The organism is Aminobacter sp. GW821-FHT11F06, assembly GCF_058808215.1.
In genome coordinates, this window is sequence record NZ_JBXARL010000002.1 from 488,105 (window position 1) to 599,489 (window position 111,385).

The window sequence follows — 111,385 nt, forward strand, 5'->3', positions numbered from 1 at the left end:
GAAATATTTGGCCGGCGTGCGGTTGCGCAGAGCCGTCACCAGCCCCGCCCAGTCGACCGTGCCGTGGCCGACATCGGACCAGCCATCCTCGTTGGCCGCCTCGCCCTGCGGGGCAATGTCCTTGACGTGAACGGCCATGACGCGTGGGCCGAACTCCTCGATCCAGTGCAACGGATCGGAACCGCCACGGATCACCCAGGCGACGTCCATCTCCCAGCCGATGTCGGGCGCGGCCGCAAAGATCATGCGCTGGGGCATCGAGCCATATTTGAACGGCACGAATTCGAAATCATGGTTGTGCCAGGCAAAGTCGAAACCGGCCTGATGGGCTGTGTCGCCGACACGCGCCAGCCTGCGTCCGAAATCGCGCCAGCCCTCGGCGTCGACGGGCCGATCCGACGCTTCGAGATAGGGGCAGGCCATAAGCTTCATGCCCAGAGTGGTGGCGATATCGGCTGCGCGGCCAAAATCCTTTTCCAGCATGTCGATGCCGAAATGGCCGCTCGGCATGGTGAGCCCGTTCTTGTCGAGCTCGGCGCGGAACGCCTCCGGGTTTTCGTAGACACCGCCAAAGCCCTCGACCTGCGTGTAGCCGAGCGCGCCAAGTGTCTTGAGCACATTCCCCCAAGGTTGGAAGTTGCGGGCGCTGTAGAGTTGGAATGACCAGTCCATGTTCTTTGTCCGGTTGGGTTGATGTCAGATGCGGTTGCCGCTTTGGCCGTCAAACAGCGAGGCGCGCGTCGGGTCGAAACCGATGCGGAGCTGGTCGCCTGGATGCAGCTGGCGTTCGGCCTCGACGCGGAAGGCAAAGCTCTGGCCGCCAAGCTTCGTCCAGACCAGCGTGTCGGCGCCCATCGGCTCGACGATCTCGACGCTGGCGTCCGCGGCGAACGGCATGGCGCGTGCCGCCTCTCCAAGTACGACGTGCTCCGGGCGGATGCCGAACACCGCCTTGCCGCCTGTCGCATTGCCATCGAAGCCATAGCGGTCGAGCGGGATTTTGCTTCCGGCAACAGCGAAGATAGGTTGCGTGCCGACCTCGACCTCGCCGTCCAAAAAGTTCATGCCGGGCGAGCCGAGGAAGCCGGCAACGAAGCGGTTGACCGGGCGGTTGTAGATGATCTGCGGCGCGTCGAGCTGCTGGATCACCCCGCCCTTCATCACAGCTATGCGATCGGCCAGCGTCATCGCCTCGATCTGGTCGTGGGTGACGTAAATCATGGTGTTGGCGAGCTTCTGGTGCAGCCGCTTGATCTCGACCCGCAGTTCCGAGCGCAGCTTGGCGTCGAGGTTGGACAGCGGTTCGTCGAACAGAAACACGTCGACGTCGCGCACCAGCGCCCGGCCGATCGCCACGCGCTGGCGCTGGCCGCCCGAAAGGGCCGCCGGCTTGCGCTTGAGCAGCGGTTCGATCTGCAGGATCTCGGCGGCGCGGGCGATACGCCGGGCGATATCGTCCCTGGCCATGCCCGCCGTCTTCAGCCCGAACGACAGGTTCCCCTCGACGGTCATCTGCGGATAGAGCGCATAGGACTGGAACACCATGCCGATGCCACGGTCCTTGGGCTCCTCCCAGGTGACGTTCTTGCCGTTGATGAAGATCTGCCCTTCCGACACGTCGAGCAGGCCGGCGATGCAGTTCAGAAGCGTGGACTTGCCGCAACCCGAGGGGCCGAGCAGCACGAGGAACTCGCCTTCCGGCACATCGAGATTGAGCGCCTTCAGCACATCGAAAGCGCCGAAATTGAGCGAGACATCCTTGACCACGACACTTGTCATCGCCTCACCCCTTGACCGCGCCGGCGGCGATGCCGCGGACGAAAAGCTTGCCGGAAACGAAGTAGATGACGAGCGGGACCAGCCCGGTCAGCAGGGTTGCCGCCATGTTGACGTTGTACTCCTTCACGCCCTGCACGGCGTTGACGATGTTGTTGAGCTGGACCGTCATCGGATAGGTGTCGGGCTTGGTGTAGACGACGCCGAACAGGAAATCGTTCCAGATGCCGGTGACCTGCAGGATGATCGCCACCACGAAGATCGGCAGCGACATCGGCAGCATGATGCGGAGATAGATGGTCCAGAAACCAGCGCCATCGACGCGTGCTGCCTTGAACAGCTCTTCCGGCAGCGAGGCGAAATAGTTGCGGAACAACAGCGTCAGGATCGGCATGCCGAAGATGCAGTGTACCAGCACCAGCCCCGACAGCGAGCCGTATAGGCCGATCTCGCGCAGCACGATGACGATCGGATAGAGCATCACCTGATAGGGAATGAAGGCGCCGATCACCAGGATGGTGAAGAAGATGTCGGCGCCCTTGAAGCGCCAGTTGGCAAGCGCGTAGCCATTGACCGAGGCAATGGCGATCGACAGGAACACCGACGGCACGGTGATGCGCACCGAGTTCCAGAAGCCCCGGCTGAGCCCGTCGCAATTGAGCCCTGTACAGGCGCTCGACCATGCCTTGACCCAGGGCTCGAACGTGATCTCCATCGGCGGCGAGAAGATGTTGCCGAGGCGGATTTCCGGCATGCCTTTGAGCGACGTCACCACCATCACGTAGAGCGGCAGCAGATAGTAGATCGCGACCACCGCGAGCGTGCCGTAGATGAAGATGTTGCGGCGGGAGAATGTACGTCGCTGCCTTGGCCCGCGGGGTCCGGCAAGGGCACTGGCGCGGCCCGTCGGGGCAGCGGCCGCTGCCATGCCAGGCGTGGCACGAAGGGCGTGATCAGCCATGGCGCCGCCTGCTCCCGAATTCGAGATAGGCCCAGGGCACCACGACGATGATCACCGACAACAGCATCATGGTCGAGGCGGCAAAACCCTGGCCGAGATTCTGCGCCAGGAACATGTAGTTGTAGACATATTTAGCCGGCACCTCCGAGGCGATGCCGGGGCCGCCGCTGGTCTGCGCAACGACAAGGTCGTAGACCTTGACGATGCCGGAAGCGATGATGACCAGCGTGGTGACCAGTACCGGGCGCATCATCGGGATGACTATGAAGACATAGGTCTTCCAGGTCGGAATGCCGTCGACGCGCGCGGCCTTCCAGATCTCGCCGTCGATGCCGCGCAGGCCCGCCAGCATCAGGCACATGATGAGCCCTGTGCCTTGCCACAGTCCTGCGATCAGGATGCCATAGATGACGATATCGGCGTCATAGAGCGGGTCGAAGGTGAAGCTTGACCAGCCGAGATTGCGCACCACTTGCTGGATGCCGAAATCAGGATCGAGAATCCACTGCCAGGCAAGACCGGTGACGATGAAAGACAGCGCGAACGGGTAGAGGAAGATCGTGCGGAAAGTGTTTTCGAAGCGGATCTTCTGGTCCATCAGCGCGGCCAGCAAAAAGCCGATGACCAGCGAAAAGACGAGGGAACAGACGCCGTAGATGGCGATGTTTTCGACCGCCATCAGCCAGCGCGGCGTCGCCCACAGGCGCTCATATTGTTCGAGACCAACGAAAGTCGCGCGCGGCAGAAGCTTGGAATTGGTGAAGGAGTAAAACACGGTCCAGGCCGTGCCCCCGGCGAAGATGACCAGCGCGGTCAGGATCATCGGGATCGACGCGATCTTGGCGCTCAGGTTTCGAAACAACCGGCTCGGCCGGCCCGCCTTAACAGGGGTCATCGGTCGGGTTCCATGGCGTTTTGGACGATCTGCCGGTCCCTCCAAAAAGGGACCGGCAGAGGGCCGCTGTCTGCTGCCGCATCAGAACGAGGTCCACCCACCCCGGCAAAAGCCGGAGTGTCTGTCGCTCTAGTCCGCAGCGGCGATGATTGCGGCAAAACGCTTCTGCGCGTCCGCAGGTGTCAGTTGCTTGTTGGCGAAGAACTCGACGAACAGGTCGTTGACCTGGGTGACCGAGTCCGCCGACATCAGCTGGTCCGGGGCGGCGATGATGTTGCCCTTGGCCAGGATCTCGAGCCCCTTCTTCATGCAGTCATTGGCCGCCTTCAGATCGACATCGCCGCGAACCGGCAGCGAGCCCTTCTTGAGGTTGAAGGCGACCTGCGTTGCCGGCGACAGCATCACCGAAGCCAGCACCTCCTGCGCCTTGGCCTTTTCAGGGTCGGTCTGCTTGGGGAAATAGAAGGCATCCCCGCCGGTCGAGATGATCTCGTTGACGCCGAGCCCGGGCAGGCAGGTGTAGTCCTTGCCGGCAGTCTGGCCGGCGATCTGGAATTCCCCTTGCGCCCAGTCACCCATGATCTGGCCGCCGGCCTTGCCGCTGATCACCAGGCTCGTCGCCTGGTTCCATTCCTGGACGTTGGACTTGGCCGACATCTGGCGCGCCTGATCGGCGGCGGCAAAGACCTTGGCCATCTCGGGGCCAGCGGCCAAGGTGGCGTCCTTGTCGCCAAACACCTTCTGGAACGTCTCGGGGCCAGCGAGCGCCACGAGGATCACCTGGAAGGCGAGCGTCGTCTGCCAGGGCTGCTGGCCAAGTGCTAGTGGCACGATGCCGGCCTTTTCCAGCGCTGGTGCTGCCGCCACGAACTCGTCCCAGTTCTTCGGCACGGCAACGCCCGCGTCGGCGAACGCTTTGTTGGAAAGCCACAGCCATTGCTGCGAGTGGATGTTGACCGGCACGCAATAAATCTTGCCGTCCAGCGTACAGCCATCTAGCAGGCTCTTGGGGTGGATGAAATTGGCCCAGCCCTCCTTGGCGGCGAGTTCGGTGAAGTCGCGCATCAGCCCGGCCTGCACCAGCTCTTCCGCCTGGCGGCCATGGTTGAACTGGGTGGCACCCATCGGGTCGCCGCCGGTGATGCGTCCGATCATGACCGGACGGGCAACATCGCCGGAACCGGCAATGGCACCGTCGACCCATTTGTTACCGGTGGCGTCGAACGCCTTGGCGAGTTCGGCAACCGCCGCCGCCTCGCCGCCGGAGGTCCACCAGTGCGTCACTTCGAGATCTGTCGCGGAAGCCGAACCGGCGGCTCCAAACGCTATTCCCGCCGCCAATACAGCGGTCGTCAGCCTATAACGCATCGTACTCCTCCCTGAATCTGAAACGTTACAGATTGCAAGGTTAAGCGAAGACCGGAACGCACGCAAGGACCGACACGGCCGGCAGCGCGATTTTGTTCGCGTCTCGAACTAAAGCAGCAAGATCATCGTCAAGCAGAAGACGACCATATTGGCACTGCAATGCAGCATTTCCGGTATGAATCGCCAATCGAATCAATGGCAGGCGCGCATGCTGCGGCGCACGATACCAGGGCACCTCAGCTGAAATTTCAGCCGGCCGCCCCGATCTAGCCCACTCAATCTGTATCGTTACAGTTATTGCCGGAAGCCCTTGCAAGGTTCATGATGCAAATGCGATATGCGCCGAGCAGGGAATACGGCGGGCGATGACCATGAACGATAAGACACCGCCGGACGAAAGTGCGGCGCAGGCGGCAGGCGGCGAGGCCAATCCGCCGACGCTGAAGACAATCGCCTTCATGACCGGCCTCGGCGTCACTACCGTTTCCCGCGCGCTGAAGGATGCGCCCGAAATCGGCGCGGCGACCAGGCAGCGCGTGCAGCTTGTCGCCCGCCAGATCGGCTACCGGCCCAACCGCGCCGGCGTGCGCCTGCGCACCGGCAAGACCAACGTCATCTCGCTCGTGCTCAACACCGAAGAGCAGATCGGCGGCTTCGTATCGGACCTGATCTATGGCATCTCCGAAGCCCTGGCGCAGACGCCCTATCACCTCGTGGTCACGCCCTATTCACGCAACAACGACCCGCTCGAGCCGGTGCGTTACGTCGTCGACACGGCCTCCGCCGACGGCGTCATCATTTCGCGCACCGAACCCGACGACAAGCGCGTGCGCTACATGACCGAGCGCGGCATGCCCTTCGCCACCCATGGCCGCACCCATATGGGCATCGAGCATGCGTTCCACGATTTCGACAACTACGCCTATGCGGTCGAGGCGGTGAAGAAGCTGGCCGCACTCGGACGCAAGCGACTGGCACTGCTCGCGCCGCCCTCCAATCTCAGCTATTTCCACCATATGCGCGACGGCTTTGCCGACGCGTTGATGGAGCATGGCTTGAGCGAAGTGCCGTTTCCGATCGCCACCGTCGATCACTCGATCGAAGATATCCGCAAACTCACCGCCGATCTGATGCGTCGGCCTAACCGTCCCGACGGCTTCGTCAGCGGCGCCGGCGCCGGCACGTTTGCCCTGGTCGCCGGCGTCGAAGACGCCGGCTTCAAGCTTGGCGAGGATGTCGACATCGTCTCCAAGCAGTCGTCAAAGCTGCTTCATCTGCTTCGGCCGCAGCTCTATGTCGTCAATGAAGACGTGCGATTGGCCGGCGCGGAACTCGCCCGCGCCGTGATCGGCCGCATCGCCGGCCGCGACATTGCTTCGCTGCAGAGTCTCAGCAAGCCGAGCGCGGTCGAGGCCCACGAGACATCCGCAATATCCAACGCCTGAGACGGCCCCTCACCCTTACCCTCTCCCCGTGAAGTACGGGGAGAGGGAGGGCATCAGCGTAGAGCCCTTCCCCCTATGCCCAATGGAGCGACGGCGCCGAAGCTGCGCCCTTCTCCCCGTAATGACGGGGAGAAGGTGCCGGCAGGCGGATGAGGGGCGGCGCCAACCTTCGCCCCTGCCACGCTACCCTTCGCTGCCCCACGGACCGTGGAACGCACCCGGCGCATCGATGCGCTCGAAGCCGTGGGCGCCGAAGAAATCGCGCTGCGCCTGGGTCAGGTCGGTCGAACCTCGACCCTGGCGATAGCCATCGAAATAGGCGAGCGCTGACGACAGTGCCGGCACCGGCAGTCCGGCCTCGGCAGCGCGGGCGACGATGCGGCGCAGCGAGGGATGCGCCTTGCCCATCATGTCAACGAAGGCCGGCACCATCAGGAGATTGGTCGACGGATCGGCCTTGCCAAAGGCTTCGGCGATGGTGTCGAGGAACTGCGAACGGATGATGCAGCCGGCGCGCCAGATCTTGGCGATCGTCGGCATCGGCAGGTTCCAGCCGAACTCCCTGGAGGCTGCGGCCATCACCGCGAATCCTTGCGCATAGGCAGCGATCTTGCCGGCGAACAATGCAAGCTCGAGATCGCCGAGCACCTCATCCTTGCCGCCTGTAAACTTGAGCGTGTTTTTGCCATAAGCCTTTTCCGCCGCCAGCCGCTCGTCCTTCATCGACGACATCACACGCGCGGCCACCGCCGCCTCGATCGCCGTCGCGGGAACACCAAGCTGCTGCGCTTCGATCACCGACCATTTGCCGGTGCCCTTCTGGCCGGCGCGGTCGAGGATGATGTCGACGACCGGGCGGCCGGTCTTGGGGTCGTCGGCTTCGAGCACGGAGGCGGTGATCTCGATCAGATAGGATTCGAGACGGCCCTTGTTCCAGCCGGCGAAAACAGGAGCGATCTCTTTCGGCTTCATGCTAAGCCCATCGCGCAGGATGCCGTAGATCTCGGCGATCATCTGCATGTCAGCATATTCGATGCCGTTGTGGATGGTCTTGACGAAATGGCCGGCACCGTCGGTGCCGAGCCAGGCCGCGCAGGGCTCGCCCTTGAACTTGGCCGAGATCGCGGTCAGCACGCCTTCGACACGTTTGTAGGATTCGGGCGTACCCCCGACCATGATCGAGGGGCCGTGGCGCGCGCCCTCCTCGCCGCCTGAAACGCCCATGCCGATGAAGGTCAGGCCCGAACCCTCGAGTTCCTTGAAACGGCGCATGGTGTCGCGGAAATTGGCGTTGCCGGCATCGATGATGATGTCGTTGGCCGACATGACGCCGCGCAGTGCAGCGATCTGCTCGTCAACCGGGGTCCCCGCCAGCACCATGATGATGACGGGACGCGGCGGCCGGATGGCGGCGGTCAACTCCTCGATCGAGGCGCAGGGCACAACCATGTCGCGCAGCGCACCGGCCGATTCGACAAACGCCTGCGTGCGCGCCGGCGTGCGGTTGAAGACGGCGATGCGATGGCCTTTTTCGGCGATGTTGAGCGCCAGGTTCGAGCCCATCGTGCCCAATCCGATCAGTCCGATTTCGGCTTTTTCCATGGTCGCTATCCTGTCTGCTGATTTCACGTGCCAGAGGTGGCGGCATGATTGACCGCGCCCGGGCCGAGGTCAACTCGCGGCTCGTCGCGCATCTGTGTGCGGCCGATCAACTCGTCGTGCCTTGGCCAAAGGGCACTGTGGACGCGCTAGTCCTTACGGCGGCGTCCGTAGAGCTCGAGCCGGTGGTGGACGATGTCATAGCCAAGCTGGCGGGCGATTTCCTGCTGCAGCTGCTCGATGCGGTCGGAGCGGAACTCGATGACGTCGCCGGTGTCGATGTCGATCAGATGGTCGTGATGATCGCCGCCTGCCTGCTCGAAGCGCGACGGACCGCCCTCGAAGGCATGGCGGTGGATCGCCCCCATTTCCTCAAGAAGCTTCATCGTCCTGTAGACAGTCGACAACGAGATGCTCTTGTCGATGGTCTCGGCGCGGCGGAAGATTTCAAGCGCGTCGGGATGGTCCTCGGTCTCGCCCAGGATGCCCAGGATGATCTTGCGCGGACGCGTGATGCGGATGCCCGCCTTGCGCAACGCCTTTTCGTAGTCGGGCTTCTTGGAAACAGGCTTTTTGGCGGTCTTCATCATGGCTCGACTATGTGCCAGATGACACCCAGTTGCAAAAGATTATCTATGCGTTCATCCCCAGAAGAAGGGGTGGAGTGCGTTCATTCACAAGAACGCGGTCATCCCGGGCGTGGAGAAACTGGGCGCTCTATCCACACGGGTTGCTGACAAAAGGCGACAATTTGGGTGGTTCTGGACCGTGGTTGCAGCTCCAACTTCACGGCATGGATCCCCGGGCCTCCGCACGTCGCTGCGCTCCTGCTCCGCCCGAGGATGACGAATGCATTGGTGGGCGACGCTAATCGCGGACGTCAGCGATTCGGCAGCAGCCACCTTTTATTTGCGCGTATTCCCGGCATTTTTCCTGCCAAGCTCCATTATTGGATTCTGGCCGAAGGCCAATATGCATTCGTCATCCTCGGGCGGAGCAGGAGCGCAGCGACGTGCGGAGGCCCGGGGATCCATGCCGTGACCATTCCGCTATGCTAACGGTCACAGGCAACTTCGTGATTGTTGCGCTCCTCGCCAACCCGCTTTCATGCCGGCTATTCGACGCCCAAGAAGAATCTTCCGGCGTGGAAAAGCCTTCCATCAGTCAATCAAAATCCGCCGGCGCAGCGGTGGGTTAATTTAGCCTCGAAGCTCAGCCCGACTTGCCCTCTTCCTCAAACGTCACCGCGACATCGGCATTGGCCGACAGGCGCACCTTGTTGCCTTCGGTTTCGGCGACGAGGGCGGTGGAGATGTAATGATGGTGGCCACGGTGGCTGCCTTCGCCGCTGTCCTGCCTGGTCAGCTTGATGCGGCCGTTCTCGACCTTGTCGACGGTGCCGATGTGGACGCCGTCGGCGCCAATGACTTCCATATGCTCGCGAATTCCTGAAGTGGCTGACACGATGGTTCTCCTTGGTTGGGATTGGCAAGGACCACAACGCGCCAACCCAAGATAGGATGCGAGCCGGGGCTCAAAAGGCATTGGTGCAGCGCTTTTATGCCGTCTAGTTGCAAACGATTTGCAATTGCATTGACAAGGATGCGACGTGCCATTAGGTAAGGCATCGTATCCGCCGCCCATTCGGCGCGGCATTCCTGGACGGGATTTCCATGACAGCGTTTCGCACTACCCTTGCCGCCATCGCCATGTTGGGGGCCATGCTCGGACTTTCGGCCTGCTCGCAAGAGAGCGAAGCGGGCGGCAAGATGAAGGTCGTGACCACCTTTACCGTCATCGCCGACATCGCCCGCAACGTCGCCGGCGACGCGGCGGACGTGGAATCGATCACCAAGCCCAATGCCGAGATTCACAATTACCAGCCGACGCCGGGCGACATCATCCGCGCCCAGAAGGCCGACCTGGTGCTGTGGAACGGGTTGAACCTCGAATTGTGGTTCCAGAAGTTCTTCGACAATCTCGACGGCGTCACGCAAGCCGTGGTGTCCGACGGCGTCGCCCCCATGGGCATCGCCGAGGGCCCCTATACCGGCAAGCCCAACCCGCATGCCTGGATGTCGCCCGAGGCGGCACTCATCTATGTCGAAAACATCCGCAAGGCCTTTGCCGACAAGGACCCCAAGAATGCTGAGGTCTACGCCAAAAACGCTGCTGCCTATGCCGACAAGATCAAGGCAACTGTCGCGCCGATCCATAAGGCCATCGAGACCATTCCCGAACAGCGGCGCTGGCTTGCCACCAGCGAAGGCGCGTTTTCCTATCTGGCGCGCGACTTCGGCCTGAAGGAGGTTTATCTTTGGCCGATCAACGCCGACCAGCAAGGCACGCCCCAGCAGGTGCGCAAGGTGATCGACCTCGTCAAGGCCAACGGCATTCCGGCCGTGTTCAGCGAAAGCACGGTGTCGTCGAAGCCCGCCGAGCAGGTGGCGCGGGAGACCGGCGCCAAATATGGCGGCGTGCTCTATGTCGACTCGCTGAGCGATGCCAGCGGCCCAGTGCCGACCTATCTCGACCTGTTGAAAGTCACCACCGAAACCATCGTCAAGGGTCTTGCCCAATGAACGTGCCGCTGAAAGGGCGCCCTTCCACGACAACGCAGGCTGCTGAAGGCCTGCGTGTCGACAACATCTCGGTGACCTACCGCAACGGCCACACCGCCCTTCGCAACGCCTCCTTCGCCATTCCGCGCGGCACCATCACCGCACTTGTCGGCGTCAACGGCTCAGGGAAGTCGACCCTGTTCAAGTCGATCATGGGCTTCGTTCCGCTGGCCACAGGCAGCGTTTCGATATTCGGCGAGCCGGCGCGCGAAGCGTTGAAGAAGAACCTCGTTGCCTATGTGCCGCAGAGCGAGGATGTCGACTGGAACTTTCCCGTGCTGGTCGAAGACGTGGTCATGATGGGCCGCTACGGCCACATGAACTTCTTTCGCATGACCCGCACCATCGACCGCGAGGCGGTAGATGCGGCCCTCGAACGCGTCGGCATGGCCGATTTCCGCAAGCGCCAGATCGGCGAACTCTCCGGAGGTCAGAAGAAGCGCGTCTTCCTTGCCCGCGCGCTTGCCCAGGAGGGCGAGATCATCCTGCTCGACGAACCGTTCACCGGCGTCGACGTGCGCACCGAAGAGGCGATCATCACTCTGTTACAGGGCCTGCGCGACGAAGGCCGGGTGATGCTGGTGTCGACGCACAATCTGGGCTCGGTGCCGCGTTTCTGCGACCGCGCCGTACTGGTCAACCGCACCGTTCTTGCCTCCGGACTGACGGAGGAAACCTTCACCAAGGCCAATCTCGAAAAGGCCTTTGGCGGGGTGCTGCGCCAGTTCATCCTCGGCGGTTCCGAACTGCATCAAGACGCCGCCGATACGCGCCAGGTGACAGTGCTGACCGACGACGAGCGACCCTTCGTCATCTATGGCGACGACGCCGGGAAAGACGCAGCTGCCAAAAAGGGCGGGCGCAAGAAATGATCGCCACGCTCTTGGAGCCGTTCGGCTACGGCTACATGCTCAACGCCATGTGGGTGTCCGCCCTTGTCGGCGGCGTCTGCGCCTTCCTCTCGGCCTATCTGATGCTGAAGGGCTGGTCGCTGATCGGCGACGCGCTCTCGCATTCCATCGTGCCGGGCGTTGCCGGCGCCTACATGCTCAGCCTGCCGTTTGCGCTCGGCGCGTTCATTTCCGGCGGGCTTGCGGCTGGTGCCATGCTGTTCCTCAACCAGCGCACCAAGCTCAAGGAAGACGCCATCATCGGGCTGATCTTCACCTCGTTCTTCGGGCTTGGGCTGTTCATGATCTCGCTGTCGCCGGCCTCGGTGAACATCCAGACCATCGTGCTCGGCAACATCCTGGCGATCACGCCTTCCGACACGCTGCAGCTGGTGCTGATCGGCGGCATCTCGCTCGCCATCCTGCTTGCCAAATGGAAGGACCTGATGGTCGCCTTTTTCGACGAGAACCATGCGCGTTCGATCGGGCTCAAGCCCGATTTGCTCAAGGTGCTGTTCTTTATGCTGCTGTCGGCCTCGACAGTTGCGGCGCTGCAAACCGTCGGCGCCTTCCTCGTCATCGCCATGGTGGTGACGCCAGGCGCAACGGCCTATCTTCTCACCGACCGGTTTCCGCGTCTGATCATGATCAGCGTCGCCATCGGCAGCGTGACGAGCTTCGTCGGCGCCTATGCCAGCTATTTCCTCGACGGTGCGACTGGAGGCATCATTGTTGTCGCCCAGACGCTGATCTTCCTGATCGCCTTTGTCTTCGCGCCCAAGCATGGACTGCTCGCCTCGCGAAAGCGGGCAAGGCAAGCGCTGGAGGCGGGGGCATGAGCAGCTATCCACCCGTAACAGCTGCCCCTCACCCTTACCCTCTCCCCGTGAAGGACAGGGAGAGGGGGGCGTCGGCGTTGCAACTGCGCCCTTCTCCCCGTTGCTCACGGGGAGAAGGTGCCGGCAGGCGGATGAGGGGCGAACAATCATGATCGAAACCCTGACCCTGCCCTTCGCATTCCCATTCATGCAGCAGGCGTTCGTCATCGCGCTGCTTGTGGCGGTGCCGATGGCGCTTTTGTCGTGCTTCCTGGTGCTCAAGGGCTGGTCGCTGATGGGCGATGCCATCAGCCATGCCGTGCTGCCGGGTGTGGTGCTGGCCTATATCGCCGGCTTGCCGCTGGCGGTGGGTGCCTTCGCCGCCGGCATGACCTGCGCGCTGGCGACCGGCTATCTCAAGCAAAACAGCCGGATCAAGGAAGACACCGTCATGGGCATCGTCTTTTCCGGCATGTTCGGCCTCGGCATCGTGCTCTACACCAAGATCCAGACCGATGTGCATCTCGACCATATATTGTTCGGCGACATGCTGGGCGTGAGCTGGAGCGATGTCGGCCAGACGGCTGTCATCGCGCTGATCGCCACTGGTGCGATCGGCCTGTTTCGCCGGGATCTGTTACTGCACGCCTTCGACCCGCAGCACGCGCAAGCCATCGGCCTGCCGGTTAAACTGTTGCATTACGGACTGCTGTCGATCCTGTCGCTGACCATCGTCGGCGCGCTCAAGGCCGTCGGCATCATCATCGCCATTGCGATGCTGATCGCACCGGGCGCGATAGCATACCTGCTCACCGACCGCTTCGAGCGCATGCTGCTGGTTTCGGTGCTGGTGGCGGTGTTGTGCTCGTTCTTTGGCGTCTATCTCAGCTTCTTCATCGACAGCGCGCCGGCACCGACAATCGTGCTTTTGATGAGCCTGACCTTCGTCGCCGCTTTCTTCATCTCGAAGCGGCGGACAGCGCTGCGGGAGCGACAGGTGATGGTGGAATGAGGGACAAGGCGTCTTAGTGCCTTGAGGCGTTGAGCCGGCAAGGAGTACCCCCACCCCTAACCCCTCCCCACAAGGGGGAGGGGGATTTTTGCTGCGTTCCCGCCAGCTTCCAGCGGGCAAGGGCAATCCGGCTGCGATGGCTGCGCCGCAAGTTCCCCTCCCCCTTGTGGGGAGGGGTTAGGGGTGGGGGTACGTTCAAGAAGGATCGTGCGGAACTGGTGCCTAGGCCGCAACCGCCGTGCGGCGGCGGGCAAAGGAATGTCCGTCGGCGTCGAAAATGTGCAACTCGTGGGGGCTGGCGGCCAGGCGGATGACAGCGCCGCGCTTGACCTCGACATTGCCCGGAAGCTTGGCCACCAGTGGCTGATCGGCGCGGCCGATGTCGACATAAACCAGCTGAACCTCGCCCAGCTGCTCGACATAATCGACAAGCCCTTCGAACAGATAATCGTCGCTGGTCGCGACGTAGAGGTCCTCTGGCCGCACGCCGAAGCTCACCGCCTTGCCCTGGGCCTCGGCGGGCGTTGCCACCGGCACCGGCGTCTTGCGGCCGCCGACGTGGCTGACCAGACTGGTCTCGCCCGTCCTGTCGATGGTGCCGCCAACGATGTTCATCGCCGGCGAGCCGATGAACTGGGCGACGAACAGGTTGCCGGGATGCTTGTAGAGCTCCATCGGCGTGCCGACCTGCTCGATGCGGCCGTCCTTGAGCACGACGATGCGGTCGGCCAGCGTCATCGCCTCGACCTGGTCGTGGGTGACGTAGATCATCGTGGTGTTGGGCATCGATTCCTTGAGCTTGGCGATCTCGATGCGGGTGGCGACGCGCAGGGCTGCGTCGAGGTTCGACAGCGGCTCGTCGAACAGAAATACCTTGGGGTTGCGCACGATGGCGCGGCCAATGGCGACGCGCTGGCGCTGGCCACCCGACATCGCCTTGGGCAGGCGGTCGAGATATTTGGTCAGCTGCAGGATTTCGGCCGCCGCGCGGACGCGCTTGTCGATCTCGGCCTTGCTTTCCTTGGCAATCTTCATGCCGAAGGCCATGTTGTCGTAGACCGTCATGTGCGGGTAGAGCGCGTAGGACTGGAACACCATGGCGATGCCGCGCTTGGACGGCGGCACGTCGTTGACCTTCTCGCCGGCGATCTCCAGCGTGCCGCCGGAAATCTCCTCAAGGCCTGCGATCGAACGCAAAAGCGTCGACTTTCCGCAGCCCGAGGGACCGACGAAAACGATGAACTCGCCGGATTTGATGTCGAGGTCGATGCCGTGGAGAATGTGCAGATTGCCGTAAGACTTCTTGACGTCCCTGAGCGTTAGATCGGCCATGATTTCCTCCCAGATTTCTTTTTCCGGTGGTCAGACGAAGCGCCCGAACCAGGCACCGTAACCGCCGAGCCGGACTGCGCCGGCATTTGCATTTCCATCGAGCCCATGTCCCGCCAAGGGCTGCAGGCCTCGACCTCCGAGATCAACGTTAGCCGCTGTGCTGCCAAGATTGAAGACGCAGACGATCTCTTCGTTGCCCTCGCGCCGGGTGAAGGCGACGGTGTCGCCGTCGGCCTTGAGGAACGAGATGTCGCCCTTGGCCAATGCCGGATGCGCGCGGCGGAAGGCGAGGAAGCGGCGGTAATGTTCGAGCAGCGAGGCGGCATCGCCTTCCTGCGTGTCGACCGCCTTGGCAAGGTGATCCGCCGGCACCGGCAGCCACGGCTTGGCCGAGGAGAAGCCGCCATTCTTGGCATCCTTGTTCCACACCATCGGCGTGCGGCAGCCGTCGCGGCCCTTGAACTCGGGCCAGAAGCGGATGCCGTAGGGGTCCTGCAGGTCCTCGAAAGCGAGGCTGGCTTCGGTAAGGCCAAGTTCCTCGCCCTGATAGATGCAGACCGAGCCGCGCAGCGACATCATCAGCGCCGAGATGACCTTGAGATAGGCGGTGCGGTCGGCCTCGCCCATGCCCCAGCGCGAGGCGTGGCGGACGACATCGTGGTTGGAGAAAGCCCAGCACGACCAGCCGTCGCTGGCAGCCTTGCCGAAGTCTTCGAGCACGGTGCGGACCTTGGCGGCGGTGATCTTTTCCGGTGCCAGGAAATCAAAGGCGTAACACATCTGCACCTTGTCGCCTCCAGCAGTGTAGGAGGCGACGACCTCCAGCCCGCGTTGGGAATCCCCGACCTCGCCGACGGCGGCAGCCGCCGGATATTCGTCAAGCACGGCGCGGAAACGGGCGAGGAATTCGAGGTTTTCGGGCCTGCTCTTGTCGTAGATGTGGTCCTGGAAATTGTAGGGGTTCACCGCCGGTGCCGTCTGGTCGTTGCGCTCTTCCGGCGGCAGTGCGGGATTGTCTTCCAGCCCGGCCGAGTGGAAGTAGAAATTGATGGTGTCGAGGCGGAAGCCATCGACACCGCGCTCGAGCCAGAAGCGGGTGACGTCGAGCAGCGCGTCCTGGACGTCGCGGTTGTGGAAGTTGAGATCGGGCTGCTCGGACAGGAAGTTGTGCAGGTAATACTGCATCCGGCGCGTGTCCCACTGCCAGGCCGAGCCGCCGAAGATCGACAGCCAGTTGTTGGGCGGGCTGCCGTCGGGCTTGGCGTCGGCCCAGACGTACCAGTCGGCCTTGGGATTGTCGCGGCTCGCGCGGCTTTCCTTGAACCAGGGGTGCAGGTCGGAGGTGTGCGAGATGACGCCGTCGATCATCACCTTGAGGCCGAGGCGATGGGCTTCCGCGATCATCGCATCGAAGTCGGCCAGCGTGCCGAACATCGGGTCGATGTCGAGATAATCGGAGATGTCGTAGCCAAAATCCTTCATCGGCGACTTGAAGAAGGGCGAGATCCAGACCGCGTCCGCGCCAAGGGAAGCGATGTGCGGCAGGCGGTCGATGATGCCCTTGAGGTCGCCGATGCCATCGCCATTCGAATCCTGGAAGCTGCGGGGGTAGATCTGGTAGATCACCGCCCCCCGCCACCAGTCGCGATCGACGGCAGTTTCAGGGTTTTCGTTTCTGCGCATTGCGGCTTGCATGGAGCTAGCCTCCCTTGACTGAACCCGCGAGCAGCCCGCGGACGAAATAACGTTGGAGCGAGAAGAACACGATCAACGGCACGATGATGGTGACGAAGGCCGAGGTGGTGAGGATTTCCCAGTCACCGCCGCGCGAGCCGAGAAGCGCGTTGAGCTTGCCGGTCAGCACCAGCTGGTCGGAGCCGCTGCCCAGGAACACCATCGCCACCAGGAGGTCGTTCCAGACCCACAGGAACTGGAAGATGGCGAAGGATGCGAGTACCGGGAAGGACAGCGGCAGCACGATCTTGACGAAGATCTCGAAGTCGCTGGCACCATCGATGCGGGCCGACTCCATGATCTCACGTGGCAGGCCGGCGATGTAGCTGCGCAAGAGGTAGATGGCGAAGGGCAGACCGAAGCCGGTATGCGCCAGCCATATGCCGAGATAGGTCTTGGACGGCACCCCAAAGAACAGGCCGACGCCATTGTAGAGCTTGAGCAGCGGGATCAGCGACATCTGCAGCGGCACGACCAGCAGGCCGATGATGACGGCGATCAGCAAAGCGCGTCCGGGAAAGCGCATCCAGGCGAGCGCATAAGCGGCATAGGCCGCGATCAGGATCGGGATGATGGTGGCGGGGATCGTCACCGTCAGCGAGTTGATGAAGGAGCGGCCGATGCCCTCTGAAAACAGCACTGTGTTGTAGTTGTCGGTGGTGAAGCGCGGCGGCGACGAGGCCGAGAAATAGACGCGCTGGCCACGGGCGTTTTCGAAGGCCTTGGGCGAGGTCATGACATAAGAACCGTCGTCGTTGACCTGGAGCGTGACACCATCGCCGAGATCGGCAGCCGTGCCGGCGGCAAACTGCGTCGGCTGCTGCGCCTTGGCGCCGAAGGCGGTGACGGTGCGGGCGTCGCCGGCACCAAACAGATTGCCCATGATCAGGAACTTGCCGTCCTTCTCAACCTGCTTGTCGGCGGCTTCGGTGCGCCCCGCTTCGGTCTGCGACGAGGTCGCGAGCGACGTCCACCAGCCGGAGACGATGAGCTGGTCCTTGTCGCGCAGCGAGCTGACCAGGATGCCGAGAGTCGGGATTGTCCAGATCGCGACGAAAACGAACACGGCGATGTGGACGCCGAAGCGACTGATGAAAGACCTTCCGCTTGCACTGGCCATGTCAGTGTCCTCCCCCGCCTTCGCGATTGGCCTGGCGGATGTTCCAGATCATGATCGGAACAACGGCCATCATGATGATGACGGCGATGGCCGCGCCGCGCCCGAAATCACCGCCGCCACGGAACATCCAGTCAAACATCAGATTGGCCAGCACCTGGCTGTTCCACTGGCCGTTGGTCATGGTCAAGACGATGTCGAAGACCTTAAGCACCAGGATGGTGATGGTGGTCCAGACAACGGCGATGGTGCCCCAGATCTGCGGCACCATGATCTTCCAGAAGATCTGGAACGGATTGGCCCCATCGATGACGGCCGCCTCGATGGTTTCCTCAGGGATCCCGCGCAGGGCCGACGACAGGATGACCATGGCAAAGCCGGTCTGGATCCAGATCAGGATGACCATCAGGAAGAAATTGTTCCAGAACGGGGTCGAAATCCACACCTGCGGGTTGCCGCCGAAATACTGCACGGCGGCGTTCAGGATGCCGATCTGGGTCTGGCCCTCGGCGCGGTATTCGTAGACGAATTTCCAGATGACGCTGGCGCCGACAAACGAGATGGCAAGCGGCAGGAAGACCAGGCTCTTGGCGATATTGCCCCACCAGATCTTGTCGGTGAGCACGGCGATGATCAGGCCGAAGAAGGTGCAGGCGGCCGGCACGACAGCGAGCCAAAGCAGGTTGTTCAAGATCGAATTTCGAAATTCGCGGTCGCCGAAAGCCCAGCTGTAATTGGCGAGGCCAACGAAGTTTTCGCCGCCGCGGTCCATGACCGAGAGCCTCAGCGTTTCGATCACCGGATAGACGAGATAGACGGTGACGATCAGCATGGCCGGGCCGACGAACAGCCATGGCCGGATCAGGCCCTGGCGGCGCAGATTGTCGATGGCGGCGGCACCCGAGACGCCGCGCGAGGGAAAGATGATGTCGACAAGCTTGTTTGCGCCCCAGAAATAGGCAACGCAGCCGCCGACGCCGACAATGACTGTGAAGATGGCCGAAAGTATCTGTGCCGTCATGGGATTAGTCCCTTTTCAACGGGCTGATTTGCCTGGACCACGTCTAGAAGATCAAAAGATCCCTCTCATCCGGCCGCTTCGCGGCCACCTTCTCCCCACTCGGGGAGAAGAGGGAGGCGGCACCCTTACCTGTCTCCTCTCCCCCAGCGGGGAGAGGTAGCCCTGAGCTTGTTGAAGGCAGGGCTGGTGAAGGGGGTGCTTCAGCGAGCCGGTTACTTGATCGCGTCCCAGCTCTTCTGGATGTCGGCTGCGACATCGGCTGCCGGCTTGCCGCCAACCAGGTCGATCATGCCGGTCCAGAAGGCGCCGGCGCCGATCTTGCCGGGCATCAGGTCAGAGCCATCGAAGCGGAAGGTCGAGGCGTTGACCAGGATTTCGCCCTGCTTCTTCAGCGCCTCGCTGCTGTAGATGTCCTTGTTGACGCTCTTCAGAGGGGTGACGAAGCTCTTCTGCGCCATCCACAATTCATGCGCGAGCGGCAGCTGCAGGAACTTGATGAACTCGCGCGAAGCCTTGGAGTCCTTGGCGATCATGACCAGCGTGCCGGCGCCCAGCACCGGATTGCCGAGTTCCGGCTTGGAGGCATAGGGCGGAAAGTAGAAGAAATCCGCGTCCTGGCCGAGCTTGGTGCCTTCCGGGAAGAAGGACGGGATGAACGATGCCTGATGGTGCAGGTAGCACTTCGGCGGCACCGCGAAGAGGCCTTTCGGGCTGTCGCGGAAGTCTGTCGCCGCAACGGCCGCGGCACCGCCGTCCACCATCTTGTCGTCGGTGGCGATCTTGGCGAAGATGTCGATGGCGGCAACCACCTTGGGATCGTTGAACGGAATCTCGTTCTTCACCCACTGGTCGTAGACTTCCGGCGTCTGGGTGCGCAGCATGATGTCTTCGACCCAATCGGTGGCCGGCCAGCCGGTTGCGCCGCCGGAACCCAGGCCGATGCACCACGGCTTGCCGCCATCGGCGATGATCTTCTGCTCGAGTTCGGCCAGCTCCTCCTGAGTTGTGGGAACCTTGTAACCGGCCTCTTCGAAATTGTCGGGCGAATACCAGATCAGCGACTTCACGTCGGCCTTGTAGGGAAAGGCGAAGAAGCCGGGCTTGCCGTCCTTGTCCTTGAAGGTGCCGAGATCGACCCAGGACTGGCCGGCGCCGTAATTCTCCTTGATCCAGGTGGCGACGTCGTCGCCGAGCGGGGTGAGCAGGCCCTTGGAGGCCAGATCCTGGATCAGGCCGGGCTGCGGCAGGATGGCGATGTTGGGCGGGCTGCCGGCCTGGGTGTCGATGACGATCTGCTGTTCGTAATTCTCCGACGACGAATATTTGATCGTGGCGCCGGTGGCCTCGCTGAAATATTCGAACACCGAGCCCGCCAGCGCTTCGTCCTCGCCGCGCCACGGCCCGAAGATCGAGAGCGTCTCGCCCTTCAGGTCGACCTTCTTGAGTTCGTCTAAATTGGCCCAGGTGAAACGGGCGTCCTCGCCCGGCTTGAACTTCAGCTCCGCCGACGCCGGCGCGCTCAGGGCGACGGCGGCAAAAGCCACACCCAGCAACAGGGACTTCCTCATGGTCTTCCTCCCAGTGGATCGAAAACTCCGGACGGAACCTCCATTCCGCCCGCCTGCACCGCTCCGACTGTGCCTCAGTCCTGCGCAAGCTGCAACCGCATCACGCAACGGCATTTCAAAGCGCTTTGGCTAACTTCATCACGCCATTAGAATCGAAAAGAGTCAAGAGCACCGGCAGGCTAATCGATTTAGAAACCGCCCATATATGCGCCGCAACATGCTTTTTGGCGGTGCAGCAGCAAATTTCGCTTCAAACCAGGCATTTGCGCGCCTATTCTTGCTGGCGTGACGTGCCTGGACCGCCTAACAACCGGGCGAAGCCAGATTGAAAGCGCTTTGGGAATCGGAGCCGAGGTGAACCTCAAACAGCTGTCGTTGATGCTCGAACTTTCTCAGACGACGGTGAGCCGCGCGCTGAACGGCTATCCCGAGGTCAGCGAGGATACGCGCCGCCGCGTGATGGACGCCGCCAAGCGCCACGGCTACCGGCCAAACCCGAGCGCGCGCAGGCTGGCGACAGGCAAGGCCGGCATGATCGGCTACGTCATGCCGACGGGGGCCGCCGTCGACATCGATCCGCATTTCGTCGAGTTCCTCTCGGGCCTCGGCGACTATGCGCGTGGCCACGAACTCGATCTGGTGCTGAGCCCGGCGGACGCCGCAGACGAGGAGACGACCTACAGGCGCATCGTCGCCAACAAGCAGGTCGACGCGCTCTACATCTCAGCCCCTCGCGGCGCCGACAAACGCGTCGCACTTGCCAACCAGCTCGGCATCCCCTTCATCGTGCATGGCCGCAGCGAAGGGCTCGACTTCGACTATCCGTTCATCGACATCGACAATGAGGGCGCCTTCCATGATGCGACGCGGCTGCTTGTCCAGCTCGGCCATCGCCGCGTCGGGCTGATCAATGGCGACGACACCCAGACCTTCGCGATTTTCCGCGAGCGCGGGGTCAGGCGGGCGTTGTCGGAAAGCGGGCTGGTGCTCGAACCCAGGCACATTCGCTCGCTGGCGATGACCGAGGAAAACGGCTATCGCGCCGCACGCGCCCTGCTGGAGGCGTCCGAGGCGCCGACGGCGATCGTCTGTTCGAGCCTGATCATGGCACTCGGCGTGGTCCGCGCGGCGCGCGACCTCAATTTGTCGCTGCCCCGCGACCTGTCACTGGTGAGCCACGACGACGTTTTCCCCTGGCTGCGGCCGGAGCATTTTTCGGTGCCCCTGACCACGACGCGCTCGTCGATCCGCGCCGCCGGCGCGCGCGTCGCCGAACGGCTGGCGGCGCGGATCTCTGGGCTGGAGGACGGCGCGCGCGGCGAGGTCTGGCCCGTCGATCTGGTGGTCAGGGGTTCGATCGCGGGGGTGAGGTAGGGCTAGTGTTTGGGGGACTGACTGGACCGTAGTGAAGCTTGATACCTCACGGCATGGATCCCCGAGATCTACGCACTCGCTACGCTCGCGCTTCGACTCGAGGATGACGGAGGCATGGGGACAGGTCTCAAATCGCAAACGATGGAGATTGGCGGAAGAGTCCGATGAAGCTCGTCATCCTCGAGTCGAAGCGCGAGCGTAGCGAGTGCGTAGATCTCGGGGATCCATGCCTCGACAGGGCCGCATCTGGACGGTCCAATCAGCCTTTGCCCCTGCTCCGTCCCCAAGCTAAATCTTGGTGGCGCCACCATGGTTGGCCGGCAGCGAGCGCGCGCGCAGCGGAGCGACCGAAGCGTGGCGCTGGAAGGTTTCCTCTTCAAGCGCTTCGACCTTGTGGTTGGGCAGGTCCGACAACAGCCCCGCGACACGCGTAAAGGACTGTTCGAGCGCCCTTTCCTTGATCACGCCAGCCTTCAGGCCAGCCGACATGTAGTCGATCATGCGCAGGATGACATCGGTGTCGGCCCAGTAGGCGCACATGCACAGCAGGTCGCAGCCGGCATTGATGATGCTGGTCGTCGTCTCGGGCTTATCGAGCTTGTCCGAGATCGCCTTCATGCCGAGATCGTCGCTGACCACCACGCCCTCGTAGCCAAGCTCCTTGCGCAGAATGTCCTGCAGGATGACGCGCGACATCGTCGCCGGGATACCCGGATCGACCTGCGAAATGACGATATGGGCGGTCATGATCATGCGCGTTGCGGCATCGTTGAAATGGCGGAACGCTTCGAGCTCGCGGCTGCGGAACGTCTTGGGATCGACGTCGATGACGGGCAGCGAATAGTGCGAATCCACCGCCGTGTCGCCATGGCCGGGGAAATGCTTGGGACAGCCCAACACGCCCTCAGCCTGCAGCGCGTCGAGGAACTCGCGCGCCGCCGGCACCACATCTTGCGGCGTCGTGCCGAACGAGCGCTGGCCGATGACAGGATTGGCCGGGTTCGAATTGACGTCGACGACGGGGGCGAAATTGACGTTGAAGCCGAGCGAACGCAGCTCGATGCCCATCGCCTTGCCGACATCGGCGGCCTGCATGGGCCATTCGCGCGCATAAGCGAATGGCGTGATCGGTGCCGGTGGGCGCAGCACGCCGCCGCCTTCATGGTCGATCGAAATGATGACCTCGTCACGCTCGATATATTCGCGCACGTCGCTCAGCAGCTTGGCGTGGTTTTCCAGCCAGTCCTCATAAGGCGCGTCGGGGAGGAAATTGGCGCGGAACAGCACGACACCGGCCGGCTTGAGCAGCGACAAAAGCCGCTTGTCCTTGTCGCCGAGCACATGTCCCGGCTGCAGGCCGATAAGGAACCGATGTCCAAAAGACGCAGGCCCGCGTCCGAGATCGAATGAGAGATCCATGCTTTGCCAACTCCGCCGGGATGTCAGGTGCCCTGTTTGTGGCAGCCTGATCCAAACAAGTCCTTAGTGCATGAGCTGAAAAAGCGGAATCGGTTTTCGAAATTGCGGGGTTCAAAATCGGGCGGCCGGCATGGTGCCAGCCGCCCGAACCGCTATGCGCTTGCGTCCTGGCGCGCGGCGGCCAGCTCGCCTGCCGCGCGGTCCGCCTCGGTGACCGAGGTGAACCGCTTCAGGCGGCGGGCAAACCAGGCGTTGAGGTCGTCCATGGTCGCGAACATCACAGGCACGACCACAAGGGAGAGCAGCGTCGAGGTGATCAGCCCGCCGATCACGGCAACCGCCATCGGCGCGCGGAAACTCGCATCGGCGCCGAAGCCGATCGCCGCCGGCATCATGCCGGCCACCATGGCGATCGTGGTCATGATGATCGGGCGGGCGCGGGTCATGCCTGCCTTCATCAGGGCCGCGCGCCGGTCCATCCCTTCGGCCCGGCATTCGATGGCGTAGTCGACAAGCAGGATCGAGTTCTTGCAGACGATGCCCATCAGCATCAGGATGCCGATCGTTGAGGAGAGATCGAGCGCGGCGCCATAAGCGAGCAGCGCCAAAGCCGCGCCGCCGAGCGACAGCGGCAAGGCTATCAGGATGGTGACCGGCTGCAAGAAGTTCCTGAACAACAGCACCAGCACCGCCATGACCATCAGGATGCCCGCCACCAGCGCCTGCGCGAAGCCGCGGAACATCTGCGTCATCTCTTCGGCCGCGCCATATTCGATATGGCTGACGCTTGCGGGCAGGTTCTTCAGCGCCGGCAATGCCGACACCGCCTTCATCGCATCGCCAAACACCACGCCATTCAGATTGGCTTCGACCGCGACCAGGCGCTTGCGGTCGAGCCGTTCGACCTTGCCTTCCTCGGCGCCGAAGGAGATATCGGCGACCGAGGTCAGCGGCACCACCTTGCCGTCGGCCGTGCCGACACGCAGCTTGCGCAAGGTTTCGAGATCGCCCCGCGCCGACTTGTCGAGCAGCACCCTTATCGGCACCAGCCGGTCGCCGAGGTTGAACTGCGCCGAATTGGAGTCGGTTTCGCCAAGCGTGGCGATGCGCGCGACGGTGCCCAGCGACACCACCGAAACGCCGAGCCGGGCCGCCTCGTCCAGGCGCGGCTTGACCAAAAGCTCAGGCGCCAGCGGTGCCTGGTTGGACAGCACATTGGTCAGTTCCGGCATCAGGCGCATTTCGGCTTCGAGCTGGTGGGCGGCCCTGTTCAGCTCCTCGGGATTGTTGCCGGCCAGATAGATCGAAACCTCCTTGCCGCCTGAATCCGAGACGAAGGTGAACTGGATGTCGGGCGTATTGGCCAGGATCGGACGCGCGGCGAGTTCGAACGACTTGCGGTCGAGTTCGCGCTCCTTGCGCGGCTTGAGCTTGATGTTCAATGTCACCTTGTTGACGTCGTCGGTGGTCACCAGCACGCTCGCCACATCCGGCCGCGCCCTCAGCTCGCGCACGATCTTGTCGGATACCCGCGCGGTTTCCTCCAGCCTCGTGCCGGGAGGCAATGTCACCTGCGCCGTCGAGACATTGCCGTCGCCGGTCGGCACGAAACCGGTCGGCAACTGGGTCAAAAGGAAGACCGAGCCGGCGAAAAACACAGCGACCAATGCAAAGGTCGTCTTGCGGTGATCGAGCGTCCAGCCGAGCACGGCGAGATAGTGCCGCGACAGCCGCGACGGCTCGGCCGCATGGCTGCCAGCCGCCTTCGGCTGCAGCAGATAGGCCGCCATCAATGGGGTGAGCAATCGCGCCACCACCAGCGAGATCAGCACGGCAACAGCCACCGTCACGCCGAACTGCCTGAAATATTGGCCGACAGCGCCGCCGATGAAACTGACCGGCGCGAACACCGCAACGATGGTCAAGGTTGTGGCGACAACCGCCAGGCCGATCGCATCGGCGCCTTCGATCGCCGCGAGATAGGGCCGTTTGCCCATGTCGACATAACGTTCGATGTTTTCGATCTCGACGATGGCATCGTCGACAAGGATGCCGATCACCAGTGTCAGCGCCAAAAGGCTGACACTGTTCAGGGTGTAGCCGAGCAACTCCATCACCCAGAAGGTCGGCAGGATCGACAGGGGCATCGCGACGGCCGCAATCAGCGTCGCGCGCCAGTTGCGCAGAAACAAAAACACCACAACGACCGTCAGCACGGCTCCCTCGACCAAGGCGGTCACCGCGGCGTTGTAGCTTTCCACAGTGTATTCGACGTTTGAGATGACCTCGTTGAACGCAACGTCCGGCGTCCGCGCCGCAATTTCGGCCAGGCGCCTGGTCACCGCATCGGCGACGACCGTATCGCTGTGGCCCTTGGCACGCGAGATGGAAAAGCCAACGACAGCCTCGCCGTTGAAGCGCGCGAAACCGCGCGGCTCGGCCGGCCCGTCCTTGATCGTGGCGATGTCGCGCAGCTGCACCCAGCGGTTTCCCGGCAGCGAGACCGAAAGGCCGGACAGTTCTTCGAGCGACTTTACCGAGCCCAGGGTGCGGATCGACTGTTCCCTTTCACCGATCTCGCCACGGCCGCTGGGTACGTTGACGTTGATCTGGCGCAGCGCCGAATTGACCTGGTCGGCCGTCACACCGAGCGCCAGCAGCCTGTCGGGGTCGAGCGAGACGGTGATTTCGCGGTTGACGCCGCCAAGGCGCTCGACCTTCTGCACGCCGGGCAGCGCGAGAAGCTCGCGGCTGATGGTGTCTTCGACAAACCACGACGCGTCGAGCACCGACATGTTGGGCGCCTGCATCGTGTAATACAGGATCGCGCCACCTTCGACATCGACACGCGTGACGATCGGCTCCTGGATCGATTGCGGCAGGTCGGACCTGACCTGGCCGACAGCCTCGCGCACATCGTTGGTCGCCCGGTCCGGGTCGACGCCGATCTTGAACTCGACAGTGGTCGTCGACACGCCATCCTTGATGGTCGAGCGGATGTGCTTGACCCCGGCGAGGCCTGACGCCGCCCCTTCAATGCGGCGCGTCACCTGGTTTTCCATCTCGGCGGGCGCGGCACTTGCCTGCGACACGGTGATGGTGACGATCGGAAACGACAGACTCGGATTGGCGTTGACCGGCAGGCGCAGGAACGACGCCAGACCGACAAGCGTCAGCACCAGGAACAAAACGATGGTGGGGATCGGCTTGCGGATCGCCCAGGCGGAAACATTGCTGATCATGGTCGGGTGCTTCCGGTGATGGCACCAATGTCGGTGGTTGTGACCGCGTCGCCTTCGCGCAGCGATGCGCCCGCCTTGGCGACAACAATGTCGCCGGCTTTCAGCCCGGCACGGATTTCGAGCCTGCCATTGTCGCGCAGGCCGGCCTCGACGGCCCGCCGGACGACTCGGCCGTGCTCGACCACGAAGACGGCGGTTTTGTCCGTGCCGCCATAAAGCAATGCCGAATCTGCGATGACGATGGCCTCGCGCTGGGCCACCACCACCTCGGCCCGGCCGAAGGCGCCGGGAAACAAGGCGGCATCGGTATCAAGGGCGATCCTGGCTCCGCCAAGACGGGTGTCGCGGTCGATCTTCGGTGTGATCAGGCGCACCTTGCCCCGGATCGCCTCATCCTTGCCCGGCAGCGAAACTTCGGCAGGCTGGCCAACCGCCAGCTGCGGCAGCTCGCGTTCGGGAATGTCGGCGGCAAGTTCGACCCTGCCCTCGCGGATCAGGCGGATCAGCGGTTCCGACCCGGTGAGCGCACCGGCATTGGCGTGGCGTTCGGAAACGACGCCGCCTACGGGTGCGACGATGACGGCGCGTTCGAGCAGCCGGCGGGACTCGGCGAGCTGGGCCTCGGCCTGGTTGAGTTCGGCTTGCGCCAAGGCAACGCCCTGGCGCTCGACGGCCTCGGTGGAAGCGCGATCGGCGAAAGCCTGGCTGGACATGTAACCCGACTGCCTGAGCGGCCCGGCGCGCTGGAGTGCCGCCAGGGCCTGCGCCGCCTTTGCCTGCTGCTGGGCAAGTGCTGCACTTGCCCGCGCCAGCCGCCCTTCGGATTCGCGCAACTGGTTGTCGCGCATCGCCGTCTCGAGCCTGACCAGAACCTGCCCTGATGTAACGCGGTCGCCGACCTCGACGTCGACGCTTGCGATACGCTGGTCTTGCAGCGGCGCGCCGACGGCGACCTCTTCGCGGGCAGCGAGAACACCGCTGAACGACAGCGTCCATTCGCTCATGCCGCTTGCAACGACGAAGGTCGACACCACGCGCTTGGCCGCCTCGGTCTGGACAGCGGCAGCGGTGGTGCCATCGGCAACGGAGTTCGCGCTGGCGGTCGCCATCAAGGTGATGGCCAGGGCTGCCGAGATGGATATTTGAAAGGGACGTGTCATGCTTGCGTGCTTTCCACGGTCTGGAAGGTTTCCGAAGCGATAGCGGCCGCCGGCCCTCCCCCTTGGCCGGTTCGCTTCTATTGTTGATGGATCAGTCCGATGACTGGGCCGCCTGCAGTTTCATGGCAGCGGCATGACAGGCGACCATTGCAGCAATCTGTCGCAACCGATTGCCCGCTCGCGTTTTACGCCGGCAGCTTCGTTTTATGCTGAAAAGGCCTGCCCAAGATCTCCGCGAAAGGCGCACGGGCGGCCATCGGCGCCCATGCCTCCAGGCCAGCCAATTGCGCATTCCAGCCTAGCCTTTTTCTGCCGCTCGACCTCTCCGGCTATCTTGTCGGCGGCGCCAGCTCCAGGCAGTGCGGACGAAAATGCCCGCCGAAAACTCTGGCCTGCCCTATCCATGAATTTTTATTACTGTGAAACTAAGTTGCCTCACCGTGAGGCATCAGCTATTCAAAAGTGTCTGACAAACACGGGAGAACTTCACCATGACACGCAAAACGGTCCTCAAGTTCGGCAAGGTGGAAAACCCCGACGCCAACGATCTGCCGGGATGGGTGGTGATCGAAGGAAAGCCGACGATGAAGACCGCCGTCCAGCACAAGACTGAGGACGGCAAGGTTTTGTCGGGAACCTGGCAGGCGACCCCCGGCACCTACCACGCGACCTACACGGACTACGAATTCGTCCACATGATCTCGGGCCGCATCATCATCACGCCGGACGGTGGCGAACCTGTCGAGGTCGGGCCGGGCGACGCGTTTGTCGTGGAAGCTGACTTCAAGGGCACATGGAAGATCATCGAGCCAGTGACGAAGCATTTCGTCGTCACCGTCGGATCGTAAGAGCGCAACAGCGCATACGCGTGAGCCAGTGGGTTGCCGGTGGAGATGCAGACGTTTTGCATGGCCAATAGTGGTTCGCCTTTCCAACTCAGTCTTGTTTGCATCGGCACGAAACTATAAAGTGTGCAACACGCTCTCGGCGAGACAAGCCTTCTTGGACTACCGGGGAAGGCATTCCAGGGGAATTAGGCCCTGGACGGATTGGGACTTCGCCAAGAGCGCATTTCGTTTTGACGCCATCAATCGCGTTGCTCTCGCCGTGAGGCTGGCATTCGCGCATCAGCGGTGCGCCAAGGCTTCTCGCCCCTATCTCCGCGCGTGACCGGATTGCCAAGCTTGCCCCAGGTCGCCACCGAGCTTGCGGCCACGTTGCGATATCGTTCGCTCTCGTCCCATTCCCAATCAAAGCTCACCGTGTCGCCCAAATAGACCCATTTGCGTGCGCCAAGAGCGAGAAAGGAATATTTCTCGCCGCCAATGGTGAGGATGTGCTGATGCCACGCGCGGGTATTCCCGCCTTTGCTGGGTGGCCGGTATTTGTCTTTCAAATAGCAGCCGTAGGCTTCAACACTGGCTTTCTCTATGCGCATCAGACTTGCTCCCCGAGCAGCGGCGAATTGGAACCACGCGCTGAATTGTCTAGAGGAGCAATTCAACTCGGTAAACGCGATGTGTTCGTAATTATTTGATTTTGTTATCTATTTTTGGCGCACCCGACAGGATTCGAACCTGTGACCTCTGCCTTCGGAGGGCAGCGCTCTATCCAGCTGAGCTACGGGTGCTCGTTCACGGCCAAGCCGCGAACCACGCCCGGCGCACCGGACGACGCGCGTTCATAACCGATGCTGCGGCAAGCTTCAACGGGGGAAATGGAGTTGCGCTGTCCTCCGAAGGCAGAGGTCAGAGGTTCGAATCCTGTCGGGTGCGCCGGGGCTGTGCCGGCACAGACGAACAGTTGGCCCCCAGGGGGATTGGATTTCAGATAATGGGAACGCCGCGCTTAGTCGCAGCCGCGATTAGCCGCTCATGAACACCGGTGATCGTCGGAGCGATCATGTAGCCGCTGTCCATGTCGCCTATCATCACTGATTGCTCGCGTGGTGCAGCCACCCAGTGCAGCCCGATCAGCCCACAGATCATGGAATCAACCTTGTCTTGATCAGACTTTCTCGGCGACGCCATCGCTGCAATTGTTGCGCACCACTGCTCCAACCGCTCAAGGGCTGTTAGCGCCCCAAATTCCAGAATGGTCGAACATACAGCTTGCCAATCCTCAAGTCTGAACCGCTTGCGGTTTGCGGGGTTGTATTTCGGAGCTCCAAGTCGACGGCAGAAGGCTTGCTCCATAGCTGCCAGAGCAAGTGCCGGAAAAACCTCGATTAAAAAGAGCCCCTCTCGCGCACTTCGGGCCAGTTCCGGGTCCTCGATCGCGCCAAGTGCTTGTTTGAATCGCCATATTGGCGCGGTGTCGTCGAACATTCCCAGCTTTGACCGGCTGGCCGGCTGAACGCCTCCACCGATCCAGGAGATAAGCGATCCCGCAACCTTGTCGACGGGTCGTGAGCCTGTGAGATTTGGAACGATGGTCGGCTGATCGAGCGCCACTAAGCACTTGCTGACCTCCGATCGCTCGCCCTGGATTATCTCCAACGCGTCGCCGAAAGAGGCTAGCCTGGGCTCCACATACAGACGCGCTCCATTCGCATCAATTCGCAAGACGCAAATGGCACCGGGAGCCTTAGGATTGTCGGTCCAAGCCGAGTCGAAGCCTACAACCGACGTGCAATTGGCTCGCAAGTCCTCACCCACCCTCATATGCCCGGCGTAGCAAGGGCTGAGCTTTTTCGAAATCGGTCATCGATTTTAGGGACAATTCCAGATCACCAGTTCCGTGGTGACCAATATTTGTCACATCCCGAGCGAAGCTGTCGTCGAGATCCACAGTGGATGGATCAAGCTTGAGATAGGCGACAACGCAGCGTGCCTGCGGGTAGATCTGAAGGCAGACAAAGTTCTTGATGCGCTTAAATGCGGTATATTGCTGAAGTTCCTTGACCTGAACGTCATCGCCTAGCCCGATGATGAACTGCAGCGTTGCGTCATAGATATCCTTCAGATCTGTCGACGACTGAGAGAGGCGATAGCTCATGCGGTTTCGCCAATAGGGATCTATGTCCTCCTCCGGCATGCTCTCTGTAACCTTGCCTTTTTGCGGCGTCGGCGCGCTCACCCTGGCGGTTTTCGGCGCATGAACAAGTTCCATCATCAGCAATTCTTCGCCGAACCGGCGGTAGCGGATCAGTTCAATATTGCGGGCGATCTGCTTAACCGCATGCTCGTCATAGCGCGTGAAATCACCCGCGATGCAAACTAGGCGCGGCGCCGACCAATCCACCGCCTTCGCCGCATCCGGCCCAAGGCGCTCCATCACCATCCACTGGAATTCCTTGCGGTGATCGAGCAGCCAGTCGAGATAAAAGAGGCCCTGATTGATGACATTCTCGTTCACCGAACGCTTGTATTCGATGATGACCGGTGAATTGTCCTCATCAAGTCCGAGCGTATCGATCCGCCCGCCGTGCACGGAGCCGGTCGAATGCTCGGTCTGGAGGAAACGGATACCGAGAAGAACCTCGAGATTGGCCTCAAACAGGTTTTGGAGTGACTTCTCAACCTGCACTGCCGCACCGGCAAGTTCGGTCGCCTGGGAGCCGCTGAAATGAAATAGCTTGATGTCGCTCAAAACCCACCCCAGAGATGATCAAAGATTGCGCTGGAAACTTCTATTCGCTTACCTGGTATTGTCCAGATAGGCGGGTGGCGCGCTCGGACGCCGTTGGGATCGGTCGCGCAGCAGACGGGGAATGCAGAAATTGACGACACTGAGCCTATCGCAGCTGGAAAATCATCTCTGGCGAGCAGCGGACATCCTGCGCGGGTCGATCGATTCAGGCGACTATAAGCACTACATTTTTGGTCTGTTGTTCTTCAAGCGCCTCTCGGACGTCTGGGAGGAGGAGTATGAAGAGCGGTTAGCTCGCTACAACGACGCCGATCTCGCTGCCGACCCGGATGAGCACCGTTTCGACATCCCGAGGGGCCACTTCTGGAAGGACGTGCGCAAGCACACCACTGACATCGGCACGCATCTGAACAGTGCCTTCCGGGGGATTGAAGATGCAAACATGCGTCTGCGCGGCGTCTTCCAGGATGTCGACTTCAACAACAAGGAGCGCTTTCCCGACGCCATGCTCGAAAAGCTACTGCAGCATTTCGAGACCTACCGGCTGCGCAACTCCGATGTCGAGCCTGACGTGCTCGGCCAGGCATACGAGTATCTGATCAAGCAGTTCGCCGACGACGCCGGCAAGAAGGGTGGCGAGTTCTACACGCCGAAGATGGTCGTGCGGTTGATCGTCGAGTGCCTGAAGCCCGAAGAAGGCATGTCGATTTATGACCCTACCTGTGGCTCGGGCGGCATGTTGCTCGAGGCCGTGCATCATCTGGAACGGCACGGCAAGAACCCGAAAAGTCTGTCGCTGTTCGGCCAGGAGAAAAACCTCAACACCTGGGCGATCTGCCAGATGAACCTGTTCCTGCATGATATCGACGATGCGCAGGTGGCGCGCGGCGACACGTTGCTGGAGCCGAAACACCTGGCCACGCAGAGCTCCAAGGAGAAAGGTCATTTCGGCCAGGAGACCACCAAAACGAGCGTAAATGGAATCCGCACTTTTGACCGAGTGCTGGCCAATCCACCCTTCTCGCTCAAAAGCTGGGGCCATGATGTCTGGAGCCAGGGCGATGCCTATGGCCGCGACCGCTATGGCTGCCCGCCGAAATCCTATGGCGATCTTGCCTTCGTGCAGCACATGGTGGCGAGCCTGAAGGAAGATGGTGTCTGCGGCGTAGTGCTGCCGCATGGCGTGCTGTTTCGCGGTGGGTCGGAAGGCAAGATCCGCGAAGGGCTGATCCGCGATGACCTGATCGAAGCGGTGATCGGGCTGGCACCAAACCTGTTTTATGGCGCCGGCATTCCGGCCTGCATTCTGATCCTGCGGAAAAAGAAGCCGGCGGACCGGCGCGGCAAGATCCTGATCATCAATGGCGCCGACCACTTTGTTGAGGGCAAGGCTCAGAACCATCTATCTGAGGACAATGTCGCAACGCTGGCCAAGGCCTGTTCGGATTTTACCGATGTCGAGCGGTTGGCGCGGCTGGTCCCGGTAAGTGAAATTAGGGCCAATGACTTCAACCTCAATATCAGCCGCTATGTGCATCTCGGCGAGGAAGCCGAGGCGGTCAAGGTCTCGGAAGAGGTGGAGAAGCTGGTGGCGCTGCAAACCGAGCGCGATGCGGCGGAAGCGCGGATGATGGGCTTCCTGAAGGAGCTCGGCTATGTCGCATGAGGTCCTAGCAGGGTGGCATCAAAGCACCATTGACCAAGTTGCAGACGTTAATCCAGAGAGCCTATCTTCGAGCACAGCAGCTGATTTCCTTCTGAAATACATTGATGTCGCTACTGTGGCTGGTCCATCGGGCATGCTTGATCCGCGATTGGTCACCTACGGCGAAGCACCCAGCAGAGCGCGACGGAAAGTTAGAAGTGGGGATATTCTGGTTTCCACTGTTCGGCCGTACCTACGCTCTTTCTGCAAGGTGTCATTGGGCGATCCGAACCTGATTGCCTCTACCGCGTTTGCGGTCCTACGGCCTAAGGCCAATGTAGATGGGGATTTTCTATATCAGCATGTGCTTTCGGAGCGCTTTATTGAACATCTCTCTCCGCGAATGAAAGGATCCAATTATCCGGCGGTGACCGCCGGGGATGTCGGCGCCTTCGCAGTTCCGGTCCCCCCACTCCACGAACAGCGCCGGATCGCCGAAATCCTGTCGAGTGTCGACGAGGCCATCGCGGCAACGCGGGCGGTGATCGCGCAGACCAGGAAGGTCAAGCAGGGCATGCTCGAACGCCTGCTGAACAAAGGCATCGGCCACACGCGCTTCACGCATACGGAGATCGGGGAGATTCCGGAGGGTTGGGAGATCAAGGCTGTTGACGACTTGTGCATCCTCTCGAATGGAAACGGGTTCAGGCCTCCAGACTGGAGCGATACTGGACTGCCTATTATTCGAATCCAGAACTTAAATGGCAGCCAAAACTTCAACTATTTTAACGGCACTCCGCTTGAGAAATGGCTCATCCACCCAGGAGATCTGCTTTTTGCATGGGCAGGAGTCCGCGGAGTTTCGTTCGGGCCGACTATCTGGCGCGGTCCTTTGGGCGTTCTCAATCAGCATATTTTCAAGTTTTCGTGCCGAGAGCAGGTAGATAAGCTTTGGCTATTTCACACGATGAATTTGATTACGTCGAGAATCGAGGCTAAGGCCCACGGCTTCAAGGACAGCCTGCTTCATGTGCATAAGAAGGAGATCACCGGGCAACTAGTTCCGGTCCCCTCTTACACAGAACAGATTCAGATTTCAGCACGTATTGCAGAAATCCAATTTGCAGAGGACCTATCTACTTCCTCGCTCCAGCGCCTGTTGTCGACAAAATCAGCCCTCATGTCCGACCTCCTCACCGGCCGCAAGCGGGTCACAGAAGCCCTGCCCATGGCGGCGGAATAGGAGGCGGAGATGGCGGGGGGACCTGAGTGGCACTTTGCCGAGCGCCCGGCGATCGAGCATCTGCAGGCAATGGGCTATGGCTTCGTGCCCTTTGCCGAGCACACAGACTTGCGCGATGGCGAAAATCAGGTGCTGTTTCGGCCGCATCTGATCAACGCGCTGATTCGCATCAACGGCATCGATCGGGCCTCCGCCGAGGCGGCCTATGGCGAGCTTGCCTCGATCAGCGACGATCAGGCTTGGCTCAAGGTGCTGCGCGGCGACTACAGCCGCAAAGTAGCCGGCCACGACACGCGGCTGACATTGCGCGTCATTGACTTTCTCGACCCCGGCAACAACCAATTCTCAGCAACCCATCAGTTGCGGGTGAAAGCGGAGAAGACCCGCAAGCCGGACGTAGTCGTCTATCTCAACGGCATCCCGTTGGTGGTGATCGAGGCCAAGAGCCCGCTCAACATCAAGGACAAGACCGGCGAAGCCTTCGAGCAGATCAGGCAGTATGAGCGGGATATTCCCCGGCTGTTTTTCTCCAATGTCTTCAACGTAGTCACCGATGGCGCCCTGGTGCTCTATGGCGCGACCGGCTCCAGCTCCAAGTATTATGCCGAGTGGCGCGATCCCTGGCCGAAGGCGGAGGCCGATTTCAGCGATACCCTCGCCAAGGGGCTATGGTGCCTGCTGGAGCCGTGGCGGCTGCTCGACCTCATCGCACACTACATCGTGTTCGAGACGACCGACGACGGCATGATCAAGAAGATCTGCCGCTACCAGCAATTCCGTGCCGTCAACCGCATCATCGAGCGCGTGCTCGAGGGCAAGCACCGGCAGGGGCTAATCTGGCACACCCAGGGCAGTGGCAAGTCGCTGACCATGGTGTTTGCCGCGCTGAAGCTGAAGACGCACCGCACGATCGATTCCACCGCGCTCACCAACCCCAACATCATGGTGCTGACCGACCGCGTCGACTTGCACAGCCAGATTAGCAACACGTTCATTGCCTGCGGCCTGCCGAACCCGACGCCCATCGAAAGCATCAAGGACCTGCACGACCTGATCAAGGACGGCAAGCAGGGCCATACGGCGCTGTCGACCATTTTCAAGTTCCAGGGCTCGAAAACGGCGATCGCCAATTCCGCCAACTGGATTGTGATGGTGGACGAGTGCCACCGCACCCAGGAAAAGGATCTCGGTGCCTATCTGCGTGCCACGCTGCCCGAGGCGCGCTTCTTCGGCTTCACCGGCACGCCTGTGAAGAAGGACGACAAGGACACCTATGCCAATTTTGGCGTGGTCGGCGAAAACTACCTCGACAAATATGGGATTGACGACGCGGTGGCCGACGGAGCCACGGTGCCGATCTACTATACTGGCCGCAAGACCGACTGGCATATCGACGAGGCCAAGATCGACATCCTGTTCGACACCTGGTTCGCAGAGCTCGACGACGACAAGCTCAACGAAATCAAGAAGCGCGGCGTGCGGATCGAGGATCTCGTCAAGCATCCGCGCCGGGTCGAGCTGATCGCCTACGATATCTGGGCTCATTTCAAGGCCTATGCCCGGCCGGACGGCTTCAAGGCGCAGATCGTTGCCATCGATCGCGAGGCGGTGATCCTCTACAAGCAGGCGCTGACCAAGATGATCGCTGAGGATCTCATTGCCGAGGGCGTGGATGAGGCCGAGGCACTGGCGCGCGCGGACGCCATGTCGGCCTGTGTTTATTCGATCAACCAGGAAGACGGCAAGCCGAGTGAGGACCCGCACAAGCAGGCGATCCGCGAGGAACTGAAGGCTCATTATCTCGATGCAGAGGCTGAGAAGCTGGCGAAGAAGGCATTCGGCCGCAAGGACGGCGATCCGCAGTTCCTGATCGTCTGCGACAAGCTGCTGACCGGCTTCGACTGCCCGATCGAAAGCGTGATGTATCTCGACAAGCCGCTCAAGGAACATGGCCTTTTGCAGGCCATCGCGCGCACCAACCGTGTCTCCGACGCCAAGAAGCGCAACGGGCTGATCGTCGACTATATCGGCGTCTCGGCGCATCTCGAGGAAGCGCTCGCCAGCTATCGCGCCGACGACGTGAAAAACGCCATGCGCGATCTCGACGACCTGCGCAGTCAGCTGCGCACTGCGCATGCCGCCGTCATCGTGATGCTGAAGCCGATCAAGCGCGTGGCCGGCAACAAGGACGGCTTGAAGAAGGAGTATGACGCCTTCATCAGGCTGCTGGGTAGCGAAGACAAGTGGTTCGAGTTCAAAAGCCGTGCGCGCAGCTTCATCGCGCTTTACGAGACTCTAAGCCCAGATCCGAGCATTCTCGAATTCACTGACGACCTGAAATGGGTCGCCACATTCCTGCTTTACGGCACCCAGGTCTTCGAGAAGCGCCAGGCCTTCGACCAGCTGAACTACAGCCAGAAGATCCGCGAGATGCTCGACAAGCATCTGGAGGCGACGGGGCTCAGCGTGACTGTGAAGCTGCGCCATATCACCGATCCGGATTTCTGGCAGGACTTCGAGATCGAGGGCAAGTCGGACGATGATCTGATGACAGCGGCGATCCGCAAGACAACCGAGTTGCGCAAGACGGTCAGCGAGCGCATTGACGACAGCCCACATCAATACGACAAGTTCTCCGATCGGCTTCGCCAGCTTCTCGAACGCCTTGAAAGCGCACAGCTCACCTGGGCAGATAAGTTGAAGGCAGCAGAAGAGCTGGCAAAAGACATCGCCACAGAGGATGAAGCACATATCGAAGCGGGTCTTACAGCTGGTGCCTACGGCATCCTACAGATCCTGACGAACCTCGGCGCCGGAACGGCGGAAGAGAACCTCGCGATAAGGCTGGAAGGACTCTATACAAGTCCAGAGACAGCACCTGGTGGCTGGTGGGAGAAAGATGGGCTGCGCAAGAGCCTGCGACAGCAGGTGCGCGCCATGGCGCATGAAGCCGGTCTGGTTCAGCTCAAAGAAATCCCCGATCAGGTGGAGGCCTACGCACTGAAGCATTTCGTGGGGCAGTGAGGATGCCTTTGTTCAAGATCGGCGAGACCGAGCTTGATTACACGCTGCGGCGATCACCGACGGCGAAGAAGGCAAGTATCACGGTGACGCCTCAGTCCTTCGAGCTCCTGGTGCCGGAGAATGCGACTGTGGCTCAGATAGAGGCTGTGCTGCACCGCAGGCGCGCGTGGATCCTCGGAACCGTCAACAGCATGCAGGAACGCGCGAAAGCCCAGGCGAGAGTCTATTGCTTCGTTTCGGGCGCCAAGATCCCCTATCGCGGCCGGATGATGAAGCTGACTGTCGAGCCGTTCGATGGCTCCGTTGTCGAAGTCAGCTTCCGCAATGGCTTCCTGATCAGGAAGCCATTTGACATGCCACCAGCAACCGCCGACGCCGTGATCGAAAGTGCTCTCCGACTCTGGTTAAGACGACGCATCCGCGACGACGCACAGGATTTTGTCCGTCGACATGGCGAACCGAATGGGCTGAAACCGCGCGGCATCCAGATCAAGGATCAGAAACATATGTGGGGTAGCTGCGGCCAGGACCGCCAGATCCACCTCAACTGGCATCTGATTTTCGCACCCCGACCTGTGTTCGAGTATGCCGTCGTCCACGAACTCAGCCACCTGCGGCACCGCAACCATGAGCCAGAATTCTGGCACCTCGTCGGCTCAATCCTGCCGGACTGGGAGGCGCGGAAGGCCTGGCTCGACCAGAACGAGCACATGCTGGGCTGGGAGAAGGTCGAGCCAATAGCTAGCTGAGGAATGCTGTTGCTCGACTCAGGGGTGCTCACTGGAGTGCTCCAGCGCTGTCTGTGAGGAAAAGTGCGTTCGGCGCGTGGACAGCGCTGGTGAGCGTCCCTGCGATCGGTCCACGGCTTCAACTCGACCGACAGCACTCGGCGGTGCCTATCGCCACGCAACTATCACTATCTTTCGAGCTCGACTTCGGCTTCCTTCCTCGGCTTCGCCTCCGTGAGCTACGATATCCTCCGCTCAACGCATCGATCGGAAGAACATTGGCTCGATGAACGCGCCTTCAGTCCGACGTAACCCTCGTCCTGCAAAAGTGGCTTGCCGCAAACGCCTCTTTGTGAAGCGTTCGCGATCTTGTCCATCATTCCGTTCGTCGAGAAGCAACGAGCTCTTTCAGATTCGCTATGCTCATTTGGTAGATGTTCTTGAGCGTTTGCAGATGCTCCGCGTCCTGATCGGCATGGCACTCACGTCCTCGGGTGTGCAGTTCAATCTGATGGCTGCGAACTAGCAGGGTGACGATGTCGCTCATGGAGATCTCCGGCACCGGCCCGAGTGCTTCTAGGATACGCCCCTCTAGCATTGGATCGATGGGAAACCGGCAGTTCTCGGAAATCACGCGGATCCGACTAGCGATCGACGCAAGAACACTGACGGATGTTTGTAGCTCATTCTCCGCCCTGGCAGACAAAGGCGCCGCGAGCAGCAGGCTGAGGAAAAGACCGCATGCAGTTCTGAGTTTTCCGCGGTGGCGAGCTGCAGGAGTGAGTTTTGATGGGGATGGCATTGTCGCGTGGCACCTCTCTCGCCGACAGACCCGACGAAATGCCGGGCCTTCGCGACGCTCTTTGGACGGGTGCAGATGAGGCGCTATGGCGGAGATGCCACAGAGGCGACCCATTCAGGCCCAGGGCGCTCCTTCAAAGTGGCATGCACCCACCGCCCGCCGACAGGCGGCAGATGGCCATCCTCCGCTGCGAGCAGCCTGCCGAGCAGACGAGCAATGTCGCCATAGGTGCGCTCTTCCCGGAACCAGGTCAGGTATTCATGCCCGCAGAGCTTCTTCATGTCAGGGTCGTAGCGAGGCGGAAACGGTTCAAGGCCGTTGGCCAGGATCTGGCACAGATCGCGAAGCGTCAGAGGCGCGCCGTCGCGCACGCCCGCGCCGTGACTGTCCTTGTGTTCCAAGTAGTATTCGAAGCGGTTGCGGAAGAACCGGCGGATATCGATGATGTCCATCAATTGCCTCCAGGGAAATGGGGGCGTCAGCCATCTGAATCGGCGGACAGCAGATGCTGCGTGATTGCCGGGTCGCGTGGTCGAGCTTGTCGTAGTGCTCGATCGCAACAAAGGTTGTCGATAGCTTGGGCAGGCCTTCACTGTCAGGCGGCGGTCGAGATCCGCAGCGTGCGCGCGCTGTCTTCCGAACCGCTCATGAGGTGGATCAGGCAGCTGGTGCGTAACAGCGAGGCGAAGTTGGGCACGCTGCCGTTGATTGCCAGCGCCTCGTCGTAAAGCGTCGACAAAAACCGCGATGTCGTCATGCCCTGCCCCTCGGCGATCTCGTCGATCAGCACCCAGAACGCGGCCTCCAGCTGAATGCTGGTCGAATGGCCGGCAATGCGAACCGAACGGTTGATCGGGCGGTAACGATCGGGGTCCTGCCCGGCAAAAACCTCGCACATGGCGTTTCCACCTCCTGTTTTTCGCAAGTATGCCCCGCAGCCTCACAGCGGTCAATTTGCCTTTCCAGCGGGCTTTTCGAGCAAAACCTTCCGGTTCTACTCGGGATTTAAAATCATCTTTGCGGTAGCCGGCTGCTACCTGCCCCTTTCCGTGATGGCGCATCCTGCACACATAACCACAACCGTGCAGGAGATGCCTGATTGGCAAAGACCATCCATTCGATGATCCGGGTTCTGAACGAAGAGCGTTCGCTGGATTTCTACGCCAAGGCACTCGACCTCGGGATAGCCGACCGGCTCGATTTCGAGACCTTCACGCTGGTCTATCTTTCCAACGTGGAAAGCAGCTTCGAGCTCGAGCTGACGATCAACAAGGATCGGACCGATCCTTACGTGCTGGGCGACGGCTATGGCCATCTCGCGGTGTCGGTCGCCGATCTGGATGACGAGCACAGACGCATGAAGGCGCTGGGCCTGGAGCCGCGCGACATCGTCGAGTTCAAGAACAACGGCATCGAAATTGCCCGCTTTTTCTTCATATCGGACCCCGACGGATACAAGATCGAGGTTTTGCAAAGACGGGGGCGCTTCCTGTAGCGCCGCCGCAACTGCTGTTGGAGGACAGCAGCGCCAGCCGGCACATCGAACACGTGCACTAGCAAGCAAGGGAGGAAATCATGGTAACGATCTACGAGAAGCAGGCCGGCCTTTCCAGGCGTGAGCTTCTCAAACGCGGCAGCATCGGCGCGATGCTGGTGATCAGCGGCAGCGCCCTGATCAGCCCCCGCAACGCCTGGGGACTGGAAGTGACGGCGCTCAAGCCAGAAACCATGGCAACCTTGATCGTGCTCGCCCGCGACATCTACCCACACGACCAAATCGCCGATCGCTTTTATGCCATCGCCGTCAAAGGGCAGGATGCGAAAGCCGGAAAGGACGCTGCCCATAAGGAGTTGATCGAGAACGGCGTTGCCGATCTCGACAAGCGGGCTGGTGGCACAGGCTATCGCAGCCTCGGATGGGAAGACGACCGCGTCGCCATCTTGCGCGACATCGAGACGACGCCGTTTTTCCAGGCAGTGCGCGGCGACCTCGTGGTCAGCCTCTACAACCAGAAGGAGGTATGGCCGATCTTCGGCTACGAAGGCGAGTCCTACTCCAAGGGCGGCTACATAGCCCGCGGCTTCAACGACATCGAATGGCTTTGACGGCGAAGGCCCGCACCGGAGGAGGTGCGGTTGACGCGCTATGCGCGGCTTCGTTTCAATTTCTGGGAGGAAACAATGGCAGCCCCATACGATCTCAAGGATGACAGCGTCGTCGTCATCATCGGCTCAGGCGCAGGCGGCGGAACGCTCGGCAATGAACTGGCGCAAAAAGGCATCGACGTCGTCATTCTCGAAGCCGGCGCAAGGCATGAATACGAAGACTTCATCAACGACGAATGGGACAGCTTTTCCCAGCTTGCCTGGCTCGACAAGCGCACCACCGGTGGCGGCTGGCGCGTGGCCAAGGATTTTCCCAACCTGCCCGCGTGGATCGTCAAGGCGGTCGGCGGCACCACCACCCATTGGGCCGGCGCGTCGCTGCGCTTTCAGGATCACGAATTCAAGGCATTGACCAACTACGGCAAGGTCGAAGGCGCCAATCTGCTCGACTGGCCGATCACGCTCGCCGATCTCGAGCCTTACTACGACAAGGCCGAAGACAAGATGGGCGTGACCCGCACGCACGGCATCGAGGGCCTGCCCGGCAACAACAACTTCAAGATCCTCAAAGCCGGCGCCGACAAGCTTGGTTACAAGGAATGCCATACCGGACACATGGCGATCAATTCCGCCGACCGCGATGGCCGCATGGGCTGCCAGCAGACCGGCTTTTGCTTCCAGGGCTGCAAATGGGGCGCGAAATGGTCAACGCTCTACACCGAGATTCCGAAGGGCGAAGCCACCGGCAGGCTGGAGGTCAGGCCGCAATCGCATGTGGTGAAGATCGAGCACGACCAGTCCGGCAAGGTCACCGGCGTGGTCTATGCCGACAAGGACGGCAAGCTGCATGAGCAGAAGGCGCGCGTCGTGGCGGTTGCCGGAAATTCGATCGAAAGTCCGCGCCTGCTCTTGAACTCGCATTCGTCGAAATTCCCCAACGGGCTGGCCAATTCGTCCGGCCACGTCGGCAAGCACTACATGCGTCACACGACTGGATCGGTCTACGCGATCTTCGAAAAACCGGTGCACTTCTACCGCGGCACGACCATGGCCGGCATCGTGCGCGATGAGGCCCGCCACGATCCCTCGCGCGGCTTTGTCGGCGGCTATGAAATGGAGACGCTGGCGCTCGGCATTCCGTTCATGGCGGCGTTCCTCGACCCGGGCGGCTGGGGTCGCTCCTTCACGTCGGCGCTGGACCACTACGACCACATGGCCGGGCTGTGGATCGTCGGCGAAGACATGCCGCAGGAGCAGAACGCGGTTAAGCTTCATGCCGAACTCAAGGACGACTACGGCATGCCGATCCCGGACGTGTGGTTCACGGATCATCCCAATGACGTTGCGATGCGCAACCATGCCTATGCCCAGGGACAGGCGATCTACAGCGCGGTCGGCGCCACCCGCGCCTTCCCGACGCCGCCTTACCCCTCGACGCACAATCTCGGCACCAACCGGATGAGCGAGAAGGCCGAGGACGGCGTCGTCAACAAATGGGGACAGACGCACGACATCAAGAACCTGTTTGTCTCGGACGGCAGCCAGTTCACCACCGGCGGCGCCGAAAACCCGACACTGACGATCGTGACGCTGGCCATCAGGCAAGCCGACCATATCGCCTCGCAGATGGCGTCCAAGGCGATCTGACCAGCCTCCCAAGGCGCAAAGGTCGTCGGACAGCAGATCGCCCGACGACCTTTTTTCTGAACCTCCATCTGGAAGTCAGGGCATACGCGCCGGCATCGGCGCCCGATTGACGATCGCGACAGCGCATTGTCTAACCACCGCCACATGTTCACGCTTCCGCAACTCGAAACCTTCAGCCAGGACGTCAAGAAGAGCCGCTTCCTCGCTGCCGCAGGACCGGTGTCGGACGAGGCGGCGGCGAAGGCGTTCATCGCGGCCCATTCGGATGCCGGCGCCAACCATAATTGCTGGGCCTGGCGCGTCGGGCAGAATTATCGCTTCAGCGATGACGGCGAACCGAGCGGCACCGCCGGCAAGCCGATCCTCCAGGCACTCGACGGCCAGTCGCTCGACAATGTCGCCGTCGTCGTCACGCGCTGGTTCGGCGGCATATTGCTGGGCAGCGGCGGACTGGTGCGGGCCTATGGCGGCACGGCCGCAGCTTGCCTGCGATCCGCCGCCAAGGTCGCCATCGTCATCACCATCGAAGCCAGGGTCACTTGCGGCTTTGCCGATCTGGCCATCGTTCAGGCGCGGCTGGCGGCCCGGCCTGATATCAGGACAATCGCCGAGACATTCACCGCGACCGGCGCTGAGCTCACCGTTGCCCTGCCCGAGGCCAATACGTCAGCGATCGTGCGGATGATCACTGACCTGACCAGCGGACGCGCGGTGGTGGCCCTGCCCGATTGAGTTTTTCGCCGGGCCAAACGGTCGCGGACCAGCGTATGGTGGCACCCAAGCCCACTCTTGGAAGGAGATATAAAAATGGAAGTCAAACGTTGCGGCTCGCGGCCCTCGGTAAAACCCTCGCCGGATTATTTCACCGGCGCGGTGCGCCTGGACCCGATCATCGAGACACCGGCACCGGCGCAGCTGCGCGCGGCCACCGTCACCTTCGAGCCCGGCGCGCGCACGGCCTGGCACACCCATCCGCTCGGCCAGACCCTGGTGGTGACGTCGGGCTGCGGCTGGGCGCAGGTCTGGGGTGGCGCGGTCGAGGAGATCCGCAGCGGCGACGTGGTGTGGTTCGCGCCCGGCGAAAAGCACTGGCATGGCGCCGCGGCCGCCACCGGGATGACGCATATGGCGCTTCAGGAAGCGCTGAACGGCAGCACGGTCGACTGGCTGGAACACGTTTCGGACGCGCAATACCAAGCGCCGGTATAAGCAGGCGCGGAAGGTTACTGGACCTCGGCCATCGGCACCGGCGCGGAGGTCGAACCCTGCATCGGCACTTCGCCGACAACCGGCATCGGCGTTGCGGCGGCCACCGGCATCGGGGCCGCGAGTGCGGGAGTTGTCTGATACGCCATGCTGCCGCCGGCTGCCTGGGGCATGTAGCGCACGATCAGCTCCTCGACATGGGCATTGCGCTTGCGCGCGGTGTCGCCGCCCATCACCACGATGATCAGCTTGCGGCCATCGGCATTGACTGATGTCACGATGTTGAAACCCGAAGCCCTGATGTAGCCGGTCTTGATGCCGTCGACGCCGTTGACGCGGCCGAGCAGGTCGTTGTGGCCGCGCACGCGCTTGCCACGGAAATTGAAGTCGGTCGCCGAGAAGTAGGAGTAGTGCTGCGGAAAATGCTTGCGCAGCGCCATGCCAAGCACGGCCATGTCGCGCGCCGTGGTGTGCTGCTCGGGGTCGGGCAGGCCGGATGCGTTGCGGAAGACGGTGTTGGTCATGCCGAGCTGGCGCGCCTTGGCCGTCATCTTGGCAGCGAATGCCTCTTCGGTGCCGGCAAGATATTCGCCGACGGCAACGGCCACGTCATTGGCCGATTTGGTCGCCAGCGCGCGGATCGCCGCTTCGAGCTCGATCTGCTCGCCGCGCTTGAAGCCGAGTTTCGAAGGCGGCTGCGAGGCGGCGTTGCTCGACACCGGGATCAGCGTCGTTTTCGACACCTTGCCCTGCTGCAAGGCCTCGAAGGTCAAATACAGCGTCATCATCTTGGTCAGCGAAGCGGGATAGCGCGGCGCGGTCGAATAGGCCTGAAACAGCGTGCGCCCGTTGGAAGCGTCGACGACGATCGCCGAATATTTTTCCGGCGCTGCCGCCGGCTGCGCGATATTCAGCGTCTCTGTGGTCGCGCAGCCGGCCAGCAGTACGAACACGGCAAACAGCGCCACAAGATTGCGGACCAACCCAAGCTGCCGAAGCCTGGGAAATCTGAAGGGCAGCGAAGATAAGGTGGCCTGGGCTTGCAAGGAAAAACCTGTCGGTGATCGCCAAAATCTGGCTTTGCCACATGCCGGTGGGCTGCAACAGCCGCAAAGCTACAAAATGCGCGCCAAGCCGTCCATTTGGCTCGTCGCTGCCAACGCATGTTGTGCCGGTGGTGTTGAATATTGGTTACACTAAGAACGCTTGCGCGCTGGCCGGCAAATCGGCTCTGTTGGGTGGCATGCAATCAGGTGATTTGGCGATGAATGCGTTTAGCCTCCGGGCCAAGGGAATTTCGCTCACGCTCGACCTTTTGGTCGGCCACATTGCCGATCTCACCGTCGAAGGCGGCGGGCGCATGCTGAAGCCGCTGCATCGCGCGCCATGGATCGAGCGGGGCGATTTGCCCGAGGGGCTGCCGGAGGGCGTTGTCAGGCTGTCGGGCGATTTCTTGTGCGCGCCGTTTTCGCGCAGCGATGTCGAGCCGGCACCGCTGCATGGCTGGAGCGCCAACAGCGAATGGCAGCTCGTTTCGGACGAACAGATCCCGGGCGGGCGGCGGGCAAGTTTTCGGCTGGAGCGCAAGATCATGGGAGCGGTGGTCGAAAAAACCCTCATCCTGCGCGACGGCCACCCCTTCCTCTATCAGGAGCATTCGTTCACCGGCGGGTCGGGCGCGATCTCTGTCGCCCACCATCCGATGACCGAGATGCGCGAGGGCGGCCGCCTGGCGTTTTCGCCAAAACGCCTTGCCGCGACGCCGCCGGATATCACCGAGCCAGACCCGGCGCGCGGTGCCTATCTGCTGGCTTACCCCGCGCGTAGCGAAGACCTCGCCCGCTTCCCGGCCGCGTCGGGCGGCGAAATCGACCTCACCAGCTACAGCACTGAAATCAGGCACGAGGATTTCATCACCCTCGTCGAGGCCGATCATGGCGGTATGGGCTGGACGGCTGTGGCGCGCAAGGCCGAAACCGATGTTGTGCTGGTGCTGAAAAATCCGACCGAGCTGCCTGTGACCATGCTGTGGATCAGCAATGGCGGCCGTTTTTACGCGCCGTGGAACGGCCGCAGCGGCGTTCTTGGCATTGAAGACGGGCGCGCTGCGGTCGGTCACGCCGCCTCGCTCGGCGACAACTGGCTGAAGCGCGAGGGCGTCGAAACTGCCTTTGAGCTTGGAGGGCGCGTCGCTTTCCGCCAGGTGGTGGGTACCGTACCATCGGACAATGGCGAAGCGCCCTCCGCGGTCGAAACCACGGCGGGAAAGCTGCGCCTCAACTTCAGCGACGCCACCAGCTACGAGGTGCCGTTCGACGAAACCTTCCTGCGGATCGGACAATCGCTCTTGAACTGACAATGCTGCCGCCTCAATTTTGACGGATGCGCCAGCAGGATGCATGCAACCATCATCGGGAAGGCCTATGTCAGAGATCGCCCATATCGCCGCCACCCTGTTCAAACGCGCCCACCATGCCGAGCGCTTCGTCATCGGCATCGCCGGGCCGCCCGGCTCGGGCAAGTCGACGCTCTCGGCAGCCCTGCACGACGTCCTGCCCGAAGGCTCAGCCGCCGTGGTGCCGATGGACGGCTTCCACTTCGATGATGCGGTGCTCGAAAAACGTGGGCTCAGGGCCCGCAAGGGTGCGCCTGAAACCTTCGACTTCGCCGGTTTCGAGGTGCTGCTCAAGCGGTTGCGCACTGCTGAGCCCGACATCGCGATCCCCGTCTTCGACCGCAGCGTCGAGCTGTCCAGGGCAGCAGCGGCCATCGTGCCGGCGGAGGTGAAATTCATCCTCGTCGAAGGCAATTACCTGCTTCTCGACGAAGAACCATGGCAGCGGCTCGGGCCACTGCTCGACTTCACCATCTTCGTCGATGTGCCGCGCGAGGAGCTGGAGCGGCGGCTGGTCGAACGCTGGCGCGAACATGGCCGCTCCGACGCCGACGCGCGCAACTGGATCGACACCAACGACATGCCCAATATCGACCGCGTGCTCGCCGCGCGGCGCAAGGCCGATCTGGTGATCTGACTTTAAGCGCCGAAAACCCTGCCGTGTCAGATGACCGGCAGGGTAGAGTGAGCGAACGGGCTCTCAGCCACGCGCCGGAATGTTCAATCCAGCCTGCACCGCCGGGCGCGCCAGGCCACGTTCCAGCCATGCCGCGACATGAACGAAGCTGTCGAAACCGACGAGGTCGCGGGCTTCATAAAAGCCGATCAGGTTGCGCACCCAGCCGAGCAGCGAGATGTCGGCGATGGTGTAGTCGTCGTCCATGATCCATTTGCGACCGGCCAGGCGCTGGTCGAGCACGCCAAGCAGGCGGCGCGACTCGTCGCGGTAGCGTTCGAGCGGGCGCTTGTCGGCGATTTCGCGGCCGGCGAACTTGTGGAAGAAGCCGAGCTGGCCGAACATCGGCCCCACCGAGGCCATCTGGAAGAACAGCCACTGCACGGTCTCGTAATGCCGCGCCCTGTCGGCCGGGATTAGGCGGCCGGTCTTTTCGGCGAGATAAAGCAGGATAGCGCCCGATTCGAACAGGCCGAGCGGCTTGCCGCCGGGACCGCTGGGATCGATGATCGCGGGGATCTTGCCGTTGGGGTTCAGCGCCAGGAATTCCGGCGTCCAGCTCTCGTTCTTGCCGATGTTGATGGCATGCGCCTCGTAAGGCAGGTCGAGTTCTTCAAGGGCGATCGACACCTTCACGCCGTTCGGCGTCGGGAAGGAATAAAGCTGGATGCGATCAGGGTACTTTGCCGGCCAGCGGGCAGCAATCGGGAAGGAAGTGAGATCGCTCATCGTCGGTTCCTCGGGTGGGCCGGCGTGAGGCACGGCGCTGCATAGTGGGACAAGCAAAAGTTAGGTGCGCGCAAGCATCGCATCAATATCCATAAGTGACGTTTTGCAATCCGCCACGGCAGCGGACAGGCGGCCTGATCAGACCGCCTTCACCGCCACGACGGCATTGGTGCCGCCAAAGGCAAAGCTGTTGCTGATCGCGACCCGCACCGGACGCTGCTTGGCAACATTGGGCGTGACGTCGAGATCGCAGTCGGCGTCGACCTCGCGATAATTCGCGGTCGGCGGCACGAGACCTTCGCGCACGGCCATGACGCAAGCGATCAATTCGAGCGCGCCGGATGCGCCAAGGCAATGGGCGTGCATCGACTTGGTCGACGACACCGACAGCTTGTCAGCATGGGCGCCGAAGACGCGCCGTATCGCTGTGGTTTCGATCTGGTCGTTGGCCTTGGTGCCGGTGCCATGGGCGTTGATGTAGTCGACCTCTTCGGGTGAGAGACCTGCGTCGAGCAGGCAGGCGCGCATGGCGGACGTCGGCCCCTCAATGGTCGGCGCCACGATGTCGGAGGCGTCGCCGGACATGCCCACGCCGGCAAGCTCGGCCAGGATGGTCGCGCCGCGCGCGGTGGCGTGTTCGTAGGTCTCGAGCACGACCATGCCGGCGCCCTCGCCGAGCACCAGCCCTTGCCTGTCGGCAGAGAACGGGCGGCAGGTATCGGGCGAAACGACACGCAAAGCTTCCCAGCCCTTGATGACGCCCCAGATCAGCGGGGCGTCGGTGCCGCCGGCAACGACAGCGTCGGCGCGGCCGAGCAGGAGCTGATCCATTGCGGTCGCGAATGCGTGGTTGGACGACGAGCAGGCGGAGGTGACGCCGAACACCGGCCCGCGCAGACCCAGGTTCATGCTGACCTGGCCGGCCGCGGCACCCGGCATGACCTTCGGTACTGTGAAGATGCCGGCGCGGTTCTTGCCTTCGAGCAGGATCGCCCGGTAGTTTTCCTCGATCGCTTCCCAGCCGCAGACGCCGACACCGACGATCGCGCCCACCCGGTGGGTGTTGGTTTCGTCGACGACCAGGCCTGAATTCCGCATCGCTTCCTTGGCCGCGATGACGGCAAGAAGGCTGAAGCGGTCCATCGAAACGAGCTGCTTGCGCTCGATGCCGTGCTCGGGCAGCTGCTTGATCTCGGCGCCGACGCGGATCTTGAGATCATACAGGTCAGCGTTGGTCAGTGGCCCGATGGCCGAGCGGCCGGCGCGCATGGCGTCCCAAATGGACGGGGCATCGGTGCCGAGCCCGCACAGCCCGCCGATACCGGTGATGACGATACGGGGACGCTTCATCTCAGGCGGATTTTGCGATCAGGGCGCGAACGGCTTCAACCATGTCGCGGACATTCTTGAGGCTGTTCCAGGCATCGACAGTGTTCATCTGGATTTCAATGCCGTACTGCTCTTCAAGGTCGAAGATGATCTCGGTGAGTTCGAGCGAGTGGATGCCAAGCGACGTCAGCTCGGTGTCGAGCGTGATCTCCTCGCCGCCCGGTTCGGCATGCGCCTTGATCTTGTCGATGATGTCCGTTGCCAGCTGGTCGGCCATAGGTACCCTTCCCCAGAACTCATACACTTGTCAGGCAGGGCCGCGCGATTCCCGCGTCGGGCCCAAGCCAGACCCTTTAGGCGATATCGCCCCGAATTGCGCCAAAAAGGCGTCTCTGTATAGAAACCGAAACGCCAGGAGGCAACAAGCTATATATCGACAAACCCGTCAGCGTGGCTAACCTCAAGGCATCATGACCATCAACGCATCATTGTCCGCGGCAACGGACGCGGCAGCGATCTTATCGCAACGCGTGGCAGCACATGCCCGCATCGAGGTCGCGTTTCGCCATGGCCGCAGCCGTCTTGCCCGCCTTTATCAGGATGGCGCCGCCAAGATCAGATTGCCCGACACCGGCACCGATCCGCTGGAGGCGGTGCTGATCAACATGGCGGGCGGCCTGACCGGCGGCGACCGGCTCGGCTGGGAGGTTTCAATTGGCACAGGCGGACGCGCGGTTATCACGACCCAAGCCTGCGAGAAGGTCTATCGCGCGCTTGCCGGCCATGCCCAGGTCGACGTCAGCCTTACAGTCGGCGATGGCGGCTTCCTTGGCTGGCTGCCGCAAGAAACCATCGTCTACGACCGGGCCGCCTTTTCGCGCCGCCTCGACGCCGACCTTGCGGCGGGTGCCGAAGCACTGATCGTCGAGGCGACGATCTTCGGCCGCAGCGCCATGGGCGAACGTGCCGCGCACGGCACCTTCCGCGACCGCTGGCGTATCAGGCGCGAAGGTCGTCTCGTTCACGCCGAGGATTTTTTCGTCGGCCCCGACATCGAGGCAACGCTCGCCAGGCCGGCCTCGGCCGGCGGGCGTATCGCCATGGCAACGCTGCTGCTGGTCTCCGACCGCACCGAGGCTCTGCTTGAGCCGGCGCGCAAGATCGTCGGCGACGATGGCGGCATAAGCGTCTGGAGCGTGGCCGGAACTGGCAAGCTTCTTGCGAGGCTTTACGCCGAAGATGGCTACACGCTACGTAAGCGACTCGTTCCACTCGTCGAACTGCTCAACGGCCAGGCAGGCCTGCCCAGGCTGTGGTCACTCTAGGATTTTGGTACCGGCATGAACCTGACGCCAAGGGAAAAAGACAAGCTGTTGATCGCCATGGCGGCGATGGTGGCGCGCAAGCGGCTCGAGCGTGGCGTCAAGCTCAACCATCCCGAGGCGGTCGCGCTGATCTCCGACTTCATCGTCGAGGGTGCCCGCGACGGCCGCCCCGTCGCCGAGCTGATGGAGGCCGGCGCCCATGTCATCACGCGTGACCAGGTCATGGACGGGATCGCCGAGATGATCCACGACGTGCAGGTCGAAGCCACCTTTCCCGACGGCACGAAGCTCGTGACCGTTCACGAACCGATCCGCTGAGGCGCACAAACATGATCCCCGGCGAAATCATCACCGCCCAAGGCTCGATCGAGCTCAACAAGGGTGCCCCCACCGTGACGCTCAAGGTTGCCAACACCGGCGACCGCCCGATCCAGGTCGGCAGCCACTATCATTTCTACGAGACCAATAACGGCCTTGCCTTCGACCGCGAAAAAGCGCGCGGCATGCGGCTCGACATCGCCGCCGGCACCGCCGTGCGCTTCGAGCCCGGCCAGGAACGCGACGTCACGCTGGTGCCTTTGGGCGGCAAGCGCGAGGTCTACGGTTTCCAGCAAAAGGTGATGGGAAAGCTCTGATGCCCGGACAAATCTCCCGCGCCGCCTATGCCAGGATGTTCGGCCCGACCACCGGCGACAAGGTCCGGCTCGCCGACACCGAACTGTTCATCGAGGTCGAAAACGACTTCACAATCTATGGCGAGGAGGTCAAGTTCGGCGGCGGCAAGGTCATCCGCGACGGCATGGGCCAAAGCCAGCTGTCGCGCGCCCAAGGGGCTGTCGACACCGTCATCACCAACACTGTGATTCTCGACCACACCGGTATCTACAAGGCCGATGTCGGGTTGAGGGACGGCCGCATCGCCGCCATCGGCAAGGCGGGCAACCCCGACACCCAGCCTGGCGTGACGATCATCATCGGCCCCGGCACCGAGATCATTGCCGGCGAAGGCAAGATCCTGACCGCCGGCGGCATCGACACGCATATCCATTTCATCTCGCCGCAGCAGGTCGACGAGGCGCTGAATTCCGGTGTCACCTGCATGGTCGGCGGCGGCACCGGCCCCGCGCACGGCACGCTTGCCACCACCTGCACGCCCGGTCCCTGGCACATCGCCCGCATCATCCAGGCCTTCGACGGCCTGCCGATGAACATCGGTGTGTTCGGCAAGGGCAACGCCTCGCTGCCGGGCGCGCTGGAAGAGATGGTGCTGGCTGGCGCCTGCGGCCTCAAGCTGCATGAGGACTGGGGCTCGACGCCGGCTGCCATCGACACTTGCCTGTCGGTCGCCGACGCCTACGACGTCCAGGTCGCGATCCACTCGGATACGCTCAACGAGAGCGGCTTCGTCGAGGATACGGTCGCAGCCTTCAAGGGCCGCACCATCCACTCCTTCCACACCGAAGGTGCCGGCGGCGGCCACGCCCCCGACATCATCAAGGTCTGCCAATACCCCAACGTCATTCCGGCCTCGACCAACCCGACCCGGCCCTACACCGTCAACACGGTCGCCGAGCACCTCGACATGCTGATGGTCTGCCATCATCTGTCGCCGTCGATCCCCGAAGACATCGCGTTTGCCGAAAGCCGCATCCGCAAGGAGACGATCGCCGCCGAAGACATTTTGCACGACCTCGGCGCGTTTTCGGTGATCTCGTCGGACAGCCAGGCCATGGGCCGCGTCGGCGAGATGATTATCCGGACATGGCAGACCGCCGACAAGATGAAGCGCCAGCGCGGCGCGTTGCCGGGCGAAAAGGGCAACAACGACAATTTCCGCGTCCGCCGCTACATCGCCAAATACACGATCAACCCGGCCATCGCGCATGGCATGTCGAAGGAGATCGGCTCGATCGAGGTCGGCAAGCGCGCCGATCTGGTGTTGTGGAACCCCGCCTTCTTCGGCGTGAAGCCCGACATGGTGCTGCTCGGCGGCTGGATCGCCACAGCCCCGATGGGTGACCCCAATGGCTCGATCCCGACGCCGCAGCCAAGCCACTACAGGCCGATGTTCGGCTCCTTCGGCAAGGCGCTCACCCACAGCTCGATCACCTTCGTCTCCAAGGCCGGTCTCGAAGGCGGCCTGCGCGAGCGGATCGGGGTTGAAAAGCAGATGGTGGCTGTCGAAAACACCCGCGGCGGCATCGGCAAGCGGTCGATGATCCTCAACGATGCCATGCCTCAGATGGAGGTCGATCCCGAGACCTACGAGGTGCGCGCCGACGGCGAGCTTTTGACCTGCGAGCCGTCGACCGTGCTGCCGATGGCGCAGCGTTATTTCCTGTTTTGAGCGGGGTCCCGCGACCTGATGCCACGCCGGCAATGCTGGAACCGCCCCCGGCCAATTGTTATCTAGCCTCTGCTAGCAAAAAATTCGGCAGGACTCCGACCCCAAGACCGGGGCTCCTGCTATCTTGGAAATGGAGTCTTACATGATCAGGAAGCAAGTTCCTTCCGTCACCTTCCGCACGCGCGTGCGCGACGAGGCCGTCGGCGGCCCCAATCCCTTCCGCTGGGAAGACAAGACCTCGGCCGATTACTTCGACGGCAAGCGCGTCGTCCTGTTTTCGCTGCCGGGCGCATTCACGCCGACCTGCTCGACTTTCCAGCTGCCCGACTTCGAAAAGCTGTACAGCGAATTCCAGGCGCAGGGCATCGACGAAATCTACTGCGTGTCGGTCAACGACGCTTTCGTCATGAACGCCTGGGGCAAGTCGCAGAACCTCGACAAGGTGAAGCTCATTCCGGACGGTTCGGGCGAATTCACCCGCAAGATGGGCATGCTCGTTGCCAAGGACAATGTCGGCTTCGGCATGCGCTCGTGGCGCTATGCCGCCGTCATCAACAACGGCCGCGTCGAAAAGTGGTTCGAAGAAGAAGGCTTCTCCGACAACTGCGACAGCGATCCCTATGGCGTCTCCTCGCCGCAGAACATTCTTGAAGCCCTCAAGAACGACGACGTCGCCGCAGCCGCATAAGGCTTGAGCTTCGCGCTGATCGAAACCCCGGCCGCACCAGCGCGCCGGGGTTTTTTTGTTGGCCGTGGTCACGACGTGAAATCTCATCTAGCTTGCGCCCATACAGTCTGCTGAGATCGCACATGGAAAATGCTCCCCAGGCCGTAGCCGAAGTCTTCCCGCATATCCGCATAGTCATGGGCATGGTCATCGGCCTTGGCATGGCGCGGCTGTTGTCGGGCGTTGCGCGCATCGTCCAGCACCCCAAGCAATATAAGCTCTATCCGGTGCACCTCGCCTGGGTGGTGTCGCTGCTTTTGACGCTGGTGCATTTCTGGTGGTGGGAGTTCGGGCTCTATGTCGTCGAAAGCTGGACCTTCGGCGTCTACCTGTTCATCGTCGGCTACGCGATCGCCCTGTTTTTGCTGTGCGCGCTGCTCTTCCCCGACTCGATGCAGGACTACAAAAGCTACGAGGATTTCTTCTATTCGCGCCGCGCCTGGTTCTTCGGGCTGCTGGCCACCACCTACCTGCTCGACATCATCGACACGATGATCAAGGGCGAGGCGCATTTCGCCCATTTCGGCGGCGAGTATCTGCTGCGCACGCCGATCCTGGTCGCGCTGTGCCTGATTGCCATCGCCACCGCCAACAAGCGATTTCATCTCGCCTTTGTCAGCGCGACTCTGATTTATCAGGTGTCGTGGATCTGGCGGCTGTTCGATACCATCGTCTGATCTTAACGGGGCAATTCCAAGCATGTACAAAGCCTACGGTTCGCGCGGATCGCGCGTGTCGCGTGTCCTGTGGATGCTGGAGGAACTCGGCGAACCCTACGAATTCGTCGAGACCGGACTGCGCTCGGCCGAGGCGCAGGCGCTCAACCCTTCTGGCAAGCTGCCGGTTCTTGTCGACGGCGATTTCACCCTGACCGACTCGGCCGCGATCTGCATCTATCTCGGTGACAAGCATGCCGAGAAGGGTTTTGGCGCCAATCCCGGCCTGCGCGGCCGCGCCGAAATGGACAGCTGGATGCATTTTGCCCAGTCGGAACTCGAAGCGCCATTGTGGAACAAACTGCGCCACCGCTTCATCCTGCCGCGGCAGTTGAGGGTCGATGTCGGCCCCGCTGTGGCGTATGATTTCGCCAATGAGATTACGACGCTCGACAAGCGACTCGCCGGCAAGGAATTCGCGCTCGGCGACCGTTTCAGCGCCGTCGACGTGATCCTCGGCGATATCGGCGGCTGGGCGCGCGGCGGCAAGATCCCCATCGCCTCCGAGCGGGTCAACGACTATCTCGACCGCATGCTTGTCCGGCCAGCACGAGCCAGGGCACAAGCCAATGGAGGTTCTTTCTGATGCTGCGCGCCAGCCATTTCATCCGTGCTGAAGCCGTCAAGGCCGATGCGCAGCGTCCAGTGCCTTTCGACGTCGCCGTACTTGCCCATGACGAGCGCCACATCCGCCGCCGCGCCCTCGAGCTTGTCCATAGCGAGCGCGTGCTTGTCGACCTGCCCGAACCTGTCGTGCTCGAAACCGGCGACGTGCTGGTGCTCGACGACGGCCGCCACGCCGAGATCATCGCCGGTGAGGAAGAACTCCACGAAATCCGCGCCCAAGATGCGGTGCATCTGACGCAACTCGCCTGGCATATCGGCAACCGCCATCTGGCGGCGGCGATCGAAGCCGACCGCATCCTCATCCTGCGCGACCATGTCATCAAGGCAATGCTCGAAGGCCTCGGCGCCCATGTCATCGACATCTCGGAGCCTTTCGAGCCGGTGCGCGGTGCCTATTCCGGCCAGGGCCACGATCGCGGGCATTCCCACGATCATGGCAATCACCGCCACGATCACGACGACCATCACCACCATCATGGCGAACACCACCATCACCATGACTGAACCCACGTCAGGCGGTGCAGCAAGGCTACGGCTGATGGCGTGGCTGTCGCCGGCGTTCCCGGTCGGCGGCTTCTCTTACAGCCATGGCCTCGAACGCGCCGTGCATGACGGGCTCATCGCCACCCGCGACGACCTTGCCGGCTGGCTGACGGCATTGGCCGAGGTCGGCTCAGGCTGGAACGACGTTGTGCTGTTTGCCGAAAGCTGGCGCCGCGCCCGGAGTAGTGGCGACCTCAAAGAGCTTGCCGACCTTGGCGAAGCGCTCGCCGGGTCGCGCGAGCGCCATATGGAAACGATGCTGCAAGGCTCAGCCTTCCTCACCGCCGCCTCTGCCTGGCCGCATCACATACTCGAAAGGCTGCCGGCCGAGTGCCCCTATTGCGTCGCCGTCGGAGCCGTTTCGGGCGCGCATGGCATACCCCTTGAGGATGCGCTTTCGGCTTACCTGCAGGCCTTTTCCACCAACCTCATCCAGGCGGCGATCCGCCTCGGTGTCGTTGGACAGGTCGCGGCAACAGCCATCATTGCCACCTTCGAGCCGACAGCGCTTTCCGTCGCCGCCCGCGCTGCGGCATCGAGCCTCGACGATCTTGGCTCCGCCGCCATCACCTCCGACATCATGGCCATGCGCCACGAGACCCAACATTCAAGGCTGTTCCGCTCATGACCGTGCTCGCATTCGTCCTTTCTGCCGTGCTCTATTTGATCACCGCCTTGCATGTGTACTGGGCGCTGGGCGGCGTCTGGCCGGGCACGGACGCGGCATCCTGCGCCCGAACCGTCGCAGGCTTCCGCGGCATCGACACCATGCCCTCGCCCTTCGCTTCCTTCGCCGTTGCCGCCTGTCTCGTGGTCGCCACCCTCTGGCCACTGGCGCTGGTCGGCGTCTTTGCCACGCCCTTTCCCAAGGCGGGCCTTGCCGCATCGGCCTTGATGATTTCGCTTGTCTTTCTCGGCCGCGGCATCGCCGGCTTCACGCCTGCATGGCGCAGGCTGACGCCGGAAATGCCGTTCGCACGGCTCGACCGGCAGTTCTATTCGCCACTGTGCCTTGCCATCGGCTTTGGCTTTGCCTTCCTCGCCATCAATGGATTTCAGTCATGACATCGAAAAACGGCCCGCTTCGCATCGGCATCGGCGGCCCCGTCGGCTCGGGCAAGACAACGCTGACCGAAAAACTGTGCAAGGCGCTGCGCGATGAGTTCTCGATCGCCGTCGTCACCAACGACATCTACACCAAGGAGGACGCGCTGATGCTCGCCCGCCTGCAGGCGCTGCCCGAAGAGCGCATCATGGGCGTGGAAACCGGCGGCTGCCCGCATACGGCGATCCGCGAGGACGCGTCGATCAACCTGCAGGCCATCGCCGAGATGAACCGCAAATTCCCCGATCTCGACATCGTCTTCATCGAGTCGGGCGGCGACAACCTTGCCGCCACCTTCTCGCCCGACCTCGCCGATCTCACGCTCTACGTCATCTCGGTCTGCCAGGGCGAAGAGATCCCGCGCAAGGGCGGCCCCGGCATCACCCGCTCCGACTTCCTGGTCATCAACAAGAGCGACCTTGCACCCTATGTGAACGTCAATCTCGAGGTCATGGAAGGCGACGCGGCGCGCCAGCGCGGCAAGCGTCCCTTCGGCTTCACCGATCTTTCGCGCGGCAAGGGGCTCGAAGCCGTCATCGACTTCATCGTCGAAAATGGCGGCCTCAGGCTGGACCAGCGGATTTCAGCCTGATCGGCGATTGCCGCGCAAGCACCAGCGCGGCATTCTTCCTCCAGTTCAGGGAGGAACACCATGGCCGTCACCCAGCTCAAGCAGACCAACCTGCCGTTCTATGAGGAGCGCGTCGACCTTGCCTGCGCCTTCCGCTGGACAGCGCGGCTCAACATGCACGAGGCGGTGGCCAACCACTTCTCGCTCGCCGTCAACGACGACGGTTCGAAATTCCTGATGAACCCCAACCAGGTGCATTTCTCACGCATCAAGGCGAGTGATCTTCTGCTCATCGACGCCAACGACCCCGAAACGATGACCGGGCCCAACGCGCCCGACCCCACCGCCTGGGGGCTGCATGGCGCCGTCCACCGCAACTGCGCCCATGCGCGCTGCGTCATGCATGTGCATTCGATCCACGCGACGGTGCTTGCATCGCTCGCCGACTCGACGCTGCCGCCGATCGACCAGAACACGGCGATCTTCTTCCGCCGCCATGTCGTCGACGCCCATTATGGCGGGCTCGCCTTCGAAGAAGAGGGCGAGCGCTGTTCCAGCCTGCTTGCCGATCCCAAGGTCAAGGTGATGATCATGGGCAACCACGGCGTCTTGGTTATCGGCGACAGCGTCGCCGACACCTTCAACCGGCTCTATTATTTCGAGCGCGCCTGCGAGACCTACATAAAAGCGCTGTGGACGGGCCGGCCGCTGCGCACCTTGTCGGACGAGATCGCTGAAAAGGCGGCGCTCGAGCAGGAGGACTATCCCGGCCAGGCCGAACGCCATCTCGCCGAACTCAAGGCGATCCTCGACGAGCAGGAACCGGTGTACCGGAGTTGAGGATTGCGCGACCAAGTTCGAATTGTTTTGGAACCGCCTGTGATCGGCTACGTCACGGCATGGATCCCCGGGATCTCCGCACTCGCTTTCGCTCGCGCTCCGACCCGAGGATGACGGATGAACTAACGCCTTTGCTATTCACCAACCTTGGAGATTTGCCGCGAAACCCAATGCCTCGTCATCCTCGGGCGGAGCAGGAGCGAAGCGACGTAGCGGAGGCCCGGGGATCCATGCCTCGGTATCTCCACGTCTGCGGTCTGAGCAGATCCGAAGCCATTCAGTCCAACCCCAGCAGAACCCGCACTTCGTCGTCGCTGTGCGCCACCAGAAGAACGGGGAGAAGGAACAAGCGGCAGCGCCGACGCCCCCTCTCCCCGTTTTTCACCGGGAGAGGGTAAGGGTGAGGGGCAAATTCAGAGCGAAGCCGCTCAGCCCAGCCCGAGCAGCGCCCGAACCTCATCAGCACTGTGCGCCACCAGGGCGCCGGCCGGGCCGTCGATCTTGTCTTGCGGCCAGAAGATGGTGCGCATGCCGGCGGCAACGCCTGATGTCGCACCGGTCACGGAGTCTTCCATCACCACCGTGTCGGCGGGATCGATCTCGGTCAGCCACGCCGCGCGCAGATAGGGCTCGGGATCGGGCTTGCCGTTGCGCACGTCGTTGCGGCTGATCGTCTTCATCGTCGGCTCGTGGATGCCGACGGCACGCAAGTTCACGTCGACAACCATGCGGTCGGAATTCGACACCACCGCCTGCACCACGCCCCTGGCCTTGAGGTCGCGGAAAATTTCCATCGCACCTTCACGCGGCAGAAGGCTTAGCGCATGGCCCATATAGTGGTCGTATTTAAGCGCGATCCACTCGTCGAAGTCGAGACCGAGCCCGAACTGCTCGCGTAGCACCACATAGACCGGCTTTGCCGCCTGGCCGACGACGCGCGCATGCAGGTCAGCCGGCGGCTCGATGCCAGCGCTGCGCAGGGCCGCCACAAGCGCCCTTTCGTGCAGCGGCTCGCTGTCGATCAGCGTGCCGTCCATATCCCAGTACACTGCCTTCGGAATCATATGACCGGTCCTTGTTCACCCCATTGCTCATAGGAGCTTTGGCGGCGGAATTGAACCGGTCATATGATAGCGGAAAATACATGCGCGTGCGCTCGTACTTTCAAAGACGCCGGCCGCAAGGGTCGTTGCCGTCGAGATAACCCATGTCACGCTTGAGATGATCCGGCAGGTCCCTGAAGTCGAGCACGCGCTTGCGCGCGCGCCAGCCGAATGCCGCCGCCAGCCGCGACGTAAGGGAAACCGGCTCGCAATGAATGAGGCCTGTCTGAACCGTGTTCATGATCGTCAACCTCCGTGGATATTGATTACCCGCTGATGGGTTGACCGGGATATAATGCCATGAAACCCTTGTTTTCCAATCGAACGTCGATCTAGACCCATTAAGAGAGCTTATGTGTCATGGCCTCACAACTTCCCCCGTTGGCCGCAATCAGGGTGTTTGAGGCCACCGCCCGGCACGCCAGTTTCACCAAGGCGGCGGTTGAGCTCGGCATGACCCAGGCGGCGGTCAGCTACCAGATCAAGCTGCTCGAAGAGCGTGTCGGCGCGCCGTTGTTTCTAAGAAAACCCCGGCAAGTGGTGCTCACCGAAACCGGCAGCCGCCTGGCGCCGGCCGTCTCCGACGCCTTCAACATCCTGAGCGAGGCCTATGCGGCGGCGCGGGCCGGTTCGGGCGGAACCTTGTGCATCTCCACCGTGCTGACCTTCGCCTCCAACTGGCTGGCACGGCACATCGGCTCGTTCCAGCTGCGCCATCCCGCCATCGCGGTGCGCCTCGACACCTCCAGCCACATGGTCGATTTTTCGCGCGAGGAGGTCGATATCGGCATCCGCTCCGGCGACGGCAAATGGCCGGGGCTTGTCGCCCACCTGCTTTTCCGCGCCCAATACACCCCCATGCTGAGCCCGCGCCTGGCCGAGAGCATTGGCGGGATCAAAGAGCCAGCCGACCTTTTGAAGCTGCGCATCCTCGATCCCAATGACGTCTGGTGGAAGCGCTGGTTCGCCCTGGCCGACGTGCCCACCGACAGCCTGGAAGGGCGTCCCGACACCTCCATGGGTTCGCAGGCCTATGAGGCCAACGCGGCGATGGCCGGCCAGGGCGTGGCGATCCTGACGCGCAAATTCTTCACCGCCGAACTCGCCGAGGGCCGCCTGATCCAGCCCTTCGATCTTCTCGGCGACGATGGCCATGCCTACTGGCTGGTCTATCCCGAAACGCGCCGCAACGTGCCCAAGATTCGCGCCTTCCGCGAGTGGCTTTTGCCCGAGATCGCCGACTTCGACGGCTGAGCCTGAGCTCCGCGCGGTTGCGTTCGGCACCGTTCTGGCTCAATGCTTGGCCGCCGTGACAGCTTGCCACTTCAGCCCGATTGCTTCAAAACCTGACGATGGCGAGGCAAATCTGAGAGATTTGCGGCCAAATTGACCGATATCGGCGGCGTTTTCTTGCGATACCGGCACGAAAGACGAAAAAATGTCTGCGATCGCAACCGGCGCGCAATCACCGGCAACTCCTTGGCGTCACGAAATTCGTGCGATGCTGGCGCTCGCCTGGCCGATGATCCTCACCAACCTGGCGCAGACGGCGATGACCGCCACCGACGTCATGATGCTCGGCCGGCTCGGGTCCGATGCGCTCGCCGCCGGCGCGCTTGGCTCGAACCTCTATTTCGCGCCGCTGATCTTCGGGCTCGGACTGATGTATGCGACCTCGCCGATGATGGCCGCCGAGCTTGGCCGCAAGCGCCATTCGGTGCGCGATGTCCGCCGTACCGTGCGCCAGGGCCTGTGGCTCGCCGTCCTCATCTCCATCCCGATCTGGGCCCTGTTGTGGTTCACCGAGCCGATCCTGCTCGTCATGGGCCAGGAACCCAAGCTCGCCGAGCAGGCCGGCATTTATGTGCATCACCTGCAGTGGGCGGCGTTGCCGTTTTTCGGCTACATCGTCTTGCGCTCCTTCATCTCGGCACTTGAACGCCCCGGCTGGGCCCTGGTCATCATGGCGATCGCTGTTGCCGCCAACGCGCTCGGCAACTGGCTTTTGGTGTTCGGCAAATGGGGTTTTCCCGAGATGGGCATCGCCGGCTCTGGCCTTGCCACCAGCATCGCCAGCGCGATGATGTTTCTGGGCATGGCCGCCGTGGTGATGACGGAAAAGAAGTTCCGCCGCTACCGGCTGTTCGGCCGCTTCTGGCGGGCCGACTGGCCGCGTTTCAAGGCGCTGCTGTGGCTCGGCGCGCCGATCTCCGGCATCCTTGCCTTCGAGGTCACCATCTTCAACGCCGCAGCCTTCCTGATGGGGCTGATCAATTCGGCGTCGCTGGCGGCGCACGCCATCGCCATCCAGATCTGCGCGGTCACCTTCATGATCCCGCTCGGCCTTGGCCAGGCGGTTACCGTGCGCGTCGGGCTTGCCTTTGGCGCGAAGGACCATGACGGCATCACCCGCGCCGGCTGGACGGCCTATGTGCTCGGGGTGTCCTTCATGGCGCTGATGGCGCTTGTCATGGTTTTGTGGCCGCATGCCTTGATCGGCGCGTTCATCGACGTCAGCGACCCGGCCAACGCCACCGTCATCGGCCTTGCCGTCACCTTCCTGGTCTTCGCCGCCCTGTTCCAGGTCGTCGACGGCGCGCAGGCGGTTTCGGCCGGCATGCTGCGCGGGCTGCAGGACACGACCATTCCGATGATCTATGCCGCGATCGGCTATTGGGGCGTCGGCCTGCCGCTCGGCGTCGTGCTCGCCTTCCACTTCGGTTTCGAAGGCCGCGGCATCTGGATCGGCCTGTTCACCGGCCTCGCCGTGGTGTCAGCGCTGCTTTTGTGGCGCTGGTTGAGGCGGGAAAAGCTCGCGCTGATGGACCGGCCGGTGATGTGAAGGGTAGCCCTTCTCCCCGTTCACGGGGAGAAGGTGCCGGCAGGCGGATGAGGGGCAGCACGAACTCGCAGAATTGGCGCTGCCCCTCACCCGGCCGCTTCGCGGCCACCCTCTCCCCGTAAACGGGGCGAGGGAAGATTTCTCAACTCTCCGACGACATCGCCCCGAGCAACTTCCTGATATCACCGAACCTGGCGATCAGCCCGAACACCAAAGCCGCCACCGCCACAAAGAACACCGACACCGAGGCCATTGTCGGGGTGTAACCGTACCGCAGGGCGTTGAAGATCTTGATCGGCAGGGTTTCAAGCGTGAAGCCGATGGTCATGTAGGCGACGATGTATTCGTTGAGCGACAGAACGAAGGCAAAGGCGTAGCCCGAAACGAGATAGGGCCGGATCAGCGGCAGCACCACCGTCTTCAGCACCGTGCGATCATCGGCGCCCATGGTCGCCGCCGCCTCGACCAGCGAGCGGTCGATGGAGGCAAAGCCGAGCGACAGGGTGACCAGCGGCAGCGTGACGAAAAAGATCGCGTGGCTGATCACAGCCGTCCATGGCTGGCCATAGAAGCCGGTCGTTGCCCAAAAGGTCAGCATGCCAAGGGCTGTGATGACAGGCGGCAGGATGAAAGGTGCCAGGCCGAGAATCTGGAAGACATTCGCCCAAGGCGCGATGCGCCGCCACAGGAACCAGGCCAGCGGCAAAGCGATGGCGACAGCCAGTGCCGCCGCGGTCACCGCCAGCGACAGCGAGGCGATCAGCGCCTTGCGCCATTCCGGATCGGCGAAGATCTGCGCATACCAGGCCAGCGAAAAGCCTTTTGGCGGGAAGGCCAGATCCTGCTTTTCGTTGACCGACACACCGGCAACGACGATCAGCGGTGCGGCGAGAAACAGGGCTACGGCTGTGAAATAAAGCCGGCGAAAGAAGGTCTGTTTCACAGCGCGCTCTCCCTGCGTCCGACGAGCAGCGTCAGCCCCACCAGCGCCAGCGACATCAGCACCAAAAACACCGCCATCGCCGCGGCGAAGGGCATGTTGGACTGGTAGATCGCCTGGTCGGTGATCAGCACCGACAGTGTCCAGTTCGATGGCCGGCCTAGTATCTGCGGCAGCAGGTACGAGCCGAGCGCAAAGACGAAGACCATGATCAGCGTGGCGACAATGGTGTTGCGCAGTGCCGGCACGACAACATTGAGAAAGGCCCTGACCGGCGAAGCACCCAGCGTGCGCGCGGCCTCGAGCAGTGTCGGGTCAAGACGCACCAAAGCGGGATAAAGCACCAGGATCGTATAGGGCAGCGCCTGGTAGACCATGCCGGTCAGCACCGCCCAGAAGCTCGGCAAAAGCGCCACCGGCTCCTTCATCAGGCCGATGGCGACGAACAGATTGGTGATGCCGGCGGTGCGCGAAAACAGCGTCGACCAGGCAAAGCCGATGATGACCTCGGATAGCGACAGCACCGACAGCAGGCACACCAGCCAGATCGTCTGCACCTTGCGCGGCCGCTTGGTGAGCAGGAAAGTGAAGGGGAAGGCGATCAACACGCAGCAGATGGCGACCATCACCGCCAGCATCAGCGAGAAGCCGAGCACCTTGCCGAAGAACGGCGTGAGGAAGCGGGCGTAGTTGGAGAAGACGAAATCGGGCGTGTAGAAGCCCGAGGGATCGCGCTGGAAGAAACTCACCGCGATCATCGTCGAAAACGGCACGACGAAAAAGACGATCAGCATCAGCCCGGGGAAAAACAGCGGACTGTAGTCGGCGATCGATTTCGGTGCCTCGCGCTTCATGACTTGAGCACCACGCAGGCTTCCGCCGGCAGGATCAGGCCGACCTGCTGGCCGGCCACGACCTCGGGCCGTTCGCGCGGGGTAGCGACAGCAACGATGGTTTTGCCGCCCGCCTCGACAAAGGTCTCGATCGTGCCGCCGAGATCGCGCACGAAGGTCACCGTGCCAGCGATGGCATCGCCACCGACCGGGCCGAGATGCACGTCCTCGGGGCGGATCGACACCGAAGCCTTGGTCATGCCTTCGGGCATCGTGAGATCAGGAATGGCCTGCCCAAGCACCGAGACGCGGCCGAGACGGTCGACGGTCGCATCGAGCAGATTGGTCATGCCGATGAAGTCGGCGACAAAGGCGTCGGCCGGCTTGCGGTAGATCTCGATCGGGGGTGCTGCCTGCAGGATCTTGCCGTTGCCCATGACGACGACGAGATCGGCCATGGTCATGGCCTCGCGCTGGTCGTGGGTGACGACGAAGGTGGTGATGCCGAGCCTTTGCTGCAGCTGGCGCAGCTCTACCTGCATCGCCTCGCGCAGCTTGGCGTCGAGCGCCGACAGCGGCTCGTCGAGCAAAAACAGCTTTGGCGACAGCGCGAGCGCACGGGCAATGGCCACACGCTGGCGCTGGCCGCCGGAAAGTTTGGCCACCGGCCGGTCGGAAAAGCCGGGCAGATCGATCAGCTTGAGCAACTCGTCGGAGCGCTTCTTCTGGTCTTCGCGCGAGGCGCCGCGAATGCGCAGCGCATAGGAGATGTTGTCGCCGACCGACAGATGCGGAAACAGCGCCAGCGACTGGAACACCATGCCGAGATTGCGCTTGTGCGTCGGCACCGGGGTGATGTCGGTGCCGTCGAGCAGGATCTCCCCGTGGGTCGGCTCCTCAAGACCGGCAATCATGCGCAAAAGCGTTGTCTTGCCGCAGCCGGAAGGGCCAAGCAGGCAAACGAACTTGCCGTGCGGCACCGACAGATTGGCCGTGTCGACAGCCTTGAAGTTGCCGAATGACTTGGTGATGTCCTTGAGCTCAAGTCCGGACATGGGGGTGCCTTAAAACGTTGGTGCGGCGTTGCGGAAAGCGTCTCTTCTCCCCGTTTACGGGGAGAAGATGCCGGCAGGCAGATGAGGGGCGGTGCGAGCCTTGCCGCGCTGGCTCTGCCCCTCATCCGGCCCTACGGGCCACCTTCTCCCCGTAAACGGGGAGAAGGAACAAGAAGATCACCCAACGATCAGCTCGGTCCACTTCTGGTTAATCCAGTCGGCCTTGGTGGTGTAGAGGTCGTAGCGCGGGATGATCGGCGGAATGTCCGACGACACGGCGGCGAACTGTTCCGGCGTCAGGTCGAGCAGATCGCGCTTGACCGTCGGTGCGGTGCCGACCTTGCGCGACATCAGCGCCTGCACGGCGGGCTGACACATGTGATCGATGAAGGCATGCGCCTCCTCGGTCTTCTTCGAAGCGCGCGACAAAACCCACGAGCCGGAATCCTGGATGCCGCCTTCCTTGGGGAAGGTCGAGCGCACAGGGTGGCCCTCCGCCGCCGCAAGGCCGGTAACATCGTGATAATACTGGCCCATCGGGATTTCGCCCGACTTCAGAGCCTGTTCGAACTGCGCCTCGTCACGATACCACAGCCGGACATTCGGCTTGACCTCGGCGAGCTTGTCCAGCGCCTTGAGGATGCCTTCCTCGGTGTCGAGCGCCTTGGTGCCGCCCATGAAGGTGGTCGCGGTTACTTCGAGCAGGAAGGAGTTGGAGGCCAGCGCCAGCAGGCCGAGCTTGTCGACGTTGGCCGGATCCCAGAGCGCCGCCCAGCTGTCGGGCGCGGTCGGGTAGACGTTGGTGTTGGTGACAAGCGTGATGTACCAGGCCACCGCTCCGATACCGGCGACGCGTCCATCAGGGTACTTGTTGACGAAATGCTCGATCAGGTTCGAGCTGTTCTTGATCTTGGCAAGGTCGAGCGGCGCCCACAGACTGGTCGACTGGCCCTTGAGCATCGCTGTCTGCGACATCATCGAAAGATCGGCCGGCGCCTGGCCGGCCTTGGCCGCCTGCTCGAGCTGCACCAGCCAGGCTTCGCCTGTCGGTTCGGCGATGGATTCGACAGCAATGCCTGTCGCCTTGGTGAATTCGGGGAAGATGTGCTCGTCGAACGACTTCTTGAAGTAGCCGCCATAGACGCCGATCTTGATCGACTTGTCCTGCGCCCTCAGGATCGATGGCATGGCGAGCAGGCTGGCGGACGCCACGCCAGCGCCAAGCACGGCGCGCCGGCTGATCGGGGTGTTCAGTATCTTTTTCATTGGTCTTCTCCTCATTTATTGCCGGCTTTTGCCGGACGTTCCCATGATTTTTTAATGACGGAGGCTCGTGTCAGCGTGCTGCGGCGCGGGCCTCCAGTGAACGGGCATATTGGGTCAACGGGTAGCAAAGCACGAAGAAGATCACGGCCACCAGCCCGTAGACGGTGAACGGCTCGAAGGTCGCGTTGTTGATGGCGTTCGAGGTCCTGAGCAGTTCCTCAAAGCCGATGATCGAGGTCAGCGCGGTTGCCTTGATGAGCTGGACGAGGAAGCCGACGACCGGAGCGCGGGTGATGGCAAAGGCCTGCGGCAGGATGATCAGGCGCAACTCCTGGACATAGTGCAGGCCAAGGCTCGCGCCGGCATCCCACTGACCCTGCGGCAAGGCGTCGACGCCACCGCGCCAGATCTCGGCGAGATAGGCGCTGGCAAAAAAGGTCAGGCCGAGCACGGCCGCCGTCCACGGCTCGATGCGGAAGCCGAGCATCGGCAGGCCGAAGAACATTAGGAACAACTGCATGAGCAAGGGCGTGCCCTGAAACAGCGCGATGTAGCCGCTGGCGAAGCGGCGTTTCCATTTGCCCTTGGAAATGCGCAGAAACAGGATGGCGATGCCGACGATGCCGCCACCGACAAAGGCGGCGATCGACAACAGCACGGTCCAGCGCGTGGCGAAGATCAGGTTGCGCAGGATATCCCAGAAGGTGAATTCGATCATGATACGCCTGCCGACAATGTACGGCGGCCGATGCCGACCAGAAGCCGGCGCAGCGCGATCGAAAGGCCGAGATAGATCATGGCGACGACGAAATAGGTCTCGAAGGGGCGGAACGTCCGCGCCTGCAGCATGTCGGCTTCGTAGGTGAGTTCACTCACTGCGATCTGCGACACGACCGAGGACTCGAGCATCATGATCACGATCTGGCTCGTCAGGGCAGGGAAGATGACCTTCAGCGCCTGCGGCAGCACGATCTTGACGAAGACCTGGCGCGGCCGCAAGCCCAAAGCAAAGGCCGCCTCGCGCTGGCCTTTCGGCACCGCGTCTAGGCCGGCACCGACGATCTCGGTGGTGTAGGCGGCCATATTGAGCGTCATCGCCAGGATGGCGGCGGCGATCGGATCGAGCCTGATACCGATCGCCGGCAGGCCAAAGAAGATGAAGAACAATTGCACCAGGAACGGCGTGTTCCTGATCACCTCGACATAGACAGTGATGGTGCGCTTGAGCCACAGCGGTCCGCTGCGGCGGCCGGCGGCGGCCAGCACGGAGATTACCGTGCCGGCCAGCGTCGTTACCACGATCAAGAAGATGGTCATGGCGGCACCGCGCGCGATTGCGCCCAGTGCCCCTTCAAGCCAGCCGAAGTCGAGGCTGTAGCTCACCTATCAATCCTTGAGGTTCTCGGGGTTGAGCGGAACCTTCAGCCATGCTTCGGACGACTTGCTGAGACGGCCATCGGCCAGCATCGCCGCGACAGTGTCGTTGATCACCTTCTTGAGACCGTCCTCTTTCTTGTTGAGGCCGATATGCGACGGCGAGGTCAAAAGCTGGAACTTCTGCTCCGGCTTGAGTGCTTCCTGGCGCGCCAGCACCTGGGCGCCGACGTCGTTGCCGACAACCATCAACTGGGTCTGGCCGGAAATGAAGGCCTGGATGACGGCGTTGTAATTGTCGAAGCGCTTGATGTCGGCGTTAGCCGGCGCCGCCTCGGTCAGCGAGGTGTCTTCCAGCGTGCCGCGATTGACGGCGATCGACTTGCCGGCGAGGTCGTCCTTGCCGGCAACCTTGAGTTCGGCGGGGCCGATCACGGCGATGTAATAAGGCGCGTAGGCAGCGGCGAAGTCGATGACCTGCTCGCGCTCCTTGGAGTAGCCGACGCTCATCAGCAGATCGACGCGGTGGTCGGTCAGGTAGGGGATGCGGTTCTGGCCGGTCACCGGCACCGGGTTGAGCTTGACCTTAAGCGCGTCGGCGATCGCCTGCGCCACATCCATGTCATAGCCCTTGAGGCTCATGTCGGCGCTGGCCGAGGAAAAGGGCGGGAAATCGGCGAAGACGCCGACATTGATCTGGCCGGCCTTGGCAATGTCTTCGAGCGCATCGGCATTAGCCGGCTGCACAGCGAAGGCGGCAGTGCCAGCGACAATCAGAGCGGCGACCGTCGATTGCAAAATCGTCTTGATGTTCATGTCGTGGTTCCCTCTGGAATGTTTGCTTGTTGAACAGTCTCGTTAGCACCTGGCCGCTGCTTCCCAAACAGCGGCCAGTCGAAATTGTTGTTGTTTATGCGCCCTTATTGGTGACGAAGGGGCTGAACATCATCAGGCTCAGGATCTCGAACAGCACCTGGGCGCCGGCATGCGCCGTATTGGTGGTCGAGTCGTATTGCGGCGCGACCTCGACGACATCGCCGCCGACAAGGTTGAGGCCCTTCAAGCCGCGCAGGATCTCCAGCACTTCACGCGTCGTCAGCCCGCCGACTTCAGGCGTGCCGGTGCCGGGCGCAAAGGCCGGGTCGAGGCTGTCGATGTCGAATGACAGATAGGTCGGGCCGTCGCCGACGATCTTCTTCGCCTTTTCGATGACTGCGGGAATGCCCATGCCACTGACGTCTTCGGCGTGGATGATGGTCATGCCGGATTCGTAGGAGAACTCCCACAGATACTCGGCCGAGCCACGGATGCCGATCTGGATGACGCGGCTGGGGTCGAGCACGCCGTCAAGCACCGCGTTGCGGAACGGGCCGCCATGGTGAAACTTGGTCAGGTCGTAGGCGCCGCCGGTGTCGCAATGGGCGTCGATGTGGATCATGCCGACCGGGCGTTTCTTTCCGACCGCCTTGAGGATCGGATGGGTGATCGAATGGTCGCCGCCGACCGACAGCGGCACAACGCCAGCGTCGACGATCTGGCCGATGCGACGCTCGATGTCTTCATGGCTGAGTTCGAGCCGGTAGCGGCTGCGGAATGGCACGTCGCCGATGTCGGCGACCCTGAGTTCCTGCACCGGCGCGCAGTCGAGCACGTGGTTGTAGGGGCCGATGCGTTCGATGGTGCGCAGCGCGCGCGGGCCGAAACGCGAGCCGGGCCGGTTGGTGACGCCGAGATCCATCGGCACACCGATCATCGCCACCTGCAGGTCGCCGAAATCCGGATTGTCGTTGTCGATCTCCCGATAGGGCGCGGTCAGGAAGGTCGGGATGCCCGAATAGGGCGCGAGCCGGGTGCCGGCCTTGTTGAAAATCTTGTCGGCGACGCGGCGGAATTTCGGGTCGAACAGATCGCCGCCATGGCCCTCGCCATATTTCTTGCGCAGCTCGTCAAGTTTTTTGACGTCGAAACCCATGATTTCCTCCTGTGGTCCGAGACGGCAATGCGGGCGATCGCCTGTAGCCGCCCGCTCCCGGCGGTCAGCCTGATACCTCATGTTCCCCGCATGCTTTTTGGTTGTTATCGGCCAAGTCTCCGGCAGCGCCGTTGAAATAGCAATTGATAATGTTAAGGTCTTAGCTGTGAGAATTTCTCACAGTGAACGGCCCTTGCCGTGGAGATTTTGATGTCCAGGCGCCTGCCCCCGCTGAACCCGCTGCGCGCCTTCGAGGCAACCGCCCGCCATGGCTCGCTGACCAAGGCGGCGGTCGAACTCAACGTCACCCATGGCGCGATCAGCCACCAGATCCGGGCGCTTGAAGCCACCTTGAAAGTCAAGCTTCTGGAACGCAGCGGCGCGCGCCTCAAGCTCACGCCCCAAGGCGCCGAGCTGTTGCCCGCCGTATCGGGTGCCTTCGAAAGCATTGCGGCGGCAACCGCGCGCATGACGCGGCCAACCAGTTCGGGAAAGCTCACCGTCAGTTGCGTTCCAGCGCTTCTGGCGCTTTGGCTCATCCCACGGCTCGGCGGCTTCACCTCGCAATATCCCGGCATCAGCATCAGTCTCAACGCATCCAACGACCCGCGCGACATCCACGCGCCCGATGTCGATGTCTGCGTGCTCTATGGCGACGGCAGCTGGACCGATTGCTGGCTGAAGAAATGGTCGACCCCGGAGCTGTTTCCGGTGGTCAGCCCGACGCTCATCAACAACCGGCCGATCCGCAGCGTGCGCGACATTGCCGACCATGTGCTGTTGCATGCCGACGACGGCCGCGAGTGGCACACCTGGCTGGCCGCCGCCGACGCGCTCGACATCAAGCCGGCACAGCAGCACCGCATGTCGGGCGCGAGCCTGACCACGGAGGCTGCGGTGCACGGCCATGGCCTGGCGCTCGGCGACAATGTGACGGCCTCCAGCCTGCTCGCCAAGGGCCAGCTGGTCACGCCGTTCAACCTGTCGGTGCCGGCGATCGACGCCTTCTATGTCGTCTGCCGCAACGAGGTGAAATGCGCGCCCATCGCGCAGGTTTTCATCGACTGGCTGTTTGCCGAGCGCGAAGACCTCGCCGCTCGCACGGAGCAGGCCGTCACCGGCCAGATCAGCATCCGCAAGAGACGCTCCACCAAGACGCCGCAGCCAGCATGATGCGCGCCAACGTATGGCGCTCTAACGAGACCGTCAGGTCCCGGGGGCAGACTGGGGAAACAGGAAGGTTATCCCGGTTTTAATGCCCCATTTCGGACCGAGATCTGGCCCTTCCAGCCAGTATTTCGCGCCCACCGAAAGGCTGACCGTCTGCTCACCGAGCTTGACGATCTGCGAGACGGAGGCCGAAACCGGCAGGTTCCAAATGTCGCCCGTCCAGTCATAGGAGGCATCGAGGTTCGCCGAAAGCGTCCTTCCGCCGCCGATATGCCAGGCAATGAAGGGCTGCACTTCGCTCGCACTCACGCTCGGCCGGTCGCCGTCGCCGAGCACCGACCACATATGGCTTGCCGAAACGCCCATCGTTATGGATTGCGATTGCAAAAGGAGAAGGCCGGACGGGCCAAGCGACAGCTTGCCTGAACCGAGCTCATCTTCGGTGGCGGTGGGAAACGATATCTGCGGCCCCACCGCCCAGACCAACGGGCCGTGCGTGCTTGGGGTCAGGGAAAAATTCTGACTGATGTCGCCAAGGCCGAAGCGCCCTTCCTTGAGCCCGGCCGGATCGCTGTAGGCGACAGGAAAATCGGTATGCGAAATCATGTTCCAGTCGTCGTTGATCGCAAACGGTATGACCGGCTCTATGTCCAGCGAGTAGGAATAGACATTGCCTTGCGGCCAGCGCCCGAAGTCGAAATCGGCGTGGACGGGGACGCTGATCATGAAGGAGGCTGGGTTTGAGACTTTCCGCGCCAGTTCGTCGGCATCGTCGGCGGCCGACGCATCAACCGCTGCCAGCAAAAGGAAAGCGCCTGCGACCTGCAGGGAAATCAGCCGAGGCGCAAGACCACCGCCCGCGCGGCGACTGAGTTCGCCGGTTACGCCTTGATTCATTTCCATAAAGCCGAAAGTCTCCCGTTGCCGCCAATATGGGATAGTGCGCCGCGGTAAGTCAAACCGCGCGCCCTGCCTGCGTGGCGCCAAGCAAGGGCATCTGGCCACTCTTTCAGCCTGTGCAACCTATGAGGCCAGGGTTGCTTTTTTCTCGTCTGCAGCTTGATCGCCCGCGCGCTATATCTCAAAGCTGTCAACGAGGTCGCGGTCCCTACCTGCTCGACAGGGCGGACGCGCCAAGGAGGAATGAAGCGGCATGGCCAGGACCGACATTGCACGGCGGGTGTACAACCACACCTGGAAGCTCGATCCGATCGTGCGGTCGCTGCTCGACACGGACTTCTACAAGCTTTTGATGCTGCAGATGATCTGGGGCATGCACCCCAAGGTCGACGCCACCTTCTCGCTGATCAACCGCGCGACTTCGGTCAAGCTCGCCGAGGAAATCGACGAGGGCGAATTGCGCGAACAGCTCGACCATGCGCGCACCCTGCGCTTCTCCAAAAAGGAGATGATCTGGCTCGGCGGTAACAATTTCTACGGCCGCAAGCAGATTTTCGAGCCGGAATTCCTCGCCTGGCTCGAGAATTTCCAGCTGCCGCCCTATGAACTCGAAAAGCGCGACGGCCAGTATGAGCTGACCTTCGCCGGCCCGTGGATGTACACCTCGATGTGGGAGATCCCCGCACTTGCCATCATCAACGAGCTGCGCTCGCGCTCGGTGATGAAGGCCTTCGGTCCCTTCGCCCTCGACGTGCTTTATGCCCGCGCCAAGTCCAAGATGTGGGACAAGACCGAGCGGCTGAAGTTGCTGCCCGACATCAAGATCTCGGATTTCGGCACGCGCCGCAGGCATTCGTTCCTGTGGCAGCGCTGGTGCGTCGAAGCGCTCAAGGAAGGCATCGGCGAGGCCTTTACCGGCACGTCCAACGTGCTTCTGGCCATGGACACCGACCTCGAAGCGCTCGGCACCAACGCCCATGAGCTGCCAATGGTCTATGCCGCGCTCGCCAACAGCCAAGACGAACTCAAGCAGTCGCCCTACAAGGTGCTGCGCGACTGGCAGCGCTATTATGGCGGCAACCTTTTGATCGTCTTGCCCGACGCCTTCGGTACCGCCGCCTTCCTGCGCGACGCGCCCGACTGGGTCGCCGACTGGACCGGCTTCCGCCCCGACAGCGCCCCACCGATCGAAGGCGGCGAGCGCATCATCGAGTGGTGGCGCGAAAGGGGCCAGGACCCGCGCTCGAAGCTTTTGATCTTCTCCGACGGGCTCGACGTCGACACCATCATCGAAACCTACCGGCACTTCGAGGGCAAGGTGCGCATGTCCTTTGGCTGGGGCACCAATTTGACCAACGACTTCGAGGGCTGCGCGCCTGTCGAAACCGATCGGCTCAACGCCATTTCGCTGGTCTGCAAGGTCACCGAAGCCAACGGCCGCCCGGCGGTCAAGCTGTCGGACAACCCGGCCAAGGCCACCGGCGACAAAAAAGAGATCGCCCGTTACCTCCGCATCTTCGGCGAAAAGGACCGCGTCGAGCAGTTGGTGAAGGTGTAGGCCGGTTCGGAAATAGTATTTTCGCCGTTCAGACCAGCGTCACGCCTGCGTCGCGCATCTTGCCGATCATGACGTCCAGCGACCCGCCGAGGTCGATGGCGCGGCAGGCGTCGAGCCGGACTGTGGTTGCAAAACCATGCTTGACCGCGTCGAGCGCCGAATAGGCAACGCAGAAATCAGTGGCCAGCCCAACCAGCGTGATTTCGTCCATGCCGCGCTCGCGCAGATAGCCGGCAAGACCGGTCGGCGTGAGGCGGTCGTTTTCGAAAAAGGCCGAATAGCTGTCGATGCCGGAACGAAAACCCTTGCGCACCACAAGCTCGGCCTTGGCCCAGGCGAGGCCGGAATGGAAGTCGGCGCCGCGGCTGCCCTGGATGCAGTGGTCCGGCCACAGCGTCTGGGTGCCGTAGGGCATGTCGATGCTTTCAAACGGCTGCTTGCCCTGATGGCTGGAGGCAAAACTCGAATGGCCGGCCGGATGCCAGTCCTGGGTCAGCAGGACGTGTTCGGTGTTGCGTATGAGGTCGTTGACCAGTGGAATGATCTCGTCGCCGCCCGACACGGCAAGCGCGCCGCCGGGGCAAAAGTCGTTCTGCAGGTCGACAACGATGAGCGCGTCGGTGGCCATGGAGCCTCCATCAGGCTGGTTTCTCGGGCCGCCGAAACTGGGTCAGATGGCAGCGCGCGTCAACCTTCAACTTGGCCAAGACCTGGCTTCGCGCGACGCGAGGCCAGGCTTTGACAAAAGGCCGCAGCGGACTATCATTTGAATGCGAATGATTTTGTCCGGTGACAAGCCGGGAGGCATTGCGTGTCCCGTTGCGCGAAACCCAAGACGCCGAAGACCGAAGATATCAGGCCCCGGGAAGGCCTGCGATGAACGGGCACAGCGGCTCGCCCGACGGCGGCTTCCATTTGCAGGAACAGATCGGCTTCATCCTGCGCAAGGCACATCAGCGCCATGTCGCGATCTTCGCCGCCCATATCGGCGACCTGACGCCGCCGCAATTCGCGGCACTGGCCAAGTTGCACGATGTCGGCGAAACCTCGCAGAACCAGCTTGGCCAGCTGGTCGCCATGGATGCCGCGACCGTCAAGGGCGTGATCGACAGGCTGCATGCGCGCGGCCTGGTGCAGATGGCAAAGCATGACGTCGACAAGCGGCGCTTGATGGTGCGCCTGACCGACGAGGGCCGGCGCGTGGTGGAAGAGCTTGTGCCACTGGCGCGGACAGTCACCGAGGAGACGCTGTCGCCGCTGTCATCGAAGGATGCGGCGACGTTGCTGGAGCTGCTGGTGAAGATTGGTGGTTAGGGCAGTAGGGGATTAGGGCAATAAGGCAGTAAAGGAACGGCCAAAACTGCCCTACTGCCCTATTGCCGTACTGCCCTAATGTCAGCCGACGAAAGCGCGCTCGACGACGAAGGTGCCCGGCTCATTGAGCGAGCCTTCGACGAAGCCGAGGCTTTCGGCCAGTTCCTTGACGTCCTTGAGCATGTGCATCGAGCCGCAGATCATGATGCGGTCGGTTTCAGGATCAAGCTTTTCGATGCCGAGATCGGAATAGAACTGGCCCGACGAGATGAGCGCTGTGATGCGGCCCATGCGCTCGGACTCTTCTTGTGTCGTCGAGTTGTACAGCGTGACGCGGCCATGGGTCAGTTCGCCGATCAGCGGATCGTTTTCGAGATTGGCGACAAGTTCCTGGCCATAGGCCAGCTCGGCGACGTCGCGGCAGGTGTGGGTCAGCACGACATGTTCGTAGCGCTCATAGGTGTCGGGATCGCGCAGCAGGCTGGCGAAGGGCGCGATGCCGGTGCCGGTCGAGATCATGAACAGGCGCTTGCCGGGGGTCAGCGCGTCGAGCACCAGCGTGCCGGTCGATTTCTGGCGCATCAGTACGGTGTCGCCCGGCTCGATCTTCTGCAGCTCCGAGGTCAGCGGGCCATCCGGCACCTTGATCGAGAAGAATTCAAGCTCGTCGTCCCAGGACGGGCTCGCCACCGAATAGGCGCGGAAGACCGGCTTTTCGGCATTGGGCAGGCCGATCATGACGAACTCGCCCGAGCGGAAGCGCAGCGACTGTGGCCGGGTGATGCGGAAGGCAAACAGGCGATCGGTGTAATGCTTCACCGAAACCACCGTTTCAGCATAGACATTGGCAGGGATAGGGAACTGAAGCGGCTTTGCGTCGACCGTCTTCAGCGCTGCTGCGGTGTTCATCGATCAAACCTCTCGCCAGGCGCGAGCGGCGTTTTCGACCGGCGCGCTGCGGAAATACAGGCAAAGTGTGGAGCCTTGTTCAGCCCTTTAATTAGTATGCATATGATCTCAACGTCAAGATTGTGGCCTAAAACGCCTTTCTAAACTGGCACATGATCGTAGTCCGGGCTTTTCGGGATTGGTCGATGGACGAGAAAATTCCCGCAATGGCGGGAAATGCCATCGCGCATCGACGTAGCGGGACCTGCGCCGGCTGGCGCGGGCTGGCCCGGATAACCTTCGCTTCGCTCCGGTTTCCGGGATGACGGCTGTTGGTGTCAGCCCATCGCCTTGCCATCGGCGTCAAAGCGGTAGGTGCGTGCCGCGTCGGGCGTGGCGTAAAGCGTGGCGCCGGGGCCGGTCTGGTATTCGCCAAACAGGCGGATGGTGATGAGGCCGGCTTTTTCGGTTTCCAAAAACACATTGGTGTCGGCGCCAAGATGCTCGGCGTGGATGACAGTGCCCTTCCAGGCGCCCGCGGTATCGCTGACCAGGATGTGCTCGGGGCGAACGCCGATGGTCTTGGCGGTTTCGCCAAGGCGGGCACCGTCGATGAAGTTCATCTTGGGCGAGCCGATGAAGCCGGCGACGAAAAGATTAGCCGGCTTGTTGTAGAGTTCCATCGGCGCGCCGACCTGCTCGACACGGCCGGCATTGAGCACGACGATGCGGTCGGCGAGCGTCATCGCCTCGACCTGGTCGTGGGTGACGTAGACCATCGTCGCCTTCAACCGGTGGTGCAGCTGGGCGATCTCCAGGCGCGTGTTGACGCGCAGCGCAGCGTCAAGGTTCGACAGCGGCTCGTCGAACAGGAACAGTTTTGGCTCGCGCACAAGAGCGCGGCCGATGGCGACACGCTGGCGCTGGCCGCCGGACAGTTCGGCCGGGCGGCGCTTGAGGTAGGGCTCGAGCGACAGCATTGCCGAGGACGCTGCGATGCGCTGGTCGATCTCGGCGGTCGGCGTTCCCGCCTGCTTGAGGCCGAGGCTCATATTGTCGCGCACGGTGAGGTGCGGATAAAGCGCGTAGGTCTGGAACACCATGGCGATGCCGCGCTTGGAGGGCGGCGCGTTGGTGACCCTTAGACCGTCGATCAGCACGTCGCCGGACGTTGCATCCTCAAGCCCGGCGATGATGCGCAGCAACGTCGACTTTCCGCAGCCCGACGGGCCGACAAAAACGACGAACTCGCCGTCCTTGACCTCGAGGTCGATGCCTTTCAGCACGTCGACCGGGCCGAAGGACTTCTTGACGTTTTCGATCTTGAGAGATCCCACAGGCTATTCCCTCTCTTTAAAGCTTGACGGCGAGGCCGGTGCGGACGCTTTCGTCGGCTGCCAGGCATACGCGCAATGATTTGACGGCGTCATCCATGTGACGGGTGAGGTTGATGTCCTCGCGGATGGCCTTGAGCACAAATGCCTGCTCGCGGTCGCAGAGGCCCTGATGGCCGGGCTCGTCCTTCATCGACAGATCCTCGTCGGTGCGCAGGAAATGGCCGTCGGCGCCGAGATCGGCGCGATGGACGCGGATCATGCTGGTCTTGGTGTGGGAATCGACATCGTCCGACTTGGTCGTGGCTTCGTTGACGACGATCGACACGCTGCCCTTGGGCGAAATGACGTCCTTCACGAAGAAGGCGGTCTCCGACATCATCGGGCCCCAGCCGGCTTCGTACCAGCCGACCGAACCGTCGGCGAACAGCACCTGGAGATGGCCGTAATTGTACATCGCCGGATCGATCTCATCGGTCATGCGCAGGCCCATGCCGCGCACCTCGACCGGATCGGCGTCGGTGATCTGGCACATGACGTCGAGATAATGCACGCCGCAGTCGACGATCGGCGAGGTCGTCTTCATCAGCTGCTTGTGGGTGTCCCACTTGTGGCCGGAAGACTGCTGGTTGAGGTTCATGCGGAAAACGTAAGGACCACCCAGCGCGCGCGCCTCGGCGATCATGCGCATCCACGAGGGGTGATGGCGCAGGATGTAGCCGATGACCAGCTTGCGGCCATTGGCCTTGGCGCATGCCACGACACGTTCCGCATCGGCGACAGTGGTTGCCAACGGCTTTTCCAGGAAGACGTGACAACCGGCCTCGAGCGCCATGACGGCATAGTCGGCATGGCTGTCGGAATAGGTGTTGATCGAGGCGACGTCGGGCTTCAACTCGCGGATCGCATCCTCGAACGAACGCTGGATCGTGTAGCCTTCCATCCCCGCCGGCAGCGGCACGTCCGAACGGTTGACGAGTGCGGCGATCTCGAAGCCGGGGTTGTTGTGATAGGCGAGCGCATGGCTGCGGCCCATATTGCCGAGGCCGGCGACGACGACGCGAAGGGGCTTTTGTGTAGTCACTTGACGGCTCCGGAAGTGATGCCGCGGATCAATTGCCGCGAGAAGAAGAAGTAGAGGACCAGCACCGGCAGGATGGCGAGCGAGAGCGCTGCCAGCACGGCGTTCCAGTTGGTGACGAACTGGCCGATGAAGACCTGGGCGCCAAGGGTGACGGTCTTGGTCGCTTCCGACGGCGCCAGGATCAGCGGGAACCACAGATCGTTCCAGATCGGGATCATGGTGAAGACGGCGACAGTTGCCATGGCCGGGCGGATCAGCGGCAGCACCAGGCGGAAGAAGATGCGGTATTCTGAGAGCCCGTCAATGCGCCCGGCGTTCTTCAGATCATCCGACACCTGCTTCATGAATTCGGACAGGATGAAGACGGCAAGCGGCAGGCCTTGTGCGGTGTAGACCAGCACCAGCGCTGTCCGCGTGTTGACCAGCCCGGATGCCACCATCAGCTGCAGGATGGCGACCGTGCCAAGGCGGATCGGGATCATGATGCCAAGGGCCAGATACAGGCCCATCATCGTGTTGCCCTTGAAGCGGTATTCCGACAGCGCGAACGCGGCCATGGCGCCAAACAAAAGCACGAAGAACAGCGAGGCGACGGTGACGATCAGGCTGTTTTGGAAATACTGGATGAAATCGCCCTGCGCCATCACCGTCCTGTAGCCGATGAGGTCGAAGGTTTCGGTAGTCGGCAGCGACAAGGGCGAGCGGAAGATGGCGGCGCGCGACTTGAACGAGTTGACGACGATGACCAGCACCGGAAACAGCGCGATGACAGTGTAGGTCAGCAGCACCGCATGTGCGCCGATGCTGCGTGGCAGGGATGTGGCAGCCTTGCTCATGACGCCCTCAGAACTGGTAGCGGCGCAGCCGCCGCTGGATAAGGAACAGATAGAGGCACACGCCGCCGAGGATGATGAAGAACATCATCGAGGCGATGGTGGCACCCATGTTGGGGTCGCCGATCTGCAGCTGGAAGCCGAAGAAGGTGCGGTAGAGGAAGGTGCCCAGGATGTCGGTGGCGTAATTGGGGCCGGCGAGCGCGCCTTGCGCCGAATAGATCAGGTCGAAGGCGTTGAAGTTGCCGACGAAGGTGAGGATCGAGATGATGCCGATGGAGGGCAGGATCAGCGGCAGCTTGATCTTCCAGAACTGCGAGAAGCCGGTGACGCCGTCGCATTCGGCCGCTTCGATCACCTCGTCGGGGATCGACAGCATGGCGGCGTAGATCAGCATCATCGGGATGCCGACGAACTGCCACACCGAAATCAGGCCGAGCGTTGTCAGCGCGTATTCTTCCTTGCCGAGCCACGGCACGAACACGCTCTTGAGACCAACGAGATCGAGCAGGTTGGGCGCGACGCCCCAGAGCGGGCTCAGGATCAGCTTCCAGGCGAAACCGACGATGACGAAGGACAAGATGGTGGGGATGAAGATCGCCGTGCGGTAGAAGGCGGAAAAGCGCAGCTTGGGGCTCGACAGAAGTGCCGCGAGCACGACGCCGATCGGGTTCTGCACCAGCATGTGGATGATGAAGAACCAGGTGTTGTTGCCGAGCGCGTTCCAGAACGACGCCGCCCAGCGCGGATCGCCAAACAGCGTGCGGAAATTGTCGAAGCCGGAGAACACCTGCGCGTTGTCGATGTTGCGGAACAGCGACAGCTGCAGCGTCCCGAACAGCGGCAGGATCATCACCGCGGTGTAGACCAGGAGTGCCGGCGCCAGGAAAACGGCGATGTGCCAGCGCGTCGGTCTCTTGTCTTGGCTATGCTCTAGGCTTTGCTCCGACATCTCAAATTCCCTGGCCCGGCCCGTTCTGGGCCGTTGATCTGACTTGCGAGGATGGACCTCTGCGGCGCTTCCAGCCGGCTGGCAATTGGAAACAGTAGCGCATCTTCGGGCGCTAATATTCAACCCCTCATTTCGATTCCGCGAGGTTCGAAATCGTGAGGGGATCGAGAGCGCCGCCGAGGCGGCGCCCTCCTGAGCGAGCATCAAGCCCGCCGCATCTTACTTAGCCGGCTTGAACCAGCTGTCGAGGCCCTTCTGCAGCTCGGCAGCAGCGGCTTCCGGGGTCTCGGTGCCGTTGATGACGTTGGCCGACTTGACCCAGGTCTCGTTTTCGAGGTTCGGCGTGCCGCGCGACAGAACCTGATAGGTCGAGCGGATCGTCGGCTTGCACTTCTCGCGCCAGGAGACGAACTCCTGTGCCAGCGGATCTTCCATCTTCACCGCAGCCGAATTCAGGCTGAAGAAGCCCGGCAGCGCGTTGGCATAGATGGTCGCGAAGTCAGGCGAAGCCACCCAGGTCAGGAAGGTCTTGGCGGCATCGGCGTTCGGGCTCTTGGCGTTGAGGCCAATGCCGATGTCGTTGTGGTCGGAGATGTAGCAGGTGTCGCCAGCCTTCTGGACCGGCGGCGGGAAGGCACCCATCTTGAACTGAGCCTGGGTGTTGAAGGTCGAGATCTCCCACGAGCCGGCCGGGTAGATGGCGGCGCGGCCGAGCGTGAAGAGGTTCTGGCTGTCCGGATAGGTCTGGGCTTCGAAACCGTCGCCGAGATAAGGCTTCCACTTGGCGAGCGTCGCAAAAGGCGCAACCCACTGCGGATCGGTCAGCTTCTGCTCGCCCTTCATCAGCGCCAGACGGCCTTCTTCACCTTTCCAGTAGTTCGGGCCGATGTTCTGGTAGCCCATGGTCGCGGCTTCCCAGAGATCCTTGGTGCCCATGGCCATCGGGATGAAGGTTCCGTCCGCCTTGATCTTTTCAAGCGCTGCGAAGAACTCTTCTTCGGTCGCCGGCACGGCGATGCCGAGCTTTTCGAAGGCGTCCTTGTTGTAGATGAAGCCGTGGATGACGGAGGCCATCGGCACGCAGAAGCTCGCCTTGCCATCGTCGGTCTGCCAGGCGGACTTGGCGACATCGGAGAAGTTCTCCATGCCGGCAAGGCTGGTCAGATCGGCGAGCTGGCCCTTCTTGTAGAGCTCGAGCGAGGCGTCGAACGGACGGCAGGTGATCAGATCACCAGCCGAGCCAGCGTCGAGCTTGGCGTTGAGCGAGGCGTTGTACTCGGTCGGAGCCGTCGGCGAGAACACCACCTTGATGCCCGGATTGGCTTTTTCGAAGGCCGGGATCAGCTTTTCCTGCCAGATGGCAAGGTCGTCGTTACGCCAGCTCTCGATGGTCAGCGTCTTATCCTGGGCGAGCGCGATCCCGGCAGTGCCGAGAATGCTGGACGCCATCAGAAGTCCAGTAAGCAACCTGTGTTTCATTTCCATTCTCCCTGTTTAGTTTCTCTCGGGCCTCTACTGATGAGAGCCTCTGCTCCCCTCGAGCTTCGAAAGTGCGGACCTGAGCCGTTGGCCCGCACCTTCAAGAAGTTGGTTTGCTGCCTCGGGGCTTGTCGCCCCGGAGGCCAAAAGGATCGCCACCTTGACCGAACCGCCGCTCTTTTCGAGCAGGCTTGCGGCTGTGGCTGTGTCGCAGCCGGCAATCGCCGAAACGATGCGCGCGGCGCGCTCGTGCAGCTTGAGATTGTCGGCATGGAGGTTGACCATGTAGCCGTCATGGACATGACCGAGATGGATCGCGGCAAGCGTCGACATCATGTTGAGGGCGATCTTCTGCGCCGTGCCGGCCCCCATGCGGGTCGAGCCGGCAACGACTTCCGGCGGCGTCGCCAGCAGCACGGAAATCTCGGCGAGGCCAAACATCGGCGCGCCTGCATTGTTGGCGAAGGCGATGGTCGCAGCACCACGGCGCCTGGCCTCTTCGAGCGCGCCCATCGCATAAGGCGTCGAGCCGCTGGCCGAAATGGCAATCAGGCAGTCGCCGGCATCAAGGCCGGTCGCGGCGACATCGCGCGCAGCCTGGCCGGCATCGTCTTCAGGGCCGCCAGCCAGATTGACCAGCGCCTCGGTGCCACCAGCAAGCAAGATGAACACGCGTTCACGCGGAATGCCGAACGTGCCGGGAAGCTCAAGCGCATCGGCCAGCGCCATCAGGCCGGAACTGCCCGCGGCGGCGTAGACAAGACGACCGCCGCCAGCGAGGCAGGCAGCGATTTTTGCGGCGGCTTGAGCGATTTCGGGGATGGCGGCGTGGACAGTGCGGGCAGCTTCGATCTGCGCATCCGCAAGCAGGCGGAGAACGGAATCGGGCGCCTGGGCATCAATGCCCCCGGCATCCTTGTGCACCGCTTCTGTACGCCTTGGCGCCATTCTGTCTCTCCCTTACGTCGACAATACCAAAAAAATACCACTTGTCCAGCGGCGTTAACAAATTCCTTTGCTGCAGCGCAAGGCGGGTCGAAAAATCCATATAATTCAATCAAATGGGGATTCTGATCCGATCACCGGAATTTAAAGCTTGGCTATTGGTATTTTATTGGTATTATCGGCCACGAGGAGAAAACGCCGTGGATCTTGTGCTCGGGATAGATGGTGGCGGCACCGGCTGCCGGGCCGCACTGGCTACCGCAACCGGCGACATTTTGGGTCGCGGGCGTGGCGGACCGGCCAATATCCGCACCGACCTTGCCGGCGCCTGTGGCAACATCGTCGAAGCCGCCCGCCTGGCATTCATCGAAGCCGGCCTTGACCCCGCATTGATCGCCTCGACCGACGCCGTGCTCGGCCTCGCCGGCGCCAATGTCGGCGACTACAAGCAGCGGCTGGAGGCGATGCTGCCGTTCCGAAACAGCGCCGTTGAAAACGACTCGCTCATCTCGCTCGAAGGCGCGCTCGGCGCGCATGACGGCGCCATCGCAGCACTTGGAACCGGAACCGTTTATCTCGCTCGTCAGCAAGGACAGCTCAGGCCGATCGGCGGCTGGGGGTTTCAGATCGGCGATCTCGGCAGCGGCGCGCGCATCGGGCGCGACCTGTTGCAGGAAACGCTGCTCGTCTACGACAAGATCCATGCCGGCTCGGCGCTGACCGACATCATGCTTGAGCGTTTCAACGGCAACCCGAGCGACATCGTTGAATTCACCACCGCAGCCAAGCCTGCCGATTACGGCGCGTTCGCACCGATGGTGTTCGAACACGCCGCGAAAGGCGATGCCGTCGGCCAGAAACTGGTCGAGCGCGCGGTTTCCGACGTCGAGCAAACACTCGCCGTTTTCGACCTGTCGCCGACCCAGCGGCTTTGCCTGCTCGGCGGGCTCGCCGCCCTCTATGCGCCACTGCTTTCAAAACGCTATCGCGCGATCATGCATCCGCCATTGCAGGACGCGCTTGGCGGTGCCGTGATGATGGCGGCGAAAAGATTCGGCAAGGTGGGAGGCGACCATGGATGATGCCGCCGAACGCATTTTCGCCGCCCTGCGCGACGTCACTCAGAGTGGCGCGCCGCTCTATCTCCAGCTCAAGAAGAACATCGAAGAAGCAGTCAAGCGCGGACTGATCGGCCCTGGCGACGCCCTGCCCTCGGAACGCGATATCGCAGCCCAGGCCGACATTTCACGCGTCACCGTGCGCAAGGCGGTGCAGGATTTGGTCAAGTCGGGCGTGCTGGTGCAGCGCCACGGCTCGGGCACCTTCGTTGCCCCGCGCATGGAGCGCGTCGAGCAATCGCTGTCGCGCCTGACCTCGTTCACCGAAGACATGGCCCGGCGCGGCATGGCGGCGCGCTCGCAATGGCTCGACCGTGGTGTCTACCCGCCCTCGCCCGACGAGATGATGGTGCTTGGACTGTCGGCCAGCGAGCTGGTGTCGCGGCTGAGCCGTCTGCGCATCGCCGACGAAACGCCGCTGGCGATCGAGCGCGCGGCAATTTCGGCTTCGGTGCTCGCCGACCCTCGTGAAGTCACATCTTCGCTCTATATGGCACTGGGCAAGACTGGCCACCGGCCGGTGCGTGCCGTACAGCGCATCTCGGCGGTCAATCTCGGCGAGGCCGAGGCCAAACTGCTTTTGGTGCCGGCAGGTTCCGCCTGCCTGCAGATCGAGCGCATCTCATACCTTGCCAGCGGCAAGGTGATCGAGTTCACCAAGTCGATCTATCGTGGCGACGCCTATGACTTCGTCGCCGAACTAAGGCTACCCGGCCCGGACGGGCAAGAAGGAGACATCGCTTGAACGCGACAACGCACATGCGGCGCGAAATCGTCGAAATTCCCGAAGCCACAGCGCGCCTGCTCGAAGGTTCCGCCAAGGAACTTGCCGAAACCGGCCAGCACCTCAAGAGCGCGGCGCCGCGCTTCATCACCACCGTGGCACGGGGCTCATCCGACCACGCGGCCTCCTTCCTCAAATACGCCATCGAGCTGACCGCCGGACTTCCCGTCGCGTCCATCGGCCCGTCGATCTCGTCGATCTACGGCGCCAAGCTCAAGCTTGCCGACTCCGCGTGCATCGCCATTTCGCAGTCGGGCAAGAGCCCTGACATCGTTGCCATGGCCGAAGGCGCGCGCGCCGGCGGCGCGCTGACGATTGCGCTGACCAACACTGCCGGCTCGCCGCTGGCGGTCGCATCCGATCACGCCATCGACATCCTTGCCGGCACTGAAAAGAGCGTGGCCGCGACCAAGACATTCGTCAACTCGGCGGTCGCCGGCCTTGCCGTGCTCGGCCACTGGACCGGCGACGACAAGCTGCTTGCAGCACTGGAGGCCCTGCCTGACCATTTCGCCAGGGCGGTCGAATGCGATTGGATGGGCGTCGCGGGTGCGCTCACCGACGACACCAACTCGCTGTTCATCCTCGGCCGTGGCCCGTCGTTTGCCATCGCCAACGAGGCGGCTCTGAAGTTCAAGGAAACCTGCGCCATGCACGCGGAATCCTACAGTGCGGCTGAAGTGATGCACGGCCCGCTGGCGCTGGTGCGGCCGGGCTTCCCGGTGCTGGCGCTTGCCGCCCGCGACGCCTCCGAGCCCTCGATCGCCGAAGCCGCCGACGGGCTTGCCGCGCGTGGTGCAGCGATCCACATCACCTCGGCCCTGGCCAAGAAGGCGCATGTGCTGCCGCATGTCGCGACCGGCCACCCGCTGACCGATCCACTGACGCTGATCGTCTCGTTCTACGGCTTCGTCGAGGCTTTCGCCCGCCATCGCGGCCTCGACCCCGACAGCCCGCCGAACCTCAGGAAAGTGACCGAAACGATATGACCAATCGTTTTGCCATAGGTGCGGCACGCATCTTCGACGGAGAGGCGTGGCATGAAGATGCCGCCCTCATCGTCGCAGAGGGGCTGGTCGAGGGCATCGTCAAGCGCGATGCCATGCCGGCTGGTATTGCGGTAACGGATGGGGGCGGCATTGTTGCCCCCGGCTTCATCGACCTTCAGGTCAATGGCGGCGGTGGGTTGATGCTCAACGACAAGCCCGGTGTCGACACGCTCGATGTCATCTGCAAAGCGCAGATGCCGTTCGGCACCACGGCAGTGCTGCCGACGCTGATCACCGACACGCCTGAAAACACCCGCGCAACGATCGCCGCCGGTGCCGAGGCGGCGAAGAGGAAGCTTCCGGGCTTCCTTGGGCTGCATCTCGAAGGGCCGCATCTGTCGCTCGCCCGCAAGGGCGCGCATGACCCCAAGCTGATCCACAAGATGGACGCGGCGGAGGAGGCAGCCCTGATCGCGGCGCGGCCGACGATGCCGGTGCTGTTGACCACTGTGGCGACGGAATCGGTCACGGCTGCTCAGGTCAAGGCGCTGGCGGACGCCGGCATCGTGGTCAGCCTCGGCCACACCGACACGAGCTACCGCACGGCAAGGCAATATGCCGAGGCGGGTGCCTCGATGGCGACGCACCTGTTCAACGCGATGAGCCAGATCGGCAATCGCGAGCCCGGCCTCGCCGGCGCGGCGGTCGACATTGCAACACTTTCAGCCGGTCTCATCGCCGACGGCATCCATGTCGATCCGGCAACGATGACGATCGCGCTCAGGGCCAAGAACGGCCCGGCGCGCATCTTCCTCGTCACCGACGCCATGGCGACCATCGGCACCGACATGACATCGTTCACGCTGAACGGGCGCACCATCAAGCGCGAGAACGGCCGGCTGACGCTGGAAGACGGCACGCTTGCGGGTGCTGATCTCGACATGATCTCGGCGGTGCGCTTCATGCACGAAAAGATCGGCATGGAGCTCGGCGAAGCGCTGCGCATGGCCTCGCTCTATCCGGCCGAAGCCGTGAAGCAGGATCATCGCCTCGGACGGCTGGCCAAGGGCTATGCGGCGAATGCCGTGCAGTTGACCGAAGCGCTCGACGTGTCGGGCACCTGGATCGACGGCAAGAAGGTGTTTTCGGCTTAGCCTACGGGCGGGGGAAATCCCCCTCTCCGTCACGGCTTCGCCGTGCCACCTCTCCCCCACTGCATGGGGGCGAGGAAACGCCAATCGCCACCAGCTCAGCCGACATGTAGGCCTCGCGGGACGTCAAACGAAGATCGGCGGCCGTCCAGAACTAGGGTCCTCGCCCCCACAAAGTGGGGGAGAGGTGGCACGGCGAAGCCGTGACGGAGAGGGGGACCGCCGCCCCCAACTCTGCGACTCAGATAGCGGCCTTGTCCGCGGCGGCCCTGATCGCCTCGATATTCGCGGCATAGGCCGCAGGCCCGCCCTTGAACACGGCATTGCCGGCGACCAGCACATTGGCGCCGGCGGCGGTGACCAGCGGCGCGGTTTCGGGCGTGACACCGCCGTCGATCTCGATGTCGATCGGGCGGTTGCCAATCATCGCCTTGACGCGCTTGACCTTGTCGATGACGGCCGGGATGAAGGCCTGGCCACCGAAGCCCGGATTGACGGTCATCAAAAGCACCAGGTCGAGCCGGTCGAGCACATATTCGATCACCGATTCAGGCGTCGACGGGTTGAGCGACACGCCGGCCTTCTTGCCGAGGTTCCTGATTGTCTGCAGCGAGCGGTCGAGATGCGGGCCGGCCTCGGCATGGACAGTGATGATGTCGCAGCCGGCGTCGGCGAAGGCAGCAAGGTAAGGGTCGGCTGGCGTGATCATCAGATGGCAATCGAACACCTTGTCGGTGCGGTTGCGGATCGCCTTGATGATTGGCGGGCCAAAGGTGATGTTGGGGACGAAATGCCCGTCCATGACGTCGAGATGGATCCAGTCGGCGCCGGCGGCGACGATCGCCTCGACCTCTTCGCCGAGTTTGGAGAAGTCCGACGACAGCACCGACGGGGCGATAAGGGTCTTGTTGCTCACGTTCAGGCCTTTTTGAAAGCGCGATGTTGCGGCTTGCCTAATATCCGGCGCCGCCAATGTCGAGACGCAAGCCTCGTCGCAGGAGAAAGCTTCACCGCGAATGGTTGCTCAGCCACATCATTCCAAAGTGCGTTCAAATTCCGAAAAACCTTGGAAAATGGCGATTGAAATCGATTACATTTTCTGACTATCATCTGGCGCAGCAGTTTTTGCACCGGGAGGAGTTCATGAAGAAATTTGCAGCATTTGCCCTAACCACCGTCGCGGCGCTGGCCGTGTCGGCGTTCTCGACCCAGGCGGCCGACTTCAAGATCGGCCTGTCCAATGGCTGGGTCGGCTCGGAATGGCGCACGCAGATGATCGAGGAAGCGCAGGCAGCGGCGGCGGCGTGGAAAGACAAGGGCGTCAATGTCGAGGTCGTGGTGCAGAGCGCCAATGTCGACGTGCCCGGCCAGATCGCGCATGTCCGCAACTTCATCAGCGAGGGCGTCAACGCCATCATCATCAACCCGAATAGCCCCACCGCGTTCGATCCGGTCTTCGCCCAGGCCAAGGAAGCTGGCATCCTGGTGATCTCGACCGACGCGGAAGTGTCGTCGCCTGACGCCACCTATGTCGGCATCGACCAGAAGGCATGGGGTGCTGCAGGCGCAAAGTGGCTCGCCGAAACGCTCGGCGGCAAGGGCAATGTCGTTGCCATCAACGGCGTCGCCGGCCACCCGGCCAACGAGATGCGCGTCGCCGGCTACAAGGAAGTGTTCGGCCAGTATCCCGACATCAAGGTCGTCAATGAAGTCAACGCCAACTGGGATCAGGCGCAGGGCCAGCAGGCGATGCAGAACCTGCTTGCCACCAATCCCGACATCAATGGCGTGTGGGTGCAGGACGGCATGGCTGCGGGTGCCTGGAAGTCGATCATCGATGCCAAGAAGCAGTCGTCGATCGCTGCAACCGGTGAGATCCGCAAGGACTTCATCGACCTGTGGACCAAGGACAAGCTGAACTCGGGCGCTTCGGTGAACCCGCCCGGCGTCATGGCATCGGCACTCAACGTCGCCGTGCTGATGCTGCAGGGCAAGGAACTGAAAGAGCCGGCAACGGCTGGCCAGTACAAGAACGCCATGTACCTGCCGATCCCGTTCATCGACTCCAAGAACCTTGCTGACGCGGCGAAGGCGGTCGAAGGCAAGCCGGGTTACTATTCCTACACCAGCCAGCTTTCCATCGCAGACGCCGAAAAGCTGTTCAAGTAAGCTTCTCCCAGGACGGGGGACGCGCGCCTGCTTGCAGGCCCGCGTCCCCGCCGACCGACAAAGCACCGGGAAGCCACCACCATGTCCAAAATTGAGCTCCGCGGCGTAAGCAAGGCTTACGGCGCTACCCTTGCCTTACGCCACGGCGACCTTTCGATCGACGCCGGCGAGGTGCATGTGCTGATCGGCTCGAACGGGTCGGGCAAGAGCACGCTGTGCAAGGTCCTCGCGGGCAGTGTCCGGCCGGATGGCGGCGAGATATTGATCGACGGCAAACCCGTCACCATCACCGGTCCGCGCTCGGCGCGCGACCACGGCATCGGCATCTTCTACCAGGAGCTCAGCCTGGCCGCGCACCGCACGGTGGCGGAAAACATCTGCCTTGCGGACCTGCCCACCACGCGCGCGGGCTTTGTCGACCGCGCAGCGCTGGAGGCCCGCGCCGCACGCTATATCGCCTTGTTCGACAGCGTTTCCGGCGATGGCTTTTCAGCCGACACCACTGTCGAAAACCTGCGCGCCGACCAGCGCCAGCTTGTCGAAATCATGAAGGCGTTGGCCACCGAAGCGCCCGTCATCATCTTCGACGAACCGACCTCGGCGCTCGACCGGGCCCAGGTCGACCGCTTCTTCGAAATCCTGCGCGAGCTGAAGATGCAAGGCCGCAGCATCATCTTCATCTCGCACCGCATGGACGAGATCTTCGCCATCGGCGACCGCGTCACCGTCATCCGCGACGGCGAGACGGTGGGCACCGAAAAGATCACCGAGACCAACCCGGCCGCCGTCATCCGCATGATGGTCGGCGGGCAGGACGAACTTGCCGCCGGCAGTAGCGCACCGCCGGCCGTGGCAGCTCCCGGGCGGCCAAACGTGCTGACGCTTAAAGGGCTTTCCGGCAAGGGCTTCGCCCATGTCGGCTTCGAGGTCGCCAAGGGCGAGATCCTCGGCTTTGGCGGGCTGCATGGCCAGGGCCAGTCGGCGGTGCTGCGCGCCATCTTCGGCGTCAACCCGGTTGCCTCGGGCGAAATCATGCTCAACGGCACGCCCTTTGCGGCCAAGAACCCGCGTGAGGCGATCCGGCGCGGCTGCGCCTATGTCTCGGGCGACCGCGGCCGCGACGGCGTCATTTCTGGCCGGCCGATCCTCGAGAACGTCACCCCGATCCATTATCTCAGGCAGAAGCTTTTCCTTGCCCGCCCCTCGGCACTCGCCGAACGCGTGAAGCCAGCGCTTGAGGCGCTGCACACCAAATTCGGCGGGCTTTCCCACCCGATCAATTCGCTGTCGGGCGGCAACCAGCAGAAGATCGTCATCGCGCGCTGGCTGATCGACCGTCCCGACGTGCTGTTGCTCGACGACCCGACCAAGGGCATCGACCTCTCGGCCAAGGCGGACCTGTTTTCGCTGATCCGCAAGCTTGCCGCCGAAGGACTGGGCATCGTGCTCTATTCCTCCGAGGACGCCGAGCTGCTCAACAACGCCGACCGCATCCTCGTCTTCAATGGCGGCTCGGTGCGGCGCGAACTCACCGGCGCGGATCGCACGCGCTACAATCTCTACCAGGCAGCTTACGAGGCCGCGTGATGACAGCCGCGACCATTTCCCCAAGGCCAGGCGGGCTGAAGCGCCTCGTCGAGCGCTATCCCTTCCTGCCAGCACTGCTGATCGCTTTGGTGCTGCTCGCGCTCAACGGCCTCTACCAGCCGCGCAGCATAAGCTTCATCGGCATCACCGGACTGGTGAAAACCTATCTGGCGCTGATGCTTCTGGCGGTCGCCCAGACCTATGTCGTCTACGCCGGCGACATCGACCTGTCGGTCGGCGCCATCGTGTCGCTGGTCAATGTCGTCATCGTGGTGATGATGGAAAAGATGGGCGGCAGCGGCTTTTCCCTTGTCGCCGCCCTTTGCGTCGGCCTGCTCACCGGGCTCGCCTGTGGCATCGTCAACGGCATCGTCGTCGCCGCACTCAGGCTTCAGGCGATCGTGGCCACATTTGCGACGAGCATCTTCTTCACCGGCCTCGCGCTCTACGTCATGCCGGTGGCGGGCACGCCGGCGCCGGCCGCTTTCTGGCGCACCTATGGCGGCCGTTTCTTTGAAATCCCCTTCGTCTTCTATGCAGCGGTGGTGCTGGCCATCGTGCTCTACCTGCTGGCCCGCACCCGGTTGTCGACACAGCTCCTGGCGGTCGGCGACGACGCGCAGGCCGCGTTCCAGAGCGGCCTGCCGGTGACGAGGATTCGCATCCAGGGCTACGCGCTTTGCGGCCTGTTCGCCGCCCTCGCCGCCTTCTGCATCACCGGCGACACGGCAAGCGGCGACCCGCTCGTCGGCGGCAAGATGACCCTGTTTTCGGTGGCGGCCGTGGTGCTCGGCGGCAGCGCGCTGTCGGGCGGCTTCGGCACTGTCGTCGGCTCGATCATCGGCGCCTTGATCATCGGCCTCATCAACTCGCTCGTCTTCTTCGTCGGCACGCCGTCTGAATGGCAGAACCTGGTGCAGGGCTTCGCCATACTGGTGGCATTGATGGCGGGCGTTCTTCTGGGACGGAGGGCACGCGCATGACCGCCACGACGCAAACGCCCTCGGCACCAGCCCCCTCGCCCGTGCTGACCTTCCTCAAGCGGCCGTTGGTCGTGGCGCTGATCCTGATCGCAGCGTTGCTTGTGCTCGGCGAGGTGCTGTCACCGGGCTTCGCCTCGGCCCAGCAGATCCTTAGGCTTCTGATCGTCGCCGCGCTTCTCGGCATCGTCGCCGCCGGGCAGAACCTCGTCATCCTTGGTGGCCGCGAGGGCATCGACCTGTCGGTCGGCGGGGTGATCTCGCTCAGCGCCATCATCGCCGGCAACGTCATGAACGGTGCCGACAGCGCCATCTTGCCGGCGGTGCTCGCCTGCATGGCGGCGGGTGCTGTGATCGGCCTGTTCAATGGCCTCGGCGTCACGCTCCTGCGCATCCCGCCGCTGGTGATGACGCTCGGCATGCTCGGCGTGCTGCAGGGGCTACTGGTGGTCGTGCGAAACGGCATCCCCTCGGGGCTCGCAGCACCCAGCCTATCGCGCTTTGTGACCCAGCCTTTCCTGCTCGGCCTGCCCGGCATCATCTGGCTGTGGGTGGCGATCGGGCTGTTGATGGCCTTCATGCTCGGCCGCACCGTCTACGGCCACCGCATCTATGCCATCGGTTCGAACGAGCAGGCCGCCCACATGGCCGGCGTGCCGGTCCGGCGCATGCGCATTTCGCTGTTCATGCTGTCAGGCGTCTTCGCATCGATTACCGGTATCTGCCTGCTCGGCTATTCCGGCTCGTCCTTCGCCAATGTTGGCGAGCAATACATGCTGGCCTCGATCATCGCCGTGGTCTTCGGTGGCACGCCGCTGTCGGGCGGCAAGGGCGGCTACACCGGCACCATGGCGGGTGCCGTGCTGCTGGTCATCCTGCAAGGCATCCTGACAACAGTGCATATCGACGAATCCGGACGGCAGATGGTGTTCGGCGCCACGCTTCTGCTGCTGATGCTGTTTTATGGCCGCGGACGGGCGATGCGCGGATGAACGAACGCCCCAAGATCAAGGACATTGCCGAGCGGCTGGGTGTTTCCGCCGCCACCGTTTCGCGCGCACTCTCCGACAGCGGGCTGGTGGCCGAGCCGACGCTGAGCCGTATCCGCGATCTGGCCCGCGAGATGAACTACCGGCCCAATGTCAGCGCGCGAAACCTGCGCACGCAAAAAGCAATGGCGGTGCTGATGGTGGTGCGCGACGTCGGCAACCCGTTCTATCTCGAAATCCTGAAGGGCGTCGAGGCAACCGCGCGGGCCGCCGGCTACTCGGTGCTGATGGGCAATACCGAAAACGATTCCGACCGCGAGGTCGAGTATTTCGACATGCTGCGCGACGGCCATGCCGACGGCATGATCCTGATAACCGGCAAGTTGCCGGAGCGCGAGGGCTTCCTTGCCAGCATCGCCGGCGCCCCCATCGTGGTGGCGCTCGAGGCGATCGAGAACGCCGGCTTCCCGCATGTGCTGATCGACAATGAGGGAGCGGCGCAAAACGCCGTCGAGCACCTGATCGGCCTTGGCCACAAGCGCATAGCCCATATCTCCGGCCCGGTGCCGGAGATCATGAGCATCCATCGCCGCGACGGTTATCGCAAGGCGATGGCCGCTGCCGGCCTGCCGATCGCAGACGGCTACGAACCGGTCGGCGACTATCTGCTGCACACCGGCCAGCGCCTGTGCCAAGGCCTGTTCGAACTGCCGCAGCCACCCACAGCGATCTTCGTTGCCAATGACGAGATGGCCTTCGGCGTGATCCACCAGTTGCGCAAACTCGGGCTCGACGTGCCAGGCGACGTCTCGGTCGTCGGCTTCGACGACCTGTTTCTCAGCGAGGCCTTCTACCCGCCGCTGACCACCGTCAGCCAGCCGCGCACCGAGATCGGCAGGACGGCGATGACCATGCTGCTCGACATGCTGTCGGGCGGGCTTGCGCCACGCCAGCCGGCGACGATGCCGACGACGCTCAAGATACGCGGCACCACCGCGCCGGCACCCAAATGATTTCAGACAACAGACAAGAGGGATCGACAATGACCGGATTGCCCAAACAGCGGCTGCGCGTCGGCTTCATAGGAAGCGGCTTCATCGCGGATTTCCACCTGAAAGGCATGCTGGGCGTGCGCAATGTCGACGTGACAGGCGTGTTCAGCCGCAAGGCCGAAAACCGCGCGCGTTTCGCCAACCGCGTCGCCGAACTCGGGCTTGGCGAATGCACCAGCCACGACAGCCTGGAATCGCTCGTCAACGCCGACAATGTCGACGCGATCTGGATCCTGTCGCCCAACTACACCCGCCTCGACGTCATGCGCACGCTGCATGCCGAGGTGAAGGCCGGGCGCAGCAAGGTCATCGCTGTTGCCTGCGAAAAGCCGCTTGCCCGCACCATCGCCGAAGCGCGCGAAATGCTGCGCCTTGCCGAAGACGCAGGCCTCAACCATGGTTATCTCGAAAACCAGGTGTTCTGCACGCCGGTCATTCGCGGCAAGGACATCATCTGGCGCCGTGCCGCCTCGGCGACCGGGCGGCCTTATCTGGCGCGCGCGGCCGAAGAGCATTCGGGCCCGCACGAGCCGTGGTTCTGGCAGGGCGACAAGCAGGGCGGCGGCGTCTTGTCCGACATGATGTGCCACAGCGTCGAGGTGGCCCGGCACCTTTTGACCAAGCCGGGTGCCGCGCGCAAGTCGCTCACCGTCAAGCAGGTCAGCGGCACTGTCGCCAACCTCAAATGGACGCGGCCCAACTATGCCGACCAGCTCCGCAAGCGCTTCGGCAACGATGTCGACTACCGCAACCGGCCGTCGGAAGATTTCGCCCGTGGCACCATCCTGCTCGAGGACGAGGAAGGCAACGAACTGGTCATCGAGGCGACGACCTCATGGGCCTATGTCGGGGCCGGCCTGCGCATCCAGCTCGAACTGCTCGGGCCCGAATATGCGATGGAGTTCAACTCGCTCAACACCGGGCTCAAGATCTTCATGTCGCGTGAGGTCAAGGGCGAGGAAGGCGAGGATCTTGTCGAAAAGCAGAACGCCGAGCAGGGCCTGATGCCGGTGCTGGAAGACGAGGCCGGCGTCTATGGCTACACCGACGAGAACCGCCACATGGTCGAGTGCTTCCGCAAGGGCGAAACACCAATGGAAACCTTCCATGACGGCCTCGCCGTGGTCGAGATCCTGATGGGGCTGTACCGCTCCGCCGAGATCAGCGGCTCGGTCAGCTTCCCCGCGCCGGAACTCGAAAACTACGTGCCGGTGGTGGCGCGCACCGGCGCCTGACCAGAAAATCCAGCGGCCGGATCATGGAGCGCCGCTCCGGTCCGCTGGCGACGGGCAAGGCCACTGATTTCGGTGACCTTGCCTGCACCGCGAGACACGTTTGGCAGGGTCGTCAAACCGGTCGAAACACGTTATGATTTGGCATGGTGAAGGTCGCGGTTTGGCGTGACCACTCATGCCGAGCGCGAGCCGCGACCCACCCCAAGGAGGAGTGGTCATGGCAAGTTTCCACGTGTACGCAGGCGCCACCAATACGGTCGAGCATCCCGCCATCCGCCTCATAACGGTCGCTGATGTGTTTGACGCTCTGCGCCGGGGCTTGGACGACTTTTGGGAAAAGCCGTCGCATTACGTTTTCCTGTGCCTGCTCTACCCGATCGTCGGGGTGTTTCTGATCACATGGACTTCGGGCGGCAACGCCCTGCAACTCATTTTCCCGCTGATGTCGGGCTTTGCCTTGCTCGGCCCCTTCTTCGGAATCGGCCTCTACGAGATCAGCCGAAGGCGCGAGCAAAACCTCGACACGTCCTGGAGGCATGCCTTCGATGTCAGGCATTCGCCGGCCATTCCTGCGATGGTGGTCATCGGCATCATGCTGCTGGCGCTTTTCGTCGCCTGGCTCCTGGTGGCTCAGGTGCTCTACACTTCGCTTTACGGGCCGGACGCCCCGCAGTCGATGGCATCGTTCTTCGGCGATCTCTTCACCACCCGGCGCGGCTGGACGCTGATTATCCTCGGCAATCTGATCGGATTCCTGTTCGCCCTGGCGGTGCTCTGCACCACTGTCGTCGCCTTTCCACTGCTGCTCGACTGCGATGTCGGTGTCTATGCCGCGATCGAGACCTCGGTACGGGCGGTGCTGAGCAATCCGGTGCCGATGCTGCTGTGGGGCCTGATCGTCGCGGTCGCGCTGCTGATCGGGTCGCTGCCGCTGCTGGCGGGCCTCGCCGTCGTCATCCCGGTGCTCGGCCACGCGACGTGGCACCTCTATCGCAAGGTCGTGGAAGTCCCGGCCCGCAAGAAGACGCCCCTGCCAGCTTCTCCCATTAAAGGGGACGACAAACGATTCCCATATTGGCTTCGCTGGTAGTCGAGCCGAACGTTGGAGATAAGCTCGGACGGTTGGTTTCCGCCCTCACCCGGCTGCCGCCACGCTAGTGCAGCTGACGGCCCGGCGTCTCCGCACTGGTAGATGTCCGCACCGGCGAAGGTGCGGAAAGCCGGTCGAGATGCATGCGGATATGGGCGGCTTCGGCGGCCGTGTTGGCAAGGGCAATCGCCCGGTCGAAGGCTTCGCGCGCCTCATCAGTGCGGCCAAGCTGCATCAACAGCCCGCCTTTGACGCCGAAGAAGTGGAAATAGCCCGCAAGCTTGGGCGCCAGCGGCTCGATCAGCTTGAGGGCTGCTTCCGGCCCGCGCAGCTTGGCATAAGCGACAGCGCGGTTGAGGGTGACGACAGGCGATGGCGTCATCGATTCCAGCACCGAATAGAGCAGGTCGATCTCGGCCCAGTCGGTATCCTCGGGACGGGCGGCGCGGGCGTGCAGCGCGGCGATCGCCGCCTGGATCTGGTACGGGCCGGAACGGCGATGGCGCATCGCCTTGTCGATCAGCGCCAGGCCTTCCGAGATCAGCGCCTGGTTCCACAAGGTGCGGTCCTGGTCCTCCATCAGCACCAATTCGCCTTCGGCATTGAAGCGGGCGGCGGCGCGGGCGTGCTGGAGAAGCAGCAGCGCCGTCAGCCCCATCACCTCGGGCTCGGTCTGGAACAGGCGCAGCAACAGCCGCGCCAGCCTGATCGCCTCTTCGCACAAGGGCGCGCGGTTGGCGATTTCGGTCGCACCCGCCGAATAGCCCTCATTGAAGACGAGATAGACCATCGCCAGCACGGCGGCGACGCGTTCGGAGCGCTCGACCGGGCCAGGTGCTTCAAACGGCACCTCGGCGTTGGCGATGCGTGCCTTGGCGCGGGTGATGCGCTGTTCCATGGCGCTTTCGCCGACGAGAAAGGCGCGCGCGATCTGCTTGACCGACAGGCCCGAGACGATGCGCAAGGCGAGCGCCACCTGCTGGGTCGCAGGCAGGTCGGGATGGCAGCAGATGAACAGCAGGCGCAGGATATCGTCGCGGTAATGCTGGCCGTCGAGACGCTCGGCGATACCCGCCTCGACGTCCTCGAGGTCCGAAACCAACTCTTCGGCCGGCAACGGCGCCTGCTTGGAGCGGCGGCGAGCAGCGTCGATGCCGGAGTTGCGGCCGACAAAGATCAGCCAGGCGGCCGGATCACGCGGCGGACCCTTTTCAGGCCAGCTGCGCAGCGCGCGCAGGCAGGCCTCCTGGAACGCTTCTTCCGCCGTATCGAGATCGCGGAAGTAGCGCAGCAGGGCCGCCACGGCCTGGGGCCGGGCGGAGGAAAGGGCCGTGTTGATCCAGGCCGGGTCGGTCATCTCGCCTCTTTTCCGGGGAAAAACGCGCCGATCGGGCGCAATTCATATGAACCGATGCCGGGATTGGCGTCCGCCAGGTCCTTGGCGACATCGACGGCATCGTCGAGCGTCTCGCAGTCGACGACGTAGAAGCCGAGAAGCTGTTCCTTGGTCTCGGCGAAGGGACCGTCGATGATCAGCGGCTCGTCCTTGGCCTTGCGCAAGGTCGTGGCCGCAGTCGTCGGCATCAGCCGCGCGACAGGGCCGAGCCGGCCCTGGTCGCGGAGCTTGCCTGTGACCACCTGGAGGCGCGCCATGACCTCGTCGTCCTGCTCCTTGGACCAGGCGCAGACGACGTCTTCGTTGTTGTAGCAAAGGATGGCGTAGAGCATCTTTTCAGTTCCTTCATGACTAGGACGCGCGAGTATGAGCGATTCCGACATGGCGTCGGCAATTTTTTTGCCGTCAGGGAAGACCAATGCCTTCGGCCGTCGTGACGGCTTGTACAAAACCAGGAGAGGTGCAGATATGGCGTCGGTCTGGCGCGTGCAAGGCGCCTGAAAAGTTGGAGGATAAGCGATGAAAAACGCCGAAATCTCACAGCGCAAGATGCAGACCATCGCACGCGGCGTCGGCATGACGACGCAGGTCTACGCCGACCGCGCCGAAAACTCCGAGATCTGGGATGTCGAGGGCCGGCGCTACATCGATTTCTCCTCTGGCATCGCGGTCGTCAACACCGGCCACCGCCATCCCCGCGTCATCGAGGCGGTGAAAGCCCAGCTCGACCGTTTCACCCACACCTGCCACCAGGTCGTGCCTTACGAGAGCTATGTCCACCTCGGCGAGCGGCTCAACGCCATCGCGCCGATGAAGGGCGACAAGCGCACGATCTTCGTCACCACGGGTGCCGAAGCGGTCGAAAACGCGGTCAAGATCGCCCGCAGCGCCACCGGCCGCCAGGCGGTGATCGCCTTTGCCGGCGGCTTCCACGGCCGCACCTTCATGGGCATGGCGCTGACCGGCAAGGTGCAGCCCTACAAGGCCGGCTTCGGCGCGATGCCGGGCGACGTCTTCCACGCGCCCTTCCCGGTGCCGCTGCATGGTGTCAGCACCGCCGATGCGCTGGCGGCCCTCGACCGGCTGTTCAAGGCCGATGTCGATCCCGCACGTGTCGCTGCCATCATCATCGAACCGGTGCAGGGCGAAGGCGGCTTCTACGAGGTCCCGCGTGATTTCATGGTAGCCCTGCGCAGGATCTGCGACCAGCACGGCATGCTGCTTATCGCCGACGAGGTCCAGACCGGCTTTGCCCGCACCGGCAAGATGTTCGCCATGGACCACCATGACGTCGCACCCGATTTGATGACCATGGCCAAGAGCCTCGCCGGAGGTTTTCCGCTCGCGGCGGTGACCGGCCGCGCCGAGATCATGGATGCGCCCGCCCCCGGCGGGCTCGGCGGCACCTATGGCGGCAGCCCGATCGGTGTCGCCGCGGCCCATGCCGTTCTCGACGTCATCGAGGACGAAAACCTGTGCGACCGCGCCAACCAGCTCGGCGCCCGGCTCAAGCAGCGGCTGGAATCGCTGCGCGACGACGTGCCCGAGATCGTCGACATCCGCGGCCCCGGCTTCATGAACGCGGTCGAGTTCAACGACGTGAAGAAGGGCACGCCCTCGGCCGAATTCGCCAATGCGGTGCGGCTCAAGGCACTGGAAAAGGGCCTGATCCTGTTGACCTGCGGCGTCTACGGCAACGTCATCCGCTTCCTGGCGCCGATCACCATCCAGGACGACGTCATGACCGAAGCGCTCGATATCCTGGAAGCCGCGATCCGCGACAGCCGGACCATCGCCGTTTAGGCTGGCGGCAGCGCGGCGAGCGCCGCCTTCAGCGCCTCGGCACCGCCGGCGACCTGCTCCGCCGTCGGCGAGAAGCCGAGGCCCAGCATCTTGCGGCCGAGCATATGGTCGGCCGGGCGGTTGACGGATTCGATGGCGACGAGCCTGTCGCCAATGAAATGGAACACAGCAAAGCGGTTTTCGGCTGGCTCACCGGATAGAATCTGGCGGTCGCTGCCTGATGTCAGGCCGACCATCTGCAGCTTCATGTCGCCGATGTCGGACCAGAACCACGGCACGGCACCGTAGCTGCCGTCATGGCCAATGATGGTGCGGGCGGCAAGCTTGGCCTGGTCGGTGGCATTTTGCACCGACTCCAGCCGCACGTCGCCGCCGGTCTGCCAGTGGCGGTAGCTGGCGTTGTCGCCGATAGCGAGGATTTCAGGCACCGAGCTGCGCATCGCCTGGTCGACGCGGATGCCGTTGGCGATGGTCAGCCCCGCCGTCTCGGCAAGCTCGACATTGGGCACGACGCCGATGCCGACGATGACCATCCTGGCCGGCAATCTTTCGCCCGCCGACGTCAGCACGCCAGCGACATGGCCGCCCTCGCCCTCGATACGCTCGATGGTGGTCTTGAGCAGGATGCGGATGCCCGAGGCGGCCAGACGCTGGCGCACATGCTCGGCAATGAGCGGCGCAACCGCGCGGCCCAACAGCCGGTCGAGCGCCTCGACAACGGTGACGCGACGGCCGCCGGCGGCCAAAGTGGCTGCGATCTCAAGGCCGATGAAGCCGCCGCCGATGACGACCACGTCTTCGCACGCAGCACTATGGTCGCGGATCAGCCTAGCGTCGGCGACAGAGCGCAGCGACAGAACGCCGGCAAGATCGGCACCCGGCAGCGGCAGGATGCGCGGGCGCGAGCCGGTGGCAAGGATCAGATGGTCATAAGCAAGGTTGCCGCCGCCTGCGAGCTCAAGCCGGCGCGCACCGACATCGACGCGCTCGACAAGGGTTCCGGGGCGCCGTTCGATGGCATGGCCGGTGTAGAAGGTTTCGCCGCGCAAGGGCTGCGGCTGGGCGGCGGCATCCTTGATGAAGGTCTTGGACAGCGGCGGCTTGTGATAGGGCAGTTCCTGCTCGTCGCCGACAAGCAGGACGGGACCGTCATAGCCCTCTTCGCGCAGACTGGCGGCCGCTTGCACACCGGCATGGCCTGCACCGACTATAACGACACCGTTCTTCATGCCCGCCTCGCTGTTGGGGAGTTACCGGGGAAATGGCCGTTGGCCCACCCGGCCACAAGGGCCAAGGTCGGATTTTTGGGTGACAGTCTGGTACCGGCCTGTCAAGCGCGTCCAGCCGTATTTGGCTGACGCGCGGCGAGAAGACCAGCCGCTACGCGTTGTCGCAGGTGATGCGCACCGAAACGTCACGAGGGCGGATACGTATCTCGACAAATCAAGGAGTTGGCGGCTTCCCCTCCGCCATAAACTGGACAATCTCAGTTTAGAATTATTCTAAACTATTGATCCCGCTACGTTTTTCGCTGACAGCGCGTTGACTTTTGCCACCACAACGCTTTTATGAGGCCGTGCTTTACAGCGCCTGTCTTTGATGTCTGGGCCTTTAACCCTTTCGATTGGAGCCTATCGGGTGCCTGCCTTCGTCGAACCGCGCCACTGCGCGGGTACCTGCAGCATGGTCGCGCTGCGCCCAAATTGGGCCTCGAACCACGCGCATGTCCGAAGCCGGGCCAACCCTAAGCTTTCACTCGAATCCATGCCGCCGATGCAGCAAATGGCTGACGGCACACGATTTTTCGGCGCGGTCCCGCGCCATCTGGTTCACTGAGGAGAGACCATGCCTGCATCCATCTCGCGCAACCGGCACTACGGCAGGCTTGCCGCCATTGCGGCAACGACCGCGCTGACAGCCGCGATCTTCGTGCTGCCGGCCAAGGCCGGGACCGACGCCAAGGCAGTTCTCACCACCTACTCCGACATCGCGCTCGCCAAGTATGAGGACTCGCTGACCACAGCCAAGGCACTCGACGTCGCGGTCGAGGCGTTGATCGCCAAGCCATCGGCGGAAACGCTCACAGCGGCGCGCGAAGCCTGGAAGGCTTCCCGCATCCCCTACCAGCAGACCGAAGTCTACCGCTTCGGCAATGCCATCGTCGACGATTGGGAAGGCCGCGTGAACGCCTGGCCGCTCGACGAAGGCCTGATCGACTATGTCGACAAGAGCTATGGCACCGAATCCGACGAGAACACCCTCTACACGGCCAATGTGATCGCCAACCCGTCGATCGCCATCAACGGCCAAAAGGCCGACGCCTCCAAGATCACCCCTGAATTCCTGTCCGGCACCTTGCAGGAGGCAGGCGGCATCGAGGCCAATGTCGCCACCGGCTACCATGCCATCGAGTTCCTGCTCTGGGGCCAGGACCTCAACGGCACCGGCCCTGGTGCCGGCAATCGCCCCTATACCGACTACGACACCGCCAACTGCACCGGCGGCAATTGCGACCGTCGCGGCCAGTACCTCAACGCTGCTTCCGACCTGCTGGTTGCCGATCTCGAAGAGATGGTCGGCAACTGGAAAGCCGACGGCGCGGCCCGCAAGGCGCTGCTCGATGGCGAGACCAACACCGGCATCTCTGCGATCCTCACCGGCATGGGCTCGCTGTCTTATGGCGAACTCGCCGGACAGCGCATGAAGCTCGGCCTGCTGATCCACGATCCGGAAGAGGAGCACGACTGCTTCTCCGACAACACCCACATCTCGCATCTCTACGACGCGATCGGCATCCGCAACGCCTATCACGGCAGCTACAAGCGCATCGACGGTTCGACAATCGAAGGCCCGTCGGTGTCGGATATGGTCAAGGGAACGGACGCGGCCCTCGACACCGAGCTGTCGGGCAAGCTCGACACGACCGTCGCCAAGATGGAGGCGATCGCAGCCCGCGCCGCCGCTGGCGAGGCCTATGACCAGCAGATCGGCGAGGGCAATGTCGAAGGCAACGCCACCGTCCAGGCCGCCATCGACGCGCTTGTCGACCAGACCAAGTCGATCGAGCGTGCGGTTGCCGCCCTCAAGCTCGACGCGATCGCCTTCGAGGGTTCGGACAGCCTCGATTCCCCCGACAAGGTCTTCCAGTGAGCCTTGACCGCACCTAGATAATTTCAGCCAAGCGGCGCGCCGGAAACGCGCCGCCAGCCATCCCTAGAGCCCGTTATGCTGATCTGCCATTGCAACCTGATCACCCAAAAGGAGATCGAAGATACGATCATAGAACTCCTGGACAAGGATCCCTGGTGCCTGATCGTGCCAGCTAAGGTCTATCACACGCTGCAAAAGCGCGGGCGCTGTTGCGGCTGCTTCCCAAATGTGGTCGAAACGATCATTCGGGTAACCGAAGCCTATCACGCTCGTTCGGAGGCGAGCGGGGTCGATATCGTTTCACACATGGACCGTGTGAAAGAGTTGCGGATCCAATTCGGGAGCAGGATCAATGAAGGGCGAAAAACAGGTCATCGAGCGGCTTAATGAGGCGCTTTTCCTCGAACTCGGCGCGGTCAACCAATATTGGGTGCACTTCCGCCTGCTTGAGGACTGGGGCTACGGCAAGCTGGCCAAGAAGGAACGTGCGGAATCGATCGAGGAAATGCACCACGCCGACAAGCTTGTGGCGCGCATCATCTTCCTCGAAGGCCATCCAAATCTGCAGTCGCTGGCCCCTCTGCGCATCGGCCAGAACGTCAAGGAAGTGCTCGAAAGCGATCTCGCCGGCGAGTACGACGCGCGCACTTCCTACAAGAAATCCCGGGACATCTGCTCCCAGCACGGCGACTACGTATCCATGAAGCTCTTCGAGGAGCTGCTTGCCGACGAGGAAGGTCACATCGACTTCCTCGAGACGCAGCTGCAGCTGCTCGCGGAGATCGGCGAAGAGAAGTACGGCCAGCTCAACGCCGAGACCGCTGACAAGGCCGAATAGGACATGCCGGAATGCGGCGCACTTTTCTGACTACGCGCCGCATGCCAGCGGGTGCGCCCGCCCTCGACATCCCGGCCATTGGCTCTGAAGGCACCCCCACCCCTAACCCCTCCCCACAAGGGGGAGGGGGATACGCGCACGACCATTTTGGCCAAAATCATCAAGGTTTGGCGCTGGATGGTAGCGCCGCAAAGTCCCCCTCCCCCTTGTGGGGAGGGGCTAGGGGTGGGGGTCCCCGACCGGCGACGAGCCAGCGCAGCACCAAGGCGCTATGGGGCTTGCTTGCGGCCAATCTGATCCTGTTTGCAGCGTCCGCACCTTCCGTCGCCGGCGAGCCGGTTCCGGACGGGCTTAGCCCCGAACGCCACGATCTCAAGCCCGCCGACAAGGCGCGCGTCGACAAGATCGTCAAGCCGACCACCGACTTCAGCAAGGCCGAACAGTTCGAGCTGATGCAGGGCGGCGCGGGAACCTCGAAAAAAAGCGCCAACCGGGACGCGTTCTCGCAATCCTCGGCCAACATCACCTTCGAGGAAGAAGGCACCTTCAAGCTTGGCAATGGCTTCTTCACCAAGCTTTGGGTCTCCTCGCCGTCTTCGACCCAGGCCTCGGACGGATTGGGGCCGCTGTTCAATGCGCGTGCTTGCCAGAGCTGCCATCTCAAAGACGGGCGCGGCCATCCGCCAGAAGGCAAGGCCGATGCGACGTCAATGTTCTTCAGGCTTGCCCGCCCGGCGGTAACAGACGAAGAAAAGACAGCCCTTGCCGACCGCAAGGTGTTGAACTTCCCCGACCCCACCTACGGCGCCCAGTTCCAGGACCTCGCCGTGCCCGGCCTCGTTGGCGAAGGCCACATGGTCATCTCCTACGAGGAAATTCCGGTCGAGCTCGGCGACGGCACCAGGCTTTCGCTGCGCAAGCCGAGCTATTCGGTCAGCGATCTCGGCTACGGGCCAATGGACCCCAAGACGACGCTGTCGCCGCGCGTGACGCCGCAGATGATCGGCCTTGGGCTGATCGAACAGATCCATCCCGCCGACATCCTCGCCAATGCCGACCCCGACGACAAGAACGGCGACGGCATCTCCGGCAAGGCTTCGATCGTGCGCGACGCCAAGTCTGGCGAGCTGACGCTCGGCCGCTTCGGCTGGAAAGCCCAGACACCGTCGATCCGCCAGCAGTCGGCCGATGCCTTTGCCGGCGACATCGGCATCTCGACGCCCGACGTTCCGCATCACTGGGGCGACTGTACCGAGGCCCAGACCGCGTGCCGCGCCATGCCGACCGGCGTGCAGGAGCGGCTTGGCCCGGTCGAGGCTCCGGATCCGATCATGGATCTGGTCACCTTCTATTCGCAAAACCTCGCCGTGCCCGTGCGCCGCGACGTCGACAACCCTGAGGTGCTGCGCGGCAAGCAGATGTTCTACGAGGCCGGCTGCGCCGCCTGCCACATGCCGAAATTCGTCACCCGCCGCGACGCGCCCAACAAGGCGCAGGCCTTCCAGCTGATCTGGCCCTACTCCGACTTCCTGCTGCACGACATGGGCGAAGGCCTTGCCGACGGCCAGCAGGTCGGCGATGCCAGTGGCAGCGAATGGCGCACGCCGCCGCTATGGGGCATCGGCCTGACCAAGACCGTCAACGACCACACCTTCTTCCTGCATGACGGACGGGCGCGAAACCTGACCGAGGCGATCCTGTGGCATGGCGGCGAGGCGCAAGGCGCGCGCGATCGTTTTGCCGCGCTCGCCACCGACGACCGTGCCGCCCTTGTCAAATTCCTGGAGTCGCTCTGATGGCTAGACATACGCTCGCATCCGCCTTTGTTGCCTGCCTCATCCTGTCCGCGCCCGTGGCCCACGCCAACCAGGCCTCGGACAAGGTGATCGCCAACGCCATCGACGGCTTCATCCGCCCGACCTATGGCCGGCTCGTGCAGGACACGGCAGCGCTTGGAAAGAACCTCGACACGCTTTGCGCGGCGCCATCGGCTGATAATCTGACGGCCGCGCGCCAAGCCTTCTCCAAGACGACCGTGACCTGGTCGGAAATCGAGATCATCCGCTTCGGGCCGATCACCGAACACAACCGGCTGGAGCGCATGCTGTTTTGGCCCGACCGCAAGGGCACAGGGCTGAAGCAGGTGCAGGCAGCGCTCGCCGACAAGGATGAAACGGCGACCGACGCCGCCAAGCTGGCGCAGAAGAGCGTTGCCATGCAAGGTCTCGGCGCGCTGGAGTTCGTTCTGTTCGGCACCGGCGCCGACGAGCTTTCCGGCACCTCAGCCGCCTATCGCTGCGCCTATGGCAAGGCGATATCAGGCAATGTCGCCGCCATCGCCTCCGAGGTCGACGCGGCGTGGCGCGACGACAAGGGCTTTGCCAGCCAATGGCAGCATCCCGGGCCGCAAAACCCGCTCTATCATACGGCCTCGGAGGCAGCGACAGCGCTGCTCGAGGTCTATGTCAACGGGCTCGAGCTGGTCCGCGACGTGCGCGTCGGCGGCTTCTTCGGCAAGGACGCGGCCTCCGACAAGCCAAAACAGGCGCTGTACTGGCGTTCGCAGGGTACCGCCGCCTCGCTGGGCGGCAACATCGCAGGCATGAAGGCGCTGTTCGGCGCCTCGAAATTCGGCGGCCTGCTGCCCACGGATTCCGAGTGGATCGCCCAGTCGATCGGTTTCGAGTTCACCAATGCGCAAAATGCCGTGGCTGGTGTCACCGGGCCGATCGACGCCGTGCTCGCTGACCCGGAAAAGCGCGCCAAGCTCACTTATTTCAGCGTCGTCACGTCCAGCCTGTCCGATCTGTTCGGCACCCGGCTTTCCGGCGCGCTCGGGCTGACTGCCGGCTTCTCATCGCTCGACGGCGATTGATATGAAAACCCCGCTGTTCGACCGCCGCGATTTCCTCAAGGCGGCAGGCGCGACCTTCCTTTTGTCGCTGACGCCGGCCAAGCGTGCGCTGGCGCTCGAAACCGACGCTATGTTCGCCACGGCTTACCAAGCACGCACAGGCGAATATGGCGTCGCGGTGCTGTCGGAGGCCGGCAAGATCCTGCGCAGCGTGGCCCTGCCCGAGCGCGGCCACGACGTCACCTTCGACCCGGTCTCGCGCAAGTCGGTGGTGTTCGCGCGCCAGCCGGGCACCTTCATGCTGGTCTTCGACCACACCGGCAAGGATGAGCCGCTGACCATCCCGAGCATCGCCGGCCGGCACTATTACGGCCATGGCGTATTTTCGCCCGACGGCGCGCTGCTTTATGTGACCGAGAACGACTTCGACAACGCCGCCGGCATGGTCGGCGTCTACGACGCGCGCGACGGCTTCCGCCGCCTCAGCGAGTTCCCGACCCATGGCGTCGGCCCGCACGAACTGATCCTGCTCGGCGACGGGCGCACACTTGCGATCTGCAATGGCGGCATCGAGACCCACCCGGATTTCGGCCGCGCCAAGCTCAATATCTCGACCATGAAGCCGTCCTTCGTCCTGGTCGACCGCGTTTCCGGCGACCTTAGGGAAAAGCACGAGTTGCCGGAAAGACTGCACCAGCTGTCGATCCGGCACATGGATATCGACGCTCAAGGCACAGTCTGGTTCGGCTGCCAGCATGAGGGGCCGGCAACGGAAAAGCCGCTGCTCGTCGGCCGTGCCAGGCGCGGCGAGGAACTTGCCATGCTGGAGATGCCCGAAGACATCCTCGGCGGCTTCCGCAACTATATCGGTTCGGTGGCGGCCAATCGCGACGCCGGCCTTGTGGCGGTGTCATCGCCGGAGGGCAATGCCTGGGCGATGATCGACGCCAAGACCGGCAAGGTGGTCGCCAGGAACGAGCTGATCGAGGTCTGCGGCTTGGCACCCGACCGTGACGGCTTCCTGGCCACCACGGGTGCCGGCCTCATCGTCGAGCCGAACGGCGAGCAGGCAAGCCGTCCGGAATATGTCTGGGACAATCACATGCTGCGCATCATTGCGTAAGCCACCACTTACGCAATCACACCAGACCTGACACGTCGGAAAAAGCCACCGCCTTGCGCAGCACGGCAAGGAAACGCTCGCCGGCCACATCAGCCGCACCGCTGTTGTCGATGGCGACATGGCCGGGGCCCGAGAGATCGTGCTGCACGGTGCGCGCCAGTCGCGCCAGCACCTCCCCGCGCGATTCACGGCCGCGCGCCGCCAGCCGTTCGGCCAGGATTTCGGGCGATGCCGTGATTTCGACAACCGCGACATTGGCGTAGCGCTCGCGCAAGGTGGGAATGACGCCGCGCGAGGTGTTGGCGACGACGACATGGCCGATGTCGATCGCCCGGTCGACCGAGGCCGGAATGCCGTAGCGCAGGCCATGCGCTTCCCACGACAGCGCGAAGGCGCCGGAAGCGTCGGCCTCGACGAAGGCGGCGTCGGCCAGCGTGTCGTGATCTTCTGTCGCGCCGTCGCTGTGGCGGGTGATGACGCGGCGGGCGAATTCGACGTGCTCGTCGTCGCCAAGGCGCTCGCGCACATAGGCGATCAGCGTGTCCTTGCCGGCACCACTGGGGCCAACGACAGCGACGAAGACGCCGTTGCGGACGGGAGAGCCGATTTGGGTCAATTCACGCTCGATCAATGCTGAAACCATCATGCGTCGTCATTCCTCCGTGCCAGCGCATCGGCCCGCCGGGCCCTTCACAGGCAACGGCGCATTGAACATCTCAAGTGCCGCCCTGTCACCCACCTTGGCTTGGACCAAGGTCGACAGCGGCCCTGAAATGTCATTAGGCGATTTACATGACGGAATGACGAAACGCGGAGCGGCATAACCGCTCCGCCATCTGGATCAGGCGACGATGTCGCGAACCTGATAATCCTTGATCGCGGCGAAGCGGATCATCTTCCAGCGCTCGGCCTCGTAGTTGAGCGAGAACTCATGCTGGGCGAGGAACACCGGATCATTGTCGAGATCGCGCGCGATGTCGCCGCGATGGCTCTCGATGAAGCGGTGCAAATCGGCCTTGTCGTCGGCGTCGATCCAGCGGCAGATCGAAAACCGCGCCATCTCGAAATCGACCGGCAGCGTGTATTCGACCGACAGCCGCTCCTTGAGCACGTCGATCTGCAGCGCGCCAACGACGCCGACAATCGCCGGCGAGCCGTCCTCGGGCTGGAACAGCTGGACCACGCCCTCCTCGGCCATCTGGTGCAGCGCTTCCTTGAGCTTCTTGGCCTTCATCGCATCGCCGAGGCGGACGCGGCGGAGGATTTCCGGCGCGAAATTGGGAACGCCGCGGAACAGGATGTCCTCGCCCTCGGTCAACGTATCGCCGATGCGCAGCGTGCCGTGATTGGGGATGCCCACCACATCGCCGGCATAGGCTTCGTCGGCGGTGATGCGCGAACGGGCGAAGAAGAACTGCGGCGCCGACAGGCTCATCTGCTTGCCGGTACGCACCAGCTTGGCCTTCATGCCGCGCTTGAGTTCGCCCGAGCAGACACGGACAAAAGCGATGCGGTCGCGGTGATTGGGGTCCATGTTGGCCTGGATCTTGAAGACGAAGGAGGTCATCTTCTCCTCCGTCGCCTCGACCTTGCGCGTGTCGGCTTCCTGGGCGCGCGGCGGCGGGCCGATCTCGCCAAGCGCCTCGATCAGGTCGCGGACGCCGAAATTGCGCAGCGCCGAGCCGAAATAGACCGGCGTCATGTGGCCTTCGCGAAACGCCTGGAGGTCGAACGGCCGGCAAGCCTCGCGCGCGAGTTCCAGTTCCTCGATGAAGGCCGGGCGCTCATTGTCGGGCAACAGGCCGGCAGCGCGGTTGGAGTCGGGGCCATGGACCGGCGTGCGCTCCTTTTCGGCGTCGCCGTGGCGCACGGCGTTCTCGGCGAGGTGATAGGTGCCGGAAAACGTCTTGCCCTGGCCGATCGGCCAGGTGATCGGGGCTGTGTCGAGCGCCAGCTTCTCTTCGATCTCGTCGAGTATCTCGAAGGTATTGCGCGCCTCGCGGTCCATCTTGTTGACGAAGGTGATGATCGGAATGTCGCGCAGGCGGCAGACCTCGAACAGCTTCAGCGTGCGCGGTTCGATACCCTTGGCGGCGTCGATGACCATGACGGCGCTGTCGACAGCCGAAAGCGTGCGATAGGTGTCGTCGGCGAAGTCCTCGTGGCCGGGCGTGTCGAGCAGGTTGAAGACGTTGTCGCCATATTCGAAGGTCATCACCGAGGTGACGACCGAAATGCCGCGCTCGCGCTCGATCTTCATCCAGTCCGAGCGGGTCTGGATCTTGTCCTTCTTGGCCTTGACCTCACCGGCAAGCTGGATCGCACCACCGAACAGCAGCAGCTTTTCGGTCAGCGTCGTCTTGCCGGCGTCAGGGTGCGCGATGATCGCGAAGGTGCGGCGGCGCGCCACCGCGTGTTTTATCGTCTCAGCCATGTCAGGAATCCATATGGTGCGCGGCTATATAGCTTTGACCGGCCGCACTGTCGAACGGAAAGGTTTGCTAGAAAATGTACGGTGTTCGGTGGTAAGCACCATACGTCGGGGGTAGCACAGGTGTTGTCAACCATTGGCCATAAATGGCGATCATTTAAGAAGGCGGCTTGGGAACGCGGGGCAGAGCTCTTCGTGCGGGCCTCCATTTTCGAGGCAAAGCTCTACCTACGAAAACATGGCCCCATAACAGTTTTGGTAGATAACTCTCTACTTGGGCACGGCGTGACACACGTTTCGGTTTGGGTGAACACTGGCGAATCAAAATGGGGTGATGCTGTTCCCGATAGAGCTGGCTACACTGCTCGGGTGCCGGTCCATGCTGTGAACAATGATAGCCGCGTTTATGCCGAAATCACCTATCTGGTGGGTTTAACAGAACTAGCTCGGGCAGGTCTTATCAAATTTGTAACTTCAGCGGAATTGCAGGCCGAAGCTAGCCGCCACCCCATTGGGCGCTTTAAAGGGTACGGTTACGATGACGTCAGTTTGTTTGATGGTTTAGAAATTCCATCTGTTGACGGCTTTCATCGATTTGATTCAGGTGCTCAATTGCAGCAGCGGAAGCGTATGAGCGATGCTACTGACAAGAGATTCCGAGATCTCGTTCTGCTACTGGGGCCGAAGAATGACCTGGATGCATGGCACATACATACAGTACTCAAATATCAGCTCCACTGTTTTCTACACATGGATTTCAAGCTCGATACGAAAATTAAGAGCCACACTGAGCTGCTATCGTTGGCACCAAGGGCACTCACTCCATCTCAACTTGGAAGAACAATTGGACTTCGTCAGATCCCGACGTTTATGCTTAGCTACAGGGGTGCCAAATGGCGAGTGCACCCAGACGTTCATGCGCCAGAACAAAGGCGCCCGTCCTCTCGCCGAGACCAGCCACTACCCAGAGGCTGGCTAGAATATACGGAACAGCCGAGCGAAGGGGAAAATACAAGCGTGGTTACAGTCCTCCCTAGAGTAAAGAAGATGAATGGCTTGTCCGTAAACTACGGGCATGAGCCAATTCATATGCAATACGAAGACTCGTCGGGGAACTGCTACGAGCTGCGCATGGACATGGGAGATGCGATGTATCTGCTTTCCCTTCTAAAATGCGCGCAGCTGAACTTGGATATTCCGTTTCCCGACGATCCACGTGATCCTGATGCTGCGCCAATACGACCAAGTGATCGCGCTAGAGGAAACGCGTAGAGGTGCCTTGAGACTGCCAAGGCAAACAGATTGTCGCACAATCAAGGTCCCCTCAACTCGAACCCACCTTCGGCAACCGTCTCGCCATTGACGATCAGTTCCATGCGATGGTGGCCGGGATAATGCTTGCGCGTGGTGAAGTCGCGCACCGCCTGGCTAATGGAAAGCTCCTTCTGGCCGCCCGCCGGCAGGTTGATCTCTTTCAGCTTGAAGACCTTCTTCGAGCTGCCGCCGCTTTTCTTGACGTAGTGGACGGCATAGTCGACCACCAGTTGCTGCGCCGCCGCGGCGGTCGAGGCGAGGCTTGCCTTGAGCGTGATGCGGCCGCCGAGCATGATGGCGGCCGGCGACACCGCGAACGCCTCGACGCGGACCATCGGCGTGCCTGTCGTGCCGATGGCGCCAAGCGCACGTGCATCGCCTTTCTTGATCATCGTCCTCAACGCATGCTTGACGATCCAGGCGGTGTTCTTGTCGTCCATGTCCCACGCGGAAACGCGGTCGATGACCTTGTCGGGATGGTCCTTGGAGATGTCGTTGAGGTGATTGGCCACCGATTTGCGCACGTAGACGCTCGAATCGGATTTGAGCGCCTCGAGGATCGACGCAGTCGGCGAAGGGTCCTTGATCAAAGGCTTGAGCCGGAACGACCATGGCAGGCGCGGGCGCGAGCCTTCGCTCGAAAGCCGGCGCACATGTTCGTTGTCGTCCAGCGCCCAGCCGCGCATCACATGAAGCGTCCTGTCGAAATCCTGCGCCAGGAAATAGCGGATGGCGAATTCGGCCGAACCAAAACGTGTGAAGAATTTCAGCGCTTCCATCGACTGCTCGAAATGCCCCTTGCCATAGAGCGCGACATATTCGGACAGGGTGATGGATGCAAAACCATGCTGGATGCGCGGCGCCAGTTCGTGCAGCACCCCGATTGCGTGCTCGAAGCTGCCAGGCAGGCTGCCATGCAAGCTCATCGCCGTCTGCCGCAGGCGCTGCATGATGCCGAGTTCGTCAAGGTTCTCGGTCGCCAAGACCATGAATTTTTCCGCATCGAAAGCGGGCGAAATGGAAGCCGTCTCATCAGCGATATGGCGAAGCCGGGCCCGATCGAAAATCTCCTTGAGTGCCGGAGCGGCTTGCGTTGGGTCTTCCGTCATCAGTCTGTCGTCCCTGTACTGCGCCCCCGCGCAGGCTTGGTATCCCAATCGAACACAAAGCGCTTCCGCGCAGGTACGAAGCAAACGTGGAAACTGCAAACTCTCTCCTGCCAACAAGCTGTCAGGAGACAAGCGGCGCGGCGGGTCGCTGGCGCGATTGACTCATTATCAGTTTGAACTTATGATTAGTCATGACTTATGATTATTCCCAGATTTCCGCACTCGCCGACCCGACGCGTCGCACCATTTTCGAGCGCGTCAGTGCCGAGCCTTGTTCGGTGGCGGAACTGACGCGCGGACTTCCCGTGTCGCAGTCGGCGGTGTCGCAGCATCTCAAGGTACTCAAGCAGGCACAGCTGGTGCGTATGGAACCTCAGGGCGCGCGCAATATCTATCACATCGACCCGGCCGGCCTTGGCCGCATGCGGGCATGGCTCGACCAGCTCTGGGGCGACGTACTCGACGAATTCAAGCTCAAGGCGGACAAGGAGGACCAGACATGACAGTCACGATTTCGCCATCACCGGTGCGCCGCTCGGTCACCGTCAAGGCAAGCCCGGCACGCGCCTTCGAGGTCTTCACATCGGGCTTTTCAAGCTGGTGGCCCAAGACCCACAGCATCGGCACAGCCCCGCTCAAGACCGCGACCATCGAGCCGCGCGCCGGCGGGCGCTGGTACGAGACCGGCGAAGACGGCAGCGAATGCCCATGGGGCGATGTCATCGCCTGGGAGCCGCCGCAGCGCATCGTTTTGGCCTGGCGCATCGGCACGGACTGGAAATTCGATCCCGACCTTCACACCGAAATCGAAGTCAGGTTCGTTCCCATCGCCGGCGGGGGAACCCGCGTCGACCTCGAACACCGGCTGCTTGAGAATATGGGCCCGAAGGCCGAGGAAACGGCCGTGATGCTCGATTCCGAAGGCGGCTGGGGCGGCATTCTCCAAGGCTTCGGCGCGACGCTGGACGCTGCGGCCTGACCCGAAACCGAACCCTTCGCGACATGCGGCCCCGGCATCGTGCTCGGGCCGCATGTTGTCGTTGACGGCGACGCCACCCCTGCCTTCCCCAGGAAGATCGAGAGTTAGGGGCATGGCGACGGCCGACG

At 62.6% G+C, this 111,385-nt stretch carries 108 protein-coding genes and 1 tRNA gene (1 of these 109 only partly in view); 56 read left to right on the plus strand and 53 right to left on the minus strand.

Features of this window, described 5'->3' with window-relative positions; translation table 11 throughout:
* The 5 genes from AC1RTB_RS06890 to AC1RTB_RS06910 all read right to left on the minus strand — a co-directional run.
* Positions 1–672, minus strand: the 5' portion of a protein-coding gene (locus AC1RTB_RS06890) for a sugar phosphate isomerase/epimerase family protein (protein WP_492875955.1). The gene continues 75 nt to the left of window position 1, outside the view; only the first 672 of its 747 coding nucleotides appear in the window; the start codon lies at positions 670–672; the stop codon falls past the left edge of the window.
* Positions 673–696: 24 nt separating this feature from the next.
* Complete coding sequence (locus AC1RTB_RS06895; RefSeq protein ID WP_492875957.1) at positions 697–1,779, minus strand: ABC transporter ATP-binding protein; 1,083 nt, start codon at positions 1,777–1,779, stop codon at positions 697–699.
* Positions 1,780–1,783: 4 nt separating this feature from the next.
* Positions 1,784–2,704 carry a carbohydrate ABC transporter permease gene (locus AC1RTB_RS06900; protein WP_492876351.1) on the minus strand — a complete coding sequence of 307 codons (921 nt, stop codon included), beginning with the start codon at positions 2,702–2,704 and terminating at the stop codon, positions 1,784–1,786.
* Between the two features lie 25 nt (positions 2,705–2,729).
* Entirely contained in the window at positions 2,730–3,632 is a 903-nt protein-coding gene (locus AC1RTB_RS06905) for a carbohydrate ABC transporter permease (RefSeq protein ID WP_492875959.1), read from the minus strand.
* Positions 3,633–3,761: 129 nt separating this feature from the next.
* Positions 3,762–5,000 carry an ABC transporter substrate-binding protein gene (locus tag AC1RTB_RS06910; protein WP_492875961.1) on the minus strand — a complete coding sequence of 413 codons (1,239 nt, stop codon included), beginning with the start codon at positions 4,998–5,000 and terminating at the stop codon, positions 3,762–3,764.
* A 371-nt stretch (positions 5,001–5,371) separates the two neighbouring features.
* Between AC1RTB_RS06910 and AC1RTB_RS06915 the strand changes: the two genes are divergently transcribed.
* Complete coding sequence (locus tag AC1RTB_RS06915; protein ID WP_492875963.1) at positions 5,372–6,445, plus strand: LacI family transcriptional regulator; 1,074 nt, start codon at positions 5,372–5,374, stop codon at positions 6,443–6,445.
* Positions 6,446–6,628: 183 nt separating this feature from the next.
* Here AC1RTB_RS06915 and gnd read toward each other — a convergent pair whose 3' ends face one another.
* The 3 genes from gnd to AC1RTB_RS06930 form a co-directional block, all read right to left on the minus strand.
* A complete protein-coding gene (gene gnd / locus AC1RTB_RS06920) occupies positions 6,629–8,047 on the minus strand; it encodes an NADP-dependent phosphogluconate dehydrogenase (RefSeq protein WP_492875964.1) in 1,419 nt (472 codons plus the stop codon).
* A 146-nt stretch (positions 8,048–8,193) separates the two neighbouring features.
* Complete coding sequence (locus AC1RTB_RS06925; RefSeq protein ID WP_492875966.1) at positions 8,194–8,634, minus strand: Fur family transcriptional regulator; 441 nt, start codon at positions 8,632–8,634, stop codon at positions 8,194–8,196.
* 622 nt (positions 8,635–9,256) lie between these two features.
* Positions 9,257–9,508, minus strand: a complete 252-nt coding sequence (locus AC1RTB_RS06930) for a DUF2171 domain-containing protein (RefSeq protein WP_492875968.1) — start codon at positions 9,506–9,508, stop codon at positions 9,257–9,259.
* Between the two features lie 257 nt (positions 9,509–9,765).
* Between AC1RTB_RS06930 and AC1RTB_RS06935 the strand changes: the two genes are divergently transcribed.
* The 4 genes from AC1RTB_RS06935 to AC1RTB_RS06950 all read left to right on the plus strand — a co-directional run bounded on the left by AC1RTB_RS06935 (position 9,766) and on the right by AC1RTB_RS06950 (position 13,385).
* The gene (locus AC1RTB_RS06935; protein ID WP_492876353.1) at positions 9,766–10,626 is read left to right on the plus strand and encodes a metal ABC transporter substrate-binding protein; all 861 of its coding nucleotides are present in this window, start codon (positions 9,766–9,768) and stop codon (positions 10,624–10,626) included.
* Positions 10,623–11,537: a manganese/iron ABC transporter ATP-binding protein gene (locus AC1RTB_RS06940; protein WP_492875970.1), complete on the plus strand. Its 915-nt coding sequence runs from the start codon at positions 10,623–10,625 to the stop codon at positions 11,535–11,537. The genes AC1RTB_RS06935 and AC1RTB_RS06940 overlap by 4 nt, the downstream gene beginning before the upstream one ends.
* Positions 11,534–12,394, plus strand: coding sequence for a metal ABC transporter permease (locus tag AC1RTB_RS06945; protein WP_492875972.1), 861 nt, complete (start codon positions 11,534–11,536; stop codon positions 12,392–12,394). Before AC1RTB_RS06940 ends, AC1RTB_RS06945 begins: the two co-directional genes overlap by 4 nt.
* 148 nt (positions 12,395–12,542) lie before the next feature.
* Positions 12,543–13,385 (plus strand): metal ABC transporter permease, encoded by an 843-nt coding sequence (locus AC1RTB_RS06950; protein ID WP_492875974.1) that lies wholly within the window; start codon positions 12,543–12,545, stop codon positions 13,383–13,385.
* A 222-nt stretch (positions 13,386–13,607) separates the two neighbouring features.
* On the opposite strand, the gene AC1RTB_RS06955 is transcribed toward AC1RTB_RS06950, so the two are convergent.
* From AC1RTB_RS06955 to AC1RTB_RS06975, 5 genes are all read right to left on the minus strand, one after another.
* Positions 13,608–14,717 carry an ABC transporter ATP-binding protein gene (locus tag AC1RTB_RS06955; protein ID WP_492875976.1) on the minus strand — a complete coding sequence of 370 codons (1,110 nt, stop codon included), beginning with the start codon at positions 14,715–14,717 and terminating at the stop codon, positions 13,608–13,610.
* Positions 14,718–14,747: 30 nt separating this feature from the next.
* On the minus strand, positions 14,748–16,400 hold the full coding sequence (gene bglA / locus AC1RTB_RS06960) for a beta-galactosidase BglA (RefSeq protein ID WP_492875978.1): 1,653 nt from the start codon (positions 16,398–16,400) through the stop codon (positions 14,748–14,750).
* A gap of 16 nt (positions 16,401–16,416) precedes the next feature.
* Positions 16,417–17,571 carry a carbohydrate ABC transporter permease gene (locus AC1RTB_RS06965; protein WP_492875980.1) on the minus strand — a complete coding sequence of 385 codons (1,155 nt, stop codon included), beginning with the start codon at positions 17,569–17,571 and terminating at the stop codon, positions 16,417–16,419.
* Position 17,572: 1 nt separating this feature from the next.
* Positions 17,573–18,589, minus strand: a complete 1,017-nt coding sequence (locus AC1RTB_RS06970; protein WP_492875982.1) for a carbohydrate ABC transporter permease — start codon at positions 18,587–18,589, stop codon at positions 17,573–17,575.
* 212 nt (positions 18,590–18,801) lie between these two features.
* A complete protein-coding gene (locus AC1RTB_RS06975) occupies positions 18,802–20,157 on the minus strand; it encodes an ABC transporter substrate-binding protein (protein ID WP_492875984.1) in 1,356 nt (451 codons plus the stop codon).
* A 354-nt stretch (positions 20,158–20,511) separates the two neighbouring features.
* Here AC1RTB_RS06975 and AC1RTB_RS06980 point away from each other — a divergent pair, with 354 nt between their 5' ends.
* Entirely contained in the window at positions 20,512–21,531 is a 1,020-nt protein-coding gene (locus tag AC1RTB_RS06980; RefSeq protein WP_492875986.1) for a LacI family DNA-binding transcriptional regulator, read from the plus strand.
* 288 nt (positions 21,532–21,819) lie between these two features.
* Here AC1RTB_RS06980 and AC1RTB_RS06985 read toward each other — a convergent pair whose 3' ends face one another.
* The 3 genes from AC1RTB_RS06985 to AC1RTB_RS06995 all read right to left on the minus strand — a co-directional run bounded on the left by AC1RTB_RS06985 (position 21,820) and on the right by AC1RTB_RS06995 (position 27,352).
* On the minus strand, positions 21,820–22,950 hold the full coding sequence (locus AC1RTB_RS06985; protein WP_492875988.1) for a glycoside hydrolase family 3 N-terminal domain-containing protein: 1,131 nt from the start codon (positions 22,948–22,950) through the stop codon (positions 21,820–21,822).
* Positions 22,951–23,102: 152 nt separating this feature from the next.
* Complete coding sequence (locus tag AC1RTB_RS06990; protein ID WP_492875990.1) at positions 23,103–26,192, minus strand: efflux RND transporter permease subunit; 3,090 nt, start codon at positions 26,190–26,192, stop codon at positions 23,103–23,105.
* A complete protein-coding gene (locus tag AC1RTB_RS06995) occupies positions 26,189–27,352 on the minus strand; it encodes an efflux RND transporter periplasmic adaptor subunit (protein WP_492875992.1) in 1,164 nt (387 codons plus the stop codon). Before AC1RTB_RS06995 ends, AC1RTB_RS06990 begins: the two co-directional genes overlap by 4 nt.
* A gap of 491 nt (positions 27,353–27,843) precedes the next feature.
* On the opposite strand from AC1RTB_RS06995, the gene AC1RTB_RS07000 reads away from it, so the two are divergent.
* Positions 27,844–28,200: a cupin domain-containing protein gene (locus AC1RTB_RS07000; RefSeq protein WP_492875994.1), complete on the plus strand. Its 357-nt coding sequence runs from the start codon at positions 27,844–27,846 to the stop codon at positions 28,198–28,200.
* A 239-nt stretch (positions 28,201–28,439) separates the two neighbouring features.
* Here the strand turns inward: AC1RTB_RS07000 and AC1RTB_RS07005 are convergent, their stop codons facing one another.
* The 4 genes from AC1RTB_RS07005 to AC1RTB_RS07020 form a co-directional block, all read right to left on the minus strand.
* Positions 28,440–28,790 carry a hypothetical protein gene (locus tag AC1RTB_RS07005; RefSeq protein WP_492875996.1) on the minus strand — a complete coding sequence of 117 codons (351 nt, stop codon included), beginning with the start codon at positions 28,788–28,790 and terminating at the stop codon, positions 28,440–28,442.
* A 115-nt stretch (positions 28,791–28,905) separates the two neighbouring features.
* A tRNA-Arg gene (locus AC1RTB_RS07010) sits at positions 28,906–28,982 on the minus strand.
* A 196-nt stretch (positions 28,983–29,178) separates the two neighbouring features.
* Positions 29,179–30,015 (minus strand): DUF429 domain-containing protein, encoded by an 837-nt coding sequence (locus AC1RTB_RS07015; RefSeq protein ID WP_492875998.1) that lies wholly within the window; start codon positions 30,013–30,015, stop codon positions 29,179–29,181.
* Positions 30,002–30,943, minus strand: a complete 942-nt coding sequence (locus tag AC1RTB_RS07020; RefSeq protein ID WP_492875999.1) for a DUF5655 domain-containing protein — start codon at positions 30,941–30,943, stop codon at positions 30,002–30,004. The genes AC1RTB_RS07015 and AC1RTB_RS07020 overlap by 14 nt, the downstream gene beginning before the upstream one ends.
* A 130-nt stretch (positions 30,944–31,073) precedes the next feature.
* Here AC1RTB_RS07020 and AC1RTB_RS07025 point away from each other — a divergent pair, with 130 nt between their 5' ends.
* Genes AC1RTB_RS07025 through AC1RTB_RS07040 form a run of 4 tightly spaced genes read left to right on the plus strand, consistent with a single transcriptional unit; the run spans position 31,074 to position 37,604 of the window.
* Complete coding sequence (locus AC1RTB_RS07025) at positions 31,074–32,609, plus strand: type I restriction-modification system subunit M (RefSeq protein ID WP_492876355.1); 1,536 nt, start codon at positions 31,074–31,076, stop codon at positions 32,607–32,609.
* Positions 32,599–33,831 carry a restriction endonuclease subunit S gene (locus AC1RTB_RS07030; RefSeq protein ID WP_492876001.1) on the plus strand — a complete coding sequence of 411 codons (1,233 nt, stop codon included), beginning with the start codon at positions 32,599–32,601 and terminating at the stop codon, positions 33,829–33,831. Before AC1RTB_RS07025 ends, AC1RTB_RS07030 begins: the two co-directional genes overlap by 11 nt.
* A gap of 9 nt (positions 33,832–33,840) precedes the next feature.
* Entirely contained in the window at positions 33,841–36,855 is a 3,015-nt protein-coding gene (locus tag AC1RTB_RS07035; protein ID WP_492876003.1) for a type I restriction endonuclease subunit R, read from the plus strand.
* A 2-nt stretch (positions 36,856–36,857) separates the two neighbouring features.
* Positions 36,858–37,604, plus strand: coding sequence for a M48 family metallopeptidase (locus tag AC1RTB_RS07040; protein WP_492876005.1), 747 nt, complete (start codon positions 36,858–36,860; stop codon positions 37,602–37,604).
* 355 nt (positions 37,605–37,959) lie between these two features.
* Here AC1RTB_RS07040 and AC1RTB_RS07045 read toward each other — a convergent pair whose 3' ends face one another.
* From AC1RTB_RS07045 to AC1RTB_RS07055, 3 genes are all read right to left on the minus strand, one after another.
* A complete protein-coding gene (locus tag AC1RTB_RS07045) occupies positions 37,960–38,130 on the minus strand; it encodes a hypothetical protein (protein ID WP_492876007.1) in 171 nt (56 codons plus the stop codon).
* 338 nt (positions 38,131–38,468) lie between these two features.
* Complete coding sequence (locus tag AC1RTB_RS07050; RefSeq protein ID WP_492876009.1) at positions 38,469–38,837, minus strand: hypothetical protein; 369 nt, start codon at positions 38,835–38,837, stop codon at positions 38,469–38,471.
* A 143-nt stretch (positions 38,838–38,980) separates the two neighbouring features.
* The gene (locus AC1RTB_RS07055; RefSeq protein ID WP_492876010.1) at positions 38,981–39,283 is read right to left on the minus strand and encodes a ribbon-helix-helix domain-containing protein; all 303 of its coding nucleotides are present in this window, start codon (positions 39,281–39,283) and stop codon (positions 38,981–38,983) included.
* A gap of 201 nt (positions 39,284–39,484) precedes the next feature.
* Between AC1RTB_RS07055 and AC1RTB_RS07060 the strand changes: the two genes are divergently transcribed.
* From AC1RTB_RS07060 to AC1RTB_RS07080, 5 genes are all read left to right on the plus strand, one after another.
* Entirely contained in the window at positions 39,485–39,880 is a 396-nt protein-coding gene (locus tag AC1RTB_RS07060; protein ID WP_492876012.1) for a VOC family protein, read from the plus strand.
* A gap of 80 nt (positions 39,881–39,960) precedes the next feature.
* Complete coding sequence (locus AC1RTB_RS07065) at positions 39,961–40,491, plus strand: gluconate 2-dehydrogenase subunit 3 family protein (RefSeq protein ID WP_492876014.1); 531 nt, start codon at positions 39,961–39,963, stop codon at positions 40,489–40,491.
* Between the two features lie 75 nt (positions 40,492–40,566).
* Positions 40,567–42,138: a GMC family oxidoreductase gene (locus AC1RTB_RS07070; protein WP_492876016.1), complete on the plus strand. Its 1,572-nt coding sequence runs from the start codon at positions 40,567–40,569 to the stop codon at positions 42,136–42,138.
* Between the two features lie 144 nt (positions 42,139–42,282).
* Positions 42,283–42,870, plus strand: coding sequence for an IMPACT family protein (locus AC1RTB_RS07075; RefSeq protein WP_492876357.1), 588 nt, complete (start codon positions 42,283–42,285; stop codon positions 42,868–42,870).
* Positions 42,871–42,945: 75 nt separating this feature from the next.
* Complete coding sequence (locus AC1RTB_RS07080) at positions 42,946–43,347, plus strand: (R)-mandelonitrile lyase (protein WP_492876019.1); 402 nt, start codon at positions 42,946–42,948, stop codon at positions 43,345–43,347.
* Between the two features lie 14 nt (positions 43,348–43,361).
* Here AC1RTB_RS07080 and AC1RTB_RS07085 read toward each other — a convergent pair whose 3' ends face one another.
* Positions 43,362–44,327, minus strand: a complete 966-nt coding sequence (locus AC1RTB_RS07085; protein ID WP_492876022.1) for a D-alanyl-D-alanine carboxypeptidase family protein — start codon at positions 44,325–44,327, stop codon at positions 43,362–43,364.
* 281 nt (positions 44,328–44,608) lie between these two features.
* Here AC1RTB_RS07085 and AC1RTB_RS07090 point away from each other — a divergent pair, with 281 nt between their 5' ends.
* Positions 44,609–45,700, plus strand: coding sequence for a hypothetical protein (locus tag AC1RTB_RS07090; RefSeq protein ID WP_492876023.1), 1,092 nt, complete (start codon positions 44,609–44,611; stop codon positions 45,698–45,700).
* Positions 45,701–45,767: 67 nt separating this feature from the next.
* Positions 45,768–46,376 carry a nucleoside triphosphate hydrolase gene (locus tag AC1RTB_RS07095; RefSeq protein ID WP_492876024.1) on the plus strand — a complete coding sequence of 203 codons (609 nt, stop codon included), beginning with the start codon at positions 45,768–45,770 and terminating at the stop codon, positions 46,374–46,376.
* A gap of 63 nt (positions 46,377–46,439) precedes the next feature.
* On the opposite strand, the gene AC1RTB_RS07100 is transcribed toward AC1RTB_RS07095, so the two are convergent.
* The 3 genes from AC1RTB_RS07100 to AC1RTB_RS07110 form a co-directional block, all read right to left on the minus strand.
* Positions 46,440–47,144 carry a glutathione S-transferase N-terminal domain-containing protein gene (locus tag AC1RTB_RS07100; protein WP_492876025.1) on the minus strand — a complete coding sequence of 235 codons (705 nt, stop codon included), beginning with the start codon at positions 47,142–47,144 and terminating at the stop codon, positions 46,440–46,442.
* Between the two features lie 138 nt (positions 47,145–47,282).
* Positions 47,283–48,494 carry a beta-ketoacyl-[acyl-carrier-protein] synthase family protein gene (locus AC1RTB_RS07105; protein ID WP_492876026.1) on the minus strand — a complete coding sequence of 404 codons (1,212 nt, stop codon included), beginning with the start codon at positions 48,492–48,494 and terminating at the stop codon, positions 47,283–47,285.
* Between the two features lies 1 nt (position 48,495).
* Positions 48,496–48,750: an acyl carrier protein gene (locus tag AC1RTB_RS07110; RefSeq protein ID WP_476781403.1), complete on the minus strand. Its 255-nt coding sequence runs from the start codon at positions 48,748–48,750 to the stop codon at positions 48,496–48,498.
* Positions 48,751–48,943: 193 nt separating this feature from the next.
* Here AC1RTB_RS07110 and AC1RTB_RS07115 point away from each other — a divergent pair, with 193 nt between their 5' ends.
* The 12 genes from AC1RTB_RS07115 (at position 48,944) to AC1RTB_RS07170 (ending at position 57,274) form a co-directional block, all read left to right on the plus strand.
* Entirely contained in the window at positions 48,944–49,798 is an 855-nt protein-coding gene (locus tag AC1RTB_RS07115) for an urease accessory protein UreD (RefSeq protein ID WP_492876028.1), read from the plus strand.
* Positions 49,799–49,813: 15 nt separating this feature from the next.
* The gene (locus AC1RTB_RS07120; RefSeq protein WP_492876030.1) at positions 49,814–50,116 is read left to right on the plus strand and encodes an urease subunit gamma; all 303 of its coding nucleotides are present in this window, start codon (positions 49,814–49,816) and stop codon (positions 50,114–50,116) included.
* 11 nt (positions 50,117–50,127) lie between these two features.
* Positions 50,128–50,433 carry an urease subunit beta gene (locus tag AC1RTB_RS07125; protein ID WP_492876033.1) on the plus strand — a complete coding sequence of 102 codons (306 nt, stop codon included), beginning with the start codon at positions 50,128–50,130 and terminating at the stop codon, positions 50,431–50,433.
* Positions 50,433–52,145, plus strand: coding sequence for an urease subunit alpha (gene ureC, locus AC1RTB_RS07130; RefSeq protein WP_492876035.1), 1,713 nt, complete (start codon positions 50,433–50,435; stop codon positions 52,143–52,145). The genes AC1RTB_RS07125 and ureC overlap by 1 nt, the downstream gene beginning before the upstream one ends.
* 142 nt (positions 52,146–52,287) lie before the next feature.
* The gene (locus tag AC1RTB_RS07135) at positions 52,288–52,833 is read left to right on the plus strand and encodes a peroxiredoxin (protein WP_492876036.1); all 546 of its coding nucleotides are present in this window, start codon (positions 52,288–52,290) and stop codon (positions 52,831–52,833) included.
* 122 nt (positions 52,834–52,955) lie between these two features.
* Positions 52,956–53,549 (plus strand): hypothetical protein, encoded by a 594-nt coding sequence (locus AC1RTB_RS07140; protein ID WP_492876038.1) that lies wholly within the window; start codon positions 52,956–52,958, stop codon positions 53,547–53,549.
* 22 nt (positions 53,550–53,571) lie between these two features.
* Complete coding sequence (locus AC1RTB_RS07145) at positions 53,572–54,174, plus strand: glutathione S-transferase family protein (RefSeq protein ID WP_492876039.1); 603 nt, start codon at positions 53,572–53,574, stop codon at positions 54,172–54,174.
* A complete protein-coding gene (locus tag AC1RTB_RS07150) occupies positions 54,174–54,719 on the plus strand; it encodes an urease accessory protein UreE (RefSeq protein ID WP_492876041.1) in 546 nt (181 codons plus the stop codon). The genes AC1RTB_RS07145 and AC1RTB_RS07150 overlap by 1 nt, the downstream gene beginning before the upstream one ends.
* Positions 54,712–55,386 (plus strand): urease accessory protein UreF, encoded by a 675-nt coding sequence (locus AC1RTB_RS07155; protein ID WP_492876359.1) that lies wholly within the window; start codon positions 54,712–54,714, stop codon positions 55,384–55,386. The genes AC1RTB_RS07150 and AC1RTB_RS07155 overlap by 8 nt, the downstream gene beginning before the upstream one ends.
* Positions 55,383–55,823 carry a DUF3995 domain-containing protein gene (locus AC1RTB_RS07160; RefSeq protein WP_492876043.1) on the plus strand — a complete coding sequence of 147 codons (441 nt, stop codon included), beginning with the start codon at positions 55,383–55,385 and terminating at the stop codon, positions 55,821–55,823. The genes AC1RTB_RS07155 and AC1RTB_RS07160 overlap by 4 nt, the downstream gene beginning before the upstream one ends.
* On the plus strand, positions 55,820–56,455 hold the full coding sequence (ureG, locus tag AC1RTB_RS07165) for an urease accessory protein UreG (RefSeq protein WP_492876044.1): 636 nt from the start codon (positions 55,820–55,822) through the stop codon (positions 56,453–56,455). Before AC1RTB_RS07160 ends, ureG begins: the two co-directional genes overlap by 4 nt.
* Positions 56,456–56,515: 60 nt before the next feature.
* Positions 56,516–57,274: a class II aldolase and adducin N-terminal domain-containing protein gene (locus tag AC1RTB_RS07170; protein ID WP_492876046.1), complete on the plus strand. Its 759-nt coding sequence runs from the start codon at positions 56,516–56,518 to the stop codon at positions 57,272–57,274.
* A 428-nt stretch (positions 57,275–57,702) separates the two neighbouring features.
* Here the strand turns inward: AC1RTB_RS07170 and AC1RTB_RS07175 are convergent, their stop codons facing one another.
* Positions 57,703–58,338, minus strand: a complete 636-nt coding sequence (locus AC1RTB_RS07175; RefSeq protein ID WP_492876048.1) for an HAD family hydrolase — start codon at positions 58,336–58,338, stop codon at positions 57,703–57,705.
* Between the two features lie 100 nt (positions 58,339–58,438).
* Positions 58,439–58,618 carry a hypothetical protein gene (locus AC1RTB_RS07180; protein ID WP_492876050.1) on the minus strand — a complete coding sequence of 60 codons (180 nt, stop codon included), beginning with the start codon at positions 58,616–58,618 and terminating at the stop codon, positions 58,439–58,441.
* A 119-nt stretch (positions 58,619–58,737) separates the two neighbouring features.
* Between AC1RTB_RS07180 and AC1RTB_RS07185 the strand changes: the two genes are divergently transcribed.
* Both AC1RTB_RS07185 and AC1RTB_RS07190 read left to right on the plus strand, forming a co-directional pair.
* On the plus strand, positions 58,738–59,631 hold the full coding sequence (locus tag AC1RTB_RS07185) for a LysR substrate-binding domain-containing protein (protein ID WP_492876052.1): 894 nt from the start codon (positions 58,738–58,740) through the stop codon (positions 59,629–59,631).
* Positions 59,632–59,815: 184 nt separating this feature from the next.
* Positions 59,816–61,219, plus strand: coding sequence for an MATE family efflux transporter (locus tag AC1RTB_RS07190; protein WP_492876054.1), 1,404 nt, complete (start codon positions 59,816–59,818; stop codon positions 61,217–61,219).
* Positions 61,220–61,361: 142 nt separating this feature from the next.
* Here AC1RTB_RS07190 and AC1RTB_RS07195 read toward each other — a convergent pair whose 3' ends face one another.
* The 8 genes from AC1RTB_RS07195 to speB form a co-directional block, all read right to left on the minus strand.
* Positions 61,362–62,162, minus strand: a complete 801-nt coding sequence (locus tag AC1RTB_RS07195; protein ID WP_492876057.1) for an ABC transporter permease — start codon at positions 62,160–62,162, stop codon at positions 61,362–61,364.
* Positions 62,159–63,013: an ABC transporter permease gene (locus AC1RTB_RS07200; RefSeq protein WP_492876059.1), complete on the minus strand. Its 855-nt coding sequence runs from the start codon at positions 63,011–63,013 to the stop codon at positions 62,159–62,161. Before AC1RTB_RS07200 ends, AC1RTB_RS07195 begins: the two co-directional genes overlap by 4 nt.
* Complete coding sequence (locus tag AC1RTB_RS07205; RefSeq protein ID WP_492876060.1) at positions 63,010–64,047, minus strand: ABC transporter ATP-binding protein; 1,038 nt, start codon at positions 64,045–64,047, stop codon at positions 63,010–63,012. The genes AC1RTB_RS07200 and AC1RTB_RS07205 overlap by 4 nt, the downstream gene beginning before the upstream one ends.
* Before the next feature lie 177 nt (positions 64,048–64,224).
* Positions 64,225–65,313, minus strand: a complete 1,089-nt coding sequence (locus tag AC1RTB_RS07210) for an ABC transporter substrate-binding protein (RefSeq protein ID WP_492876061.1) — start codon at positions 65,311–65,313, stop codon at positions 64,225–64,227.
* Between the two features lie 70 nt (positions 65,314–65,383).
* Positions 65,384–66,031 (minus strand): amino acid ABC transporter permease, encoded by a 648-nt coding sequence (locus tag AC1RTB_RS07215; protein WP_492876063.1) that lies wholly within the window; start codon positions 66,029–66,031, stop codon positions 65,384–65,386.
* Positions 66,028–66,696, minus strand: coding sequence for an amino acid ABC transporter permease (locus tag AC1RTB_RS07220; protein WP_492876064.1), 669 nt, complete (start codon positions 66,694–66,696; stop codon positions 66,028–66,030). The genes AC1RTB_RS07215 and AC1RTB_RS07220 overlap by 4 nt, the downstream gene beginning before the upstream one ends.
* Before the next feature lie 3 nt (positions 66,697–66,699).
* A complete protein-coding gene (locus AC1RTB_RS07225) occupies positions 66,700–67,503 on the minus strand; it encodes a transporter substrate-binding domain-containing protein (protein WP_492876065.1) in 804 nt (267 codons plus the stop codon).
* Positions 67,504–67,597: 94 nt separating this feature from the next.
* Positions 67,598–68,659, minus strand: coding sequence for an agmatinase (gene speB, locus AC1RTB_RS07230; RefSeq protein ID WP_492876067.1), 1,062 nt, complete (start codon positions 68,657–68,659; stop codon positions 67,598–67,600).
* Between the two features lie 210 nt (positions 68,660–68,869).
* Between speB and gcvA the strand changes: the two genes are divergently transcribed.
* Positions 68,870–69,832, plus strand: coding sequence for a transcriptional regulator GcvA (gene gcvA / locus AC1RTB_RS07235; protein ID WP_492876069.1), 963 nt, complete (start codon positions 68,870–68,872; stop codon positions 69,830–69,832).
* 33 nt (positions 69,833–69,865) lie between these two features.
* Here the strand turns inward: gcvA and AC1RTB_RS07240 are convergent, their stop codons facing one another.
* The gene (locus AC1RTB_RS07240) at positions 69,866–70,732 is read right to left on the minus strand and encodes a transporter (RefSeq protein ID WP_492876071.1); all 867 of its coding nucleotides are present in this window, start codon (positions 70,730–70,732) and stop codon (positions 69,866–69,868) included.
* A gap of 250 nt (positions 70,733–70,982) precedes the next feature.
* Between AC1RTB_RS07240 and pncB the strand changes: the two genes are divergently transcribed.
* Entirely contained in the window at positions 70,983–72,287 is a 1,305-nt protein-coding gene (gene pncB, locus AC1RTB_RS07245) for a nicotinate phosphoribosyltransferase (protein ID WP_492876072.1), read from the plus strand.
* Positions 72,288–72,315: 28 nt separating this feature from the next.
* Here the strand turns inward: pncB and pncA are convergent, their stop codons facing one another.
* Entirely contained in the window at positions 72,316–72,915 is a 600-nt protein-coding gene (pncA, locus tag AC1RTB_RS07250; protein WP_492876074.1) for a bifunctional nicotinamidase/pyrazinamidase, read from the minus strand.
* Between the two features lie 248 nt (positions 72,916–73,163).
* Here pncA and AC1RTB_RS07255 point away from each other — a divergent pair, with 248 nt between their 5' ends.
* The gene (locus AC1RTB_RS07255) at positions 73,164–73,601 is read left to right on the plus strand and encodes a MarR family winged helix-turn-helix transcriptional regulator (RefSeq protein ID WP_492876076.1); all 438 of its coding nucleotides are present in this window, start codon (positions 73,164–73,166) and stop codon (positions 73,599–73,601) included.
* Between the two features lie 81 nt (positions 73,602–73,682).
* Here AC1RTB_RS07255 and AC1RTB_RS07260 read toward each other — a convergent pair whose 3' ends face one another.
* From AC1RTB_RS07260 to AC1RTB_RS07290, 7 genes are all read right to left on the minus strand, one after another.
* Positions 73,683–74,510, minus strand: a complete 828-nt coding sequence (locus AC1RTB_RS07260; protein ID WP_492876078.1) for a ferredoxin--NADP reductase — start codon at positions 74,508–74,510, stop codon at positions 73,683–73,685.
* A 317-nt stretch (positions 74,511–74,827) separates the two neighbouring features.
* Complete coding sequence (locus tag AC1RTB_RS07265; protein WP_492876080.1) at positions 74,828–75,826, minus strand: ABC transporter ATP-binding protein; 999 nt, start codon at positions 75,824–75,826, stop codon at positions 74,828–74,830.
* 16 nt (positions 75,827–75,842) lie between these two features.
* Positions 75,843–76,907 (minus strand): Gfo/Idh/MocA family protein, encoded by a 1,065-nt coding sequence (locus AC1RTB_RS07270; protein ID WP_492876082.1) that lies wholly within the window; start codon positions 76,905–76,907, stop codon positions 75,843–75,845.
* The gene (locus AC1RTB_RS07275; RefSeq protein ID WP_492876083.1) at positions 76,904–77,743 is read right to left on the minus strand and encodes a carbohydrate ABC transporter permease; all 840 of its coding nucleotides are present in this window, start codon (positions 77,741–77,743) and stop codon (positions 76,904–76,906) included. Before AC1RTB_RS07275 ends, AC1RTB_RS07270 begins: the two co-directional genes overlap by 4 nt.
* A gap of 7 nt (positions 77,744–77,750) precedes the next feature.
* Positions 77,751–78,692, minus strand: a complete 942-nt coding sequence (locus AC1RTB_RS07280) for a carbohydrate ABC transporter permease (protein WP_492876084.1) — start codon at positions 78,690–78,692, stop codon at positions 77,751–77,753.
* A 219-nt stretch (positions 78,693–78,911) separates the two neighbouring features.
* Positions 78,912–80,171 carry an ABC transporter substrate-binding protein gene (locus AC1RTB_RS07285; RefSeq protein ID WP_492876085.1) on the minus strand — a complete coding sequence of 420 codons (1,260 nt, stop codon included), beginning with the start codon at positions 80,169–80,171 and terminating at the stop codon, positions 78,912–78,914.
* A 33-nt stretch (positions 80,172–80,204) separates the two neighbouring features.
* Positions 80,205–81,119, minus strand: a complete 915-nt coding sequence (locus AC1RTB_RS07290; RefSeq protein ID WP_492876087.1) for an N-acetylmuramic acid 6-phosphate etherase — start codon at positions 81,117–81,119, stop codon at positions 80,205–80,207.
* Positions 81,120–81,316: 197 nt separating this feature from the next.
* Between AC1RTB_RS07290 and AC1RTB_RS07295 the strand changes: the two genes are divergently transcribed.
* Genes AC1RTB_RS07295 through nagA form a run of 4 tightly spaced genes read left to right on the plus strand, consistent with a single transcriptional unit; the run spans position 81,317 to position 85,161 of the window.
* Positions 81,317–82,198 (plus strand): glucosamine kinase nucleotide-binding domain-containing protein, encoded by an 882-nt coding sequence (locus tag AC1RTB_RS07295; RefSeq protein WP_492876088.1) that lies wholly within the window; start codon positions 81,317–81,319, stop codon positions 82,196–82,198.
* Positions 82,191–82,979: a GntR family transcriptional regulator gene (locus tag AC1RTB_RS07300; protein WP_109575754.1), complete on the plus strand. Its 789-nt coding sequence runs from the start codon at positions 82,191–82,193 to the stop codon at positions 82,977–82,979. The genes AC1RTB_RS07295 and AC1RTB_RS07300 overlap by 8 nt, the downstream gene beginning before the upstream one ends.
* A 14-nt stretch (positions 82,980–82,993) precedes the next feature.
* Positions 82,994–84,007, plus strand: coding sequence for an SIS domain-containing protein (locus AC1RTB_RS07305; protein WP_492876361.1), 1,014 nt, complete (start codon positions 82,994–82,996; stop codon positions 84,005–84,007).
* Positions 84,004–85,161 (plus strand): N-acetylglucosamine-6-phosphate deacetylase, encoded by a 1,158-nt coding sequence (nagA, locus tag AC1RTB_RS07310; RefSeq protein WP_492876091.1) that lies wholly within the window; start codon positions 84,004–84,006, stop codon positions 85,159–85,161. The genes AC1RTB_RS07305 and nagA overlap by 4 nt, the downstream gene beginning before the upstream one ends.
* Before the next feature lie 238 nt (positions 85,162–85,399).
* On the opposite strand, the gene rpe is transcribed toward nagA, so the two are convergent.
* The gene (rpe, locus tag AC1RTB_RS07315) at positions 85,400–86,074 is read right to left on the minus strand and encodes a ribulose-phosphate 3-epimerase (protein WP_492876093.1); all 675 of its coding nucleotides are present in this window, start codon (positions 86,072–86,074) and stop codon (positions 85,400–85,402) included.
* Between the two features lie 227 nt (positions 86,075–86,301).
* Here rpe and AC1RTB_RS07320 point away from each other — a divergent pair, with 227 nt between their 5' ends.
* The 7 genes from AC1RTB_RS07320 to AC1RTB_RS07350 all read left to right on the plus strand — a co-directional run bounded on the left by AC1RTB_RS07320 (position 86,302) and on the right by AC1RTB_RS07350 (position 94,260).
* Complete coding sequence (locus AC1RTB_RS07320) at positions 86,302–87,327, plus strand: ABC transporter substrate-binding protein (RefSeq protein ID WP_492876094.1); 1,026 nt, start codon at positions 86,302–86,304, stop codon at positions 87,325–87,327.
* Positions 87,328–87,408: 81 nt separating this feature from the next.
* The gene (locus AC1RTB_RS07325) at positions 87,409–88,914 is read left to right on the plus strand and encodes a sugar ABC transporter ATP-binding protein (protein WP_492876096.1); all 1,506 of its coding nucleotides are present in this window, start codon (positions 87,409–87,411) and stop codon (positions 88,912–88,914) included.
* Positions 88,914–89,897, plus strand: coding sequence for an ABC transporter permease (locus AC1RTB_RS07330; protein WP_492876097.1), 984 nt, complete (start codon positions 88,914–88,916; stop codon positions 89,895–89,897). The genes AC1RTB_RS07325 and AC1RTB_RS07330 overlap by 1 nt, the downstream gene beginning before the upstream one ends.
* Positions 89,894–90,886 carry an ABC transporter permease gene (locus AC1RTB_RS07335; protein WP_492876099.1) on the plus strand — a complete coding sequence of 331 codons (993 nt, stop codon included), beginning with the start codon at positions 89,894–89,896 and terminating at the stop codon, positions 90,884–90,886. Before AC1RTB_RS07330 ends, AC1RTB_RS07335 begins: the two co-directional genes overlap by 4 nt.
* Positions 90,883–91,896 (plus strand): LacI family DNA-binding transcriptional regulator, encoded by a 1,014-nt coding sequence (locus AC1RTB_RS07340; protein WP_492876101.1) that lies wholly within the window; start codon positions 90,883–90,885, stop codon positions 91,894–91,896. Before AC1RTB_RS07335 ends, AC1RTB_RS07340 begins: the two co-directional genes overlap by 4 nt.
* Positions 91,897–91,925: 29 nt before the next feature.
* A complete protein-coding gene (locus AC1RTB_RS07345) occupies positions 91,926–93,170 on the plus strand; it encodes a Gfo/Idh/MocA family protein (protein ID WP_492876102.1) in 1,245 nt (414 codons plus the stop codon).
* A 217-nt stretch (positions 93,171–93,387) separates the two neighbouring features.
* Positions 93,388–94,260: a DUF2189 domain-containing protein gene (locus tag AC1RTB_RS07350; RefSeq protein ID WP_492876104.1), complete on the plus strand. Its 873-nt coding sequence runs from the start codon at positions 93,388–93,390 to the stop codon at positions 94,258–94,260.
* Between the two features lie 64 nt (positions 94,261–94,324).
* Here the strand turns inward: AC1RTB_RS07350 and AC1RTB_RS07355 are convergent, their stop codons facing one another.
* Together AC1RTB_RS07355 and AC1RTB_RS07360 are read right to left on the minus strand one after the other, a co-directional pair.
* Positions 94,325–95,617, minus strand: coding sequence for an RNA polymerase sigma factor (locus tag AC1RTB_RS07355; RefSeq protein ID WP_492876106.1), 1,293 nt, complete (start codon positions 95,615–95,617; stop codon positions 94,325–94,327).
* Positions 95,614–95,988, minus strand: a complete 375-nt coding sequence (locus tag AC1RTB_RS07360) for a YciI family protein (protein ID WP_492876108.1) — start codon at positions 95,986–95,988, stop codon at positions 95,614–95,616. The genes AC1RTB_RS07355 and AC1RTB_RS07360 overlap by 4 nt, the downstream gene beginning before the upstream one ends.
* A 187-nt stretch (positions 95,989–96,175) precedes the next feature.
* Here AC1RTB_RS07360 and AC1RTB_RS07365 point away from each other — a divergent pair, with 187 nt between their 5' ends.
* Positions 96,176–97,459: a 4-aminobutyrate--2-oxoglutarate transaminase gene (locus AC1RTB_RS07365; RefSeq protein ID WP_492876112.1), complete on the plus strand. Its 1,284-nt coding sequence runs from the start codon at positions 96,176–96,178 to the stop codon at positions 97,457–97,459.
* On the opposite strand, the gene AC1RTB_RS07370 is transcribed toward AC1RTB_RS07365, so the two are convergent.
* On the minus strand, positions 97,456–98,688 hold the full coding sequence (locus AC1RTB_RS07370) for an NAD(P)/FAD-dependent oxidoreductase (RefSeq protein WP_492876114.1): 1,233 nt from the start codon (positions 98,686–98,688) through the stop codon (positions 97,456–97,458). The genes AC1RTB_RS07365 and AC1RTB_RS07370 overlap by 4 nt on opposite strands.
* 616 nt (positions 98,689–99,304) lie before the next feature.
* Between AC1RTB_RS07370 and AC1RTB_RS07375 the strand changes: the two genes are divergently transcribed.
* From AC1RTB_RS07375 to AC1RTB_RS07400, 6 genes are all read left to right on the plus strand, one after another.
* A complete protein-coding gene (locus AC1RTB_RS07375; RefSeq protein ID WP_492876116.1) occupies positions 99,305–100,609 on the plus strand; it encodes an imelysin family protein in 1,305 nt (434 codons plus the stop codon).
* A gap of 75 nt (positions 100,610–100,684) precedes the next feature.
* Complete coding sequence (locus AC1RTB_RS07380; protein ID WP_492876118.1) at positions 100,685–100,996, plus strand: (2Fe-2S)-binding protein; 312 nt, start codon at positions 100,685–100,687, stop codon at positions 100,994–100,996.
* Positions 100,962–101,447: a bacterioferritin gene (gene bfr, locus AC1RTB_RS07385; RefSeq protein WP_476781712.1), complete on the plus strand. Its 486-nt coding sequence runs from the start codon at positions 100,962–100,964 to the stop codon at positions 101,445–101,447. The genes AC1RTB_RS07380 and bfr overlap by 35 nt, the downstream gene beginning before the upstream one ends.
* Before the next feature lie 278 nt (positions 101,448–101,725).
* On the plus strand, positions 101,726–103,243 hold the full coding sequence (locus tag AC1RTB_RS07390; protein WP_492876120.1) for a di-heme oxidoreductase family protein: 1,518 nt from the start codon (positions 101,726–101,728) through the stop codon (positions 103,241–103,243).
* Positions 103,243–104,322 (plus strand): imelysin family protein, encoded by a 1,080-nt coding sequence (locus AC1RTB_RS07395; RefSeq protein ID WP_492876122.1) that lies wholly within the window; start codon positions 103,243–103,245, stop codon positions 104,320–104,322. The genes AC1RTB_RS07390 and AC1RTB_RS07395 overlap by 1 nt, the downstream gene beginning before the upstream one ends.
* Before the next feature lies 1 nt (position 104,323).
* Positions 104,324–105,424, plus strand: coding sequence for a DUF1513 domain-containing protein (locus AC1RTB_RS07400; protein ID WP_492876124.1), 1,101 nt, complete (start codon positions 104,324–104,326; stop codon positions 105,422–105,424).
* A 16-nt stretch (positions 105,425–105,440) separates the two neighbouring features.
* On the opposite strand, the gene phnN is transcribed toward AC1RTB_RS07400, so the two are convergent.
* Positions 105,441–106,070 carry a phosphonate metabolism protein/1,5-bisphosphokinase (PRPP-forming) PhnN gene (phnN, locus tag AC1RTB_RS07405; RefSeq protein ID WP_492876126.1) on the minus strand — a complete coding sequence of 210 codons (630 nt, stop codon included), beginning with the start codon at positions 106,068–106,070 and terminating at the stop codon, positions 105,441–105,443.
* A gap of 195 nt (positions 106,071–106,265) precedes the next feature.
* Positions 106,266–107,858, minus strand: coding sequence for a peptide chain release factor 3 (locus AC1RTB_RS07410; RefSeq protein WP_492876128.1), 1,593 nt, complete (start codon positions 107,856–107,858; stop codon positions 106,266–106,268).
* Between the two features lie 81 nt (positions 107,859–107,939).
* On the opposite strand from AC1RTB_RS07410, the gene AC1RTB_RS07415 reads away from it, so the two are divergent.
* Entirely contained in the window at positions 107,940–109,127 is a 1,188-nt protein-coding gene (locus tag AC1RTB_RS07415; RefSeq protein WP_492876130.1) for a hypothetical protein, read from the plus strand.
* 41 nt (positions 109,128–109,168) lie between these two features.
* Here AC1RTB_RS07415 and AC1RTB_RS07420 read toward each other — a convergent pair whose 3' ends face one another.
* Complete coding sequence (locus AC1RTB_RS07420) at positions 109,169–110,278, minus strand: DNA alkylation repair protein (RefSeq protein ID WP_492876132.1); 1,110 nt, start codon at positions 110,276–110,278, stop codon at positions 109,169–109,171.
* A 191-nt stretch (positions 110,279–110,469) separates the two neighbouring features.
* On the opposite strand from AC1RTB_RS07420, the gene AC1RTB_RS07425 reads away from it, so the two are divergent.
* Both AC1RTB_RS07425 and AC1RTB_RS07430 read left to right on the plus strand, forming a co-directional pair.
* Positions 110,470–110,781, plus strand: coding sequence for an ArsR/SmtB family transcription factor (locus tag AC1RTB_RS07425; RefSeq protein WP_492876134.1), 312 nt, complete (start codon positions 110,470–110,472; stop codon positions 110,779–110,781).
* Complete coding sequence (locus AC1RTB_RS07430; protein ID WP_492876135.1) at positions 110,778–111,257, plus strand: SRPBCC family protein; 480 nt, start codon at positions 110,778–110,780, stop codon at positions 111,255–111,257. Before AC1RTB_RS07425 ends, AC1RTB_RS07430 begins: the two co-directional genes overlap by 4 nt.
* Positions 111,258–111,385 lie beyond the last annotated feature (128 nt).

Coding starts and splice junctions, on each gene's coding strand:
- AC1RTB_RS06895 (WP_492875957.1), bottom strand. CDS start 1,779: ATGACAAGTGTCGTGGTCAAGGATGTCTCGCTCAATTTCGGCGCTTTC.
- AC1RTB_RS06900 (WP_492876351.1), bottom strand. CDS start 2,704: ATGGCAGCGGCCGCTGCCCCGACGGGCCGCGCCAGTGCCCTTGCCGGA.
- AC1RTB_RS06905 (WP_492875959.1), bottom strand. CDS start 3,632: ATGACCCCTGTTAAGGCGGGCCGGCCGAGCCGGTTGTTTCGAAACCTG.
- AC1RTB_RS06910 (WP_492875961.1), bottom strand. CDS start 5,000: ATGCGTTATAGGCTGACGACCGCTGTATTGGCGGCGGGAATAGCGTTT.
- AC1RTB_RS06915 (WP_492875963.1), top strand. CDS start 5,372: ATGAACGATAAGACACCGCCGGACGAAAGTGCGGCGCAGGCGGCAGGC.
- gnd (WP_492875964.1), bottom strand. CDS start 8,047: ATGGAAAAAGCCGAAATCGGACTGATCGGATTGGGCACGATGGGCTCG.
- AC1RTB_RS06925 (WP_492875966.1), bottom strand. CDS start 8,634: ATGATGAAGACCGCCAAAAAGCCTGTTTCCAAGAAGCCCGACTACGAA.
- AC1RTB_RS06935 (WP_492876353.1), top strand. CDS start 9,766: ATGCTCGGACTTTCGGCCTGCTCGCAAGAGAGCGAAGCGGGCGGCAAG.
- AC1RTB_RS06940 (WP_492875970.1), top strand. CDS start 10,623: ATGAACGTGCCGCTGAAAGGGCGCCCTTCCACGACAACGCAGGCTGCT.
- AC1RTB_RS06945 (WP_492875972.1), top strand. CDS start 11,534: ATGATCGCCACGCTCTTGGAGCCGTTCGGCTACGGCTACATGCTCAAC.
- AC1RTB_RS06950 (WP_492875974.1), top strand. CDS start 12,543: ATGATCGAAACCCTGACCCTGCCCTTCGCATTCCCATTCATGCAGCAG.
- AC1RTB_RS06955 (WP_492875976.1), bottom strand. CDS start 14,717: ATGGCCGATCTAACGCTCAGGGACGTCAAGAAGTCTTACGGCAATCTG.
- bglA (WP_492875978.1), bottom strand. CDS start 16,400: ATGCGCAGAAACGAAAACCCTGAAACTGCCGTCGATCGCGACTGGTGG.
- AC1RTB_RS06965 (WP_492875980.1), bottom strand. CDS start 17,571: ATGGCCAGTGCAAGCGGAAGGTCTTTCATCAGTCGCTTCGGCGTCCAC.
- AC1RTB_RS06970 (WP_492875982.1), bottom strand. CDS start 18,589: ATGACGGCACAGATACTTTCGGCCATCTTCACAGTCATTGTCGGCGTC.
- AC1RTB_RS06975 (WP_492875984.1), bottom strand. CDS start 20,157: ATGAGGAAGTCCCTGTTGCTGGGTGTGGCTTTTGCCGCCGTCGCCCTG.
- AC1RTB_RS06985 (WP_492875988.1), bottom strand. CDS start 22,950: ATGGATCTCTCATTCGATCTCGGACGCGGGCCTGCGTCTTTTGGACAT.
- AC1RTB_RS06990 (WP_492875990.1), bottom strand. CDS start 26,192: ATGATCAGCAATGTTTCCGCCTGGGCGATCCGCAAGCCGATCCCCACC.
- AC1RTB_RS06995 (WP_492875992.1), bottom strand. CDS start 27,352: ATGACACGTCCCTTTCAAATATCCATCTCGGCAGCCCTGGCCATCACC.
- AC1RTB_RS07000 (WP_492875994.1), top strand. CDS start 27,844: ATGACACGCAAAACGGTCCTCAAGTTCGGCAAGGTGGAAAACCCCGAC.
- AC1RTB_RS07005 (WP_492875996.1), bottom strand. CDS start 28,790: ATGCGCATAGAGAAAGCCAGTGTTGAAGCCTACGGCTGCTATTTGAAA.
- AC1RTB_RS07015 (WP_492875998.1), bottom strand. CDS start 30,015: ATGAGGGTGGGTGAGGACTTGCGAGCCAATTGCACGTCGGTTGTAGGC.
- AC1RTB_RS07030 (WP_492876001.1), top strand. CDS start 32,599: ATGTCGCATGAGGTCCTAGCAGGGTGGCATCAAAGCACCATTGACCAA.
- AC1RTB_RS07035 (WP_492876003.1), top strand. CDS start 33,841: ATGGCGGGGGGACCTGAGTGGCACTTTGCCGAGCGCCCGGCGATCGAG.
- AC1RTB_RS07040 (WP_492876005.1), top strand. CDS start 36,858: ATGCCTTTGTTCAAGATCGGCGAGACCGAGCTTGATTACACGCTGCGG.
- AC1RTB_RS07045 (WP_492876007.1), bottom strand. CDS start 38,130: ATGAGCGACATCGTCACCCTGCTAGTTCGCAGCCATCAGATTGAACTG.
- AC1RTB_RS07050 (WP_492876009.1), bottom strand. CDS start 38,837: ATGGACATCATCGATATCCGCCGGTTCTTCCGCAACCGCTTCGAATAC.
- AC1RTB_RS07055 (WP_492876010.1), bottom strand. CDS start 39,283: ATGTGCGAGGTTTTTGCCGGGCAGGACCCCGATCGTTACCGCCCGATC.
- AC1RTB_RS07065 (WP_492876014.1), top strand. CDS start 39,961: ATGGTAACGATCTACGAGAAGCAGGCCGGCCTTTCCAGGCGTGAGCTT.
- AC1RTB_RS07070 (WP_492876016.1), top strand. CDS start 40,567: ATGGCAGCCCCATACGATCTCAAGGATGACAGCGTCGTCGTCATCATC.
- AC1RTB_RS07075 (WP_492876357.1), top strand. CDS start 42,283: ATGTTCACGCTTCCGCAACTCGAAACCTTCAGCCAGGACGTCAAGAAG.
- AC1RTB_RS07080 (WP_492876019.1), top strand. CDS start 42,946: ATGGAAGTCAAACGTTGCGGCTCGCGGCCCTCGGTAAAACCCTCGCCG.
- AC1RTB_RS07090 (WP_492876023.1), top strand. CDS start 44,609: ATGAATGCGTTTAGCCTCCGGGCCAAGGGAATTTCGCTCACGCTCGAC.
- AC1RTB_RS07095 (WP_492876024.1), top strand. CDS start 45,768: ATGTCAGAGATCGCCCATATCGCCGCCACCCTGTTCAAACGCGCCCAC.
- AC1RTB_RS07100 (WP_492876025.1), bottom strand. CDS start 47,144: ATGAGCGATCTCACTTCCTTCCCGATTGCTGCCCGCTGGCCGGCAAAG.
- AC1RTB_RS07105 (WP_492876026.1), bottom strand. CDS start 48,494: ATGAAGCGTCCCCGTATCGTCATCACCGGTATCGGCGGGCTGTGCGGG.
- AC1RTB_RS07110 (WP_476781403.1), bottom strand. CDS start 48,750: ATGGCCGACCAGCTGGCAACGGACATCATCGACAAGATCAAGGCGCAT.
- AC1RTB_RS07115 (WP_492876028.1), top strand. CDS start 48,944: ATGACCATCAACGCATCATTGTCCGCGGCAACGGACGCGGCAGCGATC.
- AC1RTB_RS07120 (WP_492876030.1), top strand. CDS start 49,814: ATGAACCTGACGCCAAGGGAAAAAGACAAGCTGTTGATCGCCATGGCG.
- AC1RTB_RS07125 (WP_492876033.1), top strand. CDS start 50,128: ATGATCCCCGGCGAAATCATCACCGCCCAAGGCTCGATCGAGCTCAAC.
- ureC (WP_492876035.1), top strand. CDS start 50,433: ATGCCCGGACAAATCTCCCGCGCCGCCTATGCCAGGATGTTCGGCCCG.
- AC1RTB_RS07135 (WP_492876036.1), top strand. CDS start 52,288: ATGATCAGGAAGCAAGTTCCTTCCGTCACCTTCCGCACGCGCGTGCGC.
- AC1RTB_RS07140 (WP_492876038.1), top strand. CDS start 52,956: ATGGAAAATGCTCCCCAGGCCGTAGCCGAAGTCTTCCCGCATATCCGC.
- AC1RTB_RS07145 (WP_492876039.1), top strand. CDS start 53,572: ATGTACAAAGCCTACGGTTCGCGCGGATCGCGCGTGTCGCGTGTCCTG.
- AC1RTB_RS07150 (WP_492876041.1), top strand. CDS start 54,174: ATGCTGCGCGCCAGCCATTTCATCCGTGCTGAAGCCGTCAAGGCCGAT.
- AC1RTB_RS07155 (WP_492876359.1), top strand. CDS start 54,712: ATGACTGAACCCACGTCAGGCGGTGCAGCAAGGCTACGGCTGATGGCG.
- AC1RTB_RS07160 (WP_492876043.1), top strand. CDS start 55,383: ATGACCGTGCTCGCATTCGTCCTTTCTGCCGTGCTCTATTTGATCACC.
- ureG (WP_492876044.1), top strand. CDS start 55,820: ATGACATCGAAAAACGGCCCGCTTCGCATCGGCATCGGCGGCCCCGTC.
- AC1RTB_RS07170 (WP_492876046.1), top strand. CDS start 56,516: ATGGCCGTCACCCAGCTCAAGCAGACCAACCTGCCGTTCTATGAGGAG.
- AC1RTB_RS07175 (WP_492876048.1), bottom strand. CDS start 58,338: ATGATTCCGAAGGCAGTGTACTGGGATATGGACGGCACGCTGATCGAC.
- AC1RTB_RS07180 (WP_492876050.1), bottom strand. CDS start 58,618: ATGAACACGGTTCAGACAGGCCTCATTCATTGCGAGCCGGTTTCCCTT.
- AC1RTB_RS07185 (WP_492876052.1), top strand. CDS start 58,738: ATGGCCTCACAACTTCCCCCGTTGGCCGCAATCAGGGTGTTTGAGGCC.
- AC1RTB_RS07190 (WP_492876054.1), top strand. CDS start 59,816: ATGTCTGCGATCGCAACCGGCGCGCAATCACCGGCAACTCCTTGGCGT.
- AC1RTB_RS07200 (WP_492876059.1), bottom strand. CDS start 63,013: ATGAAGCGCGAGGCACCGAAATCGATCGCCGACTACAGTCCGCTGTTT.
- AC1RTB_RS07205 (WP_492876060.1), bottom strand. CDS start 64,047: ATGTCCGGACTTGAGCTCAAGGACATCACCAAGTCATTCGGCAACTTC.
- AC1RTB_RS07210 (WP_492876061.1), bottom strand. CDS start 65,313: ATGAAAAAGATACTGAACACCCCGATCAGCCGGCGCGCCGTGCTTGGC.
- AC1RTB_RS07215 (WP_492876063.1), bottom strand. CDS start 66,031: ATGATCGAATTCACCTTCTGGGATATCCTGCGCAACCTGATCTTCGCC.
- AC1RTB_RS07225 (WP_492876065.1), bottom strand. CDS start 67,503: ATGAACATCAAGACGATTTTGCAATCGACGGTCGCCGCTCTGATTGTC.
- speB (WP_492876067.1), bottom strand. CDS start 68,659: ATGGGTTTCGACGTCAAAAAACTTGACGAGCTGCGCAAGAAATATGGC.
- gcvA (WP_492876069.1), top strand. CDS start 68,870: ATGTCCAGGCGCCTGCCCCCGCTGAACCCGCTGCGCGCCTTCGAGGCA.
- AC1RTB_RS07240 (WP_492876071.1), bottom strand. CDS start 70,732: ATGGAAATGAATCAAGGCGTAACCGGCGAACTCAGTCGCCGCGCGGGC.
- pncB (WP_492876072.1), top strand. CDS start 70,983: ATGGCCAGGACCGACATTGCACGGCGGGTGTACAACCACACCTGGAAG.
- pncA (WP_492876074.1), bottom strand. CDS start 72,915: ATGGCCACCGACGCGCTCATCGTTGTCGACCTGCAGAACGACTTTTGC.
- AC1RTB_RS07255 (WP_492876076.1), top strand. CDS start 73,164: ATGAACGGGCACAGCGGCTCGCCCGACGGCGGCTTCCATTTGCAGGAA.
- AC1RTB_RS07260 (WP_492876078.1), bottom strand. CDS start 74,510: ATGAACACCGCAGCAGCGCTGAAGACGGTCGACGCAAAGCCGCTTCAG.
- AC1RTB_RS07275 (WP_492876083.1), bottom strand. CDS start 77,743: ATGAGCAAGGCTGCCACATCCCTGCCACGCAGCATCGGCGCACATGCG.
- AC1RTB_RS07280 (WP_492876084.1), bottom strand. CDS start 78,692: ATGTCGGAGCAAAGCCTAGAGCATAGCCAAGACAAGAGACCGACGCGC.
- AC1RTB_RS07285 (WP_492876085.1), bottom strand. CDS start 80,171: ATGAAACACAGGTTGCTTACTGGACTTCTGATGGCGTCCAGCATTCTC.
- AC1RTB_RS07290 (WP_492876087.1), bottom strand. CDS start 81,119: ATGGCGCCAAGGCGTACAGAAGCGGTGCACAAGGATGCCGGGGGCATT.
- AC1RTB_RS07300 (WP_109575754.1), top strand. CDS start 82,191: ATGGATGATGCCGCCGAACGCATTTTCGCCGCCCTGCGCGACGTCACT.
- AC1RTB_RS07305 (WP_492876361.1), top strand. CDS start 82,994: ATGCGGCGCGAAATCGTCGAAATTCCCGAAGCCACAGCGCGCCTGCTC.
- nagA (WP_492876091.1), top strand. CDS start 84,004: ATGACCAATCGTTTTGCCATAGGTGCGGCACGCATCTTCGACGGAGAG.
- AC1RTB_RS07320 (WP_492876094.1), top strand. CDS start 86,302: ATGAAGAAATTTGCAGCATTTGCCCTAACCACCGTCGCGGCGCTGGCC.
- AC1RTB_RS07325 (WP_492876096.1), top strand. CDS start 87,409: ATGTCCAAAATTGAGCTCCGCGGCGTAAGCAAGGCTTACGGCGCTACC.
- AC1RTB_RS07330 (WP_492876097.1), top strand. CDS start 88,914: ATGACAGCCGCGACCATTTCCCCAAGGCCAGGCGGGCTGAAGCGCCTC.
- AC1RTB_RS07335 (WP_492876099.1), top strand. CDS start 89,894: ATGACCGCCACGACGCAAACGCCCTCGGCACCAGCCCCCTCGCCCGTG.
- AC1RTB_RS07340 (WP_492876101.1), top strand. CDS start 90,883: ATGAACGAACGCCCCAAGATCAAGGACATTGCCGAGCGGCTGGGTGTT.
- AC1RTB_RS07345 (WP_492876102.1), top strand. CDS start 91,926: ATGACCGGATTGCCCAAACAGCGGCTGCGCGTCGGCTTCATAGGAAGC.
- AC1RTB_RS07350 (WP_492876104.1), top strand. CDS start 93,388: ATGGCAAGTTTCCACGTGTACGCAGGCGCCACCAATACGGTCGAGCAT.
- AC1RTB_RS07355 (WP_492876106.1), bottom strand. CDS start 95,617: ATGACCGACCCGGCCTGGATCAACACGGCCCTTTCCTCCGCCCGGCCC.
- AC1RTB_RS07360 (WP_492876108.1), bottom strand. CDS start 95,988: ATGCTCTACGCCATCCTTTGCTACAACAACGAAGACGTCGTCTGCGCC.
- AC1RTB_RS07365 (WP_492876112.1), top strand. CDS start 96,176: ATGAAAAACGCCGAAATCTCACAGCGCAAGATGCAGACCATCGCACGC.
- AC1RTB_RS07370 (WP_492876114.1), bottom strand. CDS start 98,688: ATGAAGAACGGTGTCGTTATAGTCGGTGCAGGCCATGCCGGTGTGCAA.
- AC1RTB_RS07375 (WP_492876116.1), top strand. CDS start 99,305: ATGCCTGCATCCATCTCGCGCAACCGGCACTACGGCAGGCTTGCCGCC.
- AC1RTB_RS07380 (WP_492876118.1), top strand. CDS start 100,685: ATGCTGATCTGCCATTGCAACCTGATCACCCAAAAGGAGATCGAAGAT.
- bfr (WP_476781712.1), top strand. CDS start 100,962: ATGAAGGGCGAAAAACAGGTCATCGAGCGGCTTAATGAGGCGCTTTTC.
- AC1RTB_RS07395 (WP_492876122.1), top strand. CDS start 103,243: ATGGCTAGACATACGCTCGCATCCGCCTTTGTTGCCTGCCTCATCCTG.
- AC1RTB_RS07400 (WP_492876124.1), top strand. CDS start 104,324: ATGAAAACCCCGCTGTTCGACCGCCGCGATTTCCTCAAGGCGGCAGGC.
- phnN (WP_492876126.1), bottom strand. CDS start 106,070: ATGATGGTTTCAGCATTGATCGAGCGTGAATTGACCCAAATCGGCTCT.
- AC1RTB_RS07410 (WP_492876128.1), bottom strand. CDS start 107,858: ATGGCTGAGACGATAAAACACGCGGTGGCGCGCCGCCGCACCTTCGCG.
- AC1RTB_RS07420 (WP_492876132.1), bottom strand. CDS start 110,278: ATGACGGAAGACCCAACGCAAGCCGCTCCGGCACTCAAGGAGATTTTC.
- AC1RTB_RS07425 (WP_492876134.1), top strand. CDS start 110,470: ATGACTTATGATTATTCCCAGATTTCCGCACTCGCCGACCCGACGCGT.
- AC1RTB_RS07430 (WP_492876135.1), top strand. CDS start 110,778: ATGACAGTCACGATTTCGCCATCACCGGTGCGCCGCTCGGTCACCGTC.